Here is an 86,381-nt window from a genome sequence, read left to right as displayed (position 1 = left end):
CTAGTGACACGCCGCATCAGCGTGCCCGCAAGCGTTTCCGCAGCTCACACCCCTGATTCATGTGTTTTTCTCGCTACACATCTGCGGAACGCGGGTGAAGATGTGCCTGCTTCTCGTTCGCGCAGCCGCTCTATCTTGGCCCGGAATGGGCTGTCGTAGAGCCATTGCCGTGACACGCCGGCGGCAGCAGCGACGCGGCTGATGTTGATGGGCTGGCCGGACTCGTCCAGTTTTCGCATCGCATTGGCGACAGCGGCCTGCATTCGGGAACGACGGTCATCGCGGTAGCGGTCAAGGGCCTCTGTCACGGGACACCTCTCAGAGACTTCAGGAGGGTGTCGAGTTTGATCAGCACCTTTCGGTTCTTCTCGGCCATGCGAGTCTGGCCGGCGCTCTCAAAGGTGGCGATGAGGTCGGCGGTGCGTGCTCGCTGCTCTTCATGGGCTGGGATGAACTCCGGGGTGGTCACGAAGTAGTCGTTGCAGTCGAGACAAGCGTTCTGCACCTCGCACGTTTGCTGCAAGGGCAGGGCGCAGTAGCCGTTCGGGAGGGTCACTTTGGCCCGGTTCATGCGCTCTTTCATCCACGCGACGTCCGCGAGAGCGCTGTCGGGGGCCAGCTGCTGGAGTAGTTCCCCGGCGGCATTGAATCGGGCCGCCGAGATGAACTCGTGTTTCAATCGCTCACCGTTGAGCCGGGCGTAGCCGCGCGTGACCGCAGGGTCGTCGTGGTCCAACAGCTCCTGGACCACTTCCTGTGGTGCACCGTTATTGAGCTCGCGGGTGCCGAAGGTATGGCGAAACTGGTGCGGGGTGATATGGGCGGGGTTTCCGTCGCGGTCGACGATGCCGACCTCGGCCATCCACTTCTGGATGGCCGAGCGGACTGCGGCGGTCGTCGTGTGTCGCTGGCCGTGGGCATTGTGGTTGTAAGCCGGGAACAACCACAGGGTGTCCGGATGCTTGGCGCGCGCCAGGCGCTGCTGCCCCTGGATCGCTGCCACGATGTCTGGGTCGCGGACGGGGTGCAAGCGTTCCCGTTCGCGTTTGGTGTTGCGGTAGCGGATCGTCGGGAATCCGTCGGCGTCCTCGCCGAGGCAGTCGATGGTCAACTCGACCAGCGTGCCGAGCCTGAAGCCGTGTCCGTCGAGGATCAGCAGTTGCGTTCGCAGGTCGGGCCGCGCCAAGCGCAGGTTCTGGGGGGACATGATCTGTCGGTGGATGAACGAGGGGATCGGCTTAGGAAGATTCTCTTCGCGCTTGGGTAGTTCCCCGATTCTGATGATCGCAGTCTCGGGGATGTGGGGCGTCCACTCATTGAGCCGGTGGTCCTCGATCAGGACTCGAAGCGCGCTGACGACGCCCTGGCGCTGTGACCCGGATATGCCGGGCTGGCGCTTCACCCAGGCGATGTAGTCGAGCAGGAGCGCGCGGCTGAGGCCCTGGGGCCCGGTCACGTGCGAGTGTTCCTGGGCGAGGAAGCGGGAGAACCACAGCAGCCGCGAGCACGTGCCACTGGCAGTGCTGAACTTCCACCCGGTGTTGATCCGGTGTGCGGCCCACTCCTTGAGCCAGCGTTTCAACCAGGGCTGCTCGACCCCGATCCACGACAGCGTTCCGACACGGGGGCTGTGGACGTCGAAGTCGTGTGGGTACCAGCGGTCCCGGTCCATGAGGGCGACCGGCCAACCCACGTCCAACGCGACCGACCCGGCGAACCGGACGTGGGCGCGGACGGACCATGCCCGCCCCTCGAAGACCTCGGGGATAGGCATATCGGTGCGTAGCCAGCGGTCCTCGGCCTCGATGCTGGGGTGGATGAGAGAGTGCAAACCCGCGTCGATGGCGGTGCGCCGGATGGCGTTGTAGTCGGTCAGCCGCAGGAAGGTGTCGTTGCGGTCCCGTCGGGCCTGCACGAGCAGCCGCAGTTCCAGCGCTAGAGATTCGGGGAGGCCGGTGAAGTCGAAGCCCGGGTGGTTGCGCTCCACCGGGCCGCCGTTCAGGCTGGCGTCGACGGCGAACGCTGCCGCGGTCAGCTCCGACCCGTGTTGGTCGCCCGCCCTTTGGGTCATCTGCGATCGACGGTCATGAAGACGGCCTCGGTGGACACCGCACAGTCGCGGCTGTCCGAGACCGTCGAAGCCGCTGCATCCCTCGACCGAACACGATGCACCCCCGATGGCGGCCTCACCGGCGGCCGGGTAGTAGACGGAGTCCAAGAACTCCGGTGCGAGTGCGGCACGAATCCTGTCGTGAGGGTCGGCATGGTCGGGAGTCGCATGGACGAGACGGAGGCTCCTGTGCATCATCTGCCGGCCACCGCGACGTCGATCCGGTCCAACGCGCGTCGGAGGTCTTCAACCGTGGTGTGCACGTAGGTCTCGCGTGTCACGTCGGCGCTGGAATGTCCGAGCAACGCGCTGACCGTCTCCATATCCGCGCCGCCGCGACGCATGAGCGTGGCGAATGTGTGTCGTAGGACATGAGCGGTCATGGGGATTCCGCTGGCCCTGCTGATACGGCCGATGAGTGCGCGCACATTGTCGTACGTCATCGGCGCCCCAGCGTTGCCGGACCACAGGTTGATGAAGACGTAGTCGCTGTCCCAGTCCCCGTACTCCTCGTCGAGGTATCTGGAGTAGAGCCGGCCGACTGCGGGATGAAGGGGCAGGATCAGCGTGGAGCGGCGCTTCGCGCGGGCGTTGTTCGCGTTGTCGTCACGCGGCACGACGGCAATCTCGCCCTTTCGAACCCGAACATCCTCGTGACGCAGACCCAGCGCGGCGCCGACCCGCAAGCCGTTGAGGCCCATTGCGGCGAGCAGCAGGCGGTCACGAAGCCGAGTCGGCGTCGTCAGGACGGTGACGAGTTCCTCCTCAGCCAGATACTCCTGCCAGGCCGCTCGGGCAACGATCACCCTCCCCAGGTGGATGGCGTCGAAGACCGCCATGCCGTTGTCCAGTATGCGGATCTCATCACCGCGGATCTTCAGTGATTATCTCCGGTTCTTGGGCTCTTTTCGCAGGTCAAGGCGATATGATCTTGTCAGGCACGTAAGGCATGTAGAGCGACAGCCATGAGCCGGCCGTGTCCGGGTCACCGAGCTCATCGACACGGGCTGTTCATCGCGTTCAGGGGCTCGCGAACGCTCGATGATCGCGCTGGGGATTCGGAGCCAAGGTGCGAGCGGCGAAACTCGTCCATGAACTCTTGCTAGAGCGCGGGGCCGCCTTGGTCGAGCAGCTCGGCGCGACTGGCACCGCTGCTCGATCTGGACGAGGACCCATCCATCCACGATCATCAAAACGCTCCCCCGCCGCCCTGGCACGCTGGGACGCCGTGAGCCTGCGCATCGAGCTGCCCTGAGCCATGTCCGAACCGCAGGTGCTTCACGCGGGCGGGCCCGCCTTGACGCGCTGCATCAGTCGTTCCACCGACCCCCGATAGCTGTGGAGGTGCTCCAGCCACCATGTGGCGCCCGCGTCGGCGTAGTTCCGGACCGACGAGCCGGGCTCGCTCACCCCGATGACCGCCACGTCGAGGTCACCCGCAGTAGCCCCGTGCCGGCGCAGCTCGCTGACCTGAGCGGCCAGGGAGTCGGCCAAGAGCGTCATGCGGCCCTCCTGGTCGTCACCAGCGACGATCCAGCCGTCCCAGCGGGCGGCACGCCGAAGGGCGCCCGGAGCCGTGCCGCCGACCCACACCGGGACCCGGGGCCGCTGGAGGGGCAGCGGCGCGAGTCGCACCCCGTCGACGGTGTAGTGAGCGCCCCGGTGGTGTATCTCCTCGCCGGACCAGAGCGCCACCATCACGTCGAGCGCCTCGTCGAGCACAACCCCGCTGGGACGCGTTGAGCCGAAGGCGGTGAATTCCTGCCTCACGCCGCCCAGCCCAGCGCCCAAGATCGCGCGGCCGCCGCTCAGCCTGTCGAGCGTCGCAACCGTCTGGGCCAGCCTTTCCGGACGGTGCCGAGCCACGGCCGTCACCGCCGTGCCCAGTCTGATGCGCGAGGTCGCCTGCGCCGCGGCGGCCAGCGCCACCCACGGGTCGGCCGACGGCATGTCCCAGGCGAAGGCCAGATGATCCCACACCAACACGGCGTCCCACCCGGCGGCCTCGGCCTCTCGGGCGAGGGTGACCAGGTGTGCCGGCTCCGCGAGGTCACCGAGGATCGCGACGTCGATGCCATAACGCATGCCCCCAACCCAAGCACCCGGCACCGACATTCTGGAGGTGCCGCCATCGCACAGCGCGGCACCGACGAGCGGGTGAGCGCCGTTCGAGACGAAGCGGTAGAGCAAGTCTGGAAGACCTGCGAGCAGGCCGACGCTGCTGTCGCCGAGGCCAACCGCGCCGCGCCCGCTCGGGACGTTAGAAGCGAGGCAACGCACCTGACATGCCTGACATGCCTGAAGACCCCTGGATATCTGTGAGGCAAGAACCCGCCAACCTTACTTGCCTCACATGTCTAACTACTGTGAGTCACACGAGATAACTCCAGTTCCTCCTGTCGTAGCCCGCCCCATACGCGAGGGCCATGAGCGTGAGGCAGTCGTCGCGCGCGCGATCGGGCTCGCCGTGCTGGGCGATCGGCCCCTTGCTCGCCCGGGCCCTGGCCGCGCACCACCTCGCCGCGGGCGAGACCTCTGTGGGAGTGATCATCCGTACCGCCAGGAATCCGATCTGATCACCGACGTGTTCACCGACACCGACACCGACGCCCGGGCCGAGGCCGGCACCATCTACCGCTTCCAAGGCCGGGAGTTCGACACGGCAATCGTCGATCTGGTGGAGGACGGCTGGAGCCGGATCGCCAGGAACCTGCCCGGAGCACGGCAGACCGTCAACGTGGCCGTCACCCAGGCCCGCCGGCTGCTCTACCTCATCGCCCTCGGCGCCGCCGTTGCCCGCGCCGGGGCCGGACCGCTACGTGTCCTGGGCGACCTGTGCCGGGAGCGCCGTGTCACGATCGTCTCCGCATGCGACCTTCTCGGCCTCGAGCACGCCCCCGAGCCGTCGGGGGCCCGGCGCACCGTGTGGGAAGCGCTGCGCGGCCATGTCAAGGTCACCGGCCTGTACGACGAGGAGCTCCTGCCGGCCGAGCTGTGCGCGGCCATCGACGCGACCGAGCGCAGCGTGTGGATGTGGAGTCCCTGGGTCCGCAAGCGCGTCTACGACATCCTGCCCGCGCTGCAGGCCACCGCGCAGCGCGGCGTCGTCGTCCGGGCGGTCGTGCTGCCGCCGCGCGAGAAGAACGCTACGAGCCCTACGTCCAGGCGCTGCGCCAGGCCGTCCAGCATGTGGTGTTCCTGCAGGAGAAGCATCAAAAAGTCGCCGTGATCGACGACAGCCTCACCTTCCTCGGCAGCATGAACATGCTGTCGCACCAGCGGGTCGGCGGACGGCGGGAAGTCATGGCCGTGATGCGCAGCCGGCACTTCGCCGCTCACATCCTGCGGCACGAACGTGCCGATGAGTTCGACCGTCCACCGACCTGCCCGGCCTGCCGGCAGCAACGCCGGGCCGCCCTGCGCGGCAGCGGCTCGAAAAGACGCCTGCACTGGCTGTGCCCGCCGCCCTGCCGGCACCCCATCAGCCCGTTCCCGGACATCGACGGCGGACGCAATCAGCGACGTGCACCTCGCCGGCCCCGGCCGTGATCCCCGACCGTGACATTTCCCTTCATCTTCCGGCAGGACAATCAAGCATCCAGCTCGATAGCCAGAAGGCGTTCGGCGAACGATCCTCACCATGGCATCCGCTCAAGCCCTGACGGCGAGGGGACGACGTGTTGTTTTCCAGGTGGCGCCAACGTGACGACATCCATCGTTGGGCTCGCGAACTGCTGGCCTCCCTCGAACACGACCGGCAGGCAGGCCACCGTCTCCTCCAGGACGCCACCGCCGAGGTGCATCGCTACCGGCGCGCGATGCGTGATGACAAGGTCGGGACCCGGCTCGGCCTGCTTCCGGTCGGGAAGCTGGACTATGACGGTCCCAAAGTCCCGGCGGGGGTCCTGCAGGCCGCCGGACTGCACACCGCGGCCGACATCCAGCGCCATCGGCAGCACCTGACGCGCTTCGACAGAATCGGGCCGAGACACGCCGACAAGCTCCGGCAAGGCCTCGCCAATGCTCTTCGGCTCCGCAGCGACGACCTGCGGCCCGCGCTGGATGAGCGCGCTTGGCACCGCTACGAGGTGGACCTGGCCAGAGCCCTGTACACGCTGCAGGTCGCCAGGAAGCTGTCGCAGGCGGCGATCTGGCCCGTTCTTCAGCCCCTGCTGGACGATCTACGCGGACTGGCCCAGGCGACGCGACGAGGGTCCTGGCTGCTGGCGAGCGACGACCGCCAGCGGCAGGTGCTCGTCGAGCATCAGACGCTGCGGGAACGCGCGCATGCTCCAGCCATCGGCATGCTTCTGGCCGATCTGCGGCAGCACCATGACCGGGTTGAGACGCTCACTCGGCGACCACTAACCGACGGTGAGGTCAAGACCGCCTGGACGAAGCACAACGCCGCCTTGATGGCCCTGCTCGAACAGCTCACCCTGCACGAGGGCGACCCCAGCGAAGTCCGCGTCATCCAGGCCGGGGCAAGGCGCGGGTCGATCCCGGCCGACCTGGCCGGCCAGATCGCCGCCCTCCAACTCGACCGCTCGCTGCTGCGCAAGGAACTGCGCCACTACCAGGAGCTGGGTGCGGCCTTCGCGCTCATCGTCGGCCGGGCCATCCTGGGAGATGAGATGGGGCTCGGCAAGAGCGTTCAGGCGCTGGCCGCGATCGGGCACGTCATCGCCCGTCAACGACAGCAACATCACCTCATCATCTGCCCGGCCTCGCTCATCGACACCTGGCTGCAGGAGATCACCGAAACGCTGCCGGGCGTTGAGGCCTACACCAGTCGCGGCCGGAGCGCCGAGGCCGACCTGCGCCTCTGGATGAGAGGCCACGGTCTCATGGTCGTCTCCTACGAACGCGCCAAGACCCTGGTACCCCATCGCCTGCCCCAGCTCGGATTCGTCGTTGTCGATGAAGTTCATCTGGTCAAGAATCCCGGCAGCCAGCGCGCACAGGCCACGGCCACACTGGTGGCCTCGGCACGGCGGTGCCTGCTCATGGGCGGTACCCCCATGGAGAACAACGCCGGTGAGTTCCTCAACGTGATCGACCTGGTCGACCCGGCCAAGGGCCGGCATCTGCGCGAGGCGTTCGATGGCGGAGAGCGTGCTGGCCGTGAGCCCGACCGGTTCCGGCGTGCCATCGCCGATGTCTATCTGCGGCGTAACAAAGACGAGGTGATGCAGGAGCTGCCGCCGCTCACCTTCCACGACGAGCCCATCGGTCTGACCGGGGCTGAGCGGCGCAGCTATGAGCAGATCGCCCTCACCGAGCACGTGACGACCGTCCGCAGGAAGCTCACGACCCTCGGTGGCGCCGCGTCAGGAAGGATGCAGCGCCTGCGCGAGATCGTCCAGGAGTGCCGCGCCAACGAGCAGAAGATCCTCGTCTTCAGCTTCTTCCGCGACGCGCTCACCCTGGCTGAGGCGGTCCTTGGCGCTGACTGCTCCGTCCTGCACGGCGACGTCCTGCACAGCCGAAGACCCCAGCAGATCGACGATTTGGAACGTGCGCCCGGCTTCGCCGCTCTCATCGCGCAGATCACCGTCGGGGGTCAGAGGCTGAATCTTTCCAGCGCCTCGGTGGTGGTCATCCTCGAACCGCAGAACAAGCCCAGCACCGAATGGCAGGCCACCGGCCGGACTCACCGCATCGGCCAGACGCGGCCGGTGACGGTCTACCGGCTCATCGCCTCTGACACGCTGGAGGAACGGCTGGTGCAACGGGGGCACGTCAAGGCCGACATCTTCAACCGGGTGGCACGCCCCAGCGACCTGGCCGACACCATCAGGGCCCGTCTCCTCATCGACCACCAGCCCGACCTCGACGCCCTCTTGGAAGAGGAACGCCGCCACATCCGCGCCCGCACGCCACCAGGCGCGGACGCACCGGCATCCGCCGCGGAGAAGAACATCACGCGGTGAGCTGGCCGCACGCCTCCGCACCTGTCAATGGCCTTCGAGTTCTCACGGCCGCCGTCACGCAACGAGCCTGGGGCATGGCCCTGCGGCCCCCACAGCACCCGCATCAGCTGCCGGGCGGAAGGCATGGACCAAGGGCAGGTGATCGATTGCAGGTGAGGCGTCCGTTGCTCTGCGCAGTCCGACGACTGCCTCCCCGCTGATGTTCCCGTATAGAGCGCCGCACGCCGAGTTCCGCCGCCTACCTGCATCACCGCGCCACCTCGGGGACCTCCGTGGCAGCGACAGCACCGAAGGTCACGGCGGCACACGCGCTGACGCCGTACTTCTGGCGCTGCGTGGACGCCTTCGGCGCCCCGATGCGGGGACCACGTGACCGCCGCCGGACGCCGAGCATGACGGGCAGCCCAGTGTGGCCGCCGGCAACGCAATGTGGCCACAGCCGCGGTGCTCAGCAGGAACGTGAAGCGCCGTCCCACTCGAACAGGTCCCTGGGCGGGACGCTCAGCGCGTCGGCGATCTGGAAGACCTTGTCCAGGTGCGGGCTGTACATGCCGTTCTCGATCCGGTTGATCGTCTTGCGGTCAACTCCGGCCAGTTCACCGAGCTGCTCTTGGGTGAGTCCGTGCCCTTCGCGGAGTTCACGCAGCCTCATACCGAACTGTCTGCGCAGCTCAGCGAGTCGTGGCGTGATCGGATCGGGCACTTACCCACGGTGGCGGGCATGATCCTCAAAGGTCTGTACCAACGTTGGTACAAATGATGGCGGGAGTGGCTGCTTGCGCCTCTGTGACGTGCAAGCATGCAGCCGCACCCCTTACCCGTGCAGCCGTTCCCGCCGCGCTCTTTGGAGAAGAAGGCATGACCCGCTTCCGCTCGGCCCACCCCCTGCCGGTCCGCACCATCACCCCGCCGCGCCGGGATCGCCACGGCGGCATGTCTCCCGCGTGGCTGCTCATGCAGGCCGCCCAGTTGTCCTGGGAGATCCGTAACGTGCTGCAGCTGATCAACGGTATGCGGCTCAACCTTAGCGAGGAACTCCATGTCCATAGCGAGGCCAGCGACATGCTGCTCAACGCCGCCCACGCCACCGCTGTCATGGAAGCCCGGCTGCCGCTGGCCCCCGCCTGGAGCAGCGGCCCGCCCCGCGCTCGCTCCATTTTCGCTCAGGCCCGCGAGGCCGGCACCGAGCCGGCCGAGGTCCGCCCGGACGTGGACCTGACGCGGCCGCCCATCGACCCGCAGGTCAAACGCGACGTCGCGGCAGCCTACCGTGACGATCCCGACCCCGACGCGCAATGCGCCGGCACCACGCTGAAAAAGGAGCGTTGTGTCAAGACCATCGTCACCGGCATCGGCTCGGAGCACTGCGCCTCGCACCTCACCCCCGCCGAACGCCAGCGCCGTGACACCCTGCGCGCCGCCCAGGACCGGCGCAATCAAGCCATCCAGGACGCGCTGGAGGAGCACCGCGCGCGGCTGGCCGCCACCTGGATCGACCGCTACGGGCGCCGCCCCCACCGCGTCGAACTGCCCGCCGCACCCAGCCGTCTGCGCCAGGTGGCGCCCCTCGATGGACATCCTGGCCTGACGGCCGACACCGACGAGCAGGCCATGCTCGCCCTGTACGACACCGGCTGGCTGAACCTGTGCCCCCGCTCGGCTGAAATCGTCGACGCGCTGCTACAGCGTCCGCGCGCCACCACCGCCGCCTTGGCCGACCTCGCCGCTGCGGCCACGCCGGAGCGCTGGCCCAGCGGCGAACACTGGCTCGAATCCGACATCTGGGACGGCATCCGACCCCCCAACCTCATGCTGCCCGCCCCTGGCGAGGATCCCGAACTCGACGAAAACCCCAGCGTCCAGGTGCTGCGCGGCGCGCTGACCACGCGCCGGCGTGAGTGGGAGCTCTGGCAGACCGGCTTCGCCGCCCTGGTGGAGGCCTGCGACGACCCGCCCCTGGACACCATGGCTGACCTGCTGGCCTTCTGGCACGACATCGGCCTGCTCGTCGCCGATGGCAGCCAAGCGGGCGCACCCGTGTGGAAACTGGCGGCCCAGCCGCCCACCCCGTGGCGGGTCGTGCACACCCGAGGCCACCTCGTGCCACCGTACCAACTGGCCGCCGCGCTGGACTGGCTGCTCGACAGCGACACGCCGGAGGACGCCGAACTCCTGCCGTGCGAGGTCTTCGCCATCATCTCGCCCTCCGGCGGCGGACACTCCTTCAGCACGGTCGCTATCCACGGCGTCGCCAGCTGACCCACCCGATCTTATCGGTGCCGCCTGCTCGGCGCCCTGCCGGCGCCCTGCCGGAGCGGTGGCCCAGAGCGGCGCTCCGCCACAGCCTTGAGCGCCGCGCAGGCCAGGGGGCACGGCCCCAGGAGCGGACAGCAAGCCTGCGGCAACCACCTCGGTGCCGTGCGCTGACGAGGCGGCCGCCGCCGGGCCGGGACGTAAGGGTGCGCTGTTCAGGTGCCGAGGTCCAGCTCGCCTTGCTCGTGGGGGCCGTGCGGTTCCCGCAAGCCCCGGATGAACCCCTCACCCCGCTCGAAGCGGTGCACCAGGACGCGCACGAAAACGGGCTTGTTGACCTGCCTGCGGCTGTCCACGGTGCGGCCCGACTACTTCGATCGCCAGATGCAGATCCGCTGGCAGGAATGGGCGTGACCGGTGCTCGTGTGGCGGGCACTCACCTCCCTGCTGGCGATGTGCCTGCCATGGCTGCTCAACCGGCCCGGCCGTGACCCTGCGTTCGGCTCCGGGCCACTGGCCACCGTCGCCCAGGATCTGATCTCCATCACCGTCTACCTGCTCACCGCTCTGGCCTTCACCTGAGACGTGCTCGGCCGGTCGCACAGCAGTTGCGACCGCACTTCGAGCTCTTCTGTGAGATGGTGTCTGACGGAATGGGACGCCGCTGTCATTTCGGAATCGCGCGAGGTCGTGCGAGGTCGGAGGTTGGTGTGGCGCACCACTGCCCAGCCGGCAGTTGTCCGGTTGCGCCGAGTTCGCCGAACCACTGCAGCCCCTGGGCCTTCGCCCGTTCGAGATAGAGGCGTAGCAGGGCGGCACACGTACGGGTGTCGCTCTCAGCGTGGTGAGCTGTGTCGTGGTCGATTCGCTCGGCGGCGGCGCAGTCGGTGAGGCGGTGGGAGGGCAGTGGCGGCCCGAAGCGGCGTGCCAAGTTGAGGGTGCACAGGGTCATCAGGTTGTCGGGGGCGTATCCCGCGCGGGCGAATTCGACGCTGAGGACTTCGCTGTCGTAGCGGACGTTGTGGGCGACGATGACTGCGCCGTCGAGCATGGCTGCCACGTCTCCGGCGATCTGCGAGAAATGCGGTGCCGTCGCCAGCTCGCGCTCGGTGAGGCCGTGGATGTGGGTGGGGCCTGGCCGGCGTCCGGGGTTGACCAGGGTGGAGTAGGTGCGGTCTTCGCTGCCGTCGGGGTGCAGGCGGATGATCGCGATTTCGGCGATGCGGGCTTTGCGGGTGTCGAGGCAGGTGGTCTCGAGGTCCACGACGGCGTACGGCAGCGAGCCGATGCGGTGACGGCGTGGCGGTGCGGCAGCCGTGGGCGTGTCCAGGTTGATCGCTAGGGTGCGGTCGGTGGTGGTGGCGAGGGCGGTGATGGATTGCTGGGTCTCGGTACCGTCGAGGCGGCGGGCGTAGGAGCGGGTGAGGAGTTCCTCGCCGATGACGTCGTCGTACTTGTCGACGCGTTTGTCGGGGATCAGCGCGGCCAAGGCGAGGGCGTCGGGGACGCCCTCTGCGGCCAGGTCGGCCAGGAGGCCGGCGGCGGCTCGCGGGGAGGTGTCGCTGATCAGCAGCGCGACTCCGTAGCTGACGACGCTGACGCCGTAGGCATGCAGGGCCAGACCCAGCGTGGTCATGATGGCGTCGCCGCGGAAGGGGAACAGCAGGGTGTCGTTGCCGTAGCTCACGAGTGGAGAGTTGTGCAGGCCGAGGCGGCGGTAGGCGGCGCGGCCCTCGGCGAGCAGGCTCTGGGCGGTGGCGTTCAGGTAGGCCGGGACCGTGGTGACCTCGTACAGGCGCCGCATGGTGGTGCGGATGCGGTCGTGGACGAGCGGGCCAGCGCTGGTGAAGCGGGGCGGGCGGCCGCCGGAGGCGCGGGTGACCTCGATGAGCTTGGCGTGGGTGTCGATGGTCAGGATGCGCCAGCGGCGGCCGGCGAAGATGATCAGGCCGCCTTCCGGGAGGGGGTGTTCGATGGGCAGGCTGCCGAGTGTTCGGCCTTCGGTGACGATGCGGTATTCGGTGGGGGCGGCGAAGGCGGCGTAGAAGGTGTGGTGGTTGATCAGCCGCTCCCCCGTCTCGGCGGGCAGCAGGAGTCCGTCGTTCTCCTGGCGGATGAGGTCGGCGGCGGCAAGGTCGCGCAGCAGGATGGCGAAGGCGGGGCTGTCGACGGCGCGGAAGGGGCCTTGCGCGCAAAGAGTGCGGTATGCGTCGGCGGGGGTGATGCCGCCGTGCTGGGCGATGAGGGACAGGATCTGCTGGGTGAGGGTGGACAGGTGCAGGGCTTCGGCGGTCGGGGGCTCGTACCAGCGTTGCAGGAGCAGCTCGATGGTGGCGATGGACTGGACGAGCTGGGCGCGCAGTTCGTCGGCCGGGTGGATGGCCGGGGTGGCTTCGGGCTCGCTGACGTACAGGCGCAGGATGGCCGGTCCGCCGCGCCGTCCGGAGCGGCCAAGGCGTTGCCGCAGGGCGGCGACGCCGGGTGGGGCGCCGATCTGCGCGATGGAGGTGACCGAGCCGATGTCGATGCCCATCTCCAGGGTGGAGGTGCAGACGGCGGTGGCCGGGCGGGTGCGATCCTTGAGACGGGCTTCGGCGTGCTCGCGGATGTCCTTGGACAGGTTGCCGTGGTGCGGGACGAACTCCTCCGGTACGCGGGCGTTCTCGCAGCGGCGGTTGAGCAGGTCGGTGTAGTCCTCGACGGCGGCGCGGGAGCCGGCGAAGACGAGGTGGTGGGAGCCGCGCAGCGTGGCGAACAGGTGATCGGCGATGGCGAGCCGGTCGCCGGTGGCGACGTCGTCGGCGGTCACCTCCTCGCCGAGGGCTTCGTGGGCGGCGCGGGCGCGCGGGTCGAGGGTGGGCGCGGTCTGGACGTAGCCGCGGATTTGGAGGCGGAGCTCCTGGGCGTCGCTGCTGGAGACGATCACGGTGACGTCGTCGCCGGCGCGCGGGCGCAGGTAGTCGGCGGCTTTGCCCATGTCGCCAAGGGTCGCCGACAGGCCGATGCGGGGAATGCGGCGGCGGGCCGCCAGGTCGAGGCGGTGCATGAGGGACTGCAGCTGAGCGCCGCGTTCGGTGCCGATGAAGGAGTGCAGTTCGTCGATGACGAGGTAGCGGGCGGACGCCATGAGGTCGCGGATCTTCCAGCCGCGCAGGACGAACATGGCCTCCAGCGACTCCGGCGTGATCAGCAGGATGCCCCGGGGGCGGTCGAGCAGCTTGCTCTTGGATGAGGCGGCAACGTCGCCGTGCCAGCGGGAAACCGTGATGCCGAGGTGTTCGCAGAGCTGGTCGAGCCGGCTGTACTGGTCGTTGATGAGGGCCTTCAGCGGGCTGATGTAGACGGCGGCGAACCCCATGGTGTCCGGTTGCTCGGTCAGGGTCGAGCAGATGGGCAGGAACGCGGCTTCGGTCTTGCCGGAGGCGGTGGCGGCGGCGATGAGCACGTCCCGGTCTCCGGCCAGGATCGGCGCGACGGCGGCTTCCTGCGCCTCGCGCAGTTCGCGCCAGTTCTGCTGCCAGATCCACTGCTGGATCTTGGGGTGCAGGCGTTCGAAGGCGTCAGAGCCGGAAGGAGGCGAGGTCGTCATCGCCGGGCCTTCCGTCGATGTCCTCGTCGAGCGGGGCGAGGTCGGGGTTGGTGTCCGGCACCGGCTCCACCGAGGGTAGGAGCTGCCGCCAGTCCACGCCCGGGTTCTGCTCCAGCACGGCCAGCAGGTCGCAGAACGCCTTGATGGTAGTGCGGGGCGTGCGGAAGTAGGCCTCGCCGATGCGGTTGGCGCAGTGGTACATGAACGCGGCCAGCGCGTCGTCGGCCAGCAGGTAGCGGGCGGGGTCGCCGCCGGCTTGGACGTGGCGCAGCTTGGTCAGCAGGACGTACAGGTCCTCCTGGGTGAGCGCGGCCAGGCGCAGCACCGGGCCGGAGTAGTCGACCAGGCCGGCGGCGGCGAAGGAGTTCTCGGCCAGCCGTGACTGCAGGGCCGGGTAGCTGAACAGGCCGCGCCGGGTGTCGGTGAGAAACTCCGGAGTGCCGCCGAAGACGAACCCGAGGTGCGCGGCCGTGCCCTGCAGAGTGTCGTTGAGGACGCGCAGGATCTGCTCATAGTTGGAGTTGCGGGCCTGGGTAGAGGCCAGCTTGTAGAGGTTGACCATCTCGTCCAGGCACACCAGCAGCCCGTCGTAGCCAGCCAGCCGGACGAAGCGGCTCATCAGCTTCAAGTGATCGTGCACGGTGGCGTCGTCGATGATCGTGCGCACGCCCAGCGCCGAGCGGGCCTCAGTCTTGGTGGCGTACTCGGCGCGCAGCCAGCGCACCGCCGCCGACTTCAGCTGCTCGTCCCCGCTGTCGTGGCCGCGCCAGTAGGCGCCGACGACCTCGGCGAAGTCGTAGCCGCCGGTCATCTCGCTCAAATGGGCCAGCCTGGCTCGGATGACCTGCGACGGGTCGGCTCCGGTCTGCTGGGCCTCGGCCAGCGCGGTGGATACGAAACGTTCCACCACACTGCTCAGCGCTCCCCCATCCGGTTTGGCGCGGGTGGCCAGGTTGCGCATCAGCTCGGCGTACAGGCTACGGGCCTGACCGCCGCTGGAGTGCAGGCGCCGGTCCGGGTTGAGGTCGGCGTGCACCGTGACCAGCTTCTTCTCCATCGCGATGGAACGCACCAGATGCAGGAAGAACGTCTTGCCGGCGCCGAACTCACCGATCACGAACCGCACCGCCGACCCACCGTCGGCAATCCGGTCGATGTCGGTCACCAGCGCCTTCACCTCGGGCTCGCGTCCCACCTGGATGTGACGCTGCCCGATGCGCGGCACGACGCCGGCCCGCAGGGACTGCAGCAGGGCGTCACGCTCTCGGGGACGGATCGCGGTCGATGTCACGTCAGCATCTCTCCCAGCAGGTTCCGGTCGACCCGGATCGGGTCGTCACCATCCAGCAGCGGCTCGCCCGCCAGCTCGTAAGCGGCCTCGTTGATCCGATCCAGCGCGCCGTCCGGCAGGAGCTTCCAGCGCGCCGCCAGGTGCTCGAACCGCGCCCGCGAGACCTGCTCGCCGGAGGCGAGCTCACGCACCAGTCCGGAGTGCTGCCCGTCCAGCCCGGCCACGGGTGCGGCGGCGGGCAGCGGCGCGGCGGCCGGCGGTGTCTCGTCCTCGGTGAAGATCGAGCCCAGCAGCGCGCCGACGCGTGCGGTCTCGGCCAGCTTGGCCGCGATCGCCGCTTCGTCCAGCCGGACGAGCGGGGCGACAGTCTGCTCAGTCCGCTGCGGGATGGCGTAGCCGCGTTCCGGTTGCGCCGGGCGGACGACGACCGGTTCCGTCGCCGGCATGGGCCTGGTGCTGACCGCCAGGAGAGCGGGGTCGAGCTCCAGCAGGCGGTAGATCTTGGTGAGCGTCTTCACCTCGTCCGGCGAGATGCGGCCGTCGGCCCCGGCCACGGCGGTGAGGAATTCCGCCACGTACTGGCGCTGGCCCGCATCGATGCCCGCGATGCGGCGGGTCAGGCCGGTGAGCTTGACCGGGGTGACGGTCAGCCAGCGCAGGTGCGCGTGCAGGCGCCGCCGCTCCTCGGCGGTCAGGTGCAGCGCCCGCTCCAGATGATTGCTCAGGTGGCGTTGCTCGGTCTCGTCGAAGTCGCCGTCGGCGGCGCTGACCGCCGCCGCCAGATGCAGCAGCAGCGTCGCCGCCTGGTAGGCGTCGGAGGCCGCCGCCGTCGGGCCGTCCGGCGCCGTGAACAACACCATGGATCCCGAGGTGAGCACCGCGCCGCCCAGACGCGGGTCGGGTTCGACGCCGACGCCCGCCCGGCCCAGCACCTGAGCCAGGGCGACGACGTCCTTCTTGACCAGCTTCGCCGCCTGCGGTGAGGAGATAAAGGTGGAGAACTCACTTACCGGTACGACGGCGAACTCCCGCGTATCCAGTCGCTGGTGCGCCCACGCGATCGCCTGCCCGGCAACACCACCAGACAGGTTCATCAGCTCGGCCGGCAGCAGCGCCTGCGCCTGGACCGAGCGCTGCCCGTCGGGCACCCGGCCGAGGTAGCGGCTGTAGGCCTCAAGGTCAGACGTGCACTCGTCGGCCAGCGCGACCAGTTTGCGGGTCGGCGCGGCGTATCCGAGAACGTCGGGGATGCCGGGCAGGGTCAGCGCGGCGACGCCGCGGAAGCCGGCGCTGGCGGGCCGGTAGTCCAGCGTGACCTCCTTGCGGCCGGGCCGCACGAGCAGCCCCTTCCCGTAGCGGGCGGCATAACGCCGCAGGAAGAGCGCGTCGAACTCGGCGGCACAGCGGGTGGCAGGGGTGCGCGGGTAGTACTCCGGATGCGAGCGGATCCAGGTCAACGCCCATTCAGCGGGCACCGGTACGCCTTGCGCCGCCAACGCCCCCAGACCGGCGCGCAGCCGCAATGGGGGCGGGTAGTCGCGCGTGGGCGGCGGCGCCGGATCCCGTTCCGGAGCTCCTGTCGCGAGGAGGTCCAGCACCTGCTCGAACTGCCCTGCGTAGCGATTGAAGGCCTTCTGTCCCCCGTAAATGCGCAGGAGACGGCGCACTTCCTGGTGGATGATCGGCAGTTCGAACGCCGCGCTGGAACGGTCCCGCTGCAGGTCGTGCAGCACCCGCCGTTCCAGCCCGTAGAAGTAGAGGAACACATAGCCGATCGGCGCCTGCGGAAAGCGTCGCCCATCCGCGAGCCAAGATAGATAGGCGGCCCTCGAGTGGGGCGGAATGTCGCTGTAGGACGGCCAATAGTCCAGTCCCTGCCCGCCCCAGTCCGGGCGGCGCAGGTCGACGGGCAACGCCGGGTTGATCAGCGCAGGGTCCGCCGAATAGCCCGACGGTGCGGTCAACTGTGTGCCGACGTAGAGGAGCCCGCCGACGATGTTGTAGCCCGCGAGATTGATTCCCGTTCCTGGGCGCAGCCACGGGTCCGCGGAGTTGTGGGGGCGTACCGAAAGTGCTGGTGGAGCGGGAGCGTGCAATGCGTGGCGATCGCGCCGGGGATCCGCTGCATGGTGCACCGGTCTCGACGGCAGCACTCCTGGCACCTGAGCGGGTTCACGTCGAAAGCGGTCCAGAAAACTCACCGATCACCTCGCCAACCCCGTGGGCTCAACGCTTGAGCAACAGGCAATGCGCCGAGCCGTCCCCAGCCACGGATGGCACTTTAGACCTCCGGCATACCGTACGCAGACACGGCGAGACCCCTCGTTATCATTCTGATTCCTCAAGCGATGACTGAAATACAGATTTCGGTCACTCCGATACCGAAAAGCTAAGAAATGATACGACTGTCCATCCGGGCGCACACCAGAAGCGAGCAGTTCCCAGAAGGCACGGACCCAATGCAGCTCGTCGCTGGTTGAACGAAGCCCCCGTCGTGTCGTTGCGTATGAAGCGAGAGCCCTCATGTACACCACCAAACATTCGATTCTTCGCATCACAGACGCATCGCGGCCTGTGGACAGAATCCATGAGGCTTGGCCGGAAATGTCGGACGCGATGAAAGAAGACTTGTGGCGGCGGTGGCGCGCCGGTGACTCCATCAGCGTGACCTCCCGGGCACTGGGCGAGCCCCCAGGGTCGGTTTTCACGGTGCTGAACACCATGGCGGCATCGCGCCGGCCGAGCGGGTGCGCCGGGCCGGCCGTTTGAGTGCCGAGGACCGGGATCGATCTCTCCGAACCTGTCAAACCTAGTGAGACGTCAGGCTACTTGCGTGCTTTGTGGTGAGATACCAGTTTCGGTGTCGTGGGTGGCTGGTTGATCCACACCTTGGTCGGCAGCGGTGGCGGGTAGGGTCGCCGGCCGCGGAACCGTTCCGGACGCGCATGGAAGGCCGCGTGGAGGGTGGCGATCCGGCGGGACTGGATGTGCACGGCGGTGCCGTCATGTACCGAGGCGGGCCTGTGGATCGCGATCCCGGAGTGACGATGCTCGTGATTGTAGTAGCGGAAAAACTGGCCGCAGAAGACGTTGGCGTCTTCGATGGAGCCGAACCGGCCGGGAAATACCGGGCAATATTTGAGGGTTTCGGACTGCGCTTCGGAGTAGGGGTTGTCGTTGGACACGTGCGGTCGGGAATGCGATTGGTCGATACCGAGGAGCGCAAGCAGACCGGTGACAGTGTTGGAGGTCATCGACGTGCCGCGATCGGCGTGGATGGAGCGGGGCGCGACGGCATCGTTGGCAGCGATGGCTAAGGTTGGGAAATCGCCTTTCTTGAGTTCCAGCCTCGGTATGAAGTGCTGAACGTCGATGTGTAGATGCCGCCGTTGCCCAAGGGAACGCTCCAAGCGAGAAGGAAACGTTTTGGCCGATCGTCTGCATCGATGGTGAGCTTGTAGGTGATATACGAATCAGGTTGTACTTCCTCGACGTCACCGTCGAGCCAGGAATTGAGCAGGGCCCGCAGTGGTCCACTGGTGTCCGCGACAGCGACAGCGCCCGAATAGGTACGTCCCTTGCGCTTCATGCGGCTACCATGAGCGACCATCTCCCGGACGACCGACGGGCCAGCGGTACCTGCGACGATGAGCGCGTTCCAGGCATCCGCTTCAGGTCCTAGCAGCTGCAAGTCGTCTGCTTTCGCGCGCGGCCTATCCGGATACACCGAAGAACTGCGCAGAACGACATAGCGGCCCCGGAACCCCTCGTAGGAGCGGATCGTCATGTCGAAGTCATCTTGTGTCTCGCGATTATGCAGGCGACCGCTCGCTTTCCCTCCCGTCAGGCTCTGCGTGAAGCCACCTTCGAAAGTGAATGAGGCCGCAGGCGTGCTCGCCAGCGCCAGATCGAGAGCCGCGGCGAGTTCCGCGCTCGTGCCGGGCGGAGGTGAAGGGCGGCGATCAGTGCGCTTCGGGGCCGGGTCTCGCTGACCGGTGGCTGCCTGCGAAGCTCGTGTGTCTGCCGTGGCGGCGGCGCTGCGCGCCTGCACAGGAGGAGGATTCGGCTGAGCGGGAAGCTTGTTGACGGCGATTGCGGTTGCTGCGCCTAGCACGATGACCACTGTGGCGGCTATCAGGGCCGCGCGACGAGTGCCGGCCGCAGGCGCGGAAGGCTGAACTGTGGGCCAGGCCGGTTCCGCGGCCGGCATGACCCAAGTCCGATCCAGCCGGGCGATGATGTCGGTGGCCGCGTCCGCCGCTGCGATGGCAGGCTGAGCGTGCCGTTCACGCCAAGACTCGGCTACCACAGCCATGACCTCAGAGGCCGACGGCCGAAGCCCAGGATCTTTGGCCAGTGTCCTGTCGACGAGCGTACGCAAGGGGCCCGGGACGGCGGAGGTGGCGACAGCCTCGTGCAACACCTTGAGGGCGAGCACTTCGGGACGTGCCACGCCGTAGGGGGGCGATCCGGTAGCCGCGTAAACGACCAGCAACCCCCAGCCGTACACGTCGGCTGCCGGTCCGGTAGGTGCGTCGCTGTACTCTTCGGGGCTTACCCATCCGGGTGAACCGATCCAGGTTCCGGTCCGGGTCATCACTGTCGCGTCGAGCGCCCGGGCGATGCCGAAGTCGACCAGTTTGGGACCGGCCGGGGAGAGGATTACGTTGGATGGCTTGAGATCGCGATGAACGACTCCTGCGGCGTGCACGGCGACCAATGCTTCGGCCAGACCTGCAGTCAGGCCGAACAGCTCATCATCGTGAAGCGGTCCATGACTGGTGACCCGGCTTTCCAGGGTCGGTCCGGGCACGTATTCGGCGGCCAGCCACGGCTGTGCCGCGCCCACATCAGCATCGATGATGCGCACGACGCACGTTCCTTTGACCTTGTCGAGCACGGAGACTTCTCGCGCGAATCTGGCGCGGAACTCCGCATCAGCGGACAGGGAGGCATGAATCACTTTGACCGCGACGCGCGCTCCGCGCAGATCAACCCCCGCGAACACGACGCCCATGCCGCCCACGCCGAGGCGGCCCACGATGCGATAGGGGCCAGCGTGCTGCGGGTCTCCGCTCCGGAGGGGAAGTAACGCTGTCGTCGGCTGCAGGAGTCCGGTCACCGCTCTCCGTCCGAGCACAAGGTAAACGTCAACTGGTCAACACCGCAGAAGTACAGAGGTCGTTGTATCCCATGTACCTCACCGTGTCGAGGGCGCGATCGAGGACGGGCGCACGAGCAGATGGAATTGAGCGTCACGCCCATGGGGCTCGAGGTCCCCATCGCCGTAATTAGGCGTGGTGAAGCAGAACTAGGGTAACGGCCCGAGTCCACTTCGGAGCCGGGCCGCGTCCAAGATTGGTGTATGAATTCGACCACTCTGCGATCTAAATCCCGTTTAAGCAACACTGACATTGTTAGTCACGATCATGTCAGTGGCGTCTTCTTGTGTCTTTCTCTCGGCGCCCTGTGATACTCGGCCAGGATCTCCAGGCCGAGATAGCGGCGCCTTCCGGTCCACTCGTCGTGCTGCTCGGCCAGCACCGTGCCCACCAGCCAGATGAGGGTCTGCAACGGTCTCCGGGGTAACTCCTTGCAAAGGAGAGACACCTGATGGTTACTGTGGTCCAGGCATCGACGGAGATCGACCTGGAGGACGGCGCGCAAGCAGTCTGAAGAACAGCCGCCGCGCTCCCAACACCATCGACACCTACCTGTCGGCCATCAACGACTCCGCCCACACCTGGTATCGCGCCTGGCAGCACGGCGGACTGCAAGCCTTGCGGTCCAAAGGGCCGAGCGGGTCGTCGTGCCTGCTGACCGAGCAGCAGATGGCGTTCCTGGAGCACGCGCTGGACTCCGGCCCGGCCGCCCAGGGCTGGACCGAGGACCAGCGGTGGACCCTCGCCAGGGTGACCGCGCTGATCGAGCAACTCTTCCGGATCTCCTACACCCTGCGCAGCACCTCCTACCTGCTGCACCGTCTCGAATGGAGCCCCTCAGGTACCGCAAGGCCGTGCCGCCGAGCGCGATGAGGACACCATCGCCACCTGGATGAAGGAGACCTGGCCCAGCGTGGAAGGACCGCGCGGGATCAGGACGCGTGGATCTGCTTGGAAGACGAGGCAGGCCAGTCACTGAGGCCACCGAAGGCCCGCACCTAGTCCCGCCGGGGACACCCCGGTCGTCACCGTCACCGGCAAAGTCTCCGGCCGCCTCTCCGTCAGCTCCACCGCCCAGACGCCTCAGTGCCGCAGCCGAAGCCGCCACCCAGGACGAAGCCACACCCGCTGAAGCACGTCCGATCATCAAGGTGGCGTAGCGGCCAGATCGTTCAGGGTGGCGTAGACCACAGGCCAGCACATGTCGACGGTATCCCTGTCGGGCGGCTCACCCATGCGGACCTGCTTGTGCGGATGCACCAAGTTCCGGTAGTCGCGCAAGGTGTGGCAGAACTTCTGCACGTCCACACCGATGAGGCGGTGCTGGCGTGCCAGGTTGATGAGGTCGTGCAGGGTACGTTGCTGCGATGGAGCCGCAGATGCGCCTAACCGGGCGTGCAGGGCATCGAGCAGGACTCCTTCCAGGAGGCTTCCCAGCATGATGATCGCGGCCACGTGGCAGCCGTTGTCGGTGCAGGTGCGGGCCTCGTCCAGGCGTCCTTGCAGAACCTTCGCGAACTGCGGGTCCCCGACGACCTGGGACATCGTCACTTTGAGGGTGACCGGTGCGAGGGAGCCGGGTGAGGCGGATCCGGGTTCGCATTCGACGATCCGCGGTCGTCCTGCCGGGCGTTCGACTTTGTACCCCTCATGTACGAGGAACTCATTGATCACTTTGGTAACCTGAGCTGCCGTGTCTGGCGGCTCGCCCATGTATTCCCTCTGATCGCACAGGCGGAGGATGACGCGTTCTATGTCGTCGACGTGGTCGCGTCGTTCGCGAAGGCGTTGGGTGATCCATTCGAGGCGGGAGCCGTCGTCATAGTCGGCGACGTCTGCCCATCCGGCGTCTTTGAGGAATTTCGGCAGTTCCCAACTGCGTCGCGCGTACGGCATGTCGTCGCCGCAGACAACACGACCGAGTTGACGCAGGGTGTTGTCGTCAAGGCGTTGCATCGCGGTTCCCGTCGTCGTCGTGCAGGGTGATGGGCTCCCAGGAGGAGAGAAGGGCCGGCTGGCGAGTCTGGACGGCTCCAGGGTTGATGCCGCGCCTGTCCAGCTCCTGCCACAGGGGCTCCAGGGCGGCGTCGGGATCGAGGTAGAAGTCGCTTTCGCGTAGCCGCCACAACTCCCAGCCCGCACGCCGCAGCTCCTGCTCACGGCGAATGTCGTGGCGTACTTGATCGGGAGTGCTGTGCCAGGCCCGGCCGTCGCATTCGACGCCGAGCCTGCCTTGCGAACCGACCACCACCAAATCGATGTGCTTGCCACCGGCGGGCACCTGCGGCACGACGCGGTAGCCGCGTTCGTGGATGCGAAGGTAGACACGTTGCTCGAAGAGCGATTCGAAGGGACGCTGGAGGTTGTCAGCACACACATCGGCCGGTTCTTGCTGGCCGAACTCGTTCAGCGCCGGGTTGGACATCCACGTCAGCAGCGAATACCGCAGATCGTTGTGCTGGAGCCGGTGAGCCGGGATCGAGGTGAACAACCACATCTGATCCCGTGCTCGGCTCGCCGCCACGTTGAACCGCTGTTGTTGCACGGTGCTACTGGCGATCTGGGGAGGGTCCGTGACCACCATCGACAAGAGGATCACATCGCGCTGGTCACCCTGGAAGTCTGGCGGTTGTCCCCAGCGCAGGTCGTGACGCTCGACGTCGGCGGCGTCGAGATGCTCGTTGATGAGGCGTTCCAGGAGGCGGACTTGTCCCTCGCCTTGGAGCACGATGACACCGAAAGTCTTGTTGGTGTAGCGGGGGTCGGCGAAGAGCTTGCTCAGCGTTTCCACGATCTGCTCGGCTTCCGCCTTGTTCCTGATCCGATGCTCAACGCCTTCGACGTAGCCGTCTTGGACATGGACGACCTTGAGCGGGTCGAGTCGTTCGGCGCCGAATTGGCGCAGCGGGACGAGGCTGTCGCGGTAGAACTGCTTGGATGACCAGCCAATAATCTCGGGCATGCACCGGTAATGATCGGTGAGCAGGACGACGTCGGGGAAGCGTGCGCGCAGCAACGCGTACAGGTTCGAGGTCGGGGCGAAGTCGTCCCGGAAGGCCGACCGTACGTTCGGCAGGTGCTCTTGGATCCGCTCATGGATGGGTTTCAGCTCACCGTAGGAGCTTCTCGAGGGCGTGCACTGCTGGTCGTCGCCCACGACGATGACGTGCGGGGCGAGCCAGAGCAGGAAGGCGGAATCGACCCGCATCTGGCTGGCCTCGTCGACGATGACGACGTCGAAGCAGTCGGGCGCGGGCTGGATGGTCTCCACGACCAGCGGCAGCGGCATGATCCATGCCGGGACCGCCTCCCGCGCGACGCTCATGGCATCGCGCACGCCTTGCCGGTAACGCTCGACGTAGCGCTTGCTCGTGCCCTTGCCCAGCTCGGTCACCCGGTTCTTGTAGGCCTGCAGGCCTTGGCGTTGCTGCTGCGTCATCCGGGTCAGGCAGTGCAGCCAGGCCGTTTGCGCCGCCAACTCCGCAGTGATGTCGCCAACGGTGCGTTCTGCTTCCTCCAGTGCCGAGGTGAGTTTGCGGTCCAGGTCGGGATCGCTGAACCGGCGGCAGTATGCAGCGGCCCTGCCCCAGTGCCATGCGGCCGCGAAGGTGGCCAGCCGATCGGTCCAGTGTGGATCGGTGGGTGAGGCGGCGATAGCCGCGGCCATCGACGGGTGCGCTACTGTGATCTTGTCCAACAGCTGCTCGCAGCGCCGCTGCTCATGCTTCCTGACGATGGCTGCGGCAAGCGCATCGACTCCCTGCTCATAGGCGTAGGGGTCCCGATCGTGGACGGCGCGCTGCAGGGCCTGCGTCACGGCTGCTGCGGTCTCGTTCGGCCGGGGTGTGAGGTGCCCGGTGATGAGGTCCAGCTGCGTGGTGGCGTGCCTGGCGATGATCTGGCGTCGGCTCCACGCAATGTTTTCCAGCAGTTCGTCCCATCCGTCAGCTGCTTGGATGAGGTGGCGCAGGTTGTTGTAGCGCAAGACGGCACCGATATGTTGGACGGCGCCGCCGAATGACTTGATCGCGGTCAGGTCGCTGGCTCGGTCGCACAGGTCGGACAACTGCGCGAGCAGCAGACCTGACTTCGGCATAGCACCGGCGTGCTGCCAGTACTCGTCCAAGACAGCGACGAGGGCCTCGGCTTCAAGATGTATCAGCAAGGCCTCGACACTCTTGTAGGTCTGTGGTGGCCGGCCGTCGACACTGCATCCGGCTAGGAGCCGTTCGGCGTCGCGAACCGCCTTGGGTCGAATGAGCCCGCGTTGAGCCCTGTTGACCAGGTAGTGGCTCAGGTCTTGTGCCGCGCGGACTCTCGCGCGTTTGACGTCGAGTTCGGCCGGAGCCAGGACGACATGGCAGGGGCCGAGTCCGGTGAGGGCCTGCTGCTGGCCTACGGCCTTGCGGGTCATCTGCTCCAGGGTCTGCCACAAAGCTTGGTCTCGTTGTGCTAGGCCGCACCTCAATGCGGTGGTGCGCCAGTCGGCCTCGTCCCAGTGAGCGGCTCGGTCGGGCACGCCGAGCCGGTGCAGCGCGTCCAGCGCCGTGTTGCAGTGCCCACTGATGGCCTCGACTTGATCGGCCGCAAGCGCGGCCAGTTGCTCGCCGAGCGGAGTCGGTGCGGGTTCATGCTCATGTGCCATCGCCGCGGCGAAGGCGCGAAACTCGGTCGGCGAGCAAAGAGCGCTGTCGGGGGGCAGGAATTCACGCGACAACCGGACTCGATCCGGGTCCGCGCTGTGCAGCAGGTGAGCGAGCTCCTGCCCCTCCGTCTCCGTCAAGGGCGGATCTGGCGGCACCGGATCCGGAAGTGGATCGATCCAGTCGAACGTGGAAGCGTGCTGTCGCACGGCTTCGACGATGCCGGCTCGCGTGCCCTCATACCCTGGAGCTGGGCTGAACGTGAGCGTTTCGCTCTCACGCAGGCGGAAGACCTGCTCTTGGAGATGGGCCCGCTGGTGCAGCGCCCGGGCCCGCTGATCACGCAGTTCCGTGATGGTGTGGCGGATCTGTTTCGCGTCGCTGCTCGCCACCCGGTCCGACAACGCCGAGATGGTACGGACCAGCATGTCGGAGCCTTTGGCATAGCGGTGGGAGAATTGCACGCATAGGTCCTGCAGAGCGGACGGGAGCTGGTCGCGCACGACCTTAAGGGCCTGGTCCTTCGCACTGGTGACCAGGACGCGTTTGCCGCGTGCCAGCAACGCGGCCATGAGGTTAGCGATGGTGTGCGTCTTACCAGTTCCGGGAGGTCCTTGGACGACGACCGCGGTGTCGTGCTGCAGGCGTTGCAGGACGGAACGCTGAGCTGCGTTGGTGGGCAGCGGGAACAGCGGATCGTCACCGAGAAGGAGATCGACCTGCCGGCCGGAGCTGGTGCGCCAAGCGATGCGTTCCTCCTTTTCCAGGTCGAACACGAGCTGGGCGAGCCCGAGGGGGGCGGGAACGTCAGGTTTTTCCAGTGTTTCGAGGATGTGCTGGTAGCAGTCGACGAGGAGATCACTGTCGCGCTCACGGATGATCAGCGCGGGCGCGACAGCGGTGATGGGGATTTCGTCTTCTGGGTCCGGCTGGCCCCACGTCCGATCGAATGGTGCGGAATGGCCGAATGCCCGTGAATGCCATTCTTCGAGCAGGTCGCACACATCATCGGAGAGAGGGTGATGCCCGCTTTTCTGCAGCGACTTCCACAAGGGTTCGACCCGATCGGCGGCGAACCCGTCCTCCGCTTCGAGAAACTGCCGGTCCTCAAACCGCGGTATTGCTTCCTGGGCGATTTTCACGGTGATGGTGGTCGTTTCGCGGTTGATGAGAAGTTCGACCCTGACGGTGATCAGATGGCGGTGAATTCTCTTCCTGTCCTGCGGCGCCGAGCGCAGCAGCCCCACTGCGAGCACGGCTTCGAGGGTGTCGTCATGCTGATCGATCTGACGGGCCGCTGATAGAAGTTGTGTATAGAGGTCGCGACGCGGCTGGGCGCGTCGCTCGGCTTCAGCCCATCGATGCCAGGCCTCCAGCCACGCCTTTCCTGCGACCGCCCCAGGCTCGTAGGTGGGCTCACTGCCCAGCGCGGGAATCGGAGACGTGCCACTTACGGGGACCGGTTCTCGCTGCGGGGTCGGATCACGAAAGGCCGGCGCACTACCCCACGGATTTGCGAGCTGGCGACGGTCGACACGGCCATCGAGGGCAGGCGGCGGATCTGGTGGAGGCAGGTGAGGCTCGTACACCAACTCCAGAAGAGTCTCATCGCTGTGGTCGCGATGGACACGTGTGTCCTCAGGCAGCTCGGCGAGCCACCAGACATTTGGGTAATCACGACAGTCACGAATCGGCTTCTTTCCGGCGCGAGCGAGATCGCGCAGGTACCTGACGAGGCCGATGGTGGTCTCGACGACTTTGGAATCTTGGGAAGTTCTCGCGGATGATGACGGCATAGTGAAGGGGCACCCTTCTGACAGCCCAGCCCTTCAGAATGCATGACCGGCAAGAACTGCTCAAGCATCGCGGCCAAAGTGTCCTTAAGGGATGTCTGTATGCATCTAATAGCGACCCTCTCAATTTATGCGCTCTCCCATCGAGGGCTGATGTAACCGAGCGATCTTTCGAGTTGCTCATTTCGGGATCAATATCGAAATATCCCTGATGAGACATCGAATCCGTGCGCTAAAGAGGTGACGATTCCTCCACGAAGAGAAAGCTTCTCGGCGTCATGCAAGGCACGAAGGTATCCATGCCTGGCTCTCCCAGTCCGGGTCTCCCGTCTGCGGCGGCCCAGTCAGGCCATTTCGACTACTCGGAATGTCCCACGCGTCGGCATCAGGCTCGCGCGGCCAGCTCGGCCCCACTTGGTGAAGACCGGCTCCCTGCATCACACCGGCTGTCATGGTGCCGTTCGTGAGACGGGTGGATTGAGGGTAGCGAGATGCTGTCTGACATGGCGATCGGGCGAGATCATGATGTGTCAGGAGCTTTCGCATCGTACTCGGCCCGCTGAGGGCCTGTGGTGGGTGCCACTGAACCCGCAGGTGGTGCCGGACCGCTGGAGGAGCACGAGAATCACGCTGCTGGATATGGCGAAGCGCGGGCTGGCCCGGCGGAGTCGGCGGTGTCTTGATCGTCGAGCGTGGGTGTGGTGCCGCCCGGTGGCGATCGGGCTAGAAGGTCGGCCGCCAGAACTCGAGGTGGTCGTTGGCGGCAGGGAACGATGAGCGCGTTGAGCAGCCTTTGGGCCACGCAGCAGTGCGCGGGGCGGTTCTTGGCTTCGCTTAAGTCGAAGTCCTTCAGCCGGCCGCTGATCCCTTAAGAGTTCACCATTGATCGTCTGTATGGGTAGATCTACGTTGTCTCGCCGTGAACCTCGTCTGTAACGAGATAACGCAAAAGATTACCCAAAATGATTGATCAGCTGAGCGATGCGCTATCAAGATGGGGGCGGAGAGCGAAGCAGAAGCGTGCGGACTCTACCGAGCCCGCACGGGCAGCGGAGCGGAGGAGCCGTTATGCCGTGGGCCAGCGATGAGTACGCTGACCCCCTCTCTGCTGGGAGCGCGCCGCCGGTGACGGTTCTGCTGGATCCGCAGGATGAACGCGGCGTCGTCGATGCCGCGCTGGCGGCGCACGCGCCGGAGCACGGCTGTGTGACCGTACATCCGACGCCCGCAGCAAGTGGGGATCAGGTCCTGGCCCATGACCTGCTGCTAGCCCTGGGCAAGCGAGCGATTCCGCTGACCGTCGAGCAGTTACCGGAGTCCTCCTCGGCTTGGGCAGCCGTGGCTACCTGGATGCGTATCGCCCGTATCACGACGTTGGTCGTGCCGCGGCCGACGCCGTACTCGCCGCGGAGATCAGGCATATCCACGGGGAGTTCGACGGCACCTACGGCAGTCCGCGCGTCACCGCCGAGCTGCGGGCACAAGGTCGCAGGGTCAACCACAAGCGGGTGGCGCGGGTGATGCGCCACTCCGGCATCGTCGGGCTGCACCTGCGTAAGAAGGTGCGCACCACGGTGCCGGAACCCTCGCATCAGACGGTGCCCGACCTCATCAGGCGGGACTTCACCGCGCCCGCCCCGAACCGGCGCTATGTCGGTGACATCACCTACCTGCCCGTCGGTGACGGCCGGTTCCTCTACTTGGCCACCGTGCTGGACCTGGGCTCACGCCGGCTGGCGGGCTGGTCGATCGCTGATCACATGCGCACCGAGCTGGTGACCGACGCGCTGCGGGCCGCGGCCACGACGCGGGGCAGCCTGGACGGTGCGATTTTTCATGCCGATCATGGGGCGCAGTACACCTCGGCCGAGTTCGCCAAGGTCTGTGCCGAGCTCGGGGTGCGCCAGTCCATGGGAGCGGTCGGCTCGAGCGCCGACAATGCCGCGGCGGAGGCGTTCAACGCCACTCTGAAACGCGAGACGCTGCAGGGAGCCACGCGGTGGTCCTCGGCGCGTGAGGCCCGCCTGGCGGTGTTCAAGTGGATCACCCGCTACAACACCCGCAGGAGACATTCCACCATCGGCTACCTCAGCCCGATCGACTACGAGCAGCAGAGCATCGATAGGGTGCAGCTCGCCGCATAACGACCGGTGTCCACACTTCGGGGCGAGCCCCCGGGGCAGCCTCACCCCCACAGCACCACCGACAGCCATGCGACGGCATGGGCTACCGCTCCGACGACGACCAGGAAGACGGCGTCACGCAGCACCGTGATGTGGGTCGCCATCGTGTTCTCGCCGGTCCTGACGGCGCGGGCGTAGGCTGCGGCGAGCTCTCGGTGGATTGGCGATTGCTGGCGCGACAGGCGGGTGGTGTCAATCCAGCCGATGTCCTTGCGGGCAACTGTGACCGCTGCGGCGCCCAGCAGTCCCAGGGCGGTGCCGAGCGCGCCGACGAACCAGATGAGGAAAGCCCACAGCGACAGGCTCGCAACGATGCTGGGGACACTGGCGAAGATCACCACCAGCAGCCCGAGAGCCGTGGTGAACAGGAATTGGGCACGGCCTCGGATATGCTCCAGATCGCTGTGCTGCCGGTCGAGTTGCCGCCGGCCCTCGTCGATCACGGTGGTCAGGTCGCTCTCCTGCCAACCGGTCATGTCGCCAGGCTCGAGTCTGTGGACGTCGTAGACGGGGACCCGCCGTCCCGGCCACAGGCCAAGGACATACTGCAGATACACCCCGCCCTCAGATGGAAGCGGGTCCTTCTGCGCCATCACGACTCGCTGAGCCAGGCCGCCACGGCGGCGCTCACCGGGGTCGCGACCTGCTCGGGCAAGAACAGCCACTGACCGGCCGGGTTGACATCCAGCAGGTAAGCGCCATCGTCGGCCACGGCCCAGTCCTGGCTGCTGTAGCCCAGGCCCAACGCCTCGGCTAAGGCGCGGGCGCCCTGAGCGATCTCGTGCGGTAAGGCGGTCACAGAAAAGGACCGATGGGCGATCGGCGCGGCCCGCCAGTCAAGCGGTTGGTGCGTGGCGTCCAAGGCGGCTCCCCACACCTCATCACGCACCGTTACAACCCGCAGGTGTGATCGTGCGATGATCCGTGTCTGCACCAGGAATGGCGCGCCCGCCAGCGCCTCCAGGACAGTGTCGTCGGCATGCACAGGGGTCGCGAAGAGCGTGTACGGCTCATCGCGGTCGAAGAAATGTCCCGGCCCCAACGGTTTGACGACGATGTCGGGCCCCACGGCATCGGGCACCGCGGCGATGTCGTTGGTTACCACAGTCGCCGGGGTGGGAATGCCCAAGCGCCTAGCCGTGGTTTGCTGCACCAGCTTGTTCTCCGCCGTGACGAGCGAATCGATGCCGGTGAGCCAGTCCACGCCGCAGGTGCGCAGCACGGCCGTGAGCAGGGACAACCATGCGGTCTTCTCCGCCGCCTCGACCGACTCGATCACCACGCCTCGCTGCCAGTCGGCGGGAGCCAGCCGCCGGATCCACCCGCGTGTGCCGATCCCCGGCGCGATCACCTCAGCCCGGTGGTGTTTGCGCAAGCTCAGCCGGGCGTCCTGCCACGTATAGGTGGTCTCAGCCAGCGTCGCAGCGTTGACGATCCAGCCGTCGCGAGGCCTGGCCAGCCGTGTGGCCACGGCTTTGACGTGCGGATCATCGGGATCTCCGATGATCACCCACTCTGCGGAGCCAGTCATGGCAGGGGCAGTCCGGTACCCGCCAGCCCAGCTATCGCTCGGTCATTGTCGATGGTCTCGATCTGCCGGGTCAGTGTCGTGTCCGGTGGAGGCTCGTCCCCTTCAGTACGTGCAGGCTCGGCCAGCAGCCGATACAGGCCGCGCTGTGCACCGCGTGCCGAAAGGACGACGCCGTCATCACAAAGGGTCACCCTTTCACGATAGTGGGACATCAGTCAGTTTGGCGGCAATCCCGAGACGCCCAGTAGCGCGAATGAAGCGTCTTCGTCGATCGTTTCGATGGCCTTGGTGTTGATCGTGTCCGGCGGGTCCTCAGCCGCACCCGCTTTCGATGTGGACTTCAGCAGGCGATAGAGGGAGGCCTGCCCCGTTTGGGGGTCGCTTGCGATCGTCACGACTGCCACTGTAACGGGCGGTGGCACCCCGTACCCCGGCTCCGCGCACAGAACGCGCCGCAGCGCGACCTGCGCACCAACTGCGGCGGCTCTCGTCCGCGTCCGCCACGAGCCCTAAAGGAACCGCTCCATCCTGCGTTGGATCGTCGATCGCGTTTACTGGCACGTTCGTGACACGCTTCACTGACATTGGCTGGCAAAACGCACGTCAGAATGTAGATGCCATCTGTCAGTAGATGGCAATTCTGCCGCATCCGTCAGCAACGTTGCGTTATTGATCATCTACGGAGAAGATCAACATCTGCAATCATGGTGTGCCTCGAAGCGCCGAGTCATGCTACTGGGATCGCGGCTGGATAGTGCGACTTCCTGATTTACTTGCCGGCACAGTCCCCGACTATGCGCTGACCAGTGCACTGACACCTCGTGGCAATTCGGGGATGGCAGTTTCGTGGCAGTTCGCAGTCAGCTGATTGCAGCTGTGACGCGCAGGCTGAATGTCAGCGGAAACGCTGAGCTGTGACGCGGCTCGCGAGTACGAGGCAGTCGACAAGTTCGATGCCCTCAACCGCAACCCCTATCGGGCTCACTATGGATCCGTCACAGTTGACTTGCCAGGAGAGGGGGAGGTGCAGATTGCATATATGGGACGAATCACATGCGGTCACAACCCGTACCTCATGGCGCTCACGGGCGTGTCCGCGGCAGGGCCCGACGGCTCCTCGGGAACGGACAGCGCGTCGAACTGGTCGGGGAGTCGGCGGGCGTGAGCGGCGTCCAGGACGCGGCGGATGGTCTTGGGCGCGACGTGATGCTCGCGGGCCAGGGCCTTGATGGCGGCGCCTTGAGAGTAGGCGGTGACGACCTCGGCGGCCTTGTCCGCAGGGAGCGCGGTCGGGCGGCCGAGGGTCTTGCCGGAGGACTCGGCGGCGGCGACGCCCTGGCGGGTGTTCTCGCTGATCATGTCCCGCTGGAACTCCAGCACCGAGGCCAGCACGTTGACCATCATCTTGGTGCCGGGATCATCGGCGGCCAGATCGATCCCCGACAGCCGCCCGGACTCCACCCGCAGGTGCAGGCCGCGGCGGATGAGGACGGGCCGCAGGGCCAGGATGTCGGCGACCGAGCGAAACAGGCGGGCGGCGTCGGCGATGCGGATGGTGTCGCCGACTGCGGCCTCGTGCAGCAGCTTGGTGAACCCCGCCCCGGTCCAGGGAGAGCTGGCGGCTGGAGGTGGCCGGGTCCTCGTAGACGGGGGCGCCGGAGGCGATCAGCGCGGCCAGGGCGTGCCGCTGGCGGGCGTCGGTCTGCTTGTCGGTTGAGTGTCGCAGGTAGACGCGGTCGGCCATGTCCGATCAGGTTCCTTCCCCGCAGGGTGGCCCGGGAGGTGTCCGGCGGGCTCTGAGGCCACTTTGGGGGCGAAAAGGAGGGGCGGAAGTGGGGATCGGATCTGAGTCGCCGTGGCTATCTGGGGTTGTTCGCATCTTTTCGCAGGGCAGGGAGATGTGATCTTGCCAGGCACGTAAAGGCACGTTGGCTGGCATGCTGGGGTGAACGCGTGTTCAGGTCGTGGTGATGTTCGTTCGATGCCTGTCCGCGGGGCCCGGTCAGCGCAGCGGCTCGCCGTAGCTATAGGTGCCCGAGCTGCAGGCCGTGAGCAAGTCGGCGCGCTTCAACGCGGCTGGCTGGTGGGGTGTGCCGGCTGGGTGGCTGCCAGGCTGGTCAGGAGCTTGAGCCGCTCTTCGGAGGTGCTGCCCGGTTCCGTGGTGTAGATGGTGAGGTCGTACACAGTCCGGCTGGAGATGGGCAGGTCAAGGGACTGGTAGGTCAGCTCCAGGTCGCCGACCTGCGGGTGCCACAGCCGCTTGCCGCCAGCGTGGCGGATGCGCACGTCGTGGGCGGCCCACTGGCCGCGAAACGCGGTGCTGAGCGTGGACAGCTCGCCGACGAGGTCGCGTAGCGCCCGGTCGTGGGGCTCGCGTCCGGCCTCGGCGCGCAGCAGCGCGGCGCTGATGGCGGTGGCCGTGTCCCAGTCGGCGAAGAACCGCTGGGAGCCCGGGTCGAGGAAGATGTAGCGGGCGAGGTTGGCGCGGCCGTGCCGGGTGGTGGCAGGGCTGTCGAAGACCGGCGCGAGCAGGGCCCGAGCCAGCGCATTGTGGGCGACGATGTCCTGGCGGCCGTTGCGTACGAACGCCGCCGACATCGTCATGGAGTCCAGCAGCCACTGGACGCGCGGCGGGACCTGGACGTCCTTGCGGCGCGAAGGTGCGCGGCGGGCGGGCCGGGCGGCCTGGGCCAGGTCGAACAAGTAGGTGCGTTCGTCCTGGTCCAGGCGAAGGGCCTGGGCGACCGCGTCGAGTACCTCTTGCGATACGCCGCTGATGTGGCCCTTCTCCAGCCGGGTGTACCACTCGGTGCTCACACCGGCCAGCAGCGCGACCTCCTCGCGGCGCAGCCCGGGGACCCGGCGCCGACCTCCGGTGGGCAGCCCGACCTGCTCCGGAGTGAGCTTCGCGCGCCGGATGGCGAGGAAATCCCGGATCTGGTCGCGGTTGTCGGGCCGGTCGTCCATGCTCCCACGGTAACCGCAGGGTTCGCGCAGGCGCCGACGGTAAGGGGGTTGAGCTTATCCCCCCTATAAATGCGCTCTGTCTCGCGCCAGGCCAGGCGGGTTTCCTGGGATCAGCGAATCGAACGCGACCTGCGACACGGAGATGGACCCTGTCCGACCAGCTTCTGTAGTGGTGATCGGGCCGCCCATCACCGTCGACGCCCTCCTGTGATGCACCACCAGGACCTCCAGCACCCGGGAGTATGACCATGACCGGCGAGACCGTACTGATCACCGGCGCGGCCAGCGGCATCGGCGCCCACACCGCACGATTGCTCCTCGACCGCGGCCACCGCGTGGCCGTCACCGGCCGCGACGAGACCAAACTCAAGTCCTTCCTCGACGAGACCGGCCACCCCGACCGGCTGCTCGGCATCATCGCCGCCGCCGCCGACTGGCCGGCCGCCCAAGCCGCCGTGACCCGCACCGTGGCACACTTCGGCGCCCTGCACCCGCGGTGGCCAACGTCGGCTTCATCCCCGCCGACCACCCACGCACCATCGCCGACGAGCCGTGGTGTTCCTATCGGAAGCGAGACAGCCACCCCGGCAGGTGGCCAGAGATCTCCTGGTCAAGTCTGCGGATAGTCCGGCTCCATTTCCACCGCATGAATCTCACCTGCAAAGGAGAAGTCCATGAAACGCATCGCCAAGCGCGCGGCCCTGGCCACTCTGGCGTCCGTCGCGATGACGGCCTCACTTGCCGTCGTCCTCCCGACGGCGGCGTACGCGATCGATGAGGTCCCGTGCGGCGACCGGACCGACCTCGTGCGCGCCACAATCCACGCAACCAGCAGCTCGTCAGTCGACTACTGTTACGCCAACGCCGGAGAGGACATGTACGCCCTGAACATCTGGTGGGTCACCCGGATCTCGACCGGTAACAACCGCGTCCAGTGGTACGGGGACGGAAGGTGGCAGCCGGCTCAGCCGATCCCGAAGTGGACCGTGTTCACCTGGCCGAACCATCCCGGTGGGGTCCGCATCCAGGGGATCAGGATCCTCTGAACTGCCGGCGATATCGGGGCGGCGATCCTGCCCGATCGCCGCTCCGGCCGGCAAGGCCCCGGGGCACAGCCCCGGGAAAGCCGGGCTCCCACATTGAGGTCGCGAGTTCGCGTCACCGCCACTGACATCAACTGGCTCTGGCTCACTCACGATGATCAGCTACTCAGGGTGAGCTCGGCGAGAGGATCCCGGTGCTGTTTCTCGTTATCGCGATCTTGTAACGGACCCCGCACGGAGATGGCCGCTCGTCAACGATCTGGTTTGTCGAGAACCTGATCACCAACGAGCGGCCGTGGGGATCATTGTGCTGCATGCTTCGGCAGGCGAGAACGCCTGCTGCCTTCGTTTGTTCTGCCCCGCGCTGCGGGAGATGGATGTCCTCAATGTTGAGGACCTCGGTGACACCATGCTGATCGCGGCGCGCACCGTGGCGAGTGAAGCCCCATGCCCGAAGTGTGGGCTGCCCTCGACCCGGGTGCACAGTCACAGTGCTGGGCGTCGACGACGTCGCGAAGAAGCGCGGACACTCCTACAGCACCGCCCTGGTGGACATGGACACCCACCGTCCTATCGATCGTAGGTGTTGGCCAAGGCGGCGACCGCCTGGGCGATGCCCTGGGACATGTCGGCCTTGTACTCGACGGTGGGCGCCTCAGGGCCGACCAGCTGCACCAGCTGGCGGATCCGGTCCATCGTCACCTGGGCGGGGGAGGCGTGCAGCAGCGCCTGGATCAAGGACACGGGTTTCATCATCGCCGACCGCGTGAACGGCGGGTGCCGATTCTCCAGGTTCGCCAGCGCCTGCAGGAGTACGGACAGCAGGATGATCGTCTTCCCGGCGCCGGGCGGGCCGTCGAGCACCAGCACCGAAACCTTCGGCTCCGCGTCTGGCCGCGCCGAGGTCGGGGGTGATGCGGCGGCCATGGCCGCCGCCAAGGGGTCTCAGCGGCACCGGTGACCAGGGCGCCGACAGGAACGTCACCGGTGGCTCGCCCCTCCCCCATTGGCCTCTGCGGGGCGGCAGCGCGTTTGCGTGAGCGCTGGTGCCCAGCAGCCGGGGCTTCCCGCCTCCGCAACCTGCTCCCCACCTCCCCAGCGGTCCTGTCCACGTGGGGCGCGCTCCATCTGTTCGACGCTATCGCCCAACGCACGCATGCGCCTCAGCCGGTCGGCGACCGGCTCCTGGCTCGCGCCGCCAAACTGCGCGGCCTGGCCGACGACCATGACCGCACCCGGATCACTCTGGAGACGACGACGTGAGCCCCGCCTTCGACGAGCGTGAGCGCATCCGCCCGCCCTGGACAAGGTGTCCTACCTCGGGGTCGTCGAGGCTGGTGTCAACACCGGTTGGCAGGTCCGACCGATGCGGCCCTGGTCCCCACGCTCCATCCGGGCTCATCACTGGACACCCCTGTTGGTCGCGGGAGATCGGGTGGCGGCCACGTTCGAAGACGACAGCAGTGGTATCGCCGTCACGTTCTTCCTCGACCTCACGGACGGGCGCCTGATCGCGGCCACTCCGCCAGGACCCACGCAGCACAAGGCGATCCTCGGCCCGGGAGAGTTCCTCATCGGCTCGCAAGGCTATGGAGCGTTCTCCACCTCGCACTACGACGCGGACGGCACGGTCCTGCGCGAATGGCCCACGCATACGATGCCGCTGGTCAACCACAAGGGACGGATCGTCGGGCCCGAGTTCGAGAACCGGACGCCGTCGCGATCTCATTTCGTGGCGTTGGAGCCGAACGGTGCGGTGCGCAAAGGCCCGCACTTGCCGGGCTACTACACCTCCTACCCGGTGCTGGACAGCGACGGCACCGCGGTGTTCTGGCGTGACGGCCGGCTCCTGGCCGTCACAGCTGACCTGCATGCACGTGAACTGCATGCCGCCCCGGACGACCAGCGCAACATCATGAGCCGCACCCTCATCCTCGAGCACGGACAGATCGTGTTCGCCCTGGACGATGAGCTCCTGCTGATCTCCGGTACGGGTCTGAGCCCCATGGACGCTGGGCCCTGGCCGTGCGATAACGGAGGCCTGCACGGCAATCCCGTTCTGGATGCCGGATGACGGCACCGAGCTGATCACGCGGTGGAAGCGGGAAGATCGGTGATGTCGAAGGTCAGGCGCTTGTGCAGGTTGAGCTGGATCTCGCCGTACGGGGTCATGTTGGTGTGGAAGACGGGGGTCAGGCCGCGTCGGTGAGGACGTCCTGCCATTCGGGGAGGGCGAGGGTGTCCTGGATCATGAGAGTGTTGATGTAGCCGAGGCAGGACTGCAGGATGTGCAGGCACAACATGCCGAGCTCTTGTTCTTCCTTGCGGTTGGAGGCGAGCTCTCCGCGTTTGCCGAAGCGGATGTAGTCGTTGACGCCGTTGTAGTTCTCGACCACGTTCAGGCCGGATTCGGTCTCCCGCTGCAGGTCGCGGCCCCGCAGGTAACGAGCGAGGAAGATCGATCTCTGGGCGCGGCCGACTTCGAGCATGGCGGCGTAGGCGGGGTGGGTGGTCTCGCTGGTGAACCGGCGCAGCAGTGCCTCGGTGGAGGCGGTGCCGAGCCGGATCGCGGTAGCGTACTTCATCATCAAGTCGTAGTTGTTGGCGATGATGTCCCACCGGATCGGCCTGGTCAGCGCTGGGCCGAGCAGCGGGTAGGAGAAGTCGTCCCCGCGCCCGGGAACGTACAGCTTCATCCGGTTGATCTGCTTGAACCGAGCGACCAGGTCGAAGTCCAGCAGCCTGGTGATGCCGAACCCGACGAAGCTCGCGCCGTGGGAATCGACGTAGTTCGCCTCGATCTCCATGTCGGTGCCATGCCGCATCGCACCCTCGACCATGGCGTGGACCTCAGAGGCCGAGCAGCTGATCAGCTGACTGTGCACGGCCATCGCCCCGGACGTCTCGACCGTCCAGTAGATCAAGACCCCGCGTTTCGCCCGCCGGTAGCGGGAGTGCCATTCGGTGAAGATGTTCTGGTCGTAGGCGGAGAAGTGAGTGGAGTCCGAGGCGACCGCGGTGGTGCCCTCGCCCCACAGGGCGGTGTGGCGGGCGGCGAACGTGGCGTTGGCGATCGTCCGGGCGATCTCGCGGCAGCCTTCCACGCTCAGGTAGCGGCGCCGCACGTACCGCAGGTCGTCCTCGTTGTGGTCATGGTCGCCGGCCGCCGCGGCGCGGATCCCCGTCCCGGTCCCGTAGGCGTAGATGACCAGGAGCAGCCGCTCGAACAACTGCTGGGGATCCAGGTGCCCTTGAACTCCGGCCGGGGAGAGGGTCTGGAGGCAGCCGGTGCGCAGGCACGTTTCGGCGAACATGTCCATCAGCGGGACTACGCCCCACCGGGACCGGATGGCGGCCTTCAGCCGGCGCAGGTTGACCGGCTCGGGGAGAGCGTCCAGCGGGCTCAGCTGGACCGCGCCGGTCTTCCGTTCGGAGATCTTCAGCCAGGGCAGCCGCTGGTGGCCGAGCGCGGCATTCAACTGCCCCAGCTCATGATCCAGCTCGTCGCGCAGTTCGTCGATGAACTGTTTGGGGTCCAGCGGCTTGCGGAGCTTGGCGTAGTTTTCCGCGCGCCGTGCCTCGTAGTCCTTAGGCAGGTCGTCGTCGGGGTTGCGCCACTTCTCTGCGCCCCTGACCCAGATCTCCTTGCAGCGCAGCTTCTCCCGCAGGGACTGGAACACCCCGCACTCGTACACGCTCCGCAGGATCCGCTGGCGCCGCTTGCTGTCTGCCCCGTACAGCAGATCTACGAGCTCAGGCGGGACGATGCCGTCGGGACGGTCTCGCCGAGCTCGTAGCACTTGATCCGGTTGGACTTCTCCGACTTGTACCGCTTGAGCAGGGCAAGGGCCTGCATCATCGGCGCGTGCACGGTGTTCGTCGACCCGAACTCCAGCGCCTCGATGATCTGGATCAAGCCGGTCCGGTAGTGGTTGGTGTAGGAGGCCTTGAACACCCGCTGCTTGTGCTGCCGGTAGGAGGTGCCCTTCGCCCGGTACTCGTGTAGCAGCGACACCAGCGTCATCTACCCGCCCGGCACCGCCGGGTAGATGACGTCCTCGACCCGTGACTCCGGTGCTTCCAGAGCGGCCTCGGTCATCTTGAACAGGATGTTCTCCTTGCCCGACACCCGCTTCAACTCCGCGACGAAATCGCTGGTCACCTTGGTCTCAGCGCGGGCGTTGATCCGGTGCACCGTCGCGATCAGCAAGTCGACTAGGGTGTCGGTGATCTCCCGGCCCCGGCAGAACAGGTACGCGGCAAGCAGAATGACCTTGATGTCGTGCGGGTGGTCCCGCAGATGCGACGGCGCCTCGGCCGCCACCCGCGCCCGCCATCCTTGAAGGATCTTCGGCGCGACGTCGGCGAACAGATCCTCCGGAAGGCCGATCGCTCCGATCGAGTTGAGCTTGAACACCTCTTTCTCGATCGTCTTCACGCTCACGCTCACGTTCCCCGGCTCCTCCCGGATCTTCGCGAACAGGTCGACGCCGGTCACCTCCTCGGCGTCGAACAGGGCGCCATCGTCGGTACCGGCCTGGTCCTCCACAGCGCCCGGATCGGCGGACTGGGCGATCAACGCGAGCATCCGCGCCACCGCCTCAGCCGGAACCCTGCCCGCGACCAGCGCAGTCTGGGTCTTCTCCGCCTGGCTGATCGCCTTCCCCACGATCCGGCGGATCCGATCCGGCGCGGGCTGCTCGACCTTGTCCTCCCGCAGGTGCGCGAGGAGCTCTGCCCGCACACGGTCGGCCTGACGCTCCTTGTCGCACACGTTCATGGCCAACCAGTCGGCGGCCTTGTCCGAATCGGCCATCGAGCACTCACGGAACCCGAAGTGCTTGCGGACCTCCTTGCGGTGCTCCTTGCTCGTCCGGCCGTCCCACTCATACGACTCGAGCTCAGCAAGGGGGACCTTCACCAGCCTGGCCACGTAGTCGATCGCTTGGTCCGGCAGCTCGTACCGGCCCTTGGGGAACCGGCCATGCAGCGAGTAGAACCGGAGCATCAGCGCGAACGCCAACTTGGTTGCCGGCCGCCGATTCGACAACAACGCCAGCTCGTCCCCGACGAGCGTCCAGTTCCCGATGAGCTCGTCATCATCCAGCACACGCGCCACAACGCATCCGGCTCTCTCGCGCATGAGCGGCACCAGAAGCCGCCACAAACCCTACGAATCCGGATTAATACTGGTCATCCAAGATCGGGCGCGTCCCGAAAACTGGCGAAGAGCCCCACGCCCCGATCCGTAGTACCGCTGAGCTGGGCTAACTCGAACGCTTGTACCTGGTTGCACGAGTCTTACCGACACCCCTGGTCGCCGTCCTGGTGGCCGCTGTCCTGGGCGCGACACCCGCGCTCACCGTGCGCCTGCTCCAGCGGCGCGGCACCGGCCTGCTGGAGGCGATGACCACCCGCGACACCGGGCTCCTGCGCGCAGCCGCCCGCATGAAGAGCTGACCTACCCGGCCGCTCCATGATCCCTTCACCGGTCACCGGCGTCCGCTCAGGCCACGGAGAGGTCGAGCCGGGTTTCCATGTCCAGCCGGAACCGGCCGTTGAGTTCGAGACAGTCGTCAGCACTGAGCGGCGCTGCGGCGTCAATAGCAACGCATGTCCAACCAGGTGCCGTCGTACATGCCGTCCAGGTGGAGAATCATGGAGTTCGTGGCGGAGGTGCCATCCACAGGGGTGCCGGACTCGTCGAATGGTGTGTAGGCGACCAGCTCGTAGTCGCCGAGGTCTCCGTCGGGGTCCTCGATCTTCGCCTGGCGGTAGTGGTTCAGCACCTCCTGGATGGGCCGGTCGGTGGAGAGCTCGAAACGGATGGTGTACCAGCAGTCGCCGGAGTCGCCGCTCACCTCGACGTGCCGGTCGAAGTACCCGAGGTCCGCTCCCGCCGGCGGAGGATACTCCTGGATCCGGTCCACCATGCGCGCCAGCCGGTGGTCATCGATCCATGCCGGCGCCTTGACGATCGCCGCGAGCAGCAGGAGCGGCACTAACGCCACGGCCAGGCAGCCGATTCGGCGGGCCGTTCGTGACCGTCTGGACTCTTGCGGTGGTACGGGTGCGGGCGGGTCCGGGGGGATCGACATGGATCACATGATCGCGTACCCCGTTCCCCCTCTCGCATGAAGTCCCGCTCTGCTCGGCGACGGCTATCGCATCGACCGCCGTCGCGCAGGCGCTCCTGCGCGACCAGCACACCCGACGCGCAGCTGATCAGATCGACATCGAGGGGCCGTCCGGCAGCACGACACCACCACCAGAAGGGAATGGGTATAGCCGGCCGGACTCTTCCTCCTGCCTGCCACTCAGCCGAGGCAGAACTCGTTGCCCTCGACGTCTTGCATGACCAGGCACGACTCGTTCTCCTCATCGGCAGGCAGGAGCCGTACGCGTACCGCGCCGAGCGGGATCAGCCGAGCGCATTCGGCCTCAAGGGCCGCCAGGCGCTCCTCCCCCACCAGCCCGGTGCCGACCCGCACGTCAAGGTGCAGCCGGTTCTTCACGACCTTGCCTTCGGGAACGCGCTGAAAGTACAGCCGCGGCCCCACGCCCGAGGGGTCACTGCATGCGAACCATGAATCCCGCTGCTCAGGCGGCAGCGTGCGATTGAAGTCGTCCCAACTGGCAAACCCCTCCGGTGGCGGCGGCGGGACGTACCCCAGCACCTCACACCAGAAACGAGCAACGCGCTCAGGTGATGCGCAGTCGAAGGTGACCTGAATCTGCCTCACTGATGCTCCCACGTACCAATCCTCCCATGGGTTGCCATACGTCCCGCGATCACCCACTCAGAAGGTCGGAGGGACCTTGCGAGGGCCGGGTCTGATCAAGAGCGACTGTCCTTGATCGCGCTTGCGTGGAGCATCGATATGGAGGGCGTGTGGAACCGCTGGAGCTTTTGGAGTGCAGCCCGCCGCTGACCCGCGAGCCGCTGGACGCCGCGCAGGCGGCCGGGGTGGCGCGGGCGTTCAAAGCGCTGGGGGATCCGGTGCGGCTGCGCATCCTGTCGATCGTGGCCAGCCGCGCCGGCGGCGAGATGTGCGTGTGGGACATCCTCTCCCAAGCCGCACTGCAGGTGTCGGCCTTCGACATCGCCTTCTACCTTGGGAATGCCCGGCGACCACAACGTGGAGACAAGCCCGAATCGATGATCCTTCAGCGGCCCGTGACCGCCTCCAGGGCCGACTTGGCCTGCTGCAACGCGCGGGCGGCGTCGACGCCAAGCTGCCGCGCCTGGACGGCGAACACCTGCGCCGCCTCCGCCAGGCGCTGCTCAGCGTCCACGCCGAGGGCGGAACCGGGAGTTTCGCAGACGTAGGTCCCGTGCCGCCCGCGGGTCTCGATGACGCCGTCACGCTCGAGCTCGCGGAAGGCTCGCGCGACCGTCGCCGTGGCCAGTCCCAGGTCCCGGGCGAGCTGCCGGATGCTAGGCAGGCGGGTCAGCGGCGGCAGCACGCCGGTGGCGGCCATAGTGGCGATCTGCGCCCGCAACTGCTCGTACGGAGGAAGCGGTGAGGCGGGGTCGAGATGGAGGATCATGTCGCCGTCCGGTCGGCTGTGTTGGAGGCCGCCTCGCCTGACGTGTGGCGCCTGACCGGCCACACGCGCGGATGCCCGACGCGCTGCCAGCTCAGAGGGGCGCCCACGAACACGCACGCCACCCCGGCCCACGGCAGGATGATCCGCAGGGCCTGGCCCTCGATGCCGCCCCCGATGGAGAAGAGCTCGTATCCGAGGAACAGGAACATCATGCCGAGACCGGCACCGGCCATCCGGTGGATCGTCGTGGAACGCAGGGCATCGTCGAGCCTCATCTGTGACTCGGATCCCACGGGCTGGCGCCGGTGCACGATGAACCAGAGCGATGCCTCCATCAACACCAGCACGACCGCCGCCGTCACCGCCGGTACGGGTCCGAACCCGAACCCGGCGCGGAGGTGGCCGGCGAGGAACCAGTGCCCGATCACGCCCACGGCGATGGTGGCCAGGCCGACGACACGGATGAGGCCCAGCGCCGGGCGCCCGATGTAGTCGGCCACCCGCCTGGGCACGAGGGCGGCCGCCTTCTGGGTACGTGGACGGGTCCAGGTCACCTCGGCCAGAACCGCCCCGAGCAGGTACCCCACCAGCCAGGACGGCGAGCCCAGCAGGTCGAACGGGAAGGGCGGGGACGGCTGGGTGTAGACCAGCGCCCAGACGATGCTCGTCGTGCCGCCCAAGAAAAGGGGGATGACGAACCCGACAGTGCGCAGACACCGGCTGCGGTCGAGGTAACGGCTCGCCTGGTCCCAGTCGAGGCCGGTGGTAGGAAGGCCATGGCCGGCGGCCCACTCGACCACTTGGGCGCGGCGGTGGGGGCGGAAAGCCCGGTACAGCAACAGCGCCACGATGGCCAGGAAGATCGCGATCCACAGACTCCAGCCGACCATGGCCACCCCAATGTACTAATGATGCAGCACATTAGCACGCAACCCGGAAACCCAGGGGTGTCTGAACGGTGACTTCGGTGTTGCGTTGCAGACCCGGAGAATCGGCGCCCGCCGTTCACACGGTCGACGATGATGAACCCGTGTCCTGGATCCAGGCCCGGTGTAAGCGGCTTCACCGATCAGAAATCCTCCGCCACGTCGTCAGTTCTGTAAGCCCTCTCGTACCGGTGGAAGGATTGACGACCATGACCGACGCCACACTGCAAGGCGCCGACGAGGCCACGTTCATCGCGGCGGCCCGCTCAGGCGACACGGCGCGGTTCGCACTCATCACGGAGCGCCACCGGCGTGAGTTGCAGGTGCACTGCTACCGGATGCTCGCGAACTACGAGGACGCCCAGGACATGACGCAGGAGACGTTCCTGCGAGCATGGAACAAGCGAGAGTCGTTCAAGGGCCACGCGGCCCTGCGGACCTGGCTGTACCGGATCGCGACGAACGCCTGCCTCGACTTCCTGGAGAAGCGCAACGACCGCACACCCGTACCGTCCGAGCTGCCGGACCCCGGCTCCGAGATGCTGTACCTGCAGCCGTACCCCGACCAGATGCTCCCCGAGGACCCACAGGAATCGGTGGTGGCACGGGAGACGATCGAGCTGGCGTTCATCGTCGCCGTCCAGCACCTGCCGCCGCGGCAACGGGCGGTGTTCATCCTGCGCGACGTCCTCGGCTGGCCGGCGTCGAAAGCCGCCGACGCCCTCGAACTCACCGTCGCATCGGTGACCAGCGCACTGCAGCGGGCCCGCGTGACGATGCGCGAGCAACTGCCCGACCGCCGCCTCGACTGGCGAAGCCCCGCCACCCACGAGCTGTCGGATGACGAGCGCGGCGTGGTGAAGTCGTACATGGACGCCCATGAACGCAACGACCTCGACCGGCTGATGGCCCTGCTGCGCGACGACCTGCGCTTCACAATGCTGCCCGATCCGGGCACCCTGGTCGTCACAGCCAAGGACGCGGTGGACGGCTGGGTCTCCAGTGGGCTCTTCCAGCGCGGCTACGACGACTGGCGCTGTACCGCCACGACGGTCAACCGCATGCCCGCCGCCGCGCTGTACCTCCGCACCCCCGACAACCCGGAATACCGGCTGTTCAACATCGCGGTCCTGCACATCGTCGACGGGAAGATCGCCGAGCTCACCGGATTCGACGCCACCGACAAACCATGGCTGGACCTGCCCCCGACACTGTGATCAGACGAGCCCAGCGCACGGGCCGCCCCGCCGGCAACGTCGGCGGGGCAGCCCGTGCTCATCGCCTCGTCTCGTATCGGGTCAACACCAGGCCGCCGGAAAACGTCCGCGTCTCCACAGTTCAGGTTCACCCAACTGTCCAGGGCCGTGAAGAAAGGCGTGCCACCGCCCAGCAAGACCGGTGCGGTGACCAGCACATACTCGTCGATCAGCCCGGCCCGCATGGCCGCTGCGGCAAGTGTGGCGCCAACGATGTCCATCGGGCCGCCGTCCTCGGACTTGAGCCGGGCGATCTCGGTGACCGCGTCGCCGGTGACCAGACGGGTGTTCCAGTCGACCTTGTCGATCGTCGACGAGAACACCACCTTGGGCATGTCCCGCCAGCGGCGGGCGTACTCGATGTGCGCCGGTGTGGCGCCGGGCTGCTGGTCGGCGGTCGGCCAGTGGGAGCTCATCGCCTCCCACAGTTTGCGCCCGTACAGCGCCAGGCCGGTCGCCCCCACCCGGTCGGACCACCACTGGAACAGCTCGTCGCTCGGCACGCTCCAGCCGAGGTCATCACCGGGCGCGGCGACGTAGCCGTCCAGGCTCAGGTTCATGCCATAGGTCAGTTTCCGCATCATGTCAGCCTTCCGTGAGTCGATCTCACCCGTACAGACGGGCACGGCGCGGAAACCTCATCGGTGCGCGATCCGCGTCCGCAGGTAGCCCTGGCGTTCCGAACTCAGCACGGCGCACTCGGGCGCTACCGACCAGATCTCGATTCCACCCTCACAAACGCCCGGTCAAACAGCTACAGAGCCGGACCCTGTCACCGCGCTGGAGATCGCCAAGCAATTCCCGGCGGTGCCCGATGCCGCGAACCGCCGTATCGCCGGGAAACCGGGTCGGCGCGATGAGGAGCGAGCACCGCCACTGTTGCCTGGCCCGGTAACAGTGGCGTTCTCACTGATCCGCGGCGAGCTCGCCATCTGGTGCGGTTTTGTTGTTGGGGTTGTCAGGTATGAGAGTTGGATTTTCACCAACCCAGGCCCTTTACAATGTAGATTTCTAAGCTGGCTCCGCTCCACAACCACATCGGTGATCACGTGCTGTTGTCCTCGACACCCAGTGCACAATCCGCGTAAGCCAGCACCTTGCATCGCTCCCCTGCCCCTCGTCGTGCAGCAGCAATACGGTCCCGCTCCCCCACCCTGCACACCACTCCGTTGCGGCCCAAGTTCGGCCGCCACATCGGGCGCAGGCGGACGACCTCCCCGACCGCACCCCCGCCTGCCGCCGACCCCAGCGCGCTGCTCCCTGCAGATCCGCCCGGCACATACGGCGTTCGGATGGTCGCGCGGTTATCGGGCTTCTTGCGCAGAGGAGGCGTTCACGGCCTCTGGGCCGGCGGAGTCCCAGGTCACGTGAGGCGAGCCCGTCAGCGCAGTGGTGTCGAGGTATTTAGGTTCGAGGACGCGCTCGGTGAACTTCCAGCCATCCGGGGTGCGCTGGTAACGGTCGTGGAACAGGCCGTACATGACGACCGACCTGCCGTCGCGCTGGCGACCGATCTCGAAGACGGATTCCCGGCCGGTCGCGGTGTCGCCATCGAGTTGGATCGTGCCCGGGTGCACGGTCTGCACCCAGAACTCCCACGCATCCTGCAGCCGTTCGATACCGGCGCGGATCTCCTTCCGCCCGGTGAACTCGACGCCGGCGGGAGGGATCCGCCACACCGCGTCCCTGGTGAACAGCGACGCGAAACGGTCGTAGTCGCCGTTCATCGCCGCGTCGACGTGTTCGCCCCGCAGCACCTCGATCTCGACGCGGTCGGCGACAGTCTGCAGATCTTTCATCGGTTTCCTCTCTCCTGCGAACGTGATGGATGACGACATCGGGCTCTTGCCGGAGGGTGCGTCCGCACCAGCAGCGCTTCACTGAACGTCTAGGTACGAGGGCTGTATCTAAGACTTCTTGCCGCGGTGGCGGGGTACGGATCATTGACGAATGAGTCCGGCGCCTCGGGACGGCCAGCGAACGTGATAGGGCTCACACTGCAGTGGCGAATCGGCGCGGCGGCGTGCCCTCTTTGCCACACCTGACCAACACCCACTCCGCGGCAGCTCCGCTCCGCAACCCTGATGAGCCAGACGGGGACGTTCTCCAACCCGTCCAAACTCGAGGCGTCGCGGACGAACTGATCTCGGTTGGGGCTGGAACCTCAGTAGTAGGCCACGTTCACGACCATGGCGGCCGCCGCCAGTGCGAAGAACACGGACCAGGCGCCGAAGTGGTGGTCACGAGCCCGCGAATGAACGCAGAACGCGCCGAGGAAGTACAACACGAGGCCGGCGGCGGCGAGCAGGCCCAGCACTGGGAACGGCGAACCCGGCCAGCAGTCCCAGCGAACCCGCCGCCAGCATCAAGCCCAGCGGGAGCGTCCAGGAACGCGGCACGCGAAGCCGGTCCGCCTGCTTCTTGGGGTAGTCATGGCCGATGAGGTTGGCGATGGCGGCCAGGCCGACGACGGCCGAGGCGAGAGAGGTGATCACGAGGTAGACGGCGAACACGCTGATCCCCTTGTCCATGTCCGGTCGCGCACCACGCGGACGAGATGAGCTGCCGAGACCCACCCGACCTCGGGGGGACCGGCCGGCTCAGAGCTGTTCGAGGCGCCGGGTCAGAAAACGCCGCTCGGGGGTCGAGTCGGCCAGCTCAAGGGCGCGCCGGTAGGCCGTCCGGGCCTCGGCATCACGGCCCAGACGCCGCAGCAGCTCCCCGCGCGTCGAGTGGAAATACAGGTAGCCGTCCAGCTCGAGGCCATCGACGGCACGCAACGCCGCGGCGGGATCGCCTGCCTGGGCGACCGCCACGGCACGGTTGAGCTCGACCACCGCCGAGCCGGTCAGGTCGGCCAGCCGCCGGTACAGCTCGGCGACCTGCGGCCAGTCGATCCGCTCACGCGCCTGGAGCGAGGCGATGGCGGCCTGCACGACGTACGGGCCGCGCCCGCCCAGCGCCATCGCCCGATCCAGCGCCGCCCGGCCCGCCGCGATCTGTCGCAGGTCCCACAACGACCGATCCTGATCGTCGAGCAGTACGAGATCGTCACCGGAGAACCGGGCCCGCCGCCGCGCGTGGTGGATCATCATCAGCGCCAGCAGCCCGTGTGCCTCTGGCTCTCGCGGCATCAGCCCGGCCAGCACCTGCCCCAGCCGGATGGCCTCGGCGCCGAAATCGACCCGGCCGCTGTAGCCCTCGTTGTAGATCAGGTAGATGACCGCCAGCACCGCGTCGAGCCGTTCGGGCAGCAGATGCGCGCCCGGGACCGCGAACGGGATCCCGGTCGCCTTGATCTTGGCCTTCGCGCGGGTCAGGCGCCGCTTCATGGTCTCCTCCGAGACCACGAACGCTCGGGCGATCTCCGCGGTCTGGAGGCCGCCGAGCGCACGCAGCGTGAGCGCCACCTGCCCCTCCAGCGGCAGCGCCGGATGACAGCAGGTGAAGATCAGCTGAAGCCGCTCGTCCTTGATCAGCGTGTCGTCGAATTCGTCCATGATGGCCTCCGGCGCCGCCAGCAGGATCTTCTGGGCCAGGGTGCGCTCCCGGCGGATCCGGTCGATCGCCCGGTTCCTGGCCGTCGTCACCAGCCATGCGCCCGGAGCGGCCGGCACGCCTGAAGCCGGCCAGCGCTCCGCCGCGATGGCGAAGGCCTCCTGCGCCGCCTCCTCAGCCCGGTCGAAGTCACCGAGGAACCCGACCAGCGAGGCCAGCACCCGGCCCCACTGCTCGCGGAACACCTCCTCCAGCACGCTCAGAGCCGCACCACCGGCCTGACCTCCACGGTGCCGCCGAACCGCAGGGCCGGGACGCGCGCCGCCCATTCGAGCGCTTCGTCCAGGTCGGCGGCCTCTATCAGGCAGAAGCCACCCAGCACCTCTTTGGTGTCGGCGAACGGGCCGTCGGTCATCAGCGTCCGGCCGCCGGACAGCCGCACGCAGGTCGCCGTCTCCACGGGCTGCAACTGCGCGGCACTGACGTAGCGGTCGTCGCCGGCCATCGCGAAATACTCCGCGTACGCCGCCTCACGCTCCTCATCCGACGACGTCTCCAGGTAGCCGGGCTCGGCATAGATCAGCAGGGCGTACTGCATCGCGACCTCCAAGGCAGTGGGCTCTCATCAGTACGACGAACGAGCGGCCGCGCAGGGGACACCACCCGTATGTTGCCAAGGTAACGATTTCCCGCCCGCCCCCTGACTCGGTCGCGCTTGCGGCCCCAGCATCGTGATCAGGTGGACGGGGGCGAGGCCCTGACGGCCCTGTTCCAGGCCAGCAGTACCGGCACTCCCGCGATCAGCCCGGCGGCGCCGGCTATCGCCAGGCCGTACTCCGGTCCGGCCGCTTCGACGAGAAGGCCGCCGAGCAGGATGCCCAGTCCCTGGGCGGCGACCATGCCGGAGGAGGCCAGGCCGACCGCCTGTCCCCTGCTCTCCGGCGGAGCGATCCTCACGTACTCCGCGTTGGCCGCCACGTGGTAGCCGGTGAGTACCCCGCACGCCGTCCACAGGAGCAGCAAGGGCACGTAGCCGGGGTCCGCCGCGCTGACCACCAGCGGCACGCCGGCCAGCACCGCCATGGGGGCCATCAGCGCCATCCGCCGCGATTCGGTGAGGAATCTGGACAGCACGAACACGCCGATGACGTTGCCCGCGGGCAGGGCGGCCATGAGGAGCCCGGCTTGCGTGGTGCCCAGGCCCAACGAGGCGGCGTACGGCACCGCGATCGCCTCGGGGATGACGTGGAAGCCCGACAACATGGCCAGGCCGAGCAGGCTGCGCAACGCGCGATGCCCGGCCACCAGCCGCAGCCCGCCGAGGAGGGAGACCGGCTGCTTTCCCGCGGCCGCCGGGCGCCGGCGCACTGTGGCCAGGGTGAGTGACGCGGCGGCGGCGAACGTGGCCGCGTTGACGAGGATGGCCGTTTCCGCGCCGACCAGCGCGACGCGCGCCAGCTGGCTGCCCGCTCGCGACAGTAACCCGCCCAGCCATAATCCGCGAAACTCGCCTATCGCGAGCACTTTGGCGTACGACGATTCCGTCCGGCCCTCCTCGGCTGTCCTCGACGAACCAGCACTGCGGCAGGTCCTGCCATGTTTCCGGCAACCCGCGCGGGCAGGCGCCGGCTCACCGCGGTGGGTGGTGACCCGCCTGTTTCGTCGCAGACATCACCACTCCACCGCGGGATCACCTCGTCAGGTCCAGACGGGGTCGCGTCGCATCGGCCGCACCTCCTTTCAGGACAGGACGCCGTCCGCCGGTTACGGAAGGCACAGATCCCGGCTCGTACGTCCGCGCGCGTTGGAGCGGTCACCCAAGTACCGGACGCCCATGCCTGCCGAGGGCGGTCACCCGGCGTAGGGGCCGAACCGGCCCCAGGCGACGAGCGCGGCGAGCGCGAAGAGGATGACGGTGACCAGCAGCCCGGACGGCTCCTTGCGGCGGATGTGCCCTGGGTGCCTCACCCTCGGCTGTCGATCTGGAGACCGACGTCGATGCCGCGCGGAAGGCCGGAGTAGTTGTCGCTCATATCCAGGCGACGAACAGGCGGCCTCCCGGGGGACACCTCGGACCTCAGGGAATTCAGAGCTGTTCGAGCCAGTGGGTCAGGAACCGCCGCCGCGGGGGGCGGGGAAGTAGAGGTAACCGTCCAGGTCGAGGTGGTCCACGACGCGTAGCGCCGCGCCGGGGTCGCAAGCCTGGACGACCGCCACGGCGGTGCAGCTCAACCGCCGGCAAGCCAGCGAGGCCGGCCGGCCGCCGGTACAGCTCGGCGAACTGTGGTCAGTCGATCCACCCGCGGGCCTGCGACGACGCGATCGCGGCCTGGACTGCACCGTCGCCCGTGCGGCCGCGGCGGACGAACTCCCGGTCGTATTAACGACGAGACGGGGGTTGACGCCGGCACGATCGAGGAGCTTCGCTGCCGGCCGTCGAATCCCGGCGGCACGGTCACCGGGTCGAGGGTCAGATCGGTCATGCCACCTAGTCGCCGGCCCTGGACGGTGCCGAGTTGTAGAGCAGGTCGCGGTACTCGGGGTGATTGCGCAGCCAACTGAGGATGAAGGGGCAGATCACCAGCGCTTTCAGTCCTCGTTCGCGGATGTCGTCGAGCGCGGCGCGGGCCAGGGCCCCGCCGACTCCTCGCCCCTCGAAGGTCGGGTCGACCTCGGTGTGAGCCAGGACGATCATCTCGCTGGTCTCCTGGTAGTCGATGAATCCGGCGACCGTCGTCTCGCCGACGGAGGCTTCGTAGCGCCGCCGGTCCGGATTCCTGGTCACGTTCATGTCGATGGACATTGTTCGTTGAGCCTCCTGTTTCGGTGCTGTGACAGGTCGTCATCTCGGGTCCGCCGGGGGTTGCCCGGCGGCCAGACGAATCAGATCGGTAGCGCTCCCCGCTCGCCACATGGAAGGTCGGATTCGCGCAGCAGACGCTACTTCGCGTCAGGGAGAATCGCCTAACCCGGTCGACCCAAACCCGGTGCCTGACCGTGGTCTGCCTGTCTGGTCAGGGGAAGCGGCAGTTCTCTGAGCTGCCGGCGGGAGGCGATGCCCAGCGGAGGCGGGCTTCAACCGTGCGTGGACTGAGGAACAGGTGCGCAGCGACCTCCCGGGAGGTCGCTGCGGTGGCCACCAGCCGTGCGATGTGCGGCTCGTGGGCGGTCAGGGAGTCGGTCGGCTGGGCGGTCCGTTTGCGGGGATGCTCACCGGTGGCGCGCAACTCGCGGCGGCGCGCTGCCCTCGGGCGGATAGCCGCCTCTGATCACATGTGCTCCTGGCGGTCGGAAGACGCGGAGGCCGGCGATCGGGGCGGGGCCGCGCCGGGCGGCAGGAGCCGTGTTCGAAGCTCCGGTTTGAGGATCTTGCCTGAGCCGGTTCTCGGCAGTGTGTCCACGATGTCGAAATAGACGGGGATCTTGTACTTTGCGAGCCGGGAACGGAGGAAGTTCGCCAGCTCTGCCGCGGTGAGGGCGACGCCGTCACGGGGGACGACGAAGGCCCGGCCGACCTCGCCCCATTTCTCGTCGGGCACCCCGACCACGGCGGCCTCCGCCACGGCCGGATGCCCGAAGAGCACACCCTCCACCTCGGCCGGATAGACATTCTCCCCGCCGGAGATGTACATGTCCTTCAGCCGGTCGACGATGTGAAGGTGCCCCTCGTCGTCGAGGGTGGCGATGTCCCCGGAGCGGAACCAGCCTCCTTCGGTCAGCGCGGCGGCGGTCGCCTCCGGGTTCCGCCAGTAGCCGGGGGTGACGTTGGGCCCCTGGATGCGCACTTCGCCCGCCTCGCCGGCCTCGGCCTCAGTGCCGTCGGGCCGGACCACGCGTATGTTGGCGAAGAACACCGGCACGCCGGCCGACCCCACCTTGCGCACGCTTTCACCCGCCTCAAGGAAGGTGGCGCCCGGCGAGGTCTCCGTCAGTCCGTAGCCCTGGCAGAAGACCAAGCCCCGCTGCTGGTATGTGCGGATCAACGCGACCGGGATCGCCGCTCCCCCTGACATCAGGGTCCGCAGCGAGGACAGGTCGGCGTCGGCCCACCGCGGCGACCGCGCGAGGGCGGCGAACATCGCGGTGACCCCGAACATCCAGGTGACGCGGTGCTTCTCGATGAGGTCGTAGCAGGAGTCCACGTCCCAGAACGGCATGATCAGCGAGGTGCCGCCCTTGAGGAAGGTCGGCAGCAACGTCTGGTTCAGCGCCGCAACGTGGAAGAGCGGCGCACTGATCAGCGTCACCTCGGTGCTCGCCACGTCGACCCCGACCATGATGTTGAAGCAGTTCCACACCAGGTTGGCGTGACTGAGCATCGCCCCCTTGGGACGCCCGGTCGTGCCCGAGGTGTAGAGGATGAGAGCGATGTCGTCGAGTGCGACCGGGGTGTCGATCGGCGTGGCATCGCCTCCCGACAGAAAGGTCTCGTACTCCCGCTCCCCCGGTGCCGGCGACTCCAGCGCCACGGCCGTGCGCAGTCCCGGGAGTCCCGGAAGATCGCGTACGACCGTGGCGCACTCCGGCGCGTAGACGAGGACGGAGGCGCCGGAGTCCTCCACCATGTAGGCGATCTCCGATGCGGTCAGCCGGAAGTTCAGCGGGACGAAGATCCCTCCGAGCAGGTGCGTGGCGAACATGGTCTCGGCGAAGGCGACGTGGTTGGGGCCGAGGTAGGCGACCCGGTCCCCGGTCCGAACCCCGGCGCCGCGCAGACTCGATGCGAGCCTTGTCGTCCGCTCGTGCACCCAGGCGTAGGTGAGCGCCCGGCCGTCGAAGACGAAGGCGGTGCGGTTCGGACTCATCCGCGCCCGGCGGGCCGGCCAGCCGCCCAGTCCGGCGTTACGCATCGGCGACTCCTGTCAGGTGGAGGACGGTTCGGCCGGGTCGGTCGCGCGCGCCGCCGGGGCGACGGCGGTCAGGTCGCGGCGGCTGGTCTCGCCCAGGGCCAGGAGGCAGACCACCGTCAGCAGGCAGGAGGCGGCGATGATCACCGAGATCATCATCGTCCCTCCCCCGCCGGTGGACGCGTCGAGCTGGGCGAACAGCAGCGGTGCCAGGCCGGCGCCGAGCCCGGCGAGCTGGTAGCCCATCGAGGCTCCGGTGTAGCGGCTCCTGGTGGCGAAGACTTCGGTGTACAGCGCCGCGAGCGGGCCGTACATCATCGGGTGGATGACCGCCTGGCCCAGCACGAGCGCGACGGTGAGGACGGCGACGCTGCCGGCGTCCACCATCGGGAAGAGGACGAAGCCGAACACGGCCATGAGCAGTGCGCCGGCCAGCACGACCGGGCGGCGTCCCACCCTGTCCGACAGCGCCGACCACCCGATGATGCTCAGGACGGCCAGCGCCGAGGAGAGCGTGAGCCCGTTCAGCACGTCCGGCCGGGGGAAGCCGGCCCGCACGCCGTAGGCGATGAGATAGGTGGTCAGCGTGCCCTGGGCCACGAAGGCGGACAGACCGACGCCCACACCGAGCAGGAGAGTCCTCGGGTGATGGCGGAGCACGTCCAGCAGCGGCGCTCGGGAGCCATGGTCCGCGGCGGCCTTGAACACCGGGGTCTCCTCGACCCGCAGCCGGACGAACAGGCCGACCGCCAGCAGGACGACGCTGATCAGGAACGGCACCCGCCAGCCCCAGCTGAGGAACTCCTCCTCGCCCAGGACGGCGGCCGTGCCGCCGAGCGCCGCGGTGGACAGCACCATGCCGAAGGGGGCTCCGGCGTTGGTGAAGCTCGCCCACAGTCCGCGACGGCTGGTCGCGTGCTCGGCGGACATCAGCACGGCTCCGCCCCATTCACCGCCGACCGCGACGCCCTGCAGGATCCGGAGTACGACGAGCGCGATGGGCGCGAGGACGCCGATCTGCGCGTAGGTGGGGAGCAGGCCGATGAGGAAGCTGGCGACGCCCATCAGAGTCATGCTCAGCACCAGCATGCGCTTGCGGCCCAGCCGGTCGCCGAAATGGCCGAAGATCGCTCCGCCGAGCGGCCTGGCGAGGTAGCCCGTGGCGAAGGTGCCGAAGCTGGCGACCGTCGCCGTGAGCGGGTCGAGAGAGGAGAAGAAGACCTTGCTGAAGACCACGGCCGAGGCGGTGGCGTACAGCAGGAAGTCGTAGTACTCGATGACGCTGCCCAGGAAGCTTGAGGCGACCGCGCGTCGGAGTTGGATCCGGTTGGGGGATGTGACTGGCAGGTTCGGCATGACCGAGCTCCTCGTCCGGGAGCGAGCTAAGACTCTCGCTTGCTTGTCCCGGAGGTTAGGCAGATCCGTAACGGACGTCAATACTTTGCCCAATATGGGCGGGGGGTGGGGTGCGCCGCGCTCGCCGCGCCGGGCGCGGGCCGTACGTTTCGCCTGGTCAGGCGTAGTGACGGTAGATCACGCGCGCGACGCAGGCGGGCTTGGCGGAGCCGTCGATCTCTACGGTGAAGTCGAGGAGCATCTGGACGCCGTCACCGGGGACGTCGTCCACCGACGCCACGGCGGCGGCGAGGCGGATCTTGGCGCCGACCTTGACGGGACTGGGGAAGCGGGCCTTCTCCAGTCCGTAGTTGACGCTCATCGTCACGCCCCGGATGTCGAGCAACTCGGTGAAAAGCGGGATGACCAGGGACAGGGTCAGATAGCCGTGGGCGATCGGACCGCCGAACGGCCCCTCCTTCGCCCGCTCGGGATCGACGTGGATCCACTGGTGGTCGTCGGTGGCGTCGGCGAAGGTGTTCACCCGCTCTTGGGTGATCTCCAGCCATTCGCTGTGGCCGAGGTCCGCCCCGGCGAGCGCCTTGATCTCGCCGAGTCCGTGCACCGTCGTGGTCATGACCGTGTCGTCCCTTCCTGCGCACCCAGCCCGAGCAGGCGCGCGGCATTGTCCTTGAGGATGCGGGAGCGGACCTCCGGCTTGATCTCGAGCTTGCCGAAGTCGGCGAGCCAGCGGTCCGGGGTGATCACCGGATAGTCGGATCCGAAGAGCACCTTGTCCTTCAGCAGCGTGTTCGCGTACCGGACGAGCTGCGGCGGGAAGTACTTGGGCGACCACCCGGACAGGTCGATGTAGACCTGGGGCTTGTGCGTGGCGACGGCCAGCGCCTCGTCCTGCCAGGGGAACGACGGATGGGCCAGCACGATCTTCAGGTCGGGGAAGTCCACGGCGACGTCGTCCACCAGCATGGGGTTGGAGTACTTCAACCGGATCCCGCCCCCGCCCCGGACGCCCGCGCCGATACCCGTCTGGCCCGTGTGGAACAGGGCGATCGCGCCGGACTCCTGGATCACCTCGTAGAGGGGATAGGCCATGCGGTCGTCGGGCGCGAAGCCCTGGATGCTGGGGTGAAACTTGAAGCCGCGCACGCCGTGCTCCTCGACGAGCCGGCGCGCCTCGCGGACGCCCGCCCGGCCCTTCCACGGATCGACACTGGCGAACGGGATCAGCACGTCGGCATGCTCGGCACAGCTTTCGGCGACCTCCTCGTTCGAGATGCGAGGGTGGCCGGTGGCGTGCTCCGCGTCGACCGTGAACACCACCGCGGCCATCTTGCGCTCTCGGTAGTAGGCGGCCATCTCGGGGATGGTCGGCCTGGGGTGCTCCTTGAAGTACTTCTCCGAGGCGCCGAACAGCTCCGCGCTCAGCGAGACGTGCCCGCCGGCGGAGACCTCGGCGTGCGTGTGCACGTCGATCGCGACCAGTTCGCCGACGTTCATCCGCGGCATCTCAGCTCTCCGCCGTCTTCTGTTCGGGGACCTTGGGCGCGGGCACGCCGTACGTCTCGGGATCGGCGCCGACGCCCGTCCGCCATGAGGCGGCGATCGCGTCGGCCGTCCAGCCGCCGTCGGCGTAGGCCACCGCCTTCTCGCCGGGGTGGGACCAGAGCGCCAGCCGGTCGCCGCCGATGCCGATGGCCTGGCCCGTCACCTCCGCGGAGGCGTCGGACGCGAGGAAGACGACGAGCGGGGCGACGTCCCCGGCCGTGCCCAGGCCCTCGCCCCTGCGCAGCCATTCCGGGAACGGCCGCCCGGTCCGCTCCGACTCCTCGATGACCGGGGCGAAGGCCGGGATCGTCTTGGTCATCTCCGTCGCCGCGACCGGGACGATCGCGTTCACCGTGATGTTCGCCCTGGCCAGCTCCATCGCCCAGGTCCGGGCCATGGCGACGACGCCCGCCTTGGCGGCGGCGTAGTTGGTCTGGCCGAAGTTCCCGCGCTGACCGGCGGGCGACGAGACGAGGATCAGCCGTCCGCCCGTCCCCTGCTCGCGCATCCGCACCGCCGCCGCCCGGGCGCAGGTGAACGTGCCCCGCAGGTGCACGTCGATCACCGCGTCGAAGTCCTCGTCGGACATCTTCCACAGGACCCGGTCCCGCAGAATGCCCGCGTTGGTGACCATCACGTCCAGCCGGCCGAACTCCTTGACGGCCGCGGCGACCAGCCGCTCGGCGGCCTCGGCGGAGCCGACCGGGGCGACGACGGCCGCGGCCCTGCCCCCCGCCGCGATGATCCCGCCGGCGACTCCGGCCGCCGAGTCGCCGTCCAGGTCGTTCACGATGACCGCCGCCCCGGCCGCCGCCAGCGCCTCGGCGTAGGCCCGCCCGAGGCCACGACCCGCGCCCGTGACGACGGCCACCTTGCCCGACAGATCCATGCACCTCACCTTTCGCCGGGAAGCCTGACATCGCCGAATCTATGGCACTTATGTGACTGCCGTCAAAGATTTGCCTGACGTTGAGAACCGTCTACCCTTTGGCTGTGACCTTCGGTGGCGAAGACGACCTGACAGCGCAGTTCCGGCGCCCGCAGTCCCTGATGTTCAGCTTTCTCGGCATCTACGTGCTGGACCGCGGCGTGGCCGTCTACTCCGGCAGCGTCATAGACGTGTTCGCCCGCCTCAACGTCTCCGAGGAGGCCGTACGGTCGACGCTCGCGCGCATGGTCAAGCGCAACCTGCTGATCAGGCACCGACGGGGACGAAAGGTGTATTTCGGGCTCGCCCCGCACGCCGCGGAGGTGCTGAAGGATGGGCGCAGACGGGTGTGGGAGACCGGCGCGGTGAACCGCGACTGGGACGGCACCTGGACGGTCGTCGGGTTCTCGCTGCCGGACAGCCGGCGCAGCACCCGGAACGACCTGCGTTCTCAGCTGATCTGGAACGGCTTCGGCCTGCTGCAGAACGGGCTGTGGATAGCGCCGGGCGAGAAGGACGTCACGGACATCATCGCCTCGCTGGAGCTGGGCGACCACGTCACCGTGCTGACCGCCCGCGCCTTCAAGCCGACCGAGGCCGCCGACCTCGTCAGGAAGGCCTTCGACATCGAGCGGATCGCCGGACGCTACCGGGCGTTTCTCGCCCAGTGGGACGTCCCCCGGCCGCTCCCCGGCGCGCCGGACGACCTCGCCCGCCAGTTGCTGCTGCACACCGACTGGCTGCAACTCGTCCGCCAGGATCCCCACCTGCCGGCCGAGCACCTGCCCCCGGACTGGCCGGCCATCCGGGCCGAGCAGCTCTTCCAGGTGCTCGCGCGGGAGTACGAAAGACGCGCTGCCGAGCAGGCCGCCGCCATCCTGGACGAGCTTCCCGTGTGACGGCCGGCACCGCCGTCGATCATCGTCGTCCGCCGAACTCCCAGTGGTGGACCTCGATGTCGGCATAGCGGTCCGGGGTCAGGACGGTGCGGGCCGTGTCCCGATCCCCCGCCCGGATCAAGGCCGCCGTGCCCAGCCAGGTGGCGCCGTCGTCGGACAGCAGTGACCCGTAGGCGATCAGGTCGTCCTGCCGGTCGGGCGGTGGAAGGAGGTCGGCGGCCTGGCCCGTGCCGAGGCCGAGAACGAGATAGCGGCTGCCGCCTTCGCGGCCACCGGGAAAGTCCCACATGGTGCGGCCCAGGACGTTGCGCCAGCGGCGCAACAGCACGTCACGGTACACGCCGGCCTGGTAGTTGGGCTCGTCGAAGGCGAACGCCCGCGCGGCGGCGGGGTCCGGCAGGTCGACGATGTGCACGCTGCCGGTGGCCGTGTCGCCGTCGAGGGTGGGGCCGCGGGCGATCAGCCGCGCGTCGTAGCGGTCCATGTAGGACCAGTGCTCCTCGGTGAGCTTCTCGCGCAGCGCCGCGGAGCCGGGCCGGTCACGGTGGTAACAGAAGAATTCCATGTCGAGCCTGTTTATCACGGGTTGCGGCAGGACCCGGTGCCGATTTCGCGGACCGTCCAGGCCTCCGTGGCCGAGCCGGCCCTGACGGCGCTCGATGGCGGCTTGTGGGTGACGATCGCAACCTGTAGGTTGCTTTTGATGGCAACCTACAGGTTGCGAAAGAGAGGTGACATGGGTTCGGACGCGATCGAACGGGTGCTGGTGCTGCGGCACCCCGTCGAGCGGGTGTGGGCCGCGCTGACCACCGCGGAAGGGCTCTCGCGGTGGTTCGGCTCGGTGGCGGAGATAGATCTGCGGCCCGGTGGGCGCGCGTTCTTCCGCTGGGACGACCTCGGCGACGAATCCGTCGCCACCATCGTGGTGGTCGACCCACCACGCCGTTTCGCGTTCAGGTGGGCGATCGAGGGCCTGCCGGAGGCCGACGCACCCCGGACGCTTGTGGACTTCACCCTGGAACCGATACCGGACGGCACCCGGCTGCGCCTGATGGAGAGCGGGTTCACCCAGGCCGCCGCCGACGTGGCCCGCTCCGCCCACCAGGCCAACAGTCAGGGATGGGACACCGAGCTCGCCGACCTGGAGACCTACCTCGATGCGGCCGCCTGATGCGGAACGGCAGGCCGTCGCGGTGTTCGCGGCGCTCACCGATCCGACGCGGCGCGCACTGCTGGAGGAACTCGCCCGCGCCGGGCCCGCCACCGTCACGGACCTGGCGCGACGGCTGCCGATCAGCCGCCAGGCGATCGCCAAGCACCTCGGCCAGCTCGCCGAAGCGGGCCTGATCAGCCCAGGAGAACCGGCCGGCCGTCGCCATCCCTACCGGCTGGAATCAGCCCCCATTCGCACGGCGCAGGTGTGGCTGGCCATGCTCGCCAACCGGTGGGACGACCGGCTGACCGCGCTGGAGCTCGCACTGGACGCCACCGACACGAAGGAGTCGAGCGACAATGAACAAGCCTGAATTCACCGCCGGCCTGAACATCGCCATGAAGATCCCCAAGGCCCAGTACGAAGCCACCGTGGCCTTCTACCGCGACACCCTGGGCTTCGAGGTCAAAGAGGATGATGTCTCGTACGCTCCGACCGTCTCGAGAACTCATTCGGTACGGTTCGGACCCAATACGCTGTGGCTCGACTGCGTGGACAACTACAGCCGGCCCGACCTGTGGCTGCAGCTGCACACCGATGACCTGGACGCGGCAGCGGCCAGACTGGCCGGCAGTGGCATCCACCCGTGTGACGAGGTCGAGCCCCTGGAGGGCCTCGACTCCAGAACCCACTGGATCAAGAACCCGGCCGGTGTCGTGCACCTGCTCGCGGAGTCCCGCTGATCCCGCGGCCGTACGGTCACCGGACGGCTCGTCGCAGGACGGCCTGGATGTGATCAGGGTCGGCGGGGGCGTTGTCGAGGAGGATCGCGGTGCACAGTCCGTCGGAGGCCGCGACGAGGGCGGCGATCGCCGCAGGGTCGTCGGTCAGCGTGGTGGCGAGTTCGGCGATGTTCTCCCGCCAGCGTCGTGCCACGGGTCGTAGCGCGGGGCGGCGGGCGGCCAGGGTCGCCAGCTCGCGTTCGGCCAGGGCGCGTTCACGTCCGGGACCGCCGGACTCGGCGATGAGGTGGGCAAGGCCGGTGAGCTTGTCGCCGGGGCTGTCGATGATGTCGCGGATGCGGGCGGTGTAGGCGTCGGCGACACTCGTGAGGGCGGCGACGAGCAGGTCGTCGAGGGTCGCGAAATAGTAGGTGCTCAGGGACGTCGTGGTGCCGGCCTGCTTGGCGACCGTGCGATGGGTGACGCCTGCCGCGCCGTCGCGCGTGACCACGGCGAGGGTGGCCTCGATGATCTCCGCGCGTCGTCTCTCGCCACGCGCGCGGCGGCCGTCGATGTGCTCGCTGTCGTCGGTGGTGTCGCCCATGCCGCTCCTCGGTCCGACCCAAAAGGATAGTCGGACCATCGTTCAAACGTCGGTGTCGCGGCTCCGCGCCTCCCCGAGTGTGGGCACGTGCCGCAGCATCCCGACGCACAGCACCGCGGCAACGGCGATGGCGACCCCCGCGACCAGGGAAGCGACGTTGAGTCCGCTGGTGAAGGCCTGCTGGGCCGCCTCGACGGTCCCGGGCGGAAGGCTTTCGCTGATCGCCAGGGTCGCGTTCAGGCTGTCGGTGAGGGCGCCGGAGGTCTCGGACGTCAGATCTCCGGGCACCGTCACCCGAGTGCGGTAGACGGCGGTGGTGAGACTGCCGAGCAGGGCGACGCCGACGGCGATGCCGAGCTCCTGGACCGTCTCGGAGATCGACGCCGCCGACCCGGATCGCGCCGCCGGCACCGCGCCCACCACTATGTCGGTGCCCAGGGCGGCGAGGGCGCCCAGCCCGAGATAGACGAACGTGAAGCCGACAGCCACGGGGACCTCGTCGTCGAGCCCCGCGCCGGCGAGCAGCGCGTAGCCGGCGAGGGACGCCCCGAGTGCGGCGCCCATGACCGAGCCGGGGCGGAAACGCCGGGCGACCAGAGGAGCGCCGATGGCGGCGGCGAACATCGCCAGCGCCGGTGGTCCCATCCAGAGCCCCGCGTCGAAGGGCGTGAGCCCTTGGACGAGCTGGAGGTACTGCGTGACCAGGTACATCGAGCCACCGACTCCGACCAGGCCGATGAGCAGCACACTCAAGGCCACGGTGAAGGCCCGGTTGCCGAACAGCGTCACGTCCAGCAGCGGGTCGAGGAGGCGACGTTGACGGCGTACGAACACGATCCCGGCCAGAACGCCCGCCATGGCGTAGACGAGGGTGGCGCCGCCGGGGCCGTCGGAGGCGATGCGCTTGACGGCGTAGACGACCGGGAGGATCGCCGCCAGGGACAGGCCCACGCTGATCAGGTCCAGCCGGCCGGTGGACGGGGCCGCGTACTCCGGAAGCAGGGCGCGGGCCCCGGCCAGGACCACGAGGGCGATGGGTACCGCCGTCAGGAACGGCGCACCCCACCAGAAGGAGTCCACCAGGGCTCCGCCCACGATCGGCCCGGCGGCCATCCCGAGCGCGAACATCGTGGCCCAGACCCCGATGGCGACCGCGCGCTGACGCGCGTCGGGGAACATGTTCGAGATCAGCGACAGCGTGGAGGGCATGAGCGTCGCCCCGGCCACCCCCAGCAGGGCTCGCGCGAGGATCAACAGCTCGGCCGTGGGGGCGAACGCGGCGAACACCGAGGCCGCCGCGAAGGCGACCATCCCGATCTCCAGCAACCTGCGACGCCCGATCCGGTCGCCCAGCGTGCCCATGGTCACGAGGAACCCGGCGACGAGGAACCCGTACGCGTCCATGATCCACAGCAGCTGGGTGGCCGACAGGGACAGGTCGGCCGCCATGCTCGGCGCCACCAGGTACAGGACGGTCACGTCCAGTCCCAGCAGCACCGTCGGCATGGCCAGCAGGCCCAGGCCCGCCCACTGGCGCGCCCCTGCCCGCGTGAACTGTTGGCGCGTCATCACGTCCCTTTCGCTCTCATCATGTTTGAACGTTAGTACAATTAGTACGATCGTTCAAGATAATAGGATCGGGCGTGACGCGTAGCCGGGGCCGATCAGCGCCTCGGGGGTGTGGAGGCCGGGCGGCACGGGGGCGCCGCGCAGGCCGAGCAGTCGCTCGACGCCGAGGGCGACACCGAGCGCCGTCAGCGGGCGCTGCCCCTCCGGGTGGAAGAGGTAGCGGCTCGTCCTGAGCGGCGCGCCCGCGCGGTCCACGCCTTCGAGGTCGATCCTGACCTCCGCGGACGGGGGCCCGCCGCGCCGCCTGCCCGCCGATTCGCTGATCGCGAACGCAAAGCGGACGTTGGGCGCGCCCGTCGCGAGGGCCAGGCTCGGCACGTCGAGGATGGGGACGATCCGGCCGGGCAGCACGGCGCCGTCGACGCCGGTGACCTCCACCTCCGCGACGGCGTGCTGGGCGCGGCCGAGGCGATCGCCGCGGAGCTGAACCGGGGGCGTGCCACCGCCGCCGCGGCCATCGCGGCGCTGACGGACCTGACCGTCGACGGCATCGCCGCCGGTTCCCTTGGTGATCAGAATTGAGAACCGGGACGATTAAGAGCCCTTCAGAACGCGATCAAGTGCGGCCCGGCCCGCAGGTCCCCAGTTCGGCTTGCCGCCGGGAAGGCCCCGGTCTCCGTTCTGGCCCATGAGCATCAGGAAGAGGCTCTTCATGGCGGCCAGCCCGCGGGCGCGCCGGATCATCGCCTCGTCCGCATGCCCGTACGTGTCGAAGAACCGTGCGGCCGTGCCCGTGGGGAGCAGCACCCACGCGGCGGCGAGGTCCCACGCGGGATCGCCGGCGAACAAGGCACCGAAATCGATGACGCCCGAGATCGTCCCGTCCGTGACGACGACATTCGCGGGATGGAGGTCGCCGTGCACCCACACCGGCGGGCCCTCCCACTCGGGAGCCGCGACGGCGTCGTCCCAGACGGCCCGGACGGCGCGGACATCGCCGACGGCGTCGACAGCCTGCAAGAACTGCTCGAAGCCGCCCGTGCACCCCTTGGGGTGGGCGCCGAGGTCCGAATTGGCCGGGGCCTCGGCGGGCGCCTCCACGTGCAGCGCCCTGAGGAAGCCCGCCAGCGTGTCGGCCGCGTGGGCGCCGCGGCTGATCGAGCCGTGGTCCAGCGGCTCGCCGGGAACCCACGTCATCACGGTCCAGTGCTTGGGGAAGCGCTCGGACGGTTCGCCGGACCGCACCGGGGTCGGCACCGGAAGCGGCAGGCGCGGAGCCAGCACAGGGAGCCACCGCCGCTCCTTGAGCTGGAGCTCCGGGGTGGGGTCCATGCGCTGCATGCGCACGGCCAGCTCGTCCCCGAGGCGCCACATCTGGTTGCCCCAGCCGCCCGCCACCTCGCGGACCGCCAGCCCCGCAAGGTCCGGATGTTGCTCCTGCAGCAGGTCGCGTACCAGGTCTGCGGTGATCTCGATCTCGGTCATGCGAAGTCACGGTACTGAGGCGTGGGGCGGAGCGGCTCTCCACCCCGGCCTGAAGGCCGGAGCACTGCGGCCGACCCAGGTAGCACGCCGGCTAAGCGGACCTTGGCATGTCGAAGGAGAGGGCTCGATACCTTGCCTTCGGTGCCTCGACCGCGTGACCGGAGGAGTCGATGCCGGGATGACGGCAGGGCGACCGGTGCCCACGCAGGACGACGTGCTCGGATACTTCGACACGCTGTCGAACTGGGGACGGTGGGGCGACGACGAGCTCGGCACGCTGAACCACATCACCGACGACGTCCGGCTGGCGGCGGCGCGGGCCGTGCGCCACGGCAGGAGCGTGTCATGCGCATGGGAGGTCGCCGTACCGGAGGACATGGAGCGGTCGACGACGACCTGCCCGTGCGCCGACGCCGCGACGGGCTCGGCGTGGGCGGCCGTCACGGCGGCGGCGAACGGGATCGTCACGCGCGGTGTCCTGCTGGACGTCGCGAGCGCGCGGGATGTGCCGTGGCTGGAACCGGGGCAGGGGGTGTTCCCCGACGATCTGGAGGAGGCCGAGTGTCGCCAGGGTGTGCGGGTGCGATCCGGCGATGCGGTGCTCCTGCGGACCGGTTACGGCCGCGTCCGGCACGAGACCGGTGCGGTCAGCGGTTTCTCGCAGGCCGGGTGGCACGCGTCCTGCCTGCCGTGGCTGCATGAACGGGAGGTCGCGCTGATCGGCGCCGACACCCCGCAGGACGTTCTGCCATCAGGGTACGAAGGTGTGCTGATGCCGGTCCACGCCGTGAGCCTCGTCGCGATGGGTCTGTGGATGCTCGACAACTGCGACCTGGAGGCGTGCGCGACGACGGCTGCCGAGCTCGGCCAGTGGGACTTCCACCCCTGCCGGGCGGTGGTGTCCCGCACGGCGCCGGAAGAGGATGGTCGGTCATGCGGCGATGTGCTCTGGACGGACGCCCATGCCGATGAAACGACCCAGGAGGTGGCGCAGCGGCGGCAGCGTACGGAACGCTGTGAAGATCGGGGGCACGTGCCGGGTCGTGTCGTCGCCCAGGTCCTTGGGATAGAGGTCGCGCAGGATGCCGAGCTGGAAGGCCTGGGTGATCCTCGCGGCGCGGTCTCTGCGTGACTGCACCCGGCCCAGGTCGGCGTCTTGTGGTGTGCCGCCTCTGGCGAGAAGCGGGCCCAACAGGTTGGCGGTGGCCACTGCGTCCTGCACGGCCAGGTTGATGCCCACGCCGCCCGCGGGCGACATGGCGTGGGCGGCGTCACCGATGCACAGCAGTCCTGACCGGTGCCAGCGTGGCAGCCGGTCCACCCGGACGCTCAGATGGTGCACCGCCTCCCAGTCGTGGATCTCCTCCACGCGGTCGCGCAGCGTGGGCGCCAGGTGCGCCACCCGGTCCCGGAACGCCGGCAGCCCGGCGGTCTTGAGCTCCTCGAAAGCGGCCGCCGGGATGGTGTAGGCGATCTGCCAGAAGTCCCCGCGGTCGATGGAGATCAGTGCCCCCTTGCCGCCCTGGAAGAAGGGCACCTGGTCCTGCGGGCGGCGGGGCAGGCGGAACCACAGCACGTCCATGGGGGGCGAGGTGCTCACCGGGGCGAGGCCGGCGCGGGCCCGTACGGTGGAGTGGCGGCCGTCGGCGCCGATCACCAGGTCGGCCTGCACCTCCACGGGGCCGTCGGCGGTGTCGGCCAGGACGCCGGTCACCCGTCCCTGATCGGTGAGCAGTTGCGTGACCTGGGCGCGACGCAGGAGGCGGAAGGAGGGGTAGGCCGCGGCCTTGCCGGCCAGGAAGTCCAGCACGTCCCATTGCGGCATGAACGCGATGTAGGGGCAACGCACGTTCAACCGGCTGAAGTCGGCGAAGGTGACGTCCCGGCCGCCCATGTTGACCGTCACCTGCGGCATCTTGGTGTGCGGAAGATCCAGGAACTCTTCGATCCAGCCCAGTTCGGCGATCAGTTGCAGGGTGGAGGGGTGGACGGTGTCGCCGCGGAAGTCGCGCAGGAAGTCCGCGTGTTTCTCCAGCACGATCACCTCCACGCCCTGACGGGCCAGGAGCAGCCCGGCCATCATGCCCGCGGGGCCGCCCCCGACGACACAGCACTGTGCGCGCATCTCATCCTTCTTCCGGAAACAGCAGCCCGACCAGGGCTGCGATGTCAATCGGGGTGCCCAGCCGCCGGTTGACGGCGACAGTGGCGAACAGGGTCCTCGCGGCCGTGACCGTGTCGTGCGGGCGCAGCTCGCCGGCATCGATGCGTTCGAGCAGGAAGTCGCCGATGAGTCGCCGGCCCTCACCCGCCAGGGTCGCCAGCGGCACGCGGGCCTGGGCGGCGCTGAAGAACACGGCCATCAGTTCGGCGTTGTCGGCCAACAGCCGGTCGAACGCCTCCAGCAACTCGGTCAGCACCACGGCAGCCGGCCGGGTGTCGTGGTGCTGTGTCCGTAGCTCCCGCAGGCGGGGAAGGAAGCCCCGCTCCGACAGGAGCGTCTCCACCATCGCCTCCTTGCTTTCGAAGTAGCGATACAGCAGGCCGGGGGTCACCTCGGCGGCCTGAGCCACGTCCTTGACCGTGGCCCCGTCCACGCCCTTGTCGGCGAACACGCGCAAGGCCGCGTCCAGCAGTTGCTCCCGGCGCCATGCCGCCTGCGCACTTCGCGTCCTGGACATACTCACCTCGTTGAGTAAATGTTTATTCAACATAGCACGCACATGGTCCAGGTTGCACGGTGCTGAACGAGGTCACCATCTCGGGCGGGGCCGCCCGCGACTGATCAGCCCGTAAGCGTGGCCAGCAGTCCGCGGGCGGAACGGGCGGCCGCCGCGGCGACCCCGGGGATGCCCGAGGTGATGAACGAACCGCCGCCGGCCAGGTCGCCCACCACGTGCAGGCGCGGATCGGCGGGGACCAGCCCGCCCGACGGGTGCAGCACGGCCAGCCCGTCGGTGAGCAGGGACGTGACCAGCGGCTCGGCGGCGCGGGGCACCGCCTGGGGCGGCGGGTTCACGGCGTTGACGACGACGTCGGCGTTCAGGTCGCCGCCGTCGCCCCGGACCCGGAACCCTCCCTCCGCCGCCTCGATCTTGCGTACGCCTGCCACCATGGTGAGCTGCCCGGCCTCGAACAGCCGCAGCAGCGCGGCGGCGTTCACCGGCACCATGGGCGAAGCCAGACCGGTGGCCAGGCGGTAGTGCCCGCGCAGCCGTTCGCGGTCGGGCTCGGGCAGCAGCCGCCAGGCGTACGGGCCGACGGTGTGGGCGGTCTCCTGCAGCACCCGCCGCCCGATCCGCGGGTCGCCGACGGCGGCCAGTTGCCGCCGCAGCCGCCGTACGGGCTCCTCCGACCCCGCCGCCAGCACCTCGGCCGCGAACTGCGCGAAGTCCTCCCCCGCCGTGGCCAGTTCGGCGCGGAGCAGCCCGGTGAGATCATCCAGGGTGACGCCGCCGTGCTCACGGCACAGCGCCTCCACCCGCTCGACGGTCACGTGCACGGGCCGATGGCCGAGAGGACGTTGCCAGACGTGGGGCAGCATGCCGCTCCGCGACACCAGCGCGATCCGCCCGGCGTGGCCGCGCGCGGTGAGCGACACCACCACGTCCACGGCGCTCAGCCCGCTGCCGATCACCGCGACGTCGGCCTCGGCCGGGACCTGGCCGAGCGTGTACGCCAGCGGATACGGATCGGCCACGAACCCAGCGGCGCCACCCAGGCCGTAGTGGTCCTGCGGCGTCCCCCCGCCCACGCACAACACCACCTGGTCGGCCGGATGCTCGTGCCCGTCCTCGGTGCGCACCCTCAGCCCGGCGCCGCCACCGGAGCGGGCCGCCGCGACGACCCGGGCGGCGGCGACGCGCGTCCGCCACCCTCGCCCACGCAGCGCGGCCAGAGCGGCCTCGGCGGTGTCGGCCAGGTACGAGCCGTAGAGCGCGCGCGGCACCAGCGGCTGTCCCAGCAGCTCGTCCAGGTGGGTGGCGGCCCGCTCCGGCCCCAGCCAGGAGGCGTAGTGCCCGGCGTCCAGATGTCGGATCGACATGATGACGGGCGGGACGTTGACCAGCACACTGTCGAGATCAGGCCCGTACGGGCGTCCCCGCCACAGGTGCGGGGACGGCTCGAACACCGTGACCTCCCCCGCCGCCGATCCGGCCTCACCCACGGCCAGCGCGTCCACCAAGCCGACCGCGGCGGCGCCGCCTCCGATGATCGCGATACGCACAACGTTCTCCCTTGTTAGCCCGAAAGGTCCCTCCGAGGCTCGTACGCGCCGTGACCGCGCTCCATTACCCGCTTGCGGGGGATCGGCGAGGAATGACCCCCTCAAATGAGGGGTTGGCGGAAGGCAGGGAGAACAGACAGGCTGACCCTCGTCCGGCCCCCGCCCGCAGCCCTTGAAGGAAGCTCGATGACGCATGCGCCCCGCCACGCCGAGATCCTGTCGGCCGCCGAGCGGGCTCCCGACGCGCGCGAGCTCTTCAGGCGCGCCTCGGCCAGGCTGCGGCGCCACCTGCCGTTCGACGCCGCGGTGTGGACGGCCACCGATCCGGAAACGGGCCTGGTCACCGCGCCCATGGTGGTGGAGAACCTCGGCGCCGGCGAAGGATGCGCCGCCTACTGGCAGAGCGAGCTCCTGGAGGAGAACGTCCTGCCGTTCCGTGACCTCGCCCGCGCGGCCGTCCCCGTGGCCGGTCTGCGCGCGGCCACCCGCGACCTGCCCGCGCGCAGCGCCCGCTTCCGCCGTCTGCTCGGCGACCAGGGCGTGGACGACGAGCTGCGGGCCGTGCTGAGGATCGGCGACCGGCCGTGGGGCGTGGTCAGCCTGTTCCGCATGCGGGGAGGCCCGTCTTTCGGCGTGCGCGAGATCGCGTTGCTGGCCGACCTGTCCGGACCGCTCGCCGACCGGCTGCGCAGGTTCGCCCATCCGTCCGGCCCGGACGGCGACCCCGGCGCCCGCGCACCCGGCCTGCTGCTGTTCGACGAGCACGGCGAGGCCACGTCGATCAACGAGGAGGCGCGGCGCTATCTCGCGCTGATGCCGGACGGGCCGTCCATGCCCACGGCGCTCGGGCTGAGGCTGCCCATCTGGCTGATCGGCACGACTCTGCAGGCGCGGGCCATAGCCCAGGGCCACGATCGGGGCAACGCCAGGATTCGCATCCGGACTCTCGACAGGCAGTGGCTGACCTGCCGCGCCTCATGCCTGAGCGGTCCCGGCGGACGGCCGGGTCCTACGGCGCTCGTGATCGAGCCCGCGTCCCCCGGCGACCTGGCGGTCATCGTCGCCCAGGCGTACGGGCTGACGCCCCGGGAGTTCGAGGTCGCCCAGTTCGTGGCACGGGGCCTGTCCACCGCCGAGATCGCCACGGCCCTGTTCATCTCTCCCCACACCGTTCGCGGTCACCTCAAGGCCGTCTTCGGCAAGGCGGGGATCTCCAGCCGCGGTGAGCTCGTCGCGCACCTGTTCGCCGGACCCTACCGGCCGTAGGCGCCACCATCAGTGGCCGGTCGCGCACCCTGCCCGGGTTCGCACGCCGCAGCGTCGCCGCCAGGGGCAGACTCACCTCAAGACGATCCGTCGCGCCCTGGCGAGGTTGGCGATCAGTTCGGCACGGGTCTGGTGCTCGTGCGCGGCCCACGCGGGTTGACCGGGACCACTGCGCCACGACTCGCTGAGCGGGCTGTTGTCCACGGTGTCGAACCCGAACTGGTCGTACAGTCGCGTCACGAGTTCCACGGCTTCGGGAAAGTCGCTCGAGGCCGACAGCGCCAGACGGCCGGGAGTGCCCGCCGCCGTGCCCGCGGTGGTGATGCGGGGGGCCTGGATGTGGGTGAAGGCCTTGACGACCTTGGATCGCGGAAGGTGCTCCTGGCGCAGCTCGTGAACGGTCTTCTCACCCGAGTCGACCACCGGGATATGGCCGTCGCGCCAGACCATGTAGTTGTTCGTGTCGAGCACGATCTTGCCTGCCAGTTCCTCCTCGCGCATGTCGTTGACCACCTTGAGAGGGACCGCCACGACCGCGAAGTCACCGGCGGCGGCGGCACCGGCGGCGGTCGCGGCACGCGCCGACGGGCCGAGCTCGTCGATGAGGTCCCGCAAGGTCTCGGGTCCTCGTGAGTTGGCGATGACGACGTCGTAGCCGTTCGCGATCGCCGCACGCGCGATCTGGCTGCCGACCTCGCCCGCGCCGATGATGCCGATTACTGTCATGGTCTTTGACCTCAACCTCTAGTAAGACTGCCGGGGGTTTCGCACTCAGATCTGGTTCAGGCCGCCGTCGACGTACAGGCTCGAACCGGTGATGAAGCTGCTCTGCCCGGAGGCGAGGAAGGCCACGGCGGCGGCGATCTCCTCCGGGCGTCCGAGCCGGCCCAGCGGCACGTGCGCGGCCAGTTGCCGCCTGAAGCCGGCGGCCTGCTCCTGGTCGGGAGCGAGCCCTGACAGACCGGGGGTGTCGGTCGGGCCGGGCGTGATGGTGTTGACCCGGATGCCGCGTCCCTTGAGTTCGTTGGCCCAGGTCCGCGCGAACGATCGGGTGGCGGCCTTCGTCGCCGCGTACACGCCGAACGCCCCATCGCCGGCGTCCGCGTTGGTGGAGCCGTTCAGGATCACCGAGGCACCGTCGTTGAGCAGGGGCAGCGCCTTCTGCACGGTGAACAGCGTGCCCCGGACGTTGATGCCGAAGAGGGTGTCGAAGTGCTCCTCGGAGATCTGCTCAAGCGGCACGAACTCGGCGACCGAGGCGTTCGCGAACAGTACGTCCAGGCCCTGTCCCCTGCTGCGGATCGTCTCGTAGAGCCTGTCCAGGTCGGCCAGGTTCGAGATGTCGCCGATCACCGCGGTGGCCGCTGAACCGATCGCTCCGACGGCCGCGTCGAGTTCGGTCCTGCGCCGGCCGGTGATGAACACGTGCGCGCCCTCGGCCGCCAGTCGTACGGCACTGGCCAGGCCGATTCCGGTGCTGCCGCCGGTGACGAGAGCGGTCTTGCCTTCGAGTAGCCCCATGGGGACAACCTCCTCAGATTTCTGTATCGATCGATGCGGAAGTCGTACGGTAGCACTTCTGTATCGATCGATGCGAAAGAGGTAGGCTGCGGACGTGCGGACCAAACAGAGCGGCCCCATCGGCCGGCCGCGAGGATTCGACCCCGACGAAGCTCTCGAGCGCGCCATGCTGGTCTTCTGGGAGCACGGCTACGAGGGAGCCAGCCTGGCCGGCCTGACCGATGCGATGGGCATCTCCACCACCAGCATGTACGCGGCGTTCGGCAACAAGGAGGAGCTGTTCCGCAAGGCCCTGGAGCGCTACACCGAAGGCCCCAGCGCATACCTGGCCCGGGCCCTGGAGGAGCCGACCGCCCTCGGCGTCGCCACCGCGATCCTGGCCGGCACCGTACGGACCACCACCCGCCCGGCCCACCCCCACGGGTGCCTGGGCGTCCAGGGCGCCCTGGCCGCCAGCGACTCCGGGCGTGGCGTCCGCGACCTTCTCGCCGCCTGGCGCAACGACGGCTGCTCCCGCGTACGAGAGCGATTCCAGCGAGCCGTCGACGACGGCGACCTGCCTCCGGATGCCGACCCGGGGCTACTGGCCCGCTACGTCACCACCTTGGCCTTCGGCATCACGGTGCAGGCCGCGAGCGGCGTCGGCCGCGACGAACTCCAGGAGTTGGCCGACGCCGCCCTGCGCAACTGGCCGCTCCCCTGAGAACCGCGCTCATCCCTCGTCCACGCGGCCCTGGGGCTTCCGTCCCCTCGGAACTCGTCGAAGAGACCCGCCGCAGGGATCCGCGCGGACGGCCGGCCTGATCACCTGGTCGTCCGCGCCCCACGGCCGCGAGGTTGCCGAGGGGGACCGCGACGGCCGGGTCACGCTCAAGTAAGGCACGGATCTGGTGATCCGCGCCCGCCCGCTGCCGGCGGGGCCGAAGCAGGTCAGACGCCGAACGCCGCCGGGTAGCGGATGACGCCGCTGGGGACCGGTCGTTCAGGGGCGAGGGCGAGCGCCATCATGTACTTGTCCTCGACGTCGAAGGGCGGGCGGATGCCGTACCCGGAGGCCGGGGTGAAGCCGAAGCGCGGGTAGTACTCGGCGTGACCGAGCACGACCACCAGGTTCTCGCCCTGCTCGCGGGCGGCGCGCAGGGCGGCGCGGATCGCGGCGGAACCGGCGCCCCGCCGCTGGTGTCCGGGCTTGACGGCGCACGGGCCCAGGGCGAGTGCGGGTGAGTCGCCGACGTGACAGCGGGTGAGCAGGGCGTATCCGATGAGATCGCCGCCGGGCGCCTCGGCCAGCCAGGACAGGCCGGGCAGCCACGCCTGCGCATCGGCCCGCAGCGCCTCGACGAGGTCGGCCTCGTGCGGAGTGGGGAAGGCGGCAAGGTTGACGTCGCGGATGGCGGCGACGTCGCCGGCGCTCTCGGGACGGGTGGTCCAGGAAGGGGTCATGGTCGGGTGCGTCTCCTCGTCCTTTCGCGGGTGGCCGGCGGCGCATGGTGATCTCTTGCAGGGTAGCGGCGACCGCCTCGCGCATTCGGTGACGACAGCGCAGCGGCCCCGTTGGTGGGTGCGGCGCGGCGGACGTGGCCGGCACCAGGCCGAATGGGCACGGTGTCAGAGGCTGCCGAGGAATTCCAGGAGGAGTCGGTTGACGTCGTCGGGGCGTTCCTGCTGGATCCAGTGACCGCAGTCCAGAAGGTGGCTGCCGGTCAGGCCGGGGAGGGTGTGGGGGTAGGCGTCGACGGCGTCGGACAGCCACATGGTGGAGGCGTCGCGCCTGCCGCCGATGAACAGGGACGGCTGCTTGATCGGGGCCCCGGCGTAGGGGGCCAGGTCTTCCCAGTCGCGGTCCATGTTGCGGTAGCGGTTGAGCGCTCCGGTCAGGCCGGTCCGCTCGAACTCCGCGGCGTAGAAGCCGAGCTCCTCCTCCGTCAGCCAGGACGGCAGGGCCCCGGCGGGGAACCGCTCGCGCAGGGTGCCGCCGTCGCGGGTGACGAAGTGCGGGTCGGGTCCGGCCATGGTGTCGCCGGACAGAGCGCGGTAGAAGCCGGCGAGCCAGCCGCGCACGTCGGGCTCGATCTCGGATTCGGCCCGTCCGGGCTCCTGGAAGTAGGACACGTAGAACTCCTCCTCCCCGCCCATCTGCGCGAACACCTCGCTCGGCCGGGGTCCGCCCGGCGGCGTGTAGGGCACGCTCAAGATGCCGACCGCGTGGAACACCTCGGGCGCGACCAGCGCGGAGTGCGCGGCGATCGTCGCCCCCTAGTCGTGGCCGATGATCGCCGCCGAGGTCTCGCCGAGCGCCCGCACGACGGCGACGTTGTCCTGGACCAGGTCGAGCATCCGGTAGGCGGCCGGGTCCCGCGGCTTGGACGAGCGTCCGTATCCCCGCACGTCAAGTGCGACGGCCCGGTAGCCCGCCTGTGCCAGGACGGGCATCTGCCGCCGCCACGAATACCAGGACTCGGGGAACCCGTGCACCAGCAGCACCAGCGGCCCGCTGCCCTGCTCCACCGTGTGGATGCGTACCGCGCCCGCTTCCAGGATCCTGTGCTGGACCGTCATCGCGCCCTCCCCGACCTGCGACCTCGTGATCGCGTCGACCATAGGTCGGCGGCTTCCGGCGGCCCAAGATTCGTTGCCGTGTCGGCAACTCGCCGACGCCGAGACGGTCACCTCGCTCGCCGGGCCCTCTTCGTCGGCCGGCTCAGCAGCAGGTCCGCCAGCTTCGACCGGCCGTACGCACCGGCCGGGTCATAACCGCGCTGCCAGTTCAGGCCGTCGAAGTCGATCGTGCCGCGGGCGGCCATGCCGCTGCTCATGGTCACCACACGCGCGGCGGGCGCCTGCAGCGGCAGCGGCAGCAGCCGCACGGTCAGCGCGAACGGGCCGAGGAAGTTGCCGCCCAGCTGCAGCTCGAACCCGTCGGCGGTCTCGTGCCGCACCGGCGGGAACATCACCCCGGCGTTGTTGAGCAGCATGTCGAGCGGCCGCCCGCCGGCGATGAGCGCGTCGGCGAACTCCTGGACCGAGGCCAGGTCGGCCAGGTCGATCCGCCGTACCTCCACCTGCGCCGCCGGATGGGCCCTGAGGATCTCCGCCCGCGCCTGCTCGCCCTTGGCGACGGTGCGCACCGCCAGGATCACCCCCGTGCGCCGGAGGCGGCGAGCTTGGTCGCGGCAGCCTGGCCGGTGCCGCTGTTCGCGCCGGTCACCACGGCGAGCTTGCCGCTCTGGTCGGGTACTTGGTACATGTCGGATCTCCCTAAAAGACTGCTGGTCCGCAACCCCTCCAACCGTAAAAGACCGATGGGCTCTTAATAAGAGACCGACGGTACGTATTATGGGAACGTGAACTTCAAGCGCGCCCGCACCGAGGAGCAGCGGACCGAACGACGACGCCAGATCTTGCGGACCGCGGCCGCGATGCTCACCGAGATGCCGGTCGCCAAGCTCAGCCTCAACGAGCTGAGTCGCCGCATCGGCCTGGCCAAGTCCAACGTGCTGCGCTATTTCGACTCCCGCGAGGCCGTCCTGCTCGACCTACTGGACACCGAGATCCAGGACTGGCTCGCCGGCCTGGAACACTCCCACCGGCCCGGTGAGGGCACACCCCGGCAGCGCGGCGACCGGCTGGCCGAGATCCTGGCCACCTCACTGACGCGGCGGCCGGTACTGTGCGACCTGCTCAGCGCCCAGACCGCCGTGCTGGAGCACAATATCTCCACCGAGGTCGCCGTCCGGCACAAGCACGCCGCCAAGCACTCCATGCAGACCCTGGTCCGGCTGATGCTACGGCATGTGCCCGAACTCGGCGATCAGGGCGCGGCCCGGGTGGTGGAGGTCAGCCTGCTGATGGCCACCGCGGCCTGGCCCTGCGACCGGCCCTCGGAGGCCATGCTGGCCGCCTACGCCTCCGACCCGGAGCTGGCCGCCATGCGCCTCGACTTCACCGACGTGATGCGCCGGACGGTGAAGGTGACCATCTCCGGGGTGCTGGCCCGCCAGGAAGAAGCGGCAAAGGCGGGCGCGGCCCCCTGAACCAGGACCGCGCCCGCCATGGCCCCCGACCCTGGCGGCCTGGGCGTGGGCCGATCAACCAGATCGCTTGTCGGGCGCCTCAGCACTGCAGCCTGCCGTACACGCCGACTGGTGTGCCGCACCCCGAGTGATGCAGCGACAAGTGAGAGGGAAGTGCCATGGAACTGGATTACGTCCTTGCCGGCTATCGGGTGGCTACACGCACTGATCGGCAGGATTGGCAGGAGGCCGGCCTGCCTGGCCCTAGTCTGCTGTCGCTGAGCGACTGCGTGGTGGACTTGGTGCCAGTGGATTCCAGTGGTTGGGATCACTGGTTCGCCAGTCCCCAGGAGGCTGAGATCGCTCGGAATCAGGCCGGAGACTCGGGGTTGCACGTGCTCGGAGTCGGATTCGCTGCCGCCGATGTTCGGGGGCTGCAGGCTGATATGGCCGACGATGGCTGCGACGGCAGCCTCCAGGAGCGACTGATCCGGCATGAGCAGTTCCCCGGCCCCGGCGAGCGGCGGCTGGGTTTCGAACTGGTCGGCTTCGACATCGGAAACTGGCATACCTGGACCTGCATGGGGGACCTCGTCACCGACGTTCACCAAGCCACCGGCATCCAGCCGGACCTCAATGGGCTGATCCAGGACGAGCAAGACGCGCGTCGGGCCGCTCAATGGCTCACCGACTCAGGCCTCGGCGATCCCAAGGTATTTCTCTGGGCGGCCGCACTGCTCACGGAGCCACCGCGAGCGACCCTCCGAACCGAGGAATAGCGCAGGAACGGAACAGCACCCCTCCCGGCGCTTCGAGAAGCTTGCCCGCCAAGCGGTCTGGGCGGCCTCGGGGCTGTACAGCTCGATCGCGCCGATGTTCTTCATCCGGGGCAGCTATGAGGGCTCGGCCGTCGGCTGGCCGGGTGCTCCCGGATGCCGCCCTGGCGGCATGCCGGGCATGCCGGGCGCTTCCGGGAAGCAGGGCGTGCCCTGCTGTCCGAACCACTGGACCAGGTATCGCCGCATCAGGCGCACCTCGGCCCACTGGTCGTCGCGTACCGTTCGGGCGAAGCCGGCGACCTCGGCATGCTCCGCCTCACCGTGCATGAGCACCTGCTGCGACATCATGATCGCCATCATGTGGTGCGGGATCATGTACTGCAGGAACGTCCTGTCGAGCTGATCTCCCGAAAGCCCCGACAGGTCGGGCATCGTGGTCACGCTGGGGCTCGGCGCCGGACTCCGCGGGTACCACTGCTCCAGCCACCCTCTCATCCTGCCGATCTCGGCAGTCTGCGTCGTGACGATCGACTGCCCGAGCCGCCGCATGTCGGGCCGCTCGGACCGCTGCAGTTGCCGCGCGGCGGTGACGGCCTCCTCGTGGTGGGGCACCATCTGCGCCAGGTAGTCGTATTCGCTGGTGATGGGGTACATCGGCCCCAGACCCGGGCACGTCGGCCGCGGATCCGCAGGAGAAGGACTCGGGGGCGCTGTCGGTACGGCCGCAGCGGCGGTCCCGAAACCCGTGGTGACGGCGGCCAGGAGTGCCCCGGCGGCGGCAGCGGTCCTCACAGCGCGTCGCTTCATGCGTCCCCCAACGCCGATTCGACACCTCCACCCACTGTAACGTCACCGCCCTGACCATGGCGCTCCGCCGGTGTTCAGGGCCGGGGTCAGGCCGGCGTCTCCCGGAAGCGGAAGCGGACGATGCGGGTGGACCGTTTCATGCCCGGCACCAGGTTCATCACGCGGTACAGACAGCGGATGCGCGCGGGGGCCTTGGCCCTCAGGATCGGCGCGTCGTACATCGGCGCCTCGTCGACGTACTCCAGTCGTGGGTGCCACGCGGCCAGCTCGGCGGGGACGTCGAAGCCGCAGTGGAACCGAGCGTCGTACTTGCGCAGCGTCGGGTCCCACTTCGAGGTGCGCCAGGCCCAGACCGGCACCGTGTCGATCTGGATCTGCCCTGTGGGGAAGGCGTCGACGACGCCCGTCAGCAGCCGGTGGACGTCCTTCTCGGTCAGGTACGGCACCAGCCCCTCGGCGATCATCAGCGCCGGCCTTCCGCGAGGGACGCGGTCCAGCCAGGTCAGGTCGGTGACGTCGGCGCCGACGAGCGTGCAGTGGTCGCGTGGCGGCAGGAATCGCCGCCGCAGCTCGATGACGGCGGGGTAGTCCACGTCGTACCAGTCGACGGTGGCGGGCGGGTCGATCCGGTGGACCCGGGCGTCGAGGCCGCAGCCCAGGTGCAGGACCACCGTGTCGGGATGATCGGAGAGGAAGCTCCGGGCCCAGTCGTCGTGGGCGAGGGAACGGACCACGGCGGCCAGGCCCATCTGGCTCCTGCCGAATCCGCGCCGGTCATAGCCGGGGTCGAGGCGGCGCATCACCCGCTCGGCGTAGGCGTCGCCGAGGATCGGGGCCGGCAGCAGGTTGTCCAGTGCCTTGGCCTTGAGAACAGGAGTGAGGGTCTTCTGCACTCCGAGGAGTCCGGTGTCCGTCACGACGACAACGCTACTCTTGTTCCACAAAATTCGTGAAGTTTCTGAAATGTACTAAAATATGACGACACGACGACGGTAACGTCACGACGGAGGAAGGAGCTGCCGCGGTGACGCGAGCAGGCGAGGGCGCCATCGCGGACTTCCGGGAACGGTTCGCGCAGATCCTGGTCGAGTCCGGCATGCCGCGGATGGCCGCACGCGTGTACGCCGCGCTGCTGGTCACCGACTCCGGCAGGCTGTCGGCGGCCGAGCTGGCCGAGCAGCTGGGTGTCGGCGCCTCGGCGATCTCCGGGGCGGTCAAGTACCTGGTGCGGGTGCGGCTGGTCGAGCGTGGGCGCGAGCCCGGCAGCCGGCACGACTTCTGCCGCGTCCACGAGCACACCTGGAGCCACTTCATCAGCCAGTCCGTCCCGATGCTGGTCCAGGTGCAGACCGGCGCCGAGCAGGGCGCCACGCTCCTGGGCCTCGACTCCACGGCCGGGCAGCGGCTGGACGAGACCCGCCGGTTCTTCGCGTTCATGCGCGAGGAGATCGAGCGGTCGATGGCCAAGTGGCGGCGGCAGACGGGCGAGCCCGCCGACGACTGAACGTGGCGGCACAGCCCGCACTGCGGCGAACCTCAGTGCCCCATGACCCGGCCGGCGCGGGGTTCGCCGTGCTCGCGGCTGGATGAGGGCTTCCAGTCCAGGTCAGCGCCACGGCGTCCGCGCCTGGCCGTCGAGTGGACGTGTCTGTCCGCGTCTGTCCGCAGCCCTGTTGGACACCTCCACCACAAGGCTTCGCTGGTTCTCAAGCACGACCGACGGTCATCCGGGACCTCGGTCCTCCAGAGAACAGGAATCACCATGCGTGCTCAGATGAAGACGGCCTTCTGCGGTCTCGCCCTCGGTCTCGCCGCCCTCGCCGCGCCGGCCGCCGCGCAGCCGACCGGCATGCGGGCGACCGCCATCATGGACGATCCGTGCGGCCACTTCACCCAGAACGGAACGGAGTACTACCGCAACTGCAAGGACACGAGCGAAAAGATCTGGGTCACCTACAGGATCTCCGCCCACAACCAGCATTTCTGTGTCCCGGCACAGAAAAAGGTAGAACTCGGCTACTACCTGAACGTCTACGGCGTCTATCACGACAGCTGGAACTGCTGACCTTCAGGCCGCCCGGGCTGGGCCAGGACGCCTGGTCCACGCCCGGGCGGCCGTCGCTCCGAGCCGCTCCCGCTGAACGGCCCCGGCGTCAGGTCTCCATCAGGGCCGCGGCCTCCTCGTCCGACAACGCGTCGATCTCGGCCGCCAGCCGCTCCTCCACCGCCGCCGCCAGCCCGCGGACGGTACGGGTCAGGAAGAGGATGTTGAGCGGCAGCTCGATCTCCACCTCCGAGCAGATCCTGGCGACGACCCGGGTGCCGAGCATGGAGTGCCCGCCCAGGTCGAAGAAGTCCTCCTCCACGCCGAACCCGTCCCGGTGCAGCACCTCGCTCCAGATCTCGTACACCAGCTCCTCCGCGGCCGTCCGCGGCGGGAGGGCTTCGGCGGCGGCCGCGGGGACGGGGGCGGGCAGGGCGGAGCGGTCGAGCTTGCCGTTGGGCAGCCTGGGGAAGGAGCCGACGGCCAGGTAGAGGCTGGGGACCATGGTGGAGGGCAGCCGGTCCTGCAGGTAGGCGCGCAGCTCGGCCACGGGCGCGTGCTCGTCCACGTACGCCACCAGGGCGCGGCCGCCCGGCGCGTCGTCGCGGACGGCGGCGACGGCGCGGGTGACCCCAGGATGCGCGGTCAGTGCGGCCTCGACCTCGCCGAGCTCCAGGCGGACGCCGCGCACCTTCACCTGGTCGTCCACCCGGCCGACGAACTCCACGGCGCCGTCGGCCAGGCGCCGCACCAGGTCGCCGGTCCGGTAGAGGCGGGCGCCGGGCGGGCCGAAGGGGTCGGGGACGAACCGTTCGGCGGTCAGGGACGGCCGCCGGTGGTAGCCGCGGGCCAGCCCGTCGCCGCCGAGCCAGAGCTCTCCCACCACGCCGGGCGGCACCGGCTCCAGGACCTCGCTCAGCACGTGGGCGGTGGTGTTGGCGACCGGGCGGCCGATGGGGACGGTCTGCTCCCCCGGCCGCGTCAGGTGGGTGAGCGACCAGATGGTGGTCTCCGTCGGGCCGTACATGTTGTGCACCTCGCCGGCCACCTCACGCAGCCGCCGGGCGAACGCGGGGCCGAGCGGTTCGCCGCCGCTCAGCACCCGGGGCAGGCCGACCGGCAGCTCCTCGGCGATCTCCTCCAGCACGGACGGCGGCGCCTGCACGGTGCGCACGTCCGCCTCGGCCAGGACCGCGCCCAGCTTGCTGTCGGGCGGCGCCACCACCACGGTGCCGCCCGACAGCAGCGGTCCGAAGAGTTCGAGCGCGGCGATGTCGAAGGACATGGGGGTGAGCAGGAGCATGCGTTCGGCCGCGGTGAAGGCCAGGCTCGTGACCAGGTTGACCACGCCCCGATGCGGCACCATGACGCCCTTGGGCACCCCGGTGGAGCCGGAGGTGTAGATGACGTACGCCAGGTGGCCGGGCGAGACCCGGGGCAGCGGCCGGTCGTCCGGCGGGCTCTGGGCCAGGTCGGTGAGCGCGGGCACGCCGGGCAGCCGTCCGGCCAGCTCCGGCGTGGTCAGTACGAGCGCGGCCCCCGAGTCCGCCAGCATGAAGCGCAGCCGTTCGGCGGGGTAGCGCGGGTCGAGCGGCACGTAGCAGGCGCCCGCCTTGAGCACCGCGAGCAGCGCGACCACCAGGTCGCCGCCGGGCGGAAGGCAGACCGCCACCGGCGACTCCACCCGGACGCCGCGCGAGACGAGTACCCGGGCCAGCGCCGCGGCCCGCTCGTCGAGCTCGCCGTAGGTGAGCGTGCGGCACTCGTGCGGGACGACGACGGCGGGCGCGCCCGGCGTGGCGGCCGCGTGCCCGGCCACGAGCTCGTGCAACGGCATGGAGGGGTACGGCAGCCGCGGCCCGTGCCAGGAGGTCACCGTCTCCTCCCGCCTCCCGGCGGGCATCAGCGGCAGCCGCGACAGCGGGAGGGCGGGGTCGCCGGTGGCGGCGTCGAGCAGGGCGAGGAACCCCTCGGCCAGCCGCGCGATCGTGGCGGGGTCGTACAGGTCGGTGGCGTACTCCAGCCAGCCGCTCAGATCGCCCTCGGCGTTCTGGATCTCCAAGGTCAGGTCGGTCTTGGTGGTGCCGGTGCCGATCTGGCCGCGCACGTCGTACGGCAGCTGGTTGAAGGCGACCTGGTAGAGCGGGGTGCGGGAGGGGTCGCGGGGTGGGTTGAGTTCGCTGACGATGCGGGCGAAGGGCACGTCCTGGTGGTCGAGGGCGTCCACGACGGTGGTCCGCACCCGTTCCAGCGCCTCGGCGAAGGACGGGTCGCCGCTCAGGTCGGTGCGGAGCGGGAGGGTGTTGACGAACATGCCGATGAGCGGGCCGAGCTCGGGCTGGTCACGTCCGGCGACGGGCGAGCCGATCACCACGTCGGTCTGCCCGCTCCAGCGGGCGAGCAGGGCGGCGAACGCGGTGAGCAGCACCATGAAGGAGGTGCTGCCGGTGCTTCTGGCCAGGGCGGTCACCCGCTCGGTCAGCGCGGCGGGGACGGTGAAGGGGTGGTTGGCGCCCGCGTAGCCGAGCTCGGCCGGCCGCGGCCGGTCGGGGGGCAGTTCCAGCGGCACCGATCCGGCCAGGCGCTCGCGCCAGTAGGCCAGGGACGCCTCGAAGCCCTGCTCGCGCTGCCAGACGGCGTAGTCGGCGTACTGCACGGCCAGTTCGGCGTACCGGGGCGCCCGGTTCTCGCGCAGCGCGTGGTACGCCTCGGCGAGGTCCTCGGTGAAGATCCGCATCGACCAGGCGTCGAAGACGGCGTGGTGGGCGACGAGCACGAGCCGCCACTGCCCGCCGCCGAGCCGTACCAGCCGGGCCCGCCACAGGGGCGCGTCGTCGAGGGCGAACAGCTCGGCGGCGTCGGCCGCCGCCAGGGCGGCGAGGTCACCGGGACGGTCCCGCTCGGGGCGGCCGGACAGGTCGGTGCAGGCCAGCCGCACCGTCGCCTCGGGGGCGATCAGCTGCACGACCTCCTCGCCGCGCGGCTCCAGGCGGGTCCGCAGCGGCTCGTGCCGTTCGGCCAGCATCCGCAGCGCCCGCTCGACCAGGCCGGGCTCGACCTCGCCGAGCCGTTCCAGCCGGGAGACGCCGGCGATGTTGTAGAGCGGCACGTCAGGCAGCAGCCTGGTGAGGAACCAGACGCGTTCCTGCGCGTACGAGGCGGCGAAGGCGTCTTCGGTCACAGGCATGCGCGTATCTCCCGGGTGATCGGCTCCAGCGCGCCGACCTCGCCGATCGTGGCCAGCCAGTGCCACTGGTCGAGGGCGTGGTAGAGCCGGTAGAACGCCAGCCGCTCTGCCCAGTCGGCGGGCAGGTCGCCGTACCCCTCGTAGAGGGCGCGGCGGCGGAGCGGGTCGTCGCGGACGGCGAAGTAGTCGGTGCGGGCCAGGTCCATGAGCGGGTCGCCGCCGAGCGCGTTCTCGACGTCGATGAGGCCGGTCACCTCCCACCGGCCGGCGCGCTCGGCGACCATGACGTTGCGTTCGTGGAAGTCGTGGTGCAGCAGCACCGGCGTGGTGCGGCGGGCCAGCAGGTGGCGGTCGGCGCGCAGGCGGGCGAGCAGCGCCGCGTGCAGGCCGGGGTCGCCGCCGAACTCGGCGAAGTGGGCGGCCTTGAGCTCGAACTGGCCGCCTACGTAGGCGTCGTTGGTGGGTTCCTGTACGCCGTCGAGCGGGCCGAAGGCGGGCACCGTGACGCCGTGCACGGTGCGCAGCAGGCGGCCCATGTCGCGGTAGAGCCGCTCGACGGTCGTCCGGTCCATTCCGGCGGAGACCTGGGACAGCGGCCGGCCCGCCACCTTGGTCATGACCAGGTACGCCTGGGGCAGGTCGCGCCTGGAGTCGTCGGCCCGGATCACGGTGGGCGCGGCCGCGCCGGTTCGGCCGAGCAGTTCGTAGACGTGCAGCTCCTTGCGCATGCGTTCGGTGAACAACCCCGGGTAGAGCTTGAAGATCAGCTCACGGTCGCGGGTCCTGACCTCGTAGACGGCGCTGATCTCGCCGCCGGTGCGCAGCAGCACCTTCTCGACCGGCTCCCCGAGCAGCTCAGCCGCCTTGGCCGCGCTGAGCGGCATGGTGAGCGCCTTGGCGAAGGCGGGAGCACTCCAGGCGAGGCTGACGACGTTGCCCGCCCGGTCCCGCAGCGCCCGCGCGCCGACCAGGTCGTCCGGGTCCGCCTCCGGCACCGCCTCGTCGAACCCGGCCAGCACCGGGATCCGCATGGCCACCAGCGCCAGGACGGCGATGCCCAGGCCCAGCAGGACGTACATGAACGCGATGCCGCGCCCCTGGCCCACGCCGATCACCACGCCGACGGTGTCGGCCAGCGCGCCGCCGGGCAGGAGCAGCGGCTCCAGCAGGCGTTCCCCGAGCGGGGCGACCACGGCCATGCCGACCGGCAGCGTCGACCAGGAGATCATCTGGTTGAACGCCATCACCCGGCCGTGGAACCGCTGCGGCACCTTCACGTGGATGATCGTCATGAAGACGCCGTTGACCACGGACAGGCTGCACCACAGCCCGAAAGCGCCCAGGCCCACGGTCAGCGGCGAGGCGTACACCCCGGTGACGACGGCGAACAGGCTGAGCAGCAGGGTGCCGAGCAGCACGGCGCGCATCCGGCGGCGGCGCGGCCCGCCCCACAGCGCGACGATCACGCCGCCGAACGTGGCGCCCAGGCCCCCGACGAACGAGATGCGGCCGGCGGTGTCCAGGTCGGCGAACGACAGCACCAGCGGCGAGATCGACATCAGCACCGCGGCCAGCATGACGTTCAGCACCGCGAAGTAGAGCAGCGCGGCCCGCAGGTGGCGGTTGCCCAGCGACATGCGGAACCCGCCGGCCAGCTCGGCGGCCAGCGTCTCGCGCCGCTCCAGCGCCATCGTGGCGGGGAAGCGGATGAGCGCCAGCGCGGCCAGCACCACGGCGAAGCTGATCACGTCGATCACCAGGATGCCGCCGAGGCCGATCCCGGCCAGCAGCGCGACGGCCAGCAGCGGGGCGACGAACTGGGAGGTGCCCGCGAGCAGTTGCACCACGCCGGCGGCGTGCCCCAGATACCGCTTCGGCACCAGTTGCGGCAGCGCCGCGGTGTAGGCGAGCCGCTGGAAGACCAGCGTGATCGAGAGCAGGGTGACCAGCGGATAGATGTGCCAGGTGGCCAGGTCGCCGGTCCACAGCAGCACGCCGAAGACCAGCTGCACGCCGCCTGCCAGGCAGTTGCCCAGCGCCATCATGGCTCGCTTGCCGTGCCGGTCGACGAGCGCGCCGATCAGCGGGGCGGCCAGCACGCCCGGCATGATCGCGAGCGCGACCAGCAGGGCGAAGTTCAGCAGGGAGCCGGTGGTGGTGTAGACCCAGATCGGGATGGCGAAGTCGGTCACCGCGGTGCCGACCATGGACAGGAGCTGGAACGCCGAGACGGCGAGGAACCGGCGCATGCCGGGCTCGGGCGCCCGCTTCCTGGCCGGCGGAGCCTCCTGACCGTCCGGGGCCGACGTCTCCTCGACCCACCATCCGGCGGCCGGGCCGCGGGCCTGGCGGCTCAGCTCGGCGGCCGAGCCGTACTCCATGGCGATGTGCGTGTTGGTGAGGACCTGGGCCAGGTCGTCGGCGCGGTACTTCAGGTAGTAGTGGCCGGCCTCGTCGAGGACGACCAGCGCCGTGGTCTCGGACAGGAAGTGCCACTCCCGGTAGCGCTCGCGGTAGTAGTCGGTGGCCGGATCCTGCTCCCCCACGACCGCGATGACGGGGGCGCGCAAGGGCTCGGCCCGCTCCGCCAGCATGCGGGTGAAGGCCTCCTCCGCGATCAGCGTGTCCCGCCGCTGGTTGCGGACCATGAACTTGACCTGCTCCTCGTCCAGGCCGGAGATGTCGTTGCCCATGGCCTTCATGCGGTTCTCGTACGAGCGGTCGCCTCGCAGGCGGTCGGTGCGCAGCAGCCTGCCCAGCGGCCCGGCGATCCGCCCTTCCGGACGGGCGAACGGGAAGATCGCGCCGATGTAGACCGCGGCCGGTTCGCGGCCCCGGGCCTCCAGCCGGCGGGCGACCTCTGCGGTGACGGCGCCGCCGATGCCGCAGTGGCCGTACAGGGCGATGGGGCCGTCGATGCCGTCGAGGATCTCGCGTACGGCCTGCTCGATGACCTCCTCCAGCGGCATCACCGGCTCGTCGGGGCGGCCGGGGTCGTGGCCGGGGAAGGCCATCGAGTACAGCGCGCACTCCTCGGGCAGGGCGTCGGCGAGCGGCTGGTAGACCAGGGCGTTGCCGCCGCCGTACGGGAAGCAGACGAGGGTGAGCGCGGGGGTGACGCGTGAGCGGGTGAGGCGGTGCAGCAGCGCGCGCGGCCTGTCCTCGGCCGGGGCCGGCCCTTCGATGAGCTGGGCCAGGCCGCGCACCGTGGGGTGCTGGAACAGGTCCATGACGCCCACCGAGCGGCCTTCTGCCGGGGCCAGCAGCTTGCGGATCCGGGCCACCACCTGGATGGCGACCAGCGAGTGCCCGCCGAGGTCGAAGAAGTCGTCGTCGGCCCGGATGCCGGGCACGCCCAGCAGCTCGCTCCAGATGCCGGCGACGGCGATCTCGGCGGGGGTGACCGGCAGGGCCCCGTCGCCGCTCGACCGGGTGGGGGCGGGCAGCGCGGACCGGTCCACCTTGCCGTTGGGGCTGAGGGGCATGGCGTCCAGCCGCACGTAGGCGGTGGGGACCATGTGGTCGGGCAGCAGCTCCTTGAGCCGGGCACGCAACCCGGTCGCCTCGGCATCGGTGACGACGTAGGCCACCAGGCCGTCCGCGTCGGCCACGACCAGCGCCTCGCGCACGCCCGGTTGCTCGCGGAGCACGGCCTCGACCTCGCCCGGCTCGACCCGCTGGCCGCGGATCTTGATCTGGTCGTCGGCCCGGCCGAGGAACTCCACGGCGCCGTCGCGGTGCGTCCGGGCCAGGTCGCCGGTGCGGTAAAGACGTGACCCCGCGGGCCCGTACGGGTCGGCCAGGAAACGTTCGGCGGTCAGGCCGGGCCGGTCGTGGTAGCCCAGGGCAACCTGGACGCCGCCGATGTACAGCTCGCCGGTCACGCCGGGCGGCACCGGCCGCAGCCGCGCGTCGAGGACGTGGACGCGGGTGTTCTGCACCGGATGGCCGATCGGGATCCGGCTCTCGCCCGGCACGCAGCGCCAGGCCGTCACGTCGACGGCGGCCTCGGTCGGCCCGTAGAGGTTGTGCAGCTCCACCTCCGGCAGCCGTTCGAAGAACCGGGCGGCGACGGCGACCGGCAGCTCCTCCCCGCTGCAGACCACCCTCTTCAGCGACACGCAGCGCTCGACGTCCTCCTCCTCCAGGAAGGCGGCGAGCATCGACGGCACGAAGTGCATGGTCGTCACGCCGGAGGAGACGATCAGGTCGCGCAGGTAGGCGGTGTCGCGGTGGCCGCCGGGCGCGGCGACGACCAGGCGGGCGCCGGTGATGATGGGCCAGAAGAACTCCCAGACCGACACGTCGAACCCGGCGGGCGTCTTCTGCATCACCGCGTCGGCGCCGGTCAGGCCGAAGCGCCGCTGCATCCAGTCCAGGCGGTTGACGATGGCGGCATGGGAGTTCGGCACGCCCTTCGGGCGTCCGGTCGAGCCGGAGGTGTAGATCATGTACGCGGGACAGGCGGGGGTCAGCGGCGTGTCCGGCACGTCCTCGCGCTGGAGTACGGTCTCCCCGGGCAGCAGGATCGCGGCTCGCGCGTCCCGCAGCATGAAGTCCAGGCGTTCGCGCGGATAGTCGGGGTCGAGCGGCACGTACGCGGCGCCGGACCGGACCACCGCCAGCAGACTCACGACCAGGTCGAGGGAGCGCTCCATGGCGACCGCGACCCTGACGCCCGGCCGCGCGCCCAGGTCGCGTAATCGCCGGGCCAGCTCGCCGGAGCGCCGCTCCAGCTCGGCGTAGGTGAGCCGCCGCCCGCCGAACTCCAGGGCGACGGCGCCGGGCGTGCGGGCGGCCTGCTCCTCGAACAGCTCTCCCAGCGTCCGGTCCGCCGGGTACGGCACGCTCGGCCCGGCCGAGAGGGCCAGCACGCGCTCGCGCTCCGGCCCGGTCAGCAGCTCCAGGTCCGACACCCGCCGGTCCGGCCTGGCGAGCGCGGCGCGCAGGAGCGTCCCGAACCGGGCGCCGAGCTCCTCGACCGTGGCCTTGGCCAGCAGGTTCCGGTTGTAGACGAACAGCCCGTCGAGCCCGCCGCCGCGCTCGGTCAGGAACAGCTCCAGCTCGAAGGGGGCGGCCCCGGCCGTCAGCGGGTACGGCTCCGCCGTGAGGCCCGGCCAGGCGGCGGTGTCCTCCTCGTAGCTGCGCAGCGCCAGCGCGACCTGGAACACCGCGGTACGCGAGACGTCCCGGGCCAGGCCGAGTTCGCCGACGAGCTGCTCGAAGGGCAGCCGCTGGTGCGCGAAGGCGTCCAGCGTGCTCCGCCTGACCCGGGCGAGCAGCTCGGCGAAGGTGGGGTCGCCCTCCAGGTCGGCGCGCATGGCCAGCATGTTGACGAACATGCCGATGAGCGGTTCGAGCTCGCTGCGCGGGCGCCCGCCCACGGGAGTGCCGATCGCGAAGTCGGACCGGCCGCTGTGCCGGGCGAGCAGCACCTGGTAGACGGCGAGGACGACCATGAAGAGCGTCGCGTCGTGCTCGCGGGCCAGCCTGGTGGCCGCGGCCAGCACGTCGGGGCCGAGCCTGAAGGTGTGGGAGTCGCCCTCGAAGGTGGCCACCGCGCCGCGCCTGCCGTCCAGGGGCAGCTCGATGGGCGGCACTCCGGCCAGCCGCTCGCGCCAGTAGGCCAGGTCCGCCTCGTCCGCCGGTCGGCCGCGCTGCCACACGGCGAAGTCGCCGTACTGCAGGGCGAGCGCGGG

83 protein-coding genes and 4 pseudogenes (1 of these 87 running past the window's edge) are annotated in these 86,381 nt (G+C 68.9%); 25 read left to right on the top strand and 62 right to left on the bottom strand.

Going from position 1 to position 86,381, the window contains the following annotated elements; all coding sequences use genetic code 11:
* Positions 1-44 precede the first annotated feature (44 nt).
* From ACIBF7_RS43240 to ACIBF7_RS43220, 5 genes are all read right to left on the bottom strand, one after another.
* Entirely contained in the window at positions 45-308 is a 264-nt protein-coding gene (locus ACIBF7_RS43240; RefSeq protein WP_397199745.1) for a hypothetical protein, read from the bottom strand.
* Complete coding sequence (locus tag ACIBF7_RS43235; protein ID WP_397199744.1) at positions 305-2,218, bottom strand: tyrosine-type recombinase/integrase; 1,914 nt, start codon at positions 2,216-2,218, stop codon at positions 305-307. Before ACIBF7_RS43235 ends, ACIBF7_RS43240 begins: the two co-directional genes overlap by 4 nt.
* An 86-nt stretch (positions 2,219-2,304) precedes the next feature.
* The gene (locus ACIBF7_RS43230) at positions 2,305-2,949 is read right to left on the bottom strand and encodes a tyrosine-type recombinase/integrase (RefSeq protein ID WP_397199743.1); all 645 of its coding nucleotides are present in this window, start codon (positions 2,947-2,949) and stop codon (positions 2,305-2,307) included.
* Positions 2,950-3,388: 439 nt separating this feature from the next.
* Positions 3,389-4,195, bottom strand: a complete 807-nt coding sequence (locus ACIBF7_RS43225) for an LLM class flavin-dependent oxidoreductase (protein WP_397199742.1) — start codon at positions 4,193-4,195, stop codon at positions 3,389-3,391.
* A gap of 286 nt (positions 4,196-4,481) precedes the next feature.
* Complete coding sequence (locus tag ACIBF7_RS43220) at positions 4,482-4,661, bottom strand: hypothetical protein (RefSeq protein WP_397199741.1); 180 nt, start codon at positions 4,659-4,661, stop codon at positions 4,482-4,484.
* A 33-nt stretch (positions 4,662-4,694) separates the two neighbouring features.
* Between ACIBF7_RS43220 and ACIBF7_RS43215 the strand changes: the two genes are divergently transcribed.
* The 3 genes from ACIBF7_RS43215 to ACIBF7_RS43205 all read left to right on the top strand — a co-directional run bounded on the left by ACIBF7_RS43215 (position 4,695) and on the right by ACIBF7_RS43205 (position 8,043).
* Positions 4,695-5,339, top strand: a complete 645-nt coding sequence (locus tag ACIBF7_RS43215; protein WP_397199740.1) for a hypothetical protein — start codon at positions 4,695-4,697, stop codon at positions 5,337-5,339.
* On the top strand, positions 5,336-5,659 hold the full coding sequence (locus ACIBF7_RS43210) for a hypothetical protein (RefSeq protein WP_397199739.1): 324 nt from the start codon (positions 5,336-5,338) through the stop codon (positions 5,657-5,659). The genes ACIBF7_RS43215 and ACIBF7_RS43210 overlap by 4 nt, the downstream gene beginning before the upstream one ends.
* 128 nt (positions 5,660-5,787) lie before the next feature.
* Positions 5,788-8,043 (top strand): DEAD/DEAH box helicase, encoded by a 2,256-nt coding sequence (locus tag ACIBF7_RS43205; RefSeq protein ID WP_397199738.1) that lies wholly within the window; start codon positions 5,788-5,790, stop codon positions 8,041-8,043.
* Positions 8,044-8,491: 448 nt separating this feature from the next.
* On the opposite strand, the gene ACIBF7_RS43200 is transcribed toward ACIBF7_RS43205, so the two are convergent.
* Positions 8,492-8,695 carry a helix-turn-helix transcriptional regulator gene (locus ACIBF7_RS43200; protein ID WP_397199737.1) on the bottom strand — a complete coding sequence of 68 codons (204 nt, stop codon included), beginning with the start codon at positions 8,693-8,695 and terminating at the stop codon, positions 8,492-8,494.
* Positions 8,696-8,901: 206 nt separating this feature from the next.
* Here ACIBF7_RS43200 and ACIBF7_RS43195 point away from each other — a divergent pair, with 206 nt between their 5' ends.
* On the top strand, positions 8,902-10,302 hold the full coding sequence (locus ACIBF7_RS43195; RefSeq protein ID WP_397199736.1) for a hypothetical protein: 1,401 nt from the start codon (positions 8,902-8,904) through the stop codon (positions 10,300-10,302).
* Between the two features lie 209 nt (positions 10,303-10,511).
* On the opposite strand, the gene ACIBF7_RS43190 is transcribed toward ACIBF7_RS43195, so the two are convergent.
* Positions 10,512-10,652 (bottom strand): hypothetical protein, encoded by a 141-nt coding sequence (locus tag ACIBF7_RS43190; protein WP_397199735.1) that lies wholly within the window; start codon positions 10,650-10,652, stop codon positions 10,512-10,514.
* Positions 10,653-10,713: 61 nt separating this feature from the next.
* Between ACIBF7_RS43190 and ACIBF7_RS43185 the strand changes: the two genes are divergently transcribed.
* Positions 10,714-10,878 (top strand): magnesium transporter, encoded by a 165-nt coding sequence (locus ACIBF7_RS43185; RefSeq protein WP_397199734.1) that lies wholly within the window; start codon positions 10,714-10,716, stop codon positions 10,876-10,878.
* Positions 10,879-10,963: 85 nt separating this feature from the next.
* Here ACIBF7_RS43185 and ACIBF7_RS43180 read toward each other — a convergent pair whose 3' ends face one another.
* The 6 genes and pseudogenes from ACIBF7_RS43180 to ACIBF7_RS43155 form a co-directional block, all read right to left on the bottom strand.
* Positions 10,964-13,885, bottom strand: a complete 2,922-nt coding sequence (locus ACIBF7_RS43180) for a DEAD/DEAH box helicase (protein WP_397199733.1) — start codon at positions 13,883-13,885, stop codon at positions 10,964-10,966.
* On the bottom strand, positions 13,857-15,176 hold the full coding sequence (locus ACIBF7_RS43175) for an ATP-binding protein (RefSeq protein WP_397199732.1): 1,320 nt from the start codon (positions 15,174-15,176) through the stop codon (positions 13,857-13,859). The genes ACIBF7_RS43180 and ACIBF7_RS43175 overlap by 29 nt, the downstream gene beginning before the upstream one ends.
* Positions 15,173-17,377 (bottom strand): TerB N-terminal domain-containing protein, encoded by a 2,205-nt coding sequence (locus ACIBF7_RS43170; protein WP_397199731.1) that lies wholly within the window; start codon positions 17,375-17,377, stop codon positions 15,173-15,175. Before ACIBF7_RS43170 ends, ACIBF7_RS43175 begins: the two co-directional genes overlap by 4 nt.
* Positions 17,378-18,001: 624 nt before the next feature.
* Complete coding sequence (locus ACIBF7_RS43165; RefSeq protein ID WP_397199730.1) at positions 18,002-18,586, bottom strand: integrase core domain-containing protein; 585 nt, start codon at positions 18,584-18,586, stop codon at positions 18,002-18,004.
* On the bottom strand, positions 18,490-20,298 hold the full coding sequence (locus ACIBF7_RS43160) for a protein kinase (protein ID WP_397199729.1): 1,809 nt from the start codon (positions 20,296-20,298) through the stop codon (positions 18,490-18,492). Before ACIBF7_RS43160 ends, ACIBF7_RS43165 begins: the two co-directional genes overlap by 97 nt.
* A gap of 305 nt (positions 20,299-20,603) precedes the next feature.
* A pseudogene (locus ACIBF7_RS43155) lies at positions 20,604-20,744 on the bottom strand (IS256 family transposase); the annotation flags it as partial.
* Positions 20,745-20,809: 65 nt separating this feature from the next.
* Here ACIBF7_RS43155 and ACIBF7_RS43150 point away from each other — a divergent pair.
* Positions 20,810-21,211 (top strand): winged helix-turn-helix domain-containing protein, encoded by a 402-nt coding sequence (locus tag ACIBF7_RS43150; RefSeq protein WP_397199749.1) that lies wholly within the window; start codon positions 20,810-20,812, stop codon positions 21,209-21,211.
* Positions 21,212-21,484: 273 nt separating this feature from the next.
* On the opposite strand, the gene ACIBF7_RS43145 is transcribed toward ACIBF7_RS43150, so the two are convergent.
* Positions 21,485-22,294 carry a hypothetical protein gene (locus tag ACIBF7_RS43145; protein ID WP_397199728.1) on the bottom strand — a complete coding sequence of 270 codons (810 nt, stop codon included), beginning with the start codon at positions 22,292-22,294 and terminating at the stop codon, positions 21,485-21,487.
* Positions 22,281-26,777: an AAA domain-containing protein gene (locus ACIBF7_RS43140; protein ID WP_397199727.1), complete on the bottom strand. Its 4,497-nt coding sequence runs from the start codon at positions 26,775-26,777 to the stop codon at positions 22,281-22,283. Before ACIBF7_RS43140 ends, ACIBF7_RS43145 begins: the two co-directional genes overlap by 14 nt.
* A gap of 1,325 nt (positions 26,778-28,102) precedes the next feature.
* On the opposite strand from ACIBF7_RS43140, the gene ACIBF7_RS43135 reads away from it, so the two are divergent.
* On the top strand, positions 28,103-28,918 hold the full coding sequence (locus ACIBF7_RS43135) for an IS3 family transposase (RefSeq protein ID WP_397199726.1): 816 nt from the start codon (positions 28,103-28,105) through the stop codon (positions 28,916-28,918).
* A 41-nt stretch (positions 28,919-28,959) separates the two neighbouring features.
* Here the strand turns inward: ACIBF7_RS43135 and ACIBF7_RS43130 are convergent, their stop codons facing one another.
* From ACIBF7_RS43130 to ACIBF7_RS43105, 6 genes and pseudogenes are all read right to left on the bottom strand, one after another.
* Positions 28,960-29,550, bottom strand: a complete 591-nt coding sequence (locus tag ACIBF7_RS43130; protein WP_397199725.1) for a hypothetical protein — start codon at positions 29,548-29,550, stop codon at positions 28,960-28,962.
* Positions 29,550-30,467, bottom strand: a complete 918-nt coding sequence (locus tag ACIBF7_RS43125; protein ID WP_397199724.1) for a RimK family alpha-L-glutamate ligase — start codon at positions 30,465-30,467, stop codon at positions 29,550-29,552. The genes ACIBF7_RS43130 and ACIBF7_RS43125 overlap by 1 nt, the downstream gene beginning before the upstream one ends.
* A gap of 236 nt (positions 30,468-30,703) precedes the next feature.
* Entirely contained in the window at positions 30,704-30,883 is a 180-nt protein-coding gene (locus ACIBF7_RS43120) for a hypothetical protein (protein ID WP_397199723.1), read from the bottom strand.
* Positions 30,884-31,547: 664 nt separating this feature from the next.
* Complete coding sequence (locus ACIBF7_RS43115) at positions 31,548-32,072, bottom strand: recombinase family protein (protein ID WP_397199748.1); 525 nt, start codon at positions 32,070-32,072, stop codon at positions 31,548-31,550.
* Between the two features lie 25 nt (positions 32,073-32,097).
* Positions 32,098-32,232, bottom strand: a pseudogene (locus tag ACIBF7_RS43110) (hypothetical protein); the annotation flags it as partial.
* 323 nt (positions 32,233-32,555) lie between these two features.
* On the bottom strand, positions 32,556-33,455 hold the full coding sequence (locus ACIBF7_RS43105) for a helix-turn-helix domain-containing protein (protein ID WP_271276497.1): 900 nt from the start codon (positions 33,453-33,455) through the stop codon (positions 32,556-32,558).
* A 248-nt stretch (positions 33,456-33,703) separates the two neighbouring features.
* On the opposite strand from ACIBF7_RS43105, the gene ACIBF7_RS43100 reads away from it, so the two are divergent.
* Both ACIBF7_RS43100 and ACIBF7_RS43095 read left to right on the top strand, forming a co-directional pair.
* On the top strand, positions 33,704-34,081 hold the full coding sequence (locus ACIBF7_RS43100) for an SDR family NAD(P)-dependent oxidoreductase (RefSeq protein ID WP_397199722.1): 378 nt from the start codon (positions 33,704-33,706) through the stop codon (positions 34,079-34,081).
* Positions 34,082-34,129: 48 nt separating this feature from the next.
* Complete coding sequence (locus ACIBF7_RS43095; protein WP_271276495.1) at positions 34,130-34,501, top strand: beta/gamma crystallin domain-containing protein; 372 nt, start codon at positions 34,130-34,132, stop codon at positions 34,499-34,501.
* Between the two features lie 567 nt (positions 34,502-35,068).
* On the opposite strand, the gene ACIBF7_RS43090 is transcribed toward ACIBF7_RS43095, so the two are convergent.
* Positions 35,069-35,368: a hypothetical protein gene (locus ACIBF7_RS43090; RefSeq protein ID WP_397199721.1), complete on the bottom strand. Its 300-nt coding sequence runs from the start codon at positions 35,366-35,368 to the stop codon at positions 35,069-35,071.
* A 162-nt stretch (positions 35,369-35,530) separates the two neighbouring features.
* On the opposite strand from ACIBF7_RS43090, the gene ACIBF7_RS43085 reads away from it, so the two are divergent.
* Entirely contained in the window at positions 35,531-35,761 is a 231-nt protein-coding gene (locus tag ACIBF7_RS43085) for a hypothetical protein (RefSeq protein WP_397199720.1), read from the top strand.
* 172 nt (positions 35,762-35,933) lie between these two features.
* Entirely contained in the window at positions 35,934-36,572 is a 639-nt protein-coding gene (locus tag ACIBF7_RS43080) for a hypothetical protein (RefSeq protein ID WP_397199719.1), read from the top strand.
* Between the two features lie 14 nt (positions 36,573-36,586).
* On the opposite strand, the gene ACIBF7_RS43075 is transcribed toward ACIBF7_RS43080, so the two are convergent.
* The 4 genes from ACIBF7_RS43075 to ACIBF7_RS43060 are packed head-to-tail and all read right to left on the bottom strand — an operon-like array spanning position 36,587 to position 39,617.
* Complete coding sequence (locus tag ACIBF7_RS43075) at positions 36,587-36,721, bottom strand: hypothetical protein (RefSeq protein ID WP_397199718.1); 135 nt, start codon at positions 36,719-36,721, stop codon at positions 36,587-36,589.
* The gene (locus tag ACIBF7_RS43070) at positions 36,691-38,193 is read right to left on the bottom strand and encodes a transposase (protein WP_397199717.1); all 1,503 of its coding nucleotides are present in this window, start codon (positions 38,191-38,193) and stop codon (positions 36,691-36,693) included. Before ACIBF7_RS43070 ends, ACIBF7_RS43075 begins: the two co-directional genes overlap by 31 nt.
* Positions 38,194-38,243: 50 nt before the next feature.
* The gene (locus ACIBF7_RS43065) at positions 38,244-38,513 is read right to left on the bottom strand and encodes a hypothetical protein (protein WP_397199716.1); all 270 of its coding nucleotides are present in this window, start codon (positions 38,511-38,513) and stop codon (positions 38,244-38,246) included.
* A gap of 9 nt (positions 38,514-38,522) precedes the next feature.
* A complete protein-coding gene (locus ACIBF7_RS43060; protein WP_397199715.1) occupies positions 38,523-39,617 on the bottom strand; it encodes a DUF4158 domain-containing protein in 1,095 nt (364 codons plus the stop codon).
* A 209-nt stretch (positions 39,618-39,826) separates the two neighbouring features.
* On the opposite strand from ACIBF7_RS43060, the gene ACIBF7_RS43055 reads away from it, so the two are divergent.
* Positions 39,827-39,958, top strand: coding sequence for a hypothetical protein (locus ACIBF7_RS43055; protein ID WP_397199714.1), 132 nt, complete (start codon positions 39,827-39,829; stop codon positions 39,956-39,958).
* 140 nt (positions 39,959-40,098) lie between these two features.
* Here the strand turns inward: ACIBF7_RS43055 and ACIBF7_RS43050 are convergent, their stop codons facing one another.
* The 4 genes from ACIBF7_RS43050 to ACIBF7_RS43035 all read right to left on the bottom strand — a co-directional run bounded on the left by ACIBF7_RS43050 (position 40,099) and on the right by ACIBF7_RS43035 (position 42,939).
* The gene (locus ACIBF7_RS43050; RefSeq protein WP_148031697.1) at positions 40,099-40,509 is read right to left on the bottom strand and encodes a hypothetical protein; all 411 of its coding nucleotides are present in this window, start codon (positions 40,507-40,509) and stop codon (positions 40,099-40,101) included.
* A gap of 306 nt (positions 40,510-40,815) precedes the next feature.
* Positions 40,816-41,241, bottom strand: a complete 426-nt coding sequence (locus tag ACIBF7_RS43045) for a VOC family protein (protein WP_397199713.1) — start codon at positions 41,239-41,241, stop codon at positions 40,816-40,818.
* Between the two features lie 424 nt (positions 41,242-41,665).
* Positions 41,666-42,049 (bottom strand): GntR family transcriptional regulator, encoded by a 384-nt coding sequence (locus ACIBF7_RS43040; protein ID WP_397199712.1) that lies wholly within the window; start codon positions 42,047-42,049, stop codon positions 41,666-41,668.
* Entirely contained in the window at positions 42,046-42,939 is an 894-nt protein-coding gene (locus ACIBF7_RS43035; protein ID WP_397199711.1) for a hypothetical protein, read from the bottom strand. Before ACIBF7_RS43035 ends, ACIBF7_RS43040 begins: the two co-directional genes overlap by 4 nt.
* Positions 42,940-43,184: 245 nt before the next feature.
* On the opposite strand from ACIBF7_RS43035, the gene ACIBF7_RS43030 reads away from it, so the two are divergent.
* On the top strand, positions 43,185-44,192 hold the full coding sequence (locus ACIBF7_RS43030; RefSeq protein WP_397199710.1) for an RNA polymerase subunit sigma-70: 1,008 nt from the start codon (positions 43,185-43,187) through the stop codon (positions 44,190-44,192).
* A 58-nt stretch (positions 44,193-44,250) separates the two neighbouring features.
* On the opposite strand, the pseudogene ACIBF7_RS43025 reads toward ACIBF7_RS43030, so the two are convergent.
* From ACIBF7_RS43025 to ACIBF7_RS42960, 14 genes and pseudogenes are all read right to left on the bottom strand, one after another.
* A pseudogene (locus ACIBF7_RS43025) lies at positions 44,251-44,812 on the bottom strand (dihydrofolate reductase family protein).
* Between the two features lie 723 nt (positions 44,813-45,535).
* Positions 45,536-46,030, bottom strand: a complete 495-nt coding sequence (locus tag ACIBF7_RS43020; RefSeq protein WP_397199709.1) for a nuclear transport factor 2 family protein — start codon at positions 46,028-46,030, stop codon at positions 45,536-45,538.
* A gap of 365 nt (positions 46,031-46,395) precedes the next feature.
* A complete protein-coding gene (locus ACIBF7_RS43015) occupies positions 46,396-46,518 on the bottom strand; it encodes a hypothetical protein (protein ID WP_397199747.1) in 123 nt (40 codons plus the stop codon).
* A complete protein-coding gene (locus ACIBF7_RS43010) occupies positions 46,472-46,762 on the bottom strand; it encodes a hypothetical protein (RefSeq protein WP_397199750.1) in 291 nt (96 codons plus the stop codon). Before ACIBF7_RS43010 ends, ACIBF7_RS43015 begins: the two co-directional genes overlap by 47 nt.
* Positions 46,763-46,831: 69 nt before the next feature.
* Positions 46,832-47,986: an RNA polymerase sigma factor gene (locus ACIBF7_RS43005; RefSeq protein WP_397199708.1), complete on the bottom strand. Its 1,155-nt coding sequence runs from the start codon at positions 47,984-47,986 to the stop codon at positions 46,832-46,834.
* A gap of 2 nt (positions 47,987-47,988) precedes the next feature.
* Positions 47,989-48,327: a YciI family protein gene (locus tag ACIBF7_RS43000; protein WP_397199707.1), complete on the bottom strand. Its 339-nt coding sequence runs from the start codon at positions 48,325-48,327 to the stop codon at positions 47,989-47,991.
* 137 nt (positions 48,328-48,464) lie between these two features.
* Positions 48,465-49,253, bottom strand: coding sequence for an MFS transporter (locus ACIBF7_RS42995; protein WP_397199706.1), 789 nt, complete (start codon positions 49,251-49,253; stop codon positions 48,465-48,467).
* A gap of 964 nt (positions 49,254-50,217) precedes the next feature.
* On the bottom strand, positions 50,218-50,532 hold the full coding sequence (locus ACIBF7_RS42990; protein ID WP_397199705.1) for a GNAT family N-acetyltransferase: 315 nt from the start codon (positions 50,530-50,532) through the stop codon (positions 50,218-50,220).
* 211 nt (positions 50,533-50,743) lie between these two features.
* Entirely contained in the window at positions 50,744-50,869 is a 126-nt protein-coding gene (locus ACIBF7_RS42985; protein ID WP_397199746.1) for a hypothetical protein, read from the bottom strand.
* A 129-nt stretch (positions 50,870-50,998) separates the two neighbouring features.
* A complete protein-coding gene (locus ACIBF7_RS42980) occupies positions 50,999-52,579 on the bottom strand; it encodes a long-chain fatty acid--CoA ligase (RefSeq protein ID WP_397199704.1) in 1,581 nt (526 codons plus the stop codon).
* A gap of 12 nt (positions 52,580-52,591) precedes the next feature.
* A complete protein-coding gene (locus ACIBF7_RS42975; protein WP_148031708.1) occupies positions 52,592-53,932 on the bottom strand; it encodes an MFS transporter in 1,341 nt (446 codons plus the stop codon).
* A gap of 157 nt (positions 53,933-54,089) precedes the next feature.
* On the bottom strand, positions 54,090-54,548 hold the full coding sequence (locus ACIBF7_RS42970; protein ID WP_148031709.1) for a MaoC family dehydratase: 459 nt from the start codon (positions 54,546-54,548) through the stop codon (positions 54,090-54,092).
* Entirely contained in the window at positions 54,545-55,429 is an 885-nt protein-coding gene (locus ACIBF7_RS42965) for an amidohydrolase family protein (RefSeq protein WP_397199703.1), read from the bottom strand. Before ACIBF7_RS42965 ends, ACIBF7_RS42970 begins: the two co-directional genes overlap by 4 nt.
* A 10-nt stretch (positions 55,430-55,439) precedes the next feature.
* Complete coding sequence (locus tag ACIBF7_RS42960; protein WP_397199702.1) at positions 55,440-56,366, bottom strand: SDR family oxidoreductase; 927 nt, start codon at positions 56,364-56,366, stop codon at positions 55,440-55,442.
* 104 nt (positions 56,367-56,470) lie between these two features.
* Between ACIBF7_RS42960 and ACIBF7_RS42955 the strand changes: the two genes are divergently transcribed.
* Positions 56,471-57,304 (top strand): PaaX family transcriptional regulator C-terminal domain-containing protein, encoded by an 834-nt coding sequence (locus tag ACIBF7_RS42955; protein WP_397199701.1) that lies wholly within the window; start codon positions 56,471-56,473, stop codon positions 57,302-57,304.
* 19 nt (positions 57,305-57,323) lie between these two features.
* On the opposite strand, the gene ACIBF7_RS42950 is transcribed toward ACIBF7_RS42955, so the two are convergent.
* The gene (locus ACIBF7_RS42950; RefSeq protein ID WP_397199700.1) at positions 57,324-57,869 is read right to left on the bottom strand and encodes a YciI family protein; all 546 of its coding nucleotides are present in this window, start codon (positions 57,867-57,869) and stop codon (positions 57,324-57,326) included.
* Between the two features lie 171 nt (positions 57,870-58,040).
* Here ACIBF7_RS42950 and ACIBF7_RS42945 point away from each other — a divergent pair, with 171 nt between their 5' ends.
* Genes ACIBF7_RS42945 through ACIBF7_RS42935 form a run of 3 tightly spaced genes read left to right on the top strand, consistent with a single transcriptional unit; the run spans position 58,041 to position 59,200 of the window.
* Positions 58,041-58,475 (top strand): SRPBCC domain-containing protein, encoded by a 435-nt coding sequence (locus ACIBF7_RS42945; RefSeq protein ID WP_397199699.1) that lies wholly within the window; start codon positions 58,041-58,043, stop codon positions 58,473-58,475.
* The gene (locus tag ACIBF7_RS42940) at positions 58,462-58,830 is read left to right on the top strand and encodes a helix-turn-helix transcriptional regulator (protein ID WP_148031713.1); all 369 of its coding nucleotides are present in this window, start codon (positions 58,462-58,464) and stop codon (positions 58,828-58,830) included. Before ACIBF7_RS42945 ends, ACIBF7_RS42940 begins: the two co-directional genes overlap by 14 nt.
* Entirely contained in the window at positions 58,817-59,200 is a 384-nt protein-coding gene (locus ACIBF7_RS42935) for a VOC family protein (protein WP_148031714.1), read from the top strand. The genes ACIBF7_RS42940 and ACIBF7_RS42935 overlap by 14 nt, the downstream gene beginning before the upstream one ends.
* A gap of 16 nt (positions 59,201-59,216) precedes the next feature.
* Here the strand turns inward: ACIBF7_RS42935 and ACIBF7_RS42930 are convergent, their stop codons facing one another.
* Genes ACIBF7_RS42930 through ACIBF7_RS42920 form a run of 3 tightly spaced genes read right to left on the bottom strand, consistent with a single transcriptional unit; the run spans position 59,217 to position 61,790 of the window.
* Positions 59,217-59,783 (bottom strand): TetR/AcrR family transcriptional regulator, encoded by a 567-nt coding sequence (locus ACIBF7_RS42930; RefSeq protein WP_148031715.1) that lies wholly within the window; start codon positions 59,781-59,783, stop codon positions 59,217-59,219.
* A gap of 42 nt (positions 59,784-59,825) precedes the next feature.
* Positions 59,826-61,352: an MFS transporter gene (locus tag ACIBF7_RS42925; protein ID WP_397199698.1), complete on the bottom strand. Its 1,527-nt coding sequence runs from the start codon at positions 61,350-61,352 to the stop codon at positions 59,826-59,828.
* A 54-nt stretch (positions 61,353-61,406) separates the two neighbouring features.
* Positions 61,407-61,790, bottom strand: a complete 384-nt coding sequence (locus ACIBF7_RS42920; protein WP_222708949.1) for a hypothetical protein — start codon at positions 61,788-61,790, stop codon at positions 61,407-61,409.
* A 12-nt stretch (positions 61,791-61,802) separates the two neighbouring features.
* Between ACIBF7_RS42920 and ACIBF7_RS42915 the strand changes: the two genes are divergently transcribed.
* Complete coding sequence (locus tag ACIBF7_RS42915; RefSeq protein WP_261808569.1) at positions 61,803-61,934, top strand: hypothetical protein; 132 nt, start codon at positions 61,803-61,805, stop codon at positions 61,932-61,934.
* Between the two features lie 12 nt (positions 61,935-61,946).
* Here the strand turns inward: ACIBF7_RS42915 and ACIBF7_RS42910 are convergent, their stop codons facing one another.
* Entirely contained in the window at positions 61,947-62,837 is an 891-nt protein-coding gene (locus tag ACIBF7_RS42910; protein WP_397199697.1) for an aminoglycoside phosphotransferase family protein, read from the bottom strand.
* On the opposite strand from ACIBF7_RS42910, the pseudogene ACIBF7_RS42905 reads away from it, so the two are divergent.
* Positions 62,836-63,561, top strand: a pseudogene (locus ACIBF7_RS42905) (cyclase family protein); the annotation flags it as partial. The gene ACIBF7_RS42910 and the pseudogene ACIBF7_RS42905 sit on opposite strands and share 2 nt — an antisense overlap.
* Before the next feature lie 207 nt (positions 63,562-63,768).
* On the opposite strand, the gene ACIBF7_RS42900 reads toward ACIBF7_RS42905, so the two are convergent.
* The 3 genes from ACIBF7_RS42900 to ACIBF7_RS42890 all read right to left on the bottom strand — a co-directional run bounded on the left by ACIBF7_RS42900 (position 63,769) and on the right by ACIBF7_RS42890 (position 67,065).
* A complete protein-coding gene (locus tag ACIBF7_RS42900; protein ID WP_397199696.1) occupies positions 63,769-64,962 on the bottom strand; it encodes an FAD-dependent oxidoreductase in 1,194 nt (397 codons plus the stop codon).
* A 1-nt stretch (position 64,963) separates the two neighbouring features.
* A complete protein-coding gene (locus ACIBF7_RS42895) occupies positions 64,964-65,518 on the bottom strand; it encodes a TetR/AcrR family transcriptional regulator (protein WP_261808570.1) in 555 nt (184 codons plus the stop codon).
* A gap of 104 nt (positions 65,519-65,622) precedes the next feature.
* Positions 65,623-67,065 carry an FAD/NAD(P)-binding protein gene (locus ACIBF7_RS42890; protein WP_397199695.1) on the bottom strand — a complete coding sequence of 481 codons (1,443 nt, stop codon included), beginning with the start codon at positions 67,063-67,065 and terminating at the stop codon, positions 65,623-65,625.
* A gap of 186 nt (positions 67,066-67,251) precedes the next feature.
* On the opposite strand from ACIBF7_RS42890, the gene ACIBF7_RS42885 reads away from it, so the two are divergent.
* Complete coding sequence (locus ACIBF7_RS42885) at positions 67,252-68,331, top strand: LuxR C-terminal-related transcriptional regulator (RefSeq protein ID WP_397199694.1); 1,080 nt, start codon at positions 67,252-67,254, stop codon at positions 68,329-68,331.
* Positions 68,332-68,403: 72 nt separating this feature from the next.
* On the opposite strand, the gene ACIBF7_RS42880 is transcribed toward ACIBF7_RS42885, so the two are convergent.
* Together ACIBF7_RS42880 and ACIBF7_RS42875 are read right to left on the bottom strand one after the other, a co-directional pair.
* The gene (locus ACIBF7_RS42880; protein WP_397199693.1) at positions 68,404-69,057 is read right to left on the bottom strand and encodes an NADPH-dependent F420 reductase; all 654 of its coding nucleotides are present in this window, start codon (positions 69,055-69,057) and stop codon (positions 68,404-68,406) included.
* A gap of 45 nt (positions 69,058-69,102) precedes the next feature.
* Positions 69,103-69,852: an SDR family oxidoreductase gene (locus ACIBF7_RS42875; RefSeq protein ID WP_148031721.1), complete on the bottom strand. Its 750-nt coding sequence runs from the start codon at positions 69,850-69,852 to the stop codon at positions 69,103-69,105.
* Positions 69,853-69,946: 94 nt separating this feature from the next.
* Here ACIBF7_RS42875 and ACIBF7_RS42870 point away from each other — a divergent pair, with 94 nt between their 5' ends.
* Positions 69,947-70,555, top strand: a complete 609-nt coding sequence (locus tag ACIBF7_RS42870) for a TetR/AcrR family transcriptional regulator (RefSeq protein WP_397199692.1) — start codon at positions 69,947-69,949, stop codon at positions 70,553-70,555.
* Between the two features lie 227 nt (positions 70,556-70,782).
* Here the strand turns inward: ACIBF7_RS42870 and ACIBF7_RS42865 are convergent, their stop codons facing one another.
* From ACIBF7_RS42865 to ACIBF7_RS42850, 4 genes are all read right to left on the bottom strand, one after another.
* Entirely contained in the window at positions 70,783-71,295 is a 513-nt protein-coding gene (locus ACIBF7_RS42865) for a GNAT family N-acetyltransferase (RefSeq protein ID WP_148031723.1), read from the bottom strand.
* Between the two features lie 165 nt (positions 71,296-71,460).
* Positions 71,461-72,045: an alpha/beta fold hydrolase gene (locus ACIBF7_RS42860; protein WP_397199691.1), complete on the bottom strand. Its 585-nt coding sequence runs from the start codon at positions 72,043-72,045 to the stop codon at positions 71,461-71,463.
* 63 nt (positions 72,046-72,108) lie between these two features.
* Positions 72,109-72,411, bottom strand: a complete 303-nt coding sequence (locus tag ACIBF7_RS42855) for an alpha/beta fold hydrolase (RefSeq protein ID WP_397199690.1) — start codon at positions 72,409-72,411, stop codon at positions 72,109-72,111.
* A gap of 107 nt (positions 72,412-72,518) precedes the next feature.
* Entirely contained in the window at positions 72,519-72,980 is a 462-nt protein-coding gene (locus ACIBF7_RS42850; RefSeq protein WP_397199689.1) for an SDR family NAD(P)-dependent oxidoreductase, read from the bottom strand.
* A 216-nt stretch (positions 72,981-73,196) separates the two neighbouring features.
* On the opposite strand from ACIBF7_RS42850, the gene ACIBF7_RS42845 reads away from it, so the two are divergent.
* Both ACIBF7_RS42845 and ACIBF7_RS42840 read left to right on the top strand, forming a co-directional pair.
* Positions 73,197-73,886, top strand: coding sequence for a TetR/AcrR family transcriptional regulator (locus tag ACIBF7_RS42845; protein WP_397199688.1), 690 nt, complete (start codon positions 73,197-73,199; stop codon positions 73,884-73,886).
* Between the two features lie 158 nt (positions 73,887-74,044).
* Positions 74,045-74,644 carry a hypothetical protein gene (locus ACIBF7_RS42840; protein ID WP_397199687.1) on the top strand — a complete coding sequence of 200 codons (600 nt, stop codon included), beginning with the start codon at positions 74,045-74,047 and terminating at the stop codon, positions 74,642-74,644.
* A gap of 114 nt (positions 74,645-74,758) precedes the next feature.
* On the opposite strand, the gene ACIBF7_RS42835 is transcribed toward ACIBF7_RS42840, so the two are convergent.
* Positions 74,759-75,298 carry a DUF305 domain-containing protein gene (locus ACIBF7_RS42835; protein ID WP_187281169.1) on the bottom strand — a complete coding sequence of 180 codons (540 nt, stop codon included), beginning with the start codon at positions 75,296-75,298 and terminating at the stop codon, positions 74,759-74,761.
* Positions 75,299-75,537: 239 nt separating this feature from the next.
* Positions 75,538-76,368: a class I SAM-dependent methyltransferase gene (locus ACIBF7_RS42830; protein WP_397199686.1), complete on the bottom strand. Its 831-nt coding sequence runs from the start codon at positions 76,366-76,368 to the stop codon at positions 75,538-75,540.
* 107 nt (positions 76,369-76,475) lie between these two features.
* Between ACIBF7_RS42830 and ACIBF7_RS42825 the strand changes: the two genes are divergently transcribed.
* On the top strand, positions 76,476-76,955 hold the full coding sequence (locus ACIBF7_RS42825; RefSeq protein WP_397199685.1) for a GbsR/MarR family transcriptional regulator: 480 nt from the start codon (positions 76,476-76,478) through the stop codon (positions 76,953-76,955).
* A 258-nt stretch (positions 76,956-77,213) separates the two neighbouring features.
* The gene (locus ACIBF7_RS42820; RefSeq protein ID WP_397199684.1) at positions 77,214-77,516 is read left to right on the top strand and encodes a hypothetical protein; all 303 of its coding nucleotides are present in this window, start codon (positions 77,214-77,216) and stop codon (positions 77,514-77,516) included.
* A gap of 88 nt (positions 77,517-77,604) precedes the next feature.
* Here the strand turns inward: ACIBF7_RS42820 and ACIBF7_RS42815 are convergent, their stop codons facing one another.
* Positions 77,605-80,682: an amino acid adenylation domain-containing protein gene (locus ACIBF7_RS42815; protein WP_397199683.1), complete on the bottom strand. Its 3,078-nt coding sequence runs from the start codon at positions 80,680-80,682 to the stop codon at positions 77,605-77,607.
* A protein-coding gene (locus ACIBF7_RS42810; RefSeq protein ID WP_397199682.1) for an amino acid adenylation domain-containing protein crosses the window boundary here: on the bottom strand, positions 80,673-86,381 show its 3' portion. 534 nt of this gene lie beyond the right edge of the window; only the last 5,709 of its 6,243 coding nucleotides appear in the window; its start codon lies off the right edge, out of view — the gene reads right to left on this strand; the stop codon is at positions 80,673-80,675. The genes ACIBF7_RS42815 and ACIBF7_RS42810 overlap by 10 nt, the downstream gene beginning before the upstream one ends.

It is taken from the genome of Nonomuraea sp. NPDC050478, assembly GCF_044458265.1.
In the GTDB taxonomy this organism is placed as follows: Bacteria; Actinomycetota; Actinomycetes; order Streptosporangiales; family Streptosporangiaceae; genus Nonomuraea; species Nonomuraea ferruginea.
This window is presented reverse-complemented; position numbering and strand designations above follow the sequence as displayed.

Coding starts and splice junctions, on each gene's coding strand:
- ACIBF7_RS43130 (WP_397199725.1), bottom strand. CDS start 29,550: ATGGCGCAGAAGGACCCGCTTCCATCTGAGGGCGGGGTGTATCTGCAG.
- ACIBF7_RS42930 (WP_148031715.1), bottom strand. CDS start 59,783: ATGGGCGACACCACCGACGACAGCGAGCACATCGACGGCCGCCGCGCG.
- ACIBF7_RS42970 (WP_148031709.1), bottom strand. CDS start 54,548: ATGACCACGACGGTGCACGGACTCGGCGAGATCAAGGCGCTCGCCGGG.
- ACIBF7_RS43195 (WP_397199736.1), top strand. CDS start 8,902: ATGACCCGCTTCCGCTCGGCCCACCCCCTGCCGGTCCGCACCATCACC.
- ACIBF7_RS43180 (WP_397199733.1), bottom strand. CDS start 13,885: ATGACGACCTCGCCTCCTTCCGGCTCTGACGCCTTCGAACGCCTGCAC.
- ACIBF7_RS42980 (WP_397199704.1), bottom strand. CDS start 52,579: ATGCGTAACGCCGGACTGGGCGGCTGGCCGGCCCGCCGGGCGCGGATG.
- ACIBF7_RS42940 (WP_148031713.1), top strand. CDS start 58,462: ATGCGGCCGCCTGATGCGGAACGGCAGGCCGTCGCGGTGTTCGCGGCG.
- ACIBF7_RS42945 (WP_397199699.1), top strand. CDS start 58,041: ATGGGTTCGGACGCGATCGAACGGGTGCTGGTGCTGCGGCACCCCGTC.
- ACIBF7_RS43200 (WP_397199737.1), bottom strand. CDS start 8,695: ATGAGGCTGCGTGAACTCCGCGAAGGGCACGGACTCACCCAAGAGCAG.
- ACIBF7_RS42950 (WP_397199700.1), bottom strand. CDS start 57,869: ATGGAATTCTTCTGTTACCACCGTGACCGGCCCGGCTCCGCGGCGCTG.
- ACIBF7_RS42840 (WP_397199687.1), top strand. CDS start 74,045: ATGGAACTGGATTACGTCCTTGCCGGCTATCGGGTGGCTACACGCACT.
- ACIBF7_RS42990 (WP_397199705.1), bottom strand. CDS start 50,532: ATGTCCATCGACATGAACGTGACCAGGAATCCGGACCGGCGGCGCTAC.
- ACIBF7_RS42910 (WP_397199697.1), bottom strand. CDS start 62,837: ATGACCGAGATCGAGATCACCGCAGACCTGGTACGCGACCTGCTGCAG.
- ACIBF7_RS42865 (WP_148031723.1), bottom strand. CDS start 71,295: ATGACCCCTTCCTGGACCACCCGTCCCGAGAGCGCCGGCGACGTCGCC.
- ACIBF7_RS42960 (WP_397199702.1), bottom strand. CDS start 56,366: ATGGATCTGTCGGGCAAGGTGGCCGTCGTCACGGGCGCGGGTCGTGGC.
- ACIBF7_RS42855 (WP_397199690.1), bottom strand. CDS start 72,411: ATGACGGTCCAGCACAGGATCCTGGAAGCGGGCGCGGTACGCATCCAC.
- ACIBF7_RS43145 (WP_397199728.1), bottom strand. CDS start 22,294: ATGCAACGCCTTGACGACAACACCCTGCGTCAACTCGGTCGTGTTGTC.
- ACIBF7_RS42875 (WP_148031721.1), bottom strand. CDS start 69,852: ATGGGGCTACTCGAAGGCAAGACCGCTCTCGTCACCGGCGGCAGCACC.
- ACIBF7_RS43105 (WP_271276497.1), bottom strand. CDS start 33,455: ATGGACGACCGGCCCGACAACCGCGACCAGATCCGGGATTTCCTCGCC.
- ACIBF7_RS43075 (WP_397199718.1), bottom strand. CDS start 36,721: ATGGCAGGACGTCCTCACCGACGCGGCCTGACCCCCGTCTTCCACACC.
- ACIBF7_RS43030 (WP_397199710.1), top strand. CDS start 43,185: ATGACCGACGCCACACTGCAAGGCGCCGACGAGGCCACGTTCATCGCG.
- ACIBF7_RS43020 (WP_397199709.1), bottom strand. CDS start 46,030: ATGAAAGATCTGCAGACTGTCGCCGACCGCGTCGAGATCGAGGTGCTG.
- ACIBF7_RS42975 (WP_148031708.1), bottom strand. CDS start 53,932: ATGCCGAACCTGCCAGTCACATCCCCCAACCGGATCCAACTCCGACGC.
- ACIBF7_RS43230 (WP_397199743.1), bottom strand. CDS start 2,949: ATGGCGGTCTTCGACGCCATCCACCTGGGGAGGGTGATCGTTGCCCGA.
- ACIBF7_RS42815 (WP_397199683.1), bottom strand. CDS start 80,682: ATGCCTGTGACCGAAGACGCCTTCGCCGCCTCGTACGCGCAGGAACGC.
- ACIBF7_RS43100 (WP_397199722.1), top strand. CDS start 33,704: ATGACCGGCGAGACCGTACTGATCACCGGCGCGGCCAGCGGCATCGGC.
- ACIBF7_RS43140 (WP_397199727.1), bottom strand. CDS start 26,777: ATGCCGTCATCATCCGCGAGAACTTCCCAAGATTCCAAAGTCGTCGAG.
- ACIBF7_RS42885 (WP_397199694.1), top strand. CDS start 67,252: ATGACGCATGCGCCCCGCCACGCCGAGATCCTGTCGGCCGCCGAGCGG.
- ACIBF7_RS42925 (WP_397199698.1), bottom strand. CDS start 61,352: ATGACGCGCCAACAGTTCACGCGGGCAGGGGCGCGCCAGTGGGCGGGC.
- ACIBF7_RS42880 (WP_397199693.1), bottom strand. CDS start 69,057: ATGACAGTAATCGGCATCATCGGCGCGGGCGAGGTCGGCAGCCAGATC.
- ACIBF7_RS43040 (WP_397199712.1), bottom strand. CDS start 42,049: ATGATCCTCCATCTCGACCCCGCCTCACCGCTTCCTCCGTACGAGCAG.
- ACIBF7_RS43010 (WP_397199750.1), bottom strand. CDS start 46,762: ATGGACAAGGGGATCAGCGTGTTCGCCGTCTACCTCGTGATCACCTCT.
- ACIBF7_RS43220 (WP_397199741.1), bottom strand. CDS start 4,661: ATGATCACTCCCACAGAGGTCTCGCCCGCGGCGAGGTGGTGCGCGGCC.
- ACIBF7_RS42835 (WP_187281169.1), bottom strand. CDS start 75,298: ATGTACCCCATCACCAGCGAATACGACTACCTGGCGCAGATGGTGCCC.
- ACIBF7_RS43095 (WP_271276495.1), top strand. CDS start 34,130: ATGAAACGCATCGCCAAGCGCGCGGCCCTGGCCACTCTGGCGTCCGTC.
- ACIBF7_RS42895 (WP_261808570.1), bottom strand. CDS start 65,518: ATGTCCAGGACGCGAAGTGCGCAGGCGGCATGGCGCCGGGAGCAACTG.
- ACIBF7_RS42965 (WP_397199703.1), bottom strand. CDS start 55,429: ATGAACGTCGGCGAACTGGTCGCGATCGACGTGCACACGCACGCCGAG.
- ACIBF7_RS43035 (WP_397199711.1), bottom strand. CDS start 42,939: ATGGTCGGCTGGAGTCTGTGGATCGCGATCTTCCTGGCCATCGTGGCG.
- ACIBF7_RS42935 (WP_148031714.1), top strand. CDS start 58,817: ATGAACAAGCCTGAATTCACCGCCGGCCTGAACATCGCCATGAAGATC.
- ACIBF7_RS43000 (WP_397199707.1), bottom strand. CDS start 48,327: ATGCAGTACGCCCTGCTGATCTATGCCGAGCCCGGCTACCTGGAGACG.
- ACIBF7_RS42900 (WP_397199696.1), bottom strand. CDS start 64,962: ATGCGCGCACAGTGCTGTGTCGTCGGGGGCGGCCCCGCGGGCATGATG.
- ACIBF7_RS42820 (WP_397199684.1), top strand. CDS start 77,214: ATGCGTGCTCAGATGAAGACGGCCTTCTGCGGTCTCGCCCTCGGTCTC.
- ACIBF7_RS43225 (WP_397199742.1), bottom strand. CDS start 4,195: ATGCGTTATGGCATCGACGTCGCGATCCTCGGTGACCTCGCGGAGCCG.